139 protein-coding genes and 13 pseudogenes (2 of these 152 cut by a window edge) are annotated in these 110,695 nt (G+C 54.7%); 83 read left to right on the forward strand and 69 right to left on the reverse strand.

Annotated features, from left to right (window positions below; translation table 11 throughout):
* The 17 genes and pseudogenes from ACQ86N_RS15040 to ACQ86N_RS15120 form a co-directional block, all read left to right on the forward strand.
* Positions 1-164, forward strand: the final stretch of a protein-coding gene (locus ACQ86N_RS15040; RefSeq protein ID WP_431215853.1) for an L-histidine N(alpha)-methyltransferase. 820 nt of this gene lie to the left of the window's left edge; the window shows 164 of its 984 coding nt (coding positions 821-984); the start codon falls outside the window, past its left edge; it ends in the stop codon at positions 162-164.
* A gap of 213 nt (positions 165-377) precedes the next feature.
* Entirely contained in the window at positions 378-1,010 is a 633-nt protein-coding gene (locus tag ACQ86N_RS15045) for a TetR/AcrR family transcriptional regulator (protein ID WP_431215854.1), read from the forward strand.
* A 6-nt stretch (positions 1,011-1,016) separates the two neighbouring features.
* On the forward strand, positions 1,017-2,270 hold the full coding sequence (locus ACQ86N_RS15050; protein ID WP_431215855.1) for a TolC family protein: 1,254 nt from the start codon (positions 1,017-1,019) through the stop codon (positions 2,268-2,270).
* Positions 2,271-2,281: 11 nt separating this feature from the next.
* Positions 2,282-2,881, forward strand: coding sequence for an HlyD family secretion protein (locus ACQ86N_RS15055; RefSeq protein ID WP_431215856.1), 600 nt, complete (start codon positions 2,282-2,284; stop codon positions 2,879-2,881).
* A complete protein-coding gene (locus ACQ86N_RS15060; RefSeq protein WP_431215857.1) occupies positions 2,764-3,330 on the forward strand; it encodes an HlyD family secretion protein in 567 nt (188 codons plus the stop codon). Before ACQ86N_RS15055 ends, ACQ86N_RS15060 begins: the two co-directional genes overlap by 118 nt.
* 39 nt (positions 3,331-3,369) lie before the next feature.
* Positions 3,370-3,711: pseudogene (locus ACQ86N_RS15065) on the forward strand (MFS transporter); the annotation flags it as partial.
* Positions 3,712-3,757: 46 nt separating this feature from the next.
* Positions 3,758-4,936 (forward strand): DHA2 family efflux MFS transporter permease subunit, encoded by a 1,179-nt coding sequence (locus ACQ86N_RS15070; RefSeq protein WP_431217424.1) that lies wholly within the window; start codon positions 3,758-3,760, stop codon positions 4,934-4,936.
* Between the two features lie 119 nt (positions 4,937-5,055).
* Positions 5,056-5,544 carry a carboxypeptidase-like regulatory domain-containing protein gene (locus ACQ86N_RS15075; protein WP_431215858.1) on the forward strand — a complete coding sequence of 163 codons (489 nt, stop codon included), beginning with the start codon at positions 5,056-5,058 and terminating at the stop codon, positions 5,542-5,544.
* A 5-nt stretch (positions 5,545-5,549) separates the two neighbouring features.
* Entirely contained in the window at positions 5,550-8,501 is a 2,952-nt protein-coding gene (locus ACQ86N_RS15080; protein WP_431215859.1) for a SusC/RagA family TonB-linked outer membrane protein, read from the forward strand.
* Between the two features lie 5 nt (positions 8,502-8,506).
* A complete protein-coding gene (locus ACQ86N_RS15085) occupies positions 8,507-9,244 on the forward strand; it encodes a RagB/SusD family nutrient uptake outer membrane protein (protein WP_431215860.1) in 738 nt (245 codons plus the stop codon).
* On the forward strand, positions 9,241-9,927 hold the full coding sequence (locus ACQ86N_RS15090; RefSeq protein ID WP_431215861.1) for a RagB/SusD family nutrient uptake outer membrane protein: 687 nt from the start codon (positions 9,241-9,243) through the stop codon (positions 9,925-9,927). The genes ACQ86N_RS15085 and ACQ86N_RS15090 overlap by 4 nt, the downstream gene beginning before the upstream one ends.
* A gap of 205 nt (positions 9,928-10,132) precedes the next feature.
* Entirely contained in the window at positions 10,133-10,903 is a 771-nt protein-coding gene (locus ACQ86N_RS15095) for a catalase (RefSeq protein ID WP_431215862.1), read from the forward strand.
* Positions 10,904-11,114: 211 nt separating this feature from the next.
* Entirely contained in the window at positions 11,115-11,309 is a 195-nt protein-coding gene (locus ACQ86N_RS15100) for a hypothetical protein (RefSeq protein WP_431215863.1), read from the forward strand.
* A gap of 37 nt (positions 11,310-11,346) precedes the next feature.
* Positions 11,347-11,676: a hypothetical protein gene (locus tag ACQ86N_RS15105; RefSeq protein WP_431215864.1), complete on the forward strand. Its 330-nt coding sequence runs from the start codon at positions 11,347-11,349 to the stop codon at positions 11,674-11,676.
* 43 nt (positions 11,677-11,719) lie between these two features.
* Positions 11,720-12,100 carry a hypothetical protein gene (locus ACQ86N_RS15110; protein ID WP_431215865.1) on the forward strand — a complete coding sequence of 127 codons (381 nt, stop codon included), beginning with the start codon at positions 11,720-11,722 and terminating at the stop codon, positions 12,098-12,100.
* 141 nt (positions 12,101-12,241) lie between these two features.
* Entirely contained in the window at positions 12,242-13,162 is a 921-nt protein-coding gene (locus ACQ86N_RS15115; protein WP_431215866.1) for a DUF3179 domain-containing (seleno)protein, read from the forward strand.
* Positions 13,163-13,210: 48 nt separating this feature from the next.
* Positions 13,211-13,462, forward strand: coding sequence for a hypothetical protein (locus ACQ86N_RS15120; protein WP_431215867.1), 252 nt, complete (start codon positions 13,211-13,213; stop codon positions 13,460-13,462).
* 32 nt (positions 13,463-13,494) lie between these two features.
* On the opposite strand, the gene ACQ86N_RS15125 is transcribed toward ACQ86N_RS15120, so the two are convergent.
* Positions 13,495-13,872, reverse strand: coding sequence for a DUF6799 domain-containing protein (locus ACQ86N_RS15125; RefSeq protein ID WP_431215868.1), 378 nt, complete (start codon positions 13,870-13,872; stop codon positions 13,495-13,497).
* Between the two features lie 119 nt (positions 13,873-13,991).
* On the opposite strand from ACQ86N_RS15125, the gene ACQ86N_RS15130 reads away from it, so the two are divergent.
* The 14 genes and pseudogenes from ACQ86N_RS15130 (at position 13,992) to ACQ86N_RS15195 (ending at position 21,677) form a co-directional block, all read left to right on the forward strand.
* Positions 13,992-14,816, forward strand: a complete 825-nt coding sequence (locus ACQ86N_RS15130) for an FG-GAP repeat domain-containing protein (protein ID WP_431215869.1) — start codon at positions 13,992-13,994, stop codon at positions 14,814-14,816.
* A pseudogene (locus ACQ86N_RS15135) lies at positions 14,806-14,886 on the forward strand (hypothetical protein); the annotation flags it as partial. The gene ACQ86N_RS15130 and the pseudogene ACQ86N_RS15135, both read left to right, overlap by 11 nt.
* 9 nt (positions 14,887-14,895) lie before the next feature.
* Positions 14,896-15,165: a hypothetical protein gene (locus ACQ86N_RS15140; RefSeq protein ID WP_431218074.1), complete on the forward strand. Its 270-nt coding sequence runs from the start codon at positions 14,896-14,898 to the stop codon at positions 15,163-15,165.
* Positions 15,166-15,184: 19 nt separating this feature from the next.
* Positions 15,185-15,334: a hypothetical protein gene (locus ACQ86N_RS15145; RefSeq protein ID WP_431215870.1), complete on the forward strand. Its 150-nt coding sequence runs from the start codon at positions 15,185-15,187 to the stop codon at positions 15,332-15,334.
* On the forward strand, positions 15,310-16,317 hold the full coding sequence (locus ACQ86N_RS15150) for an ASPIC/UnbV domain-containing protein (RefSeq protein ID WP_431215871.1): 1,008 nt from the start codon (positions 15,310-15,312) through the stop codon (positions 16,315-16,317). The genes ACQ86N_RS15145 and ACQ86N_RS15150 overlap by 25 nt, the downstream gene beginning before the upstream one ends.
* A complete protein-coding gene (locus ACQ86N_RS15155; RefSeq protein ID WP_431215872.1) occupies positions 16,295-17,323 on the forward strand; it encodes an FG-GAP repeat domain-containing protein in 1,029 nt (342 codons plus the stop codon). Before ACQ86N_RS15150 ends, ACQ86N_RS15155 begins: the two co-directional genes overlap by 23 nt.
* Before the next feature lie 7 nt (positions 17,324-17,330).
* Entirely contained in the window at positions 17,331-17,555 is a 225-nt protein-coding gene (locus ACQ86N_RS15160) for a hypothetical protein (protein WP_431215873.1), read from the forward strand.
* Between the two features lie 10 nt (positions 17,556-17,565).
* Entirely contained in the window at positions 17,566-18,462 is an 897-nt protein-coding gene (locus ACQ86N_RS15165) for a DUF3179 domain-containing (seleno)protein (protein WP_431215874.1), read from the forward strand.
* A complete protein-coding gene (locus ACQ86N_RS15170) occupies positions 18,459-18,731 on the forward strand; it encodes a hypothetical protein (RefSeq protein ID WP_431215875.1) in 273 nt (90 codons plus the stop codon). Before ACQ86N_RS15165 ends, ACQ86N_RS15170 begins: the two co-directional genes overlap by 4 nt.
* A gap of 47 nt (positions 18,732-18,778) precedes the next feature.
* The gene (locus ACQ86N_RS15175) at positions 18,779-19,339 is read left to right on the forward strand and encodes a hypothetical protein (RefSeq protein ID WP_431215876.1); all 561 of its coding nucleotides are present in this window, start codon (positions 18,779-18,781) and stop codon (positions 19,337-19,339) included.
* Positions 19,340-19,530: 191 nt separating this feature from the next.
* Positions 19,531-19,782, forward strand: a complete 252-nt coding sequence (locus ACQ86N_RS15180; protein WP_431217425.1) for a carboxymuconolactone decarboxylase family protein — start codon at positions 19,531-19,533, stop codon at positions 19,780-19,782.
* Positions 19,783-20,043: 261 nt separating this feature from the next.
* A pseudogene (locus tag ACQ86N_RS15185) lies at positions 20,044-20,619 on the forward strand (MFS transporter); the annotation flags it as partial.
* 103 nt (positions 20,620-20,722) lie between these two features.
* On the forward strand, positions 20,723-21,196 hold the full coding sequence (locus tag ACQ86N_RS15190) for an MFS transporter (protein WP_431215877.1): 474 nt from the start codon (positions 20,723-20,725) through the stop codon (positions 21,194-21,196).
* A complete protein-coding gene (locus ACQ86N_RS15195) occupies positions 21,138-21,677 on the forward strand; it encodes a carboxymuconolactone decarboxylase family protein (RefSeq protein ID WP_431215878.1) in 540 nt (179 codons plus the stop codon). The genes ACQ86N_RS15190 and ACQ86N_RS15195 overlap by 59 nt, the downstream gene beginning before the upstream one ends.
* Positions 21,678-21,717: 40 nt before the next feature.
* Here the strand turns inward: ACQ86N_RS15195 and ACQ86N_RS15200 are convergent, their stop codons facing one another.
* Positions 21,718-21,876: a hypothetical protein gene (locus ACQ86N_RS15200; protein ID WP_431215879.1), complete on the reverse strand. Its 159-nt coding sequence runs from the start codon at positions 21,874-21,876 to the stop codon at positions 21,718-21,720.
* 79 nt (positions 21,877-21,955) lie between these two features.
* Between ACQ86N_RS15200 and ACQ86N_RS15205 the strand changes: the two genes are divergently transcribed.
* From ACQ86N_RS15205 to ACQ86N_RS15235, 7 genes are all read left to right on the forward strand, one after another.
* Entirely contained in the window at positions 21,956-22,306 is a 351-nt protein-coding gene (locus ACQ86N_RS15205; protein WP_431215880.1) for a carboxymuconolactone decarboxylase family protein, read from the forward strand.
* A gap of 34 nt (positions 22,307-22,340) precedes the next feature.
* Entirely contained in the window at positions 22,341-22,556 is a 216-nt protein-coding gene (locus tag ACQ86N_RS15210) for a carboxypeptidase regulatory-like domain-containing protein (protein ID WP_431215881.1), read from the forward strand.
* A 41-nt stretch (positions 22,557-22,597) separates the two neighbouring features.
* Entirely contained in the window at positions 22,598-22,786 is a 189-nt protein-coding gene (locus ACQ86N_RS15215) for a hypothetical protein (protein ID WP_431215882.1), read from the forward strand.
* A gap of 99 nt (positions 22,787-22,885) precedes the next feature.
* Positions 22,886-23,698: a TonB-dependent receptor plug domain-containing protein gene (locus tag ACQ86N_RS15220; RefSeq protein WP_431215883.1), complete on the forward strand. Its 813-nt coding sequence runs from the start codon at positions 22,886-22,888 to the stop codon at positions 23,696-23,698.
* Positions 23,610-24,758 (forward strand): TonB-dependent receptor domain-containing protein, encoded by a 1,149-nt coding sequence (locus ACQ86N_RS15225; RefSeq protein ID WP_431217426.1) that lies wholly within the window; start codon positions 23,610-23,612, stop codon positions 24,756-24,758. The genes ACQ86N_RS15220 and ACQ86N_RS15225 overlap by 89 nt, the downstream gene beginning before the upstream one ends.
* Positions 24,724-25,287: a hypothetical protein gene (locus ACQ86N_RS15230; protein ID WP_431215884.1), complete on the forward strand. Its 564-nt coding sequence runs from the start codon at positions 24,724-24,726 to the stop codon at positions 25,285-25,287. Before ACQ86N_RS15225 ends, ACQ86N_RS15230 begins: the two co-directional genes overlap by 35 nt.
* 20 nt (positions 25,288-25,307) lie before the next feature.
* The gene (locus ACQ86N_RS15235) at positions 25,308-26,612 is read left to right on the forward strand and encodes a RagB/SusD family nutrient uptake outer membrane protein (protein ID WP_431215885.1); all 1,305 of its coding nucleotides are present in this window, start codon (positions 25,308-25,310) and stop codon (positions 26,610-26,612) included.
* A 140-nt stretch (positions 26,613-26,752) separates the two neighbouring features.
* On the opposite strand, the gene ACQ86N_RS15240 is transcribed toward ACQ86N_RS15235, so the two are convergent.
* Together ACQ86N_RS15240 and ACQ86N_RS15245 are read right to left on the reverse strand one after the other, a co-directional pair.
* Positions 26,753-26,893, reverse strand: a complete 141-nt coding sequence (locus tag ACQ86N_RS15240) for a hypothetical protein (protein ID WP_431215886.1) — start codon at positions 26,891-26,893, stop codon at positions 26,753-26,755.
* Positions 26,894-26,927: 34 nt separating this feature from the next.
* Complete coding sequence (locus tag ACQ86N_RS15245; protein WP_431215887.1) at positions 26,928-27,233, reverse strand: carboxymuconolactone decarboxylase family protein; 306 nt, start codon at positions 27,231-27,233, stop codon at positions 26,928-26,930.
* A 227-nt stretch (positions 27,234-27,460) separates the two neighbouring features.
* Between ACQ86N_RS15245 and ACQ86N_RS15250 the strand changes: the two genes are divergently transcribed.
* Together ACQ86N_RS15250 and ACQ86N_RS15255 are read left to right on the forward strand one after the other, a co-directional pair.
* Positions 27,461-29,125 (forward strand): ABC transporter permease, encoded by a 1,665-nt coding sequence (locus ACQ86N_RS15250; RefSeq protein ID WP_431215888.1) that lies wholly within the window; start codon positions 27,461-27,463, stop codon positions 29,123-29,125.
* Entirely contained in the window at positions 29,026-29,955 is a 930-nt protein-coding gene (locus ACQ86N_RS15255) for an ABC transporter permease (protein ID WP_431215889.1), read from the forward strand. Before ACQ86N_RS15250 ends, ACQ86N_RS15255 begins: the two co-directional genes overlap by 100 nt.
* A gap of 122 nt (positions 29,956-30,077) precedes the next feature.
* Here ACQ86N_RS15255 and ACQ86N_RS15260 read toward each other — a convergent pair.
* Both ACQ86N_RS15260 and ACQ86N_RS15265 read right to left on the reverse strand, forming a co-directional pair.
* Positions 30,078-30,398: pseudogene (locus ACQ86N_RS15260) on the reverse strand (cupin domain-containing protein); the annotation flags it as partial.
* A gap of 622 nt (positions 30,399-31,020) precedes the next feature.
* Entirely contained in the window at positions 31,021-31,896 is an 876-nt protein-coding gene (locus tag ACQ86N_RS15265; RefSeq protein ID WP_431215890.1) for a hypothetical protein, read from the reverse strand.
* A gap of 208 nt (positions 31,897-32,104) precedes the next feature.
* Between ACQ86N_RS15265 and ACQ86N_RS15270 the strand changes: the two genes are divergently transcribed.
* On the forward strand, positions 32,105-32,383 hold the full coding sequence (locus ACQ86N_RS15270; protein ID WP_431217427.1) for an alpha/beta fold hydrolase: 279 nt from the start codon (positions 32,105-32,107) through the stop codon (positions 32,381-32,383).
* The gene (locus tag ACQ86N_RS15275; protein ID WP_431215891.1) at positions 32,361-32,657 is read left to right on the forward strand and encodes a hypothetical protein; all 297 of its coding nucleotides are present in this window, start codon (positions 32,361-32,363) and stop codon (positions 32,655-32,657) included. The genes ACQ86N_RS15270 and ACQ86N_RS15275 overlap by 23 nt, the downstream gene beginning before the upstream one ends.
* Before the next feature lie 95 nt (positions 32,658-32,752).
* Here ACQ86N_RS15275 and ACQ86N_RS15280 read toward each other — a convergent pair whose 3' ends face one another.
* The 3 genes and pseudogenes from ACQ86N_RS15280 to ACQ86N_RS15290 all read right to left on the reverse strand — a co-directional run.
* Entirely contained in the window at positions 32,753-33,034 is a 282-nt protein-coding gene (locus tag ACQ86N_RS15280) for a putative quinol monooxygenase (protein ID WP_431215892.1), read from the reverse strand.
* Between the two features lie 13 nt (positions 33,035-33,047).
* On the reverse strand, positions 33,048-33,356 hold the full coding sequence (locus ACQ86N_RS15285) for an SDR family NAD(P)-dependent oxidoreductase (RefSeq protein WP_431217428.1): 309 nt from the start codon (positions 33,354-33,356) through the stop codon (positions 33,048-33,050).
* Positions 33,322-33,819: pseudogene (locus ACQ86N_RS15290) on the reverse strand (SDR family NAD(P)-dependent oxidoreductase); the annotation flags it as partial. The pseudogene ACQ86N_RS15290 and the gene ACQ86N_RS15285, both read right to left, overlap by 35 nt.
* A gap of 348 nt (positions 33,820-34,167) precedes the next feature.
* Between ACQ86N_RS15290 and ACQ86N_RS15295 the strand changes: the two are divergent.
* From ACQ86N_RS15295 to ACQ86N_RS15340, 10 genes and pseudogenes are all read left to right on the forward strand, one after another.
* Complete coding sequence (locus ACQ86N_RS15295) at positions 34,168-35,127, forward strand: MBL fold metallo-hydrolase (RefSeq protein ID WP_431215893.1); 960 nt, start codon at positions 34,168-34,170, stop codon at positions 35,125-35,127.
* 156 nt (positions 35,128-35,283) lie between these two features.
* On the forward strand, positions 35,284-37,146 hold the full coding sequence (locus ACQ86N_RS15300) for a hypothetical protein (RefSeq protein ID WP_431215894.1): 1,863 nt from the start codon (positions 35,284-35,286) through the stop codon (positions 37,144-37,146).
* Between the two features lie 16 nt (positions 37,147-37,162).
* Positions 37,163-37,756: pseudogene (locus tag ACQ86N_RS15305) on the forward strand (sigma 54-interacting transcriptional regulator).
* A 50-nt stretch (positions 37,757-37,806) separates the two neighbouring features.
* Positions 37,807-38,028, forward strand: a complete 222-nt coding sequence (locus tag ACQ86N_RS15310) for a helix-turn-helix domain-containing protein (RefSeq protein ID WP_431217429.1) — start codon at positions 37,807-37,809, stop codon at positions 38,026-38,028.
* Between the two features lie 96 nt (positions 38,029-38,124).
* Positions 38,125-38,490 carry a response regulator gene (locus ACQ86N_RS15315; RefSeq protein WP_431215895.1) on the forward strand — a complete coding sequence of 122 codons (366 nt, stop codon included), beginning with the start codon at positions 38,125-38,127 and terminating at the stop codon, positions 38,488-38,490.
* 100 nt (positions 38,491-38,590) lie between these two features.
* Positions 38,591-38,869 carry a sigma 54-interacting transcriptional regulator gene (locus ACQ86N_RS15320; RefSeq protein WP_431215896.1) on the forward strand — a complete coding sequence of 93 codons (279 nt, stop codon included), beginning with the start codon at positions 38,591-38,593 and terminating at the stop codon, positions 38,867-38,869.
* Positions 38,808-39,143, forward strand: coding sequence for a sigma 54-interacting transcriptional regulator (locus ACQ86N_RS15325; protein WP_431215897.1), 336 nt, complete (start codon positions 38,808-38,810; stop codon positions 39,141-39,143). Before ACQ86N_RS15320 ends, ACQ86N_RS15325 begins: the two co-directional genes overlap by 62 nt.
* 37 nt (positions 39,144-39,180) lie before the next feature.
* Positions 39,181-39,513: a hypothetical protein gene (locus ACQ86N_RS15330; RefSeq protein ID WP_431215898.1), complete on the forward strand. Its 333-nt coding sequence runs from the start codon at positions 39,181-39,183 to the stop codon at positions 39,511-39,513.
* 497 nt (positions 39,514-40,010) lie between these two features.
* Positions 40,011-40,358, forward strand: coding sequence for an alpha/beta hydrolase fold domain-containing protein (locus tag ACQ86N_RS15335; protein WP_431215899.1), 348 nt, complete (start codon positions 40,011-40,013; stop codon positions 40,356-40,358).
* A pseudogene (locus tag ACQ86N_RS15340) lies at positions 40,330-40,706 on the forward strand (alpha/beta hydrolase fold domain-containing protein). Before ACQ86N_RS15335 ends, ACQ86N_RS15340 begins: the two are co-directional and overlap by 29 nt.
* 35 nt (positions 40,707-40,741) lie before the next feature.
* On the opposite strand, the gene ACQ86N_RS15345 reads toward ACQ86N_RS15340, so the two are convergent.
* From ACQ86N_RS15345 to ACQ86N_RS15355, 3 genes are all read right to left on the reverse strand, one after another.
* Positions 40,742-40,993 (reverse strand): hypothetical protein, encoded by a 252-nt coding sequence (locus ACQ86N_RS15345; RefSeq protein WP_431215900.1) that lies wholly within the window; start codon positions 40,991-40,993, stop codon positions 40,742-40,744.
* Complete coding sequence (locus ACQ86N_RS15350) at positions 40,972-42,282, reverse strand: sensor histidine kinase (RefSeq protein WP_431215901.1); 1,311 nt, start codon at positions 42,280-42,282, stop codon at positions 40,972-40,974. Before ACQ86N_RS15350 ends, ACQ86N_RS15345 begins: the two co-directional genes overlap by 22 nt.
* 102 nt (positions 42,283-42,384) lie before the next feature.
* Positions 42,385-42,930, reverse strand: a complete 546-nt coding sequence (locus ACQ86N_RS15355) for a hypothetical protein (RefSeq protein WP_431215902.1) — start codon at positions 42,928-42,930, stop codon at positions 42,385-42,387.
* A gap of 20 nt (positions 42,931-42,950) precedes the next feature.
* Between ACQ86N_RS15355 and ACQ86N_RS15360 the strand changes: the two genes are divergently transcribed.
* From ACQ86N_RS15360 to ACQ86N_RS15380, 5 genes are all read left to right on the forward strand, one after another.
* Complete coding sequence (locus tag ACQ86N_RS15360) at positions 42,951-43,142, forward strand: hypothetical protein (protein ID WP_431215903.1); 192 nt, start codon at positions 42,951-42,953, stop codon at positions 43,140-43,142.
* A gap of 253 nt (positions 43,143-43,395) precedes the next feature.
* A complete protein-coding gene (locus ACQ86N_RS15365) occupies positions 43,396-43,857 on the forward strand; it encodes a hypothetical protein (RefSeq protein ID WP_431215904.1) in 462 nt (153 codons plus the stop codon).
* A gap of 10 nt (positions 43,858-43,867) precedes the next feature.
* Positions 43,868-44,137 carry a hypothetical protein gene (locus ACQ86N_RS15370; RefSeq protein ID WP_431215905.1) on the forward strand — a complete coding sequence of 90 codons (270 nt, stop codon included), beginning with the start codon at positions 43,868-43,870 and terminating at the stop codon, positions 44,135-44,137.
* A gap of 77 nt (positions 44,138-44,214) precedes the next feature.
* Positions 44,215-44,454 (forward strand): hypothetical protein, encoded by a 240-nt coding sequence (locus ACQ86N_RS15375; protein WP_431215906.1) that lies wholly within the window; start codon positions 44,215-44,217, stop codon positions 44,452-44,454.
* Positions 44,445-44,900, forward strand: coding sequence for a hypothetical protein (locus tag ACQ86N_RS15380; RefSeq protein WP_431215907.1), 456 nt, complete (start codon positions 44,445-44,447; stop codon positions 44,898-44,900). The genes ACQ86N_RS15375 and ACQ86N_RS15380 overlap by 10 nt, the downstream gene beginning before the upstream one ends.
* A 76-nt stretch (positions 44,901-44,976) precedes the next feature.
* On the opposite strand, the gene ACQ86N_RS15385 is transcribed toward ACQ86N_RS15380, so the two are convergent.
* The 12 genes from ACQ86N_RS15385 to ACQ86N_RS15440 all read right to left on the reverse strand — a co-directional run bounded on the left by ACQ86N_RS15385 (position 44,977) and on the right by ACQ86N_RS15440 (position 55,114).
* A complete protein-coding gene (locus ACQ86N_RS15385) occupies positions 44,977-45,195 on the reverse strand; it encodes a hypothetical protein (RefSeq protein WP_431215908.1) in 219 nt (72 codons plus the stop codon).
* A complete protein-coding gene (locus ACQ86N_RS15390; RefSeq protein WP_431215909.1) occupies positions 45,168-45,542 on the reverse strand; it encodes a hypothetical protein in 375 nt (124 codons plus the stop codon). The genes ACQ86N_RS15385 and ACQ86N_RS15390 overlap by 28 nt, the downstream gene beginning before the upstream one ends.
* 527 nt (positions 45,543-46,069) lie before the next feature.
* On the reverse strand, positions 46,070-46,240 hold the full coding sequence (locus ACQ86N_RS15395; RefSeq protein WP_431215910.1) for a hypothetical protein: 171 nt from the start codon (positions 46,238-46,240) through the stop codon (positions 46,070-46,072).
* The gene (locus tag ACQ86N_RS15400; RefSeq protein ID WP_431215911.1) at positions 46,237-46,461 is read right to left on the reverse strand and encodes a TlpA family protein disulfide reductase; all 225 of its coding nucleotides are present in this window, start codon (positions 46,459-46,461) and stop codon (positions 46,237-46,239) included. The genes ACQ86N_RS15395 and ACQ86N_RS15400 overlap by 4 nt, the downstream gene beginning before the upstream one ends.
* A gap of 9 nt (positions 46,462-46,470) precedes the next feature.
* Positions 46,471-47,628 (reverse strand): thioredoxin-like domain-containing protein, encoded by a 1,158-nt coding sequence (locus tag ACQ86N_RS15405; RefSeq protein ID WP_431215912.1) that lies wholly within the window; start codon positions 47,626-47,628, stop codon positions 46,471-46,473.
* Positions 47,625-48,017, reverse strand: a complete 393-nt coding sequence (locus tag ACQ86N_RS15410; RefSeq protein ID WP_431215913.1) for a hypothetical protein — start codon at positions 48,015-48,017, stop codon at positions 47,625-47,627. Before ACQ86N_RS15410 ends, ACQ86N_RS15405 begins: the two co-directional genes overlap by 4 nt.
* Positions 48,018-48,179: 162 nt before the next feature.
* Positions 48,180-49,601, reverse strand: coding sequence for a RagB/SusD family nutrient uptake outer membrane protein (locus ACQ86N_RS15415; RefSeq protein ID WP_431215914.1), 1,422 nt, complete (start codon positions 49,599-49,601; stop codon positions 48,180-48,182).
* A 71-nt stretch (positions 49,602-49,672) separates the two neighbouring features.
* Positions 49,673-51,139 (reverse strand): TonB-dependent receptor domain-containing protein, encoded by a 1,467-nt coding sequence (locus ACQ86N_RS15420; protein ID WP_431215915.1) that lies wholly within the window; start codon positions 51,137-51,139, stop codon positions 49,673-49,675.
* Complete coding sequence (locus ACQ86N_RS15425; RefSeq protein WP_431215916.1) at positions 51,063-51,659, reverse strand: hypothetical protein; 597 nt, start codon at positions 51,657-51,659, stop codon at positions 51,063-51,065. The genes ACQ86N_RS15420 and ACQ86N_RS15425 overlap by 77 nt, the downstream gene beginning before the upstream one ends.
* A 223-nt stretch (positions 51,660-51,882) precedes the next feature.
* Positions 51,883-53,088 carry a TonB-dependent receptor plug domain-containing protein gene (locus ACQ86N_RS15430; protein ID WP_431215917.1) on the reverse strand — a complete coding sequence of 402 codons (1,206 nt, stop codon included), beginning with the start codon at positions 53,086-53,088 and terminating at the stop codon, positions 51,883-51,885.
* Positions 53,089-53,328: 240 nt separating this feature from the next.
* Positions 53,329-54,522: a FecR domain-containing protein gene (locus ACQ86N_RS15435; RefSeq protein ID WP_431215918.1), complete on the reverse strand. Its 1,194-nt coding sequence runs from the start codon at positions 54,520-54,522 to the stop codon at positions 53,329-53,331.
* A 55-nt stretch (positions 54,523-54,577) separates the two neighbouring features.
* Positions 54,578-55,114 (reverse strand): RNA polymerase sigma factor, encoded by a 537-nt coding sequence (locus ACQ86N_RS15440; protein WP_431215919.1) that lies wholly within the window; start codon positions 55,112-55,114, stop codon positions 54,578-54,580.
* A gap of 111 nt (positions 55,115-55,225) precedes the next feature.
* Between ACQ86N_RS15440 and ACQ86N_RS15445 the strand changes: the two genes are divergently transcribed.
* Both ACQ86N_RS15445 and ACQ86N_RS15450 read left to right on the forward strand, forming a co-directional pair.
* Entirely contained in the window at positions 55,226-55,495 is a 270-nt protein-coding gene (locus tag ACQ86N_RS15445) for an MGMT family protein (RefSeq protein WP_431215920.1), read from the forward strand.
* Between the two features lie 33 nt (positions 55,496-55,528).
* Positions 55,529-56,206, forward strand: coding sequence for a DNA-3-methyladenine glycosylase family protein (locus tag ACQ86N_RS15450; RefSeq protein WP_431215921.1), 678 nt, complete (start codon positions 55,529-55,531; stop codon positions 56,204-56,206).
* Positions 56,207-56,225: 19 nt separating this feature from the next.
* Here the strand turns inward: ACQ86N_RS15450 and ACQ86N_RS15455 are convergent, their stop codons facing one another.
* The 5 genes from ACQ86N_RS15455 to ACQ86N_RS15475 all read right to left on the reverse strand — a co-directional run bounded on the left by ACQ86N_RS15455 (position 56,226) and on the right by ACQ86N_RS15475 (position 59,844).
* Positions 56,226-56,600, reverse strand: coding sequence for a response regulator (locus tag ACQ86N_RS15455; protein WP_431215922.1), 375 nt, complete (start codon positions 56,598-56,600; stop codon positions 56,226-56,228).
* Entirely contained in the window at positions 56,569-57,189 is a 621-nt protein-coding gene (locus ACQ86N_RS15460; protein ID WP_431217430.1) for a sensor histidine kinase, read from the reverse strand. Before ACQ86N_RS15460 ends, ACQ86N_RS15455 begins: the two co-directional genes overlap by 32 nt.
* 5 nt (positions 57,190-57,194) lie before the next feature.
* Positions 57,195-58,649, reverse strand: a complete 1,455-nt coding sequence (locus tag ACQ86N_RS15465; RefSeq protein ID WP_431217431.1) for an ATP-binding response regulator — start codon at positions 58,647-58,649, stop codon at positions 57,195-57,197.
* Entirely contained in the window at positions 58,571-59,101 is a 531-nt protein-coding gene (locus tag ACQ86N_RS15470; protein ID WP_431215923.1) for a PAS domain-containing protein, read from the reverse strand. The genes ACQ86N_RS15465 and ACQ86N_RS15470 overlap by 79 nt, the downstream gene beginning before the upstream one ends.
* A gap of 107 nt (positions 59,102-59,208) precedes the next feature.
* Positions 59,209-59,844, reverse strand: a complete 636-nt coding sequence (locus ACQ86N_RS15475; protein WP_431217432.1) for a DUF4382 domain-containing protein — start codon at positions 59,842-59,844, stop codon at positions 59,209-59,211.
* A 418-nt stretch (positions 59,845-60,262) separates the two neighbouring features.
* Between ACQ86N_RS15475 and ACQ86N_RS15480 the strand changes: the two genes are divergently transcribed.
* The 6 genes and pseudogenes from ACQ86N_RS15480 (at position 60,263) to ypfJ (ending at position 64,681) form a co-directional block, all read left to right on the forward strand.
* Positions 60,263-60,406 (forward strand): SDR family NAD(P)-dependent oxidoreductase, encoded by a 144-nt coding sequence (locus ACQ86N_RS15480; protein ID WP_431215924.1) that lies wholly within the window; start codon positions 60,263-60,265, stop codon positions 60,404-60,406.
* Positions 60,367-61,230 (forward strand): SDR family NAD(P)-dependent oxidoreductase, encoded by an 864-nt coding sequence (locus tag ACQ86N_RS15485; protein WP_431215925.1) that lies wholly within the window; start codon positions 60,367-60,369, stop codon positions 61,228-61,230. Before ACQ86N_RS15480 ends, ACQ86N_RS15485 begins: the two co-directional genes overlap by 40 nt.
* A complete protein-coding gene (locus ACQ86N_RS15490) occupies positions 61,212-61,952 on the forward strand; it encodes an SDR family oxidoreductase (protein ID WP_431215926.1) in 741 nt (246 codons plus the stop codon). Before ACQ86N_RS15485 ends, ACQ86N_RS15490 begins: the two co-directional genes overlap by 19 nt.
* A 15-nt stretch (positions 61,953-61,967) precedes the next feature.
* A complete protein-coding gene (locus ACQ86N_RS15495; protein ID WP_431215927.1) occupies positions 61,968-62,369 on the forward strand; it encodes a thiamine pyrophosphate-binding protein in 402 nt (133 codons plus the stop codon).
* A gap of 230 nt (positions 62,370-62,599) precedes the next feature.
* A complete protein-coding gene (locus tag ACQ86N_RS15500) occupies positions 62,600-63,718 on the forward strand; it encodes a thiamine pyrophosphate-dependent enzyme (protein ID WP_431215928.1) in 1,119 nt (372 codons plus the stop codon).
* 121 nt (positions 63,719-63,839) lie between these two features.
* A pseudogene (gene ypfJ / locus ACQ86N_RS15505) lies at positions 63,840-64,681 on the forward strand (KPN_02809 family neutral zinc metallopeptidase).
* A 20-nt stretch (positions 64,682-64,701) separates the two neighbouring features.
* Here ypfJ and ACQ86N_RS15510 read toward each other — a convergent pair.
* Genes ACQ86N_RS15510 through ACQ86N_RS15520 form a run of 3 tightly spaced genes read right to left on the reverse strand, consistent with a single transcriptional unit; the run spans position 64,702 to position 66,107 of the window.
* A complete protein-coding gene (locus ACQ86N_RS15510; RefSeq protein ID WP_431215929.1) occupies positions 64,702-65,193 on the reverse strand; it encodes a CinA family protein in 492 nt (163 codons plus the stop codon).
* Positions 65,194-65,209: 16 nt separating this feature from the next.
* The gene (locus ACQ86N_RS15515; RefSeq protein ID WP_431215930.1) at positions 65,210-65,542 is read right to left on the reverse strand and encodes a DUF4142 domain-containing protein; all 333 of its coding nucleotides are present in this window, start codon (positions 65,540-65,542) and stop codon (positions 65,210-65,212) included.
* The gene (locus ACQ86N_RS15520; protein ID WP_431215931.1) at positions 65,523-66,107 is read right to left on the reverse strand and encodes an SDR family NAD(P)-dependent oxidoreductase; all 585 of its coding nucleotides are present in this window, start codon (positions 66,105-66,107) and stop codon (positions 65,523-65,525) included. The genes ACQ86N_RS15515 and ACQ86N_RS15520 overlap by 20 nt, the downstream gene beginning before the upstream one ends.
* Before the next feature lie 926 nt (positions 66,108-67,033).
* On the opposite strand from ACQ86N_RS15520, the gene ACQ86N_RS15525 reads away from it, so the two are divergent.
* On the forward strand, positions 67,034-67,747 hold the full coding sequence (locus tag ACQ86N_RS15525) for a hypothetical protein (RefSeq protein ID WP_431215932.1): 714 nt from the start codon (positions 67,034-67,036) through the stop codon (positions 67,745-67,747).
* Positions 67,748-67,787: 40 nt separating this feature from the next.
* On the opposite strand, the gene ACQ86N_RS15530 is transcribed toward ACQ86N_RS15525, so the two are convergent.
* The 5 genes from ACQ86N_RS15530 to ACQ86N_RS15550 all read right to left on the reverse strand — a co-directional run bounded on the left by ACQ86N_RS15530 (position 67,788) and on the right by ACQ86N_RS15550 (position 72,326).
* On the reverse strand, positions 67,788-68,687 hold the full coding sequence (locus ACQ86N_RS15530; RefSeq protein ID WP_431215933.1) for a hypothetical protein: 900 nt from the start codon (positions 68,685-68,687) through the stop codon (positions 67,788-67,790).
* On the reverse strand, positions 68,663-69,364 hold the full coding sequence (locus ACQ86N_RS15535; RefSeq protein ID WP_431215934.1) for a glycosyltransferase family 39 protein: 702 nt from the start codon (positions 69,362-69,364) through the stop codon (positions 68,663-68,665). The genes ACQ86N_RS15530 and ACQ86N_RS15535 overlap by 25 nt, the downstream gene beginning before the upstream one ends.
* 80 nt (positions 69,365-69,444) lie before the next feature.
* Positions 69,445-69,897: a VOC family protein gene (locus ACQ86N_RS15540; RefSeq protein WP_431215935.1), complete on the reverse strand. Its 453-nt coding sequence runs from the start codon at positions 69,895-69,897 to the stop codon at positions 69,445-69,447.
* 43 nt (positions 69,898-69,940) lie between these two features.
* Complete coding sequence (locus ACQ86N_RS15545) at positions 69,941-70,228, reverse strand: ABC transporter permease (RefSeq protein ID WP_431215936.1); 288 nt, start codon at positions 70,226-70,228, stop codon at positions 69,941-69,943.
* Complete coding sequence (locus ACQ86N_RS15550) at positions 70,113-72,326, reverse strand: ABC transporter permease (RefSeq protein ID WP_431215937.1); 2,214 nt, start codon at positions 72,324-72,326, stop codon at positions 70,113-70,115. The genes ACQ86N_RS15545 and ACQ86N_RS15550 overlap by 116 nt, the downstream gene beginning before the upstream one ends.
* A 152-nt stretch (positions 72,327-72,478) precedes the next feature.
* Between ACQ86N_RS15550 and ACQ86N_RS15555 the strand changes: the two genes are divergently transcribed.
* From ACQ86N_RS15555 to ACQ86N_RS15575, 5 genes and pseudogenes are all read left to right on the forward strand, one after another.
* Positions 72,479-72,766: a hypothetical protein gene (locus ACQ86N_RS15555; RefSeq protein ID WP_431215938.1), complete on the forward strand. Its 288-nt coding sequence runs from the start codon at positions 72,479-72,481 to the stop codon at positions 72,764-72,766.
* A gap of 82 nt (positions 72,767-72,848) precedes the next feature.
* Positions 72,849-74,306 (forward strand): hypothetical protein, encoded by a 1,458-nt coding sequence (locus tag ACQ86N_RS15560; protein ID WP_431215939.1) that lies wholly within the window; start codon positions 72,849-72,851, stop codon positions 74,304-74,306.
* Positions 74,307-74,836: 530 nt separating this feature from the next.
* A pseudogene (locus ACQ86N_RS15565) lies at positions 74,837-75,286 on the forward strand (S1C family serine protease); the annotation flags it as partial.
* Between the two features lie 205 nt (positions 75,287-75,491).
* Positions 75,492-75,809, forward strand: a complete 318-nt coding sequence (locus ACQ86N_RS15570) for a PDZ domain-containing protein (RefSeq protein ID WP_431215940.1) — start codon at positions 75,492-75,494, stop codon at positions 75,807-75,809.
* Positions 75,802-76,008 carry a hypothetical protein gene (locus ACQ86N_RS15575; RefSeq protein ID WP_431215941.1) on the forward strand — a complete coding sequence of 69 codons (207 nt, stop codon included), beginning with the start codon at positions 75,802-75,804 and terminating at the stop codon, positions 76,006-76,008. The genes ACQ86N_RS15570 and ACQ86N_RS15575 overlap by 8 nt, the downstream gene beginning before the upstream one ends.
* A 53-nt stretch (positions 76,009-76,061) precedes the next feature.
* On the opposite strand, the gene ACQ86N_RS15580 is transcribed toward ACQ86N_RS15575, so the two are convergent.
* From ACQ86N_RS15580 to ACQ86N_RS15605, 6 genes are all read right to left on the reverse strand, one after another.
* Positions 76,062-76,325: a hypothetical protein gene (locus ACQ86N_RS15580; protein WP_431215942.1), complete on the reverse strand. Its 264-nt coding sequence runs from the start codon at positions 76,323-76,325 to the stop codon at positions 76,062-76,064.
* Between the two features lie 26 nt (positions 76,326-76,351).
* Entirely contained in the window at positions 76,352-78,286 is a 1,935-nt protein-coding gene (locus ACQ86N_RS15585) for a tetratricopeptide repeat-containing sensor histidine kinase (RefSeq protein WP_431215943.1), read from the reverse strand.
* A 212-nt stretch (positions 78,287-78,498) separates the two neighbouring features.
* Positions 78,499-78,675 (reverse strand): hypothetical protein, encoded by a 177-nt coding sequence (locus ACQ86N_RS15590; protein WP_431215944.1) that lies wholly within the window; start codon positions 78,673-78,675, stop codon positions 78,499-78,501.
* Between the two features lie 35 nt (positions 78,676-78,710).
* Positions 78,711-79,712, reverse strand: a complete 1,002-nt coding sequence (locus ACQ86N_RS15595; protein WP_431215945.1) for a TonB-dependent receptor plug domain-containing protein — start codon at positions 79,710-79,712, stop codon at positions 78,711-78,713.
* Positions 79,687-79,833 carry a hypothetical protein gene (locus ACQ86N_RS15600; protein WP_431215946.1) on the reverse strand — a complete coding sequence of 49 codons (147 nt, stop codon included), beginning with the start codon at positions 79,831-79,833 and terminating at the stop codon, positions 79,687-79,689. Before ACQ86N_RS15600 ends, ACQ86N_RS15595 begins: the two co-directional genes overlap by 26 nt.
* Before the next feature lie 8 nt (positions 79,834-79,841).
* The gene (locus ACQ86N_RS15605; protein WP_431217433.1) at positions 79,842-80,645 is read right to left on the reverse strand and encodes a TonB-dependent receptor plug domain-containing protein; all 804 of its coding nucleotides are present in this window, start codon (positions 80,643-80,645) and stop codon (positions 79,842-79,844) included.
* A 265-nt stretch (positions 80,646-80,910) separates the two neighbouring features.
* On the opposite strand from ACQ86N_RS15605, the gene ACQ86N_RS15610 reads away from it, so the two are divergent.
* On the forward strand, positions 80,911-81,237 hold the full coding sequence (locus ACQ86N_RS15610) for a hypothetical protein (protein ID WP_431215947.1): 327 nt from the start codon (positions 80,911-80,913) through the stop codon (positions 81,235-81,237).
* Positions 81,238-81,679: 442 nt separating this feature from the next.
* Positions 81,680-82,027: a hypothetical protein gene (locus ACQ86N_RS15615; RefSeq protein WP_431215948.1), complete on the forward strand. Its 348-nt coding sequence runs from the start codon at positions 81,680-81,682 to the stop codon at positions 82,025-82,027.
* Here the strand turns inward: ACQ86N_RS15615 and ACQ86N_RS15620 are convergent.
* On the reverse strand, positions 82,017-82,865 hold the full coding sequence (locus ACQ86N_RS15620) for a T9SS type A sorting domain-containing protein (protein WP_431215949.1): 849 nt from the start codon (positions 82,863-82,865) through the stop codon (positions 82,017-82,019). The two genes, ACQ86N_RS15615 and ACQ86N_RS15620, sit on opposite strands and share 11 nt — an antisense overlap.
* Before the next feature lie 55 nt (positions 82,866-82,920).
* Positions 82,921-83,166, reverse strand: a complete 246-nt coding sequence (locus ACQ86N_RS15625; RefSeq protein WP_431215950.1) for a hypothetical protein — start codon at positions 83,164-83,166, stop codon at positions 82,921-82,923.
* Between ACQ86N_RS15625 and ACQ86N_RS15630 the strand changes: the two genes are divergently transcribed.
* Complete coding sequence (locus ACQ86N_RS15630) at positions 83,160-83,369, forward strand: hypothetical protein (protein WP_431215951.1); 210 nt, start codon at positions 83,160-83,162, stop codon at positions 83,367-83,369. The genes ACQ86N_RS15625 and ACQ86N_RS15630 overlap by 7 nt on opposite strands.
* A gap of 27 nt (positions 83,370-83,396) precedes the next feature.
* On the opposite strand, the gene ACQ86N_RS15635 is transcribed toward ACQ86N_RS15630, so the two are convergent.
* The 11 genes and pseudogenes from ACQ86N_RS15635 to ACQ86N_RS15685 form a co-directional block, all read right to left on the reverse strand.
* Positions 83,397-83,948 carry a hypothetical protein gene (locus tag ACQ86N_RS15635; RefSeq protein ID WP_431215952.1) on the reverse strand — a complete coding sequence of 184 codons (552 nt, stop codon included), beginning with the start codon at positions 83,946-83,948 and terminating at the stop codon, positions 83,397-83,399.
* A 67-nt stretch (positions 83,949-84,015) separates the two neighbouring features.
* On the reverse strand, positions 84,016-84,402 hold the full coding sequence (locus ACQ86N_RS15640; protein WP_431217434.1) for a histidine phosphatase family protein: 387 nt from the start codon (positions 84,400-84,402) through the stop codon (positions 84,016-84,018).
* Positions 84,369-84,620: pseudogene (locus tag ACQ86N_RS15645) on the reverse strand (histidine phosphatase family protein); the annotation flags it as partial. The gene ACQ86N_RS15640 and the pseudogene ACQ86N_RS15645, both read right to left, overlap by 34 nt.
* Positions 84,601-86,046 (reverse strand): FGGY-family carbohydrate kinase, encoded by a 1,446-nt coding sequence (locus tag ACQ86N_RS15650; RefSeq protein WP_431215953.1) that lies wholly within the window; start codon positions 86,044-86,046, stop codon positions 84,601-84,603. The pseudogene ACQ86N_RS15645 and the gene ACQ86N_RS15650, both read right to left, overlap by 20 nt.
* Complete coding sequence (locus ACQ86N_RS15655) at positions 86,043-86,426, reverse strand: FGGY-family carbohydrate kinase (protein ID WP_431215954.1); 384 nt, start codon at positions 86,424-86,426, stop codon at positions 86,043-86,045. Before ACQ86N_RS15655 ends, ACQ86N_RS15650 begins: the two co-directional genes overlap by 4 nt.
* Complete coding sequence (locus tag ACQ86N_RS15660) at positions 86,411-86,764, reverse strand: hypothetical protein (RefSeq protein ID WP_431215955.1); 354 nt, start codon at positions 86,762-86,764, stop codon at positions 86,411-86,413. The genes ACQ86N_RS15655 and ACQ86N_RS15660 overlap by 16 nt, the downstream gene beginning before the upstream one ends.
* A 68-nt stretch (positions 86,765-86,832) precedes the next feature.
* The gene (locus tag ACQ86N_RS15665) at positions 86,833-87,480 is read right to left on the reverse strand and encodes an FGGY family carbohydrate kinase (RefSeq protein ID WP_431215956.1); all 648 of its coding nucleotides are present in this window, start codon (positions 87,478-87,480) and stop codon (positions 86,833-86,835) included.
* Between the two features lie 10 nt (positions 87,481-87,490).
* A complete protein-coding gene (locus ACQ86N_RS15670) occupies positions 87,491-88,003 on the reverse strand; it encodes an NAD(P)-dependent oxidoreductase (protein WP_431215957.1) in 513 nt (170 codons plus the stop codon).
* Positions 87,984-88,430, reverse strand: a complete 447-nt coding sequence (locus tag ACQ86N_RS15675; RefSeq protein ID WP_431215958.1) for a hypothetical protein — start codon at positions 88,428-88,430, stop codon at positions 87,984-87,986. The genes ACQ86N_RS15670 and ACQ86N_RS15675 overlap by 20 nt, the downstream gene beginning before the upstream one ends.
* Positions 88,399-88,923, reverse strand: a complete 525-nt coding sequence (locus ACQ86N_RS15680; protein ID WP_431215959.1) for an MFS transporter — start codon at positions 88,921-88,923, stop codon at positions 88,399-88,401. Before ACQ86N_RS15680 ends, ACQ86N_RS15675 begins: the two co-directional genes overlap by 32 nt.
* On the reverse strand, positions 88,842-89,669 hold the full coding sequence (locus tag ACQ86N_RS15685) for an MFS transporter (protein ID WP_431215960.1): 828 nt from the start codon (positions 89,667-89,669) through the stop codon (positions 88,842-88,844). The genes ACQ86N_RS15680 and ACQ86N_RS15685 overlap by 82 nt, the downstream gene beginning before the upstream one ends.
* Before the next feature lie 185 nt (positions 89,670-89,854).
* Between ACQ86N_RS15685 and ACQ86N_RS15690 the strand changes: the two genes are divergently transcribed.
* Together ACQ86N_RS15690 and ACQ86N_RS15695 are read left to right on the forward strand one after the other, a co-directional pair.
* Positions 89,855-90,145, forward strand: coding sequence for a DeoR family transcriptional regulator (locus ACQ86N_RS15690; protein WP_431215961.1), 291 nt, complete (start codon positions 89,855-89,857; stop codon positions 90,143-90,145).
* Positions 90,142-90,614 (forward strand): annotated as a pseudogene (locus ACQ86N_RS15695) (DeoR/GlpR family DNA-binding transcription regulator). The gene ACQ86N_RS15690 and the pseudogene ACQ86N_RS15695 overlap by 4 nt, the downstream one beginning before the upstream one ends.
* Here the strand turns inward: ACQ86N_RS15695 and ACQ86N_RS15700 are convergent.
* The 6 genes from ACQ86N_RS15700 to ACQ86N_RS15725 all read right to left on the reverse strand — a co-directional run bounded on the left by ACQ86N_RS15700 (position 90,611) and on the right by ACQ86N_RS15725 (position 101,222).
* Positions 90,611-91,615 carry a glycosylhydrolase-like jelly roll fold domain-containing protein gene (locus tag ACQ86N_RS15700; protein WP_431215962.1) on the reverse strand — a complete coding sequence of 335 codons (1,005 nt, stop codon included), beginning with the start codon at positions 91,613-91,615 and terminating at the stop codon, positions 90,611-90,613. The pseudogene ACQ86N_RS15695 and the gene ACQ86N_RS15700 overlap by 4 nt on opposite strands.
* Positions 91,506-93,581: a glycosyl hydrolase gene (locus ACQ86N_RS15705; protein WP_431215963.1), complete on the reverse strand. Its 2,076-nt coding sequence runs from the start codon at positions 93,579-93,581 to the stop codon at positions 91,506-91,508. The genes ACQ86N_RS15700 and ACQ86N_RS15705 overlap by 110 nt, the downstream gene beginning before the upstream one ends.
* Before the next feature lie 8 nt (positions 93,582-93,589).
* Positions 93,590-95,053, reverse strand: coding sequence for a glycosyl hydrolase family 39 (locus ACQ86N_RS15710; RefSeq protein WP_431215964.1), 1,464 nt, complete (start codon positions 95,051-95,053; stop codon positions 93,590-93,592).
* Positions 95,053-96,588, reverse strand: a complete 1,536-nt coding sequence (locus ACQ86N_RS15715; protein WP_431215965.1) for a RagB/SusD family nutrient uptake outer membrane protein — start codon at positions 96,586-96,588, stop codon at positions 95,053-95,055. The genes ACQ86N_RS15710 and ACQ86N_RS15715 overlap by 1 nt, the downstream gene beginning before the upstream one ends.
* A gap of 19 nt (positions 96,589-96,607) precedes the next feature.
* Entirely contained in the window at positions 96,608-99,676 is a 3,069-nt protein-coding gene (locus tag ACQ86N_RS15720) for a SusC/RagA family TonB-linked outer membrane protein (RefSeq protein ID WP_431215966.1), read from the reverse strand.
* 418 nt (positions 99,677-100,094) lie between these two features.
* The gene (locus ACQ86N_RS15725; RefSeq protein ID WP_431215967.1) at positions 100,095-101,222 is read right to left on the reverse strand and encodes an arabinose isomerase; all 1,128 of its coding nucleotides are present in this window, start codon (positions 101,220-101,222) and stop codon (positions 100,095-100,097) included.
* 504 nt (positions 101,223-101,726) lie between these two features.
* Between ACQ86N_RS15725 and ACQ86N_RS15730 the strand changes: the two are divergent.
* Positions 101,727-101,774, forward strand: a pseudogene (locus ACQ86N_RS15730) (hypothetical protein); the annotation flags it as partial.
* A 33-nt stretch (positions 101,775-101,807) separates the two neighbouring features.
* Positions 101,808-102,365, forward strand: a complete 558-nt coding sequence (locus ACQ86N_RS15735) for a helix-turn-helix transcriptional regulator (RefSeq protein ID WP_431215968.1) — start codon at positions 101,808-101,810, stop codon at positions 102,363-102,365.
* Here the strand turns inward: ACQ86N_RS15735 and ACQ86N_RS15740 are convergent.
* The 7 genes from ACQ86N_RS15740 to ACQ86N_RS15770 are packed head-to-tail and all read right to left on the reverse strand — an operon-like array spanning position 102,346 to position 105,194.
* Complete coding sequence (locus ACQ86N_RS15740; RefSeq protein WP_431215969.1) at positions 102,346-102,498, reverse strand: hypothetical protein; 153 nt, start codon at positions 102,496-102,498, stop codon at positions 102,346-102,348. The genes ACQ86N_RS15735 and ACQ86N_RS15740 overlap by 20 nt on opposite strands.
* Positions 102,470-102,904 carry a dihydrofolate reductase family protein gene (locus tag ACQ86N_RS15745; protein WP_431215970.1) on the reverse strand — a complete coding sequence of 145 codons (435 nt, stop codon included), beginning with the start codon at positions 102,902-102,904 and terminating at the stop codon, positions 102,470-102,472. Before ACQ86N_RS15745 ends, ACQ86N_RS15740 begins: the two co-directional genes overlap by 29 nt.
* A 14-nt stretch (positions 102,905-102,918) precedes the next feature.
* Positions 102,919-103,296, reverse strand: a complete 378-nt coding sequence (locus ACQ86N_RS15750; protein WP_431215971.1) for an ABC transporter permease — start codon at positions 103,294-103,296, stop codon at positions 102,919-102,921.
* The gene (locus tag ACQ86N_RS15755) at positions 103,272-103,961 is read right to left on the reverse strand and encodes a hypothetical protein (protein ID WP_431215972.1); all 690 of its coding nucleotides are present in this window, start codon (positions 103,959-103,961) and stop codon (positions 103,272-103,274) included. Before ACQ86N_RS15755 ends, ACQ86N_RS15750 begins: the two co-directional genes overlap by 25 nt.
* On the reverse strand, positions 103,945-104,862 hold the full coding sequence (locus ACQ86N_RS15760; protein WP_431215973.1) for an ABC transporter permease: 918 nt from the start codon (positions 104,860-104,862) through the stop codon (positions 103,945-103,947). Before ACQ86N_RS15760 ends, ACQ86N_RS15755 begins: the two co-directional genes overlap by 17 nt.
* Positions 104,863-104,875: 13 nt before the next feature.
* The gene (locus ACQ86N_RS15765; RefSeq protein WP_431215974.1) at positions 104,876-105,079 is read right to left on the reverse strand and encodes a hypothetical protein; all 204 of its coding nucleotides are present in this window, start codon (positions 105,077-105,079) and stop codon (positions 104,876-104,878) included.
* Positions 105,066-105,194: a hypothetical protein gene (locus ACQ86N_RS15770; protein ID WP_431215975.1), complete on the reverse strand. Its 129-nt coding sequence runs from the start codon at positions 105,192-105,194 to the stop codon at positions 105,066-105,068. Before ACQ86N_RS15770 ends, ACQ86N_RS15765 begins: the two co-directional genes overlap by 14 nt.
* Before the next feature lie 1,195 nt (positions 105,195-106,389).
* Here ACQ86N_RS15770 and ACQ86N_RS15775 point away from each other — a divergent pair.
* The 5 genes and pseudogenes from ACQ86N_RS15775 to ACQ86N_RS15795 all read left to right on the forward strand — a co-directional run.
* Positions 106,390-107,085, forward strand: coding sequence for a class I SAM-dependent methyltransferase (locus ACQ86N_RS15775; RefSeq protein ID WP_431215976.1), 696 nt, complete (start codon positions 106,390-106,392; stop codon positions 107,083-107,085).
* A gap of 27 nt (positions 107,086-107,112) precedes the next feature.
* Positions 107,113-107,889 (forward strand): hypothetical protein, encoded by a 777-nt coding sequence (locus ACQ86N_RS15780; protein WP_431215977.1) that lies wholly within the window; start codon positions 107,113-107,115, stop codon positions 107,887-107,889.
* Between the two features lie 91 nt (positions 107,890-107,980).
* Positions 107,981-108,277, forward strand: a pseudogene (locus tag ACQ86N_RS15785) (glycosyltransferase); the annotation flags it as partial.
* A 299-nt stretch (positions 108,278-108,576) separates the two neighbouring features.
* On the forward strand, positions 108,577-110,154 hold the full coding sequence (locus tag ACQ86N_RS15790) for a glycosyltransferase (protein WP_431215978.1): 1,578 nt from the start codon (positions 108,577-108,579) through the stop codon (positions 110,152-110,154).
* Between the two features lie 164 nt (positions 110,155-110,318).
* Positions 110,319-110,695, forward strand: the 5' portion of a protein-coding gene (locus ACQ86N_RS15795) for a hypothetical protein (RefSeq protein WP_431215979.1). It continues 49 nt past the right edge of the window; only the first 377 of its 426 coding nucleotides appear in the window; its start codon is at positions 110,319-110,321; its stop codon lies off the right edge, out of view.

Here is a 110,695-nt window from a genome sequence, read left to right on the forward strand (position 1 = left end):
AACTTATCCGGTTCGCCTGCAACGAGGAGATTTTTATGGAGATCTCGCAAAAATACACCGTCGGCGACCTGGACAGACTCGCCCGCAATGCGTTCTTCCGACCTCTCCATTATTTTTACGACAGCCGGGGTTGGTTTGTGGATGCCGTGTGGCGGGCGGAATAGTTTCCAACCCTTCTGAGCTCAAACCGGCGAATCACACCGCTTTCCACCGCTGTAACAGGCGTCACTGTCTTCATCCTTTCTACCCCCGCCAATTTTTACAATCGGGTCATCCAAAATCCGGGATACAAAAAAAATTAGACCGGATATTGAAAAATAGCCTAATTTTGTATTCGACCATTTGGTCGAACCAAACGGTCGATAACTCGAAAATATATGCAACGCACTGAAAAACAAAAGGTAGCACTTAGCAGTGAAACCGAAGAAAAACTCATGAAGGCCGCCCAAAACGCCTTTATAAAATATGGCCTCGAAGGCGCCCGCATGCAGGAGATCGCCGATGAGGCGGGAATCAGCAAATCGATGCTCCACTACTATTTTGCCAAAAAGGAGAAATTGTTCGAGCTCATCATGCGCAAAGCAGTCCTCGACGTCTTCGCCAACCTCCGGAAGATCCTGGAAGAAAATGACTCGGTCATGTCCAAGATCCACCGGCTTTCCCGCGAGTATCTGGACTATCTGCACGAACACCCTTACCTCCCATTATTTGTCCTGCACGAAAGCCACAAAGACCCGGCAGCCTTCAAAAATGATTTCCTGCCACCCGCGGAGACGGCATTCACCACCCGATTCGTAGCGCAGATAGAAGAAGAGATCAAGATCGGAAAGATCAGACCGGTCGACCCCTACGTCCTGTTCGCACAGATCATGTCCGTGTGCGTCTTTCCGGTTGCGGCCCAGCCGGTGCTCCAGGGGATCATGAACCTCTCCGCCGACCAATACAAAATGCTCCTGAAACAGACGCAGCAGCAGATGCCGGCTTTTTTCGAACGGATCCTCAACTGGTAACAGACTATGAAAACGCTTATTTTCCTTCTTTCGGCCATCCCTCTGCTATTGAGGGCGCAGACTCCCGAAATACAACTTGGCGAATGCCAGCAAAAAGCCGTAAAGCACGTCCCGATCATCAAAGAGAAAGAACTCCTGCAGCGGATCGAAACAGACCGGATCAAAAATGCAAATACGGCAAGACTGCCCCAGAACGAATTCGCCGCCCAGGCGACCTATCAGTCCGCCGTCCCAACCCTGCCCATAAAGATCCCGGGCGTCTCTGTCACCCCGGTCGACAAAGATCAGTTCAGGGTAACGGACGAGACCAGCGTCCTCATTTATGACGCAGGCAGGACCACCGCCCAGAAAGCGCTCGTACGGGCTTTGTCGCTGGTAGAACAACAAAAAGTAGAAGTAGACCTATACTCCATAAGATCAGAGGTTACCCGGCTGTTCGCAAACATCGTGGAATCGGACACCAGACTGGAATTGCTCCAATTGCTCAAACAGAACGTTGAAGATCGGATCGTAAAAGTGAATGCCGGAGTGGAAGCCGGCACCGTGCTGGCTTCCAACCTCCTTGTTTTGCAGGCGGAAGACCTCGGCATCACACAGCGCATCGATGAGCAGCGATCCAACCGGAAAGGCCTGATCGACATCATGAACGTCTACACCGGCGACGCCCTCGACACTTCTACCCGGTTCATAATGCCCGCGCCGGATACGGGACTCAAAGACAGCATTACGCGACCCGAGATCTCCCTTTTCAACTATCAATCCACCGCCTATTCGGTGCAGCGCAGGCTGCTGGATGCGAATACCAGACCCCAGTTCAAAGCCTTTTTCCAGGGCGGCGTCGGCAGACCCGGCCTCAATATCCTCGACAACGACATTAAGGGCTTTTACGTCACCGGCATAAAAATGAGCTGGACCCTGGGTTCATTTTACACACTCAAACGCGACAAAGACGTATTGCACCGGCAGCAGGAGATCGTCGACGCACAAAAGCAGACGTTCCAGCTACGCGTGAACGCCCAGCTGGCAGGACAAAAAGAAGAGATAGCCAAACTTTCACACCTGCTGCAGCAGGACATTGACATCATCTCCGTCCGCACAAAGGTCAAAGACATTTCTTCGGGCCAGCTCGATGCCGGGGTTATCACCTCCAGCGACTATCTCATCGAACTGAATGCCCAAAACCAGGCGCTCACCAATCAAAAACTACATCAGGTGCAACTGGTCTTTGCATATATCCAATACAATCTCATCGCGGGATAAACAACAATCACATGGAACAGATACAACAGAAAAAATCAAATAAAAAGAGGATCATCATCTTTTCGGTCGTGGCCCTCGTACTCGCCTGGTTCGCCGTTCAGTTCTACCATCTCCTTACGTATGAAGAGACCGACAACGCCCAGATCGAAGGGGATATCGTACCGATCCGTACCAGCGTCCCCGGCTATATCTCCACCGTCAACTTCATCGACAACCAGCCCGTTCGGAAAGGCCAGGTACTGATCCTCATCGACGACCGTGACCTCCGGGCCAAAGTCCTGCAGGCCGAAGCGGCCCTCGAAAACGCAAAAGCAGCCCGCCTGCAAACCGGCAGCAATATCGCCGCTTCCGCGACCAGCGTAAACGCGACCCAGTTCTCGGCAGAAGCCATCCAGCAAAATATCGAAGTCGCAAAAGCCCGGCTCTGGAAAGCCACCGCGGACTACGCGCGGGTAAAAAACTGGTCGACCTGCAAGGCGCTACCCCTCAGCAAATGGATGCCGCCGAAGCCGAACGGCGCGTGGCCGTCTCCCAGCTGGAACTGGCGGAAAAGCAATTTCAGTCGTCGAAAAAACAAACCAGCATTTCTTCCTTCCAGGCACAAGGCGTAAAGGTTCAGCAGATGATCGCCGACGCGAACATCAAACAACGCGAGGCCGAGCTCGCACTGGCAAAGTCCCAGCTCGACTACGCGACGATCACCGCTCCCAATAATGGAGTCGTATCGAAGAAGAACGTAGAACCGGGCCAATACCTTCAGCCGGGCCAGTTGACGTGCTCCATCATCGGCAGCGACAGCGTTTGGCTGGTGGCCAATTTCAAAGAGACCCAGATCCACAATATGCGCATCGGCGAGAAGGCAAGCGTCGAGGTCGACGCCTGGCCCGGACAGCGGTTTACCGGCACGATCACTTCGTTCAGCGGCGGAACAGGCGCTAAATTTTCTCTTCTGCCCCCCGATAACGCCACCGGCAATTTCGTAAAAGTGACCCAGCGCATCCCGGTAAGGATCCTGCTGGACCCCCGCAGTTCAAAGGGCTTCTACCTGGCCCAGGGATGAACGTCACGGTCACAGTAAGAAAGGTCTAAATTCATTTTTATGTCAGTCAATGTTACGGCCGGATATCCGCAGGGTGCAACCCGCTGGATCATCGTGGTCACAGTCATCACCGCGGCCATTCTCGAACTGCTGAATACCTCCATCGTAAACGTCGCGCTCAAAGATATCAGCGGCAACCTCGGTGCAGCATCGGACGAAGTAGCCTGGGTGATCACCGCCTACGCCATCGCCAACGTGATCATTATCCCGCTCGCGGGGTTCCTCTCCGATCTCTTCGGCCGGAAGAACTACTTCACGGCCTCGATCGCGCTGTTCACCTTTGCCTCTTTTATGTGCGGCAACTCTCATAGCATCGATACCTTGATCTTCTGGCGCGTGCTCCAGGGCACTGGGCGGAGGTGCACTGCTTCCAACTTCCCAAACTCTGCTGGTCGAGACCTTCCCTCCCGAACAGCTCGCCACGGCGAATGCTGTGTTCGGCCTTGGCATCGTTCTGGGGCCGGCCTTCGGACCCACCCTCGGCGGGTATCTCACGGACGCCATTTCCTGGCAGTGGATCTTCTTTATCAATATCCCCATCGGAGTAACCGCCTGTATCCTCTCGTCCATCTATGTCTTCGACAGTAAGACGCCGCCGGGGAAAAAGGCGATCGACTGGACAGGGATCGGCCTTCTGGTCGTCGGCATCGGCGCGCTCCAATACGTACTGGAAGAAGGCCAGACGGACGACTGGTTCGAAAGCAACAATATCCGCATCTTCACGGCGCTTGCCGCCATCGGCTGCGGGATGTTCGTATGGTGGGAACTCAGAACTAAAAATCCGGTGGTCAACCTTCATGTCCTGCGCCACCGGTCGGTGGCACTGGGTTCCGCCCTCAATCTGGTCTTCGGCATCGGCATTTACGCCCCGCTCTTTCTGTTCCCTCTTTTCGCCCAGACCATACTGGGATGGAGCGCATCCCAAACAGGCCTGATGCTCCTGCCCGGCGCAATATTGAGCGCCATATGCATCGCCCTCTCGGGAAAGCTGATGCACAAAGGAGTTCCTCCAAAACTTTTCATCACGATGGGCTTTCTCTGTTTTATTCTATTCAGCTCGATCATGTATTTTTCAAGCAGCGAATCGGGTTTCCGGAACTTCGACCTTCCCCACCTCCTTCGCGGCGCGACCAACGGGCTGATCCTGACGCCTATCGCCGTACTTTCACTGGCCGGACTAAAGGGCAACGATATCGCCCAATCCGCCGGTCTCACCAACATGATCCGCCAACTGGGCGGCGCCGTCGGCGTCGCCATCGCCAATATACTTTTGGCGCAGAAAAATCCCCTGCACCGGCTGGACCTGGTCGGAAATATCAATGAATACAATACGGTCGCCCAGGAACGTGTTTCGCAGATCACGCAGGGGTTGGCAAACAATGGATTTTCAGCCGAACAGGCACAGAATGCGGCGGTGAAGGTTTTGGATAACACACTCAACCGTCAAACTGCCGTACTCAGTTTTAATGAATCATTTCTCATTTTCGGATTGATCTTTCTGGCCGCAATACCACTGATCTTTATGGTCAAATCCCAAAAAGGCCCCATCGATATAGCCGCCCATTGACGCGACCAGTACGATGGGTCGAATAATCTTTTTTTCCGTAATTTGGTATTGCACAGACAACCCCTCCGTCTTTACCCGATTTCCGGCTCTTCCACGCTAAACCACCGAAACACGCTGCCATGAGATGGACCGCTGCCTTATTGGCCATTGTGCTTTTACATACAAGCCGCTCAGCATACAGCCAGATCACGCTGAGGGCGAAGCATGCGACGCTGGAATCGATCCTCAAAGACGTTGAGAGGCAAACAAAATACGTATTCCTTTACGATCCCGATGACCTCCCGGCAACCCCCATCTCCATCGCTGTAACAAATGCTACGCTCCAGGAGACCCTCGGGAAATGCCTGAGAGACCTTCCAATAGCATTCACTGTCATAGGGGATAACGTTTTATTAAAGCGGACCGCCGCCGTGACCGGGCCGCTTACCGGCTCTCTTTCTATCCATGGCAAGGTAACAGACGGCGACGGGCTGCCCCTGCAGGGTGTCACCATCCTCAATAAACGCGGGATGAAAAGCGCACAGACGGATAGCGCCGGCGACTATATGATCCAGGGAGTAAAAGGCGACCCCTCGGCTTTAGCTTCGTCGGGTATCAGTCGCGTCTGATAATATTGTCCGGTCAGCCGACTGTCGATATTTCAATGGAACCACTTGTCCGCAGCCATGAAGAGATAGTGGTCATCGGTTACGGCAGCACAAAACGAAAAGACCTGACGGGTTCCATTTCCGTCGTCGATATGAAGCACAGAGAGGATATCCCCTTCAACACCGTTGACAATTTGCTTGCCGGCCAGGCCACCGGCGTCGAAGTAACAAAGACCGACGGGACGCCAGGCGGAATGGTTCGCATCCGGATCAGGGGCGCCAGTTCGTTTCTGGGCGGCAATGATCCGCTATACGTCATCGACGGCATTCCGGTACAGGTCCGAAGTAATTTTATTGCCCCCGGTTTTCAGGTGAAAAGCCCAAATGCCTCGTTGTCGGCTGACCCCGTGACGGGGATCTCGGCGACCCTGCCGGGGTCCTACGTAAACAGCCTCAATACCCTGGGTTCGCTGGACCCCGATGATATCGCATCCATAACGATTCTTAAAGACGCATCGTCGGCGGCCATCTACGGTTCGAAGGCCGCAAACGGAGTTGTCGTCATCACAACCAGAACAGGCCGGACAGGCACAGTCCCTCGCCTGGAGGTTTCCTGGTCTTCGACAGTCAATACGGTCTTCAGTACCCCCCGCCTGTTGAATGCATCCGAATACAGATCTCTTCTCACCGAAAGAGCACGGAATACCTTTGTCAGCGACAGCACTTCATCCGTTCGCCATCTGGATCCGCTGACGGATTCCGTCCTGCACGATCGGGGCTTTTTCGGGCAGGCAAACACTAACTGGATAGGACAGGTTACTCATTCCACTCTTGCCAATCATCTCCGGCTGGCTTTTGAAGGAGGCGGACCAAACTCCAGTTATTTTAGTTCCATTTCCGCCACCAACGCACCCGGAGTAGTGGATAACACGAACTACCGGCGCATCGCGGGCAAATTCGGCATCGAGACCCGGGTAGGGTCAAAACTTCACTTAACCAGCACGCTTTTGGCGGGACTTACGGACCAGCATATCAGCGGTGGAACTTACGCGCAGGCGCAGTTTGCAAGGCCGGATCTTTCGCCACGCGACGCATTCGGAGCCTTCACGAACTTCGATCTCAGACAGTCCTACGTCGAGACCCGCCACGGCTTTCTCAACCCGGTAGCCCTTACAACCGCCACCAATACCGGCAGGACGGTGACCATTTTGGGCTCCCTTTCGGCCAGCTACGATCTGTCGAACGGCGTCAGCTTCAAAAGCACATTATCGCTCAACTCTCAGTCCTATGATCAGCGAAATTACTACCCCAACTATCTCGATGTAGAGATTGGCGACGACTATCCATATTCCGGCGGGGTGAGCAGCGAGGCAAATAGCCGTTTCACCGACTGGTTCCAGGAAAATACGTTTAGTTTCTCCCGGTCATACAATAGAAAGCATGCCGTCAATTTCCTTATCGGGCAATCGTTCGAGTCGACAAAATACGGATACCTGACCGCGACCGGAGCAGGCTACAAAGATCCCAACCTGATGAGCCTTACCTCCGCCGATACTATAATCACCGCCGGCGGCAACGAGCCGTCATCCCCCCAAAGCTATCTTCTCTCTTTCTATGCCAGGACGAACTACGGTTTCAACGACAAATATTTTTTCACTTTCACCGGCCGTGCGGACGGCTCATCGAAGTTCGGGTCCAACAGGTTCGGATATTTCCCTTCCGGCGCAGTCGCCTGGCGGATCTCCCGGGAAGCCTTCCTTAAAAACATTTCCTGGCTGAGCGACCTCAAGATAAGGGCAAGCTATGGACTCACCGGCAATCAGAACATAGGCGACCAGACCCGACATACCACCTACAGTTCCGTCACTTATGCCGGGAGGAATGGGTTGATCCCGACAGTACTCGGCAATGAAACGATCCTGCCGGAAAGCACAAAGGAGTTCGACATCGGCATGGACGCATCATTATCCGGCGACCGGTGGTATGCCGCGTTTGACTTCTACAACCGCGCGACGGACGATGCGATCCTCACGCTGCCCGTAGCCGGAAGCAACGCATACCTGAACCTGACGCAAAATGCAGCTGGTATACGAAACCGCGGTTTCGAAGCCGCCATCGGAGGTGACATCGTCCGGGACAGCAAATTTAAATGGTCCCTTTCCCTCCATTCGACCTGGAACAGTTCCCGTGTGACACACCTAAGTTCCAACGCCGACCTTAGCCAGATCATCAGCGTCAGTGGATACGAAGGCGTCGGAAATGGCGAATTGGTCAACCAGAACATCACCTGGACAAATACAGCCCTGGCGCAGAGCAAGCCCCTCGGATTGATCACCGGATATTACATCACAGGCATCATAAAAACACCCGAGCAGCTCGACGCCTATAACCAGCAGGCCGGTCCACCATATATCGTCGGCCGACAGTTAGGCGACCCCATGTTCCGGCTCGGAGCCGGGACCACACCCGGGGTAAAAGACCCCCAGTCGAATGTGATACTTGCAAAGGGGGCTCCGGCCTGTTTCGGCGGAATGACCCACCAGTTCGACTACAAAAACTTCGACCTGCAACTGCTTTTTACGTTTTCCCTGGGCGGACACCTGCTGTGGGCGGAACATAACACGGCGCTCGAATTCTATAATATTGGAAACGCAAACCGGTCCATCCTCGACAGATACACGCCGGCCCATTTGGATGGCAGTACCCCGCGACTGAGCTTTTACAATGAAGGATACGGTCCAACCAATCTGGATGTATTTTCTTCAGATTATGTCAAGCTGCGAAGCCTCGTCCTGGGATACAGGATCAAAAATATCCGGGTCTATTTTTCGGCCACCAACGTTTTTACGTTTACAAAATACCCGGGCAGCGACCCCGAAACTTCGGACGATGCCTATAGCTTTAGCGGGGGCTATATCGATGCGGGCAACTATCCGTCGGTACGATCGTATACAATTGGACTAAAAGCATCATTTTAACCGCCATGAAACACATCCGAAACAGCATCCTGATACTGACGACACTTGGGGTATTGACGGAAGCCTGCACGAAGGACCGCAATGTCTTTCCCTCCGATGCATATACAGATGGCAACCTGATCAGGGACGAACAGACCGCAAAGACAGTGTTGAACGGCGTATACTACCGGTTTGCCTACGCGGGGACCAATTCATCCGGCGTCCGGGAAACGCAGTGGACTGCCGTCAACGAATACTTCCCTTCGGAACTCGCCGGATCACTGGTCCCCATCTTTACAACAGACGACTCTATCTTCAACTTTACATTCACGCCGTCATTTCCTTTGATCGACACGATATGGGACTACTGCTATAACATGATCAATGCGGCCAGCGGCTTCATAAAGAATGCGGCACCGGTAAACAATATACCCGCTGCTTCAAAACGGCAAATGCTTTCCGAAGCAAGGTTCCTGCGGGCTTTCGCGAGGACCGAACTGCTCTTTTATTTTGCACAGTACAGAGACCCTTCCAGCAAGTACGGTATCATCCTCAGAGACACATTCGTGACCGTTGGCACCCTGAACGAGCCGAGAAGCAGCGTTGCGGAGGCCTATGCCTCGATCCTCGCCGATCTCGATGCCGCCATAGACGGCTTGCCTGTAAAAAATACCGACATTTATTATGCAAACGCCGCCAGCGCGAAATTGCTCAAAGCAAGGGTACTGATCAACAGGGGCATACCTGGCGACTATTCCCGGTGATTTCGCTCACCAGCGACATCATCTCCAACGGCCCATTCTTGCTGGAGGACAGCCTGAAAGACATTTTCCTTAGAAAGGGATTTAACAGCTCCGAGGTCATGCTCGGCATCCAGCCTTATCCCGGTCAGCGATACAAGTCAACCGCACTGGAATGGGGCGAGACGCCGGCTTTCACCGGCCTCCTGACAGGAGACGCCCGCAGCCGATGGATGTACTTCGTCAACGCCGACTGGCTGCCCGATGCTTTCAACGAAGTGACGAAGTATTATGCGGGAAAAGATCCCTCCAATCCCAGGCCAACACCCCTCAACGAAAATTGCTACGCCTTTCGCCTGACAGAGGCCTATTTGCTGAAATCCGAGGCTATCGTTCTGTCCGGAGGCAGCGGGACCACTGCCAAATCACTGCTCTCAATTGTCCTTGCCCATTCAGGAGCCGGTCTTCAGCAACTCGCCGCCGTCGACAGCGCGGCGACGCAGGAAGCCTTGCAACTGGAGATCGTGAAAGAAAACCTTCGGAATTTTCTTTTCGAGAACGGCGTAGACTGGCTCGCCCTTCGAAGACTTCCATTCGCAGCTATACAACGAATAAATCCGAACATCAAAGACCCGAACAGACTCATCCTTCCCATTCCCGCCGCTGAACTCAATTACAACCCGATCATCCAGAATCCGGGGTATTGACCGGCACTGCCGGGGCGTTACCACTGATGGATTTGCTGACAAAAACCTCGACCTGACGTTTTTTTCAGCGGAAATTTACGTGTGATCGTTAGGTTGTACCGAACTCAGGAGTTCACTGATAAGAGAATCACTGCGTTACCAAATGGCATAGCAGTTGCCTGTTCTCCTGTGTACATTCACAAATTAATCACTTAATGTCGATGCTATGAACAATGAACACGGCCCTTTGGTACCACCATGCCAGTTCGTCGAAGACCTTCATTTGGTTTTTGGAGACAATCACGACCGCGCCACCCACGCAAAGGGAATACTTCTGAAGGGCGTCTTCCTTCCAGGTAAAGAGGCGGCCAGTCTCACAAAAGCATTTCATTTGCAGGATCAGCCAAGCACCGTGCTGGTCCGCCTTTCGGACAACACCGGCATCCCCAGCATTTGCGATGCCAAATCGGAAACGAATCCCCGGGGAATGTCTATCCGGTTTATGATGATCGATGGCAGATACACGGACGTCGTCTGTCATAGTTTCAACGGCTTTCCTGCCGCAACTACAGACGAGTTTCACGATCTTCTGGTGGCAACCTGGAAGAGCAAAGGCGACGTTCTCAGGCCAACGCCGCTCGATATCTTCTATGAAACGCATCCCCGTGCCAAAATTTTCAATAATATCTGCACCCTGCCGGCAAGCTTCTCCAGCCTGATCTACTATGGAGTCAACGCCTTCAAATTTACCAATCGAAACGGCGAGACACATTTCGTCCGGTATCAATTCCATCCGGAAGAAGGAGAGGCCTATGTGACGGAAAAACAGGCCGCCGCCGCCGGTTCCAACTACATGTTCGAAGAGATTCACCGACGTTTGCCCGCAAGACCTTTCCGGTTCCACTATTTCGCCCAATTGTCAGGCGACGGAGACAAAATAGACGATCCCTCTCTGGCCTGGCCCGATAGCCGCCCCCGGTATTGCTCGGCGAGATAGAAATTCGGGAAATAGTGGAGTTTACACCCGAACAGCACAAAGGCCTTTCGTTCCTCCCTACAAACCTTCCCGACGGAATAGAACCCGCCGATCCGATGATCGGGTACCGGGGTCGGATCTATCCGTTTTCAGTCGCGGCAAGGCAGTAAATCAAACCCCAACAAATACCTGGATATGGAAGAACAACAAAAGCCTTTCATTTCTTGAGTTTATGCCGGTCAGCATATTCGGAGGCGTTATGGGACTGACGGCGCTCTCCTTCGCCTGGAGCCTTGCTGACCAGACATGGCACGTAGGAAGTTTTCCCGCGACCGTTATAGGCTGGGCGGCAATTCTGGCATTCCTGACGCTGACCGTGGCGTATCTGACCAAATGGGCGAGACACCCTGCAGCTCGTAGCCGCTGAGTTCAGGGATCCGGTCTCGCTAGCTTTCTTCTCCACGGTGATCATATCACTCCTGCTGCTGCCCGGCGTCCTCATGGCCTGGTCGCCGTTGGTCGCCGGGTCCGTCTGGCTGATCGGCGTAGCCCTGATCTTTTTATTTGCAATATTTGTACTACGCAAATGGATGGGGCATCAACAGACACCGGAGAGCGCGATGCCGGTCTGGGTGCTCCCGGTTACAGGTACACTAAACGTGCCGATCGTCGGCAATTCATTCAAATCCGGATATACCCACGAGCTCTGCCTGATGTTCTTCGGAATAGGTATCGTTTTCATTATCATGCTGATGACGATCATCATCGCCCGGCTTTTTTTCAGGGACAACTGAACCAGACAGCCAGACCATCGCTGTTAATACTGGCGGCGCCATTTTGCCCTGGCATTTTCAGGGTACGAAGGGCTGGTCGGTGGTCAGGACGTTGCGGCCAGCGCATTTTTCTACTTTACGCTGTTCTTACTTCCTGTTATTCGGCAGCAAGATCCTCTTACTGCCGACGCTATGTCCATTTCATGTGTCCTGGTGGTCCGTCAGTTTTCCGCTGGCCTCCGTCACGATCGCCTGTTTTCGGTATTCCAAATGGCAGCCCGACATCGTGCACAGGATTCTTGCCGGGGCCCTGCTGGCAGTTACAACAGTTGTAATCCTGTACCTGATCGTGTTAACCTTGATTCAAATAGCCCACTATGGAAGAGCAACCAATACCAGCATCGCTAAAGGCGCACTGGGACACGCCGCTTCCGGGGATTTATAAGGCCGGTTACCTGCCATCCGGGGACAGATATGCGGGGCTTGTGAAGTAGCGGCGGCAGTCGATTTTTATCGATTTTCGACTATTTTCTGTAAATTACCTGTGTAACCGGCCAAACTGCTGTGGACGAATTGCTGCCGATATATGGTGAGACACACTATTCAATTTTATTCAAAACTACCCGCTGCTCTAAAGCGCCTGCTTTTCATTGCCGCACTCCTCGTCCTGCTCGCAACAGAAATACTACGGGTTTACTTTTTAATGCCTTTTCCCGGCAGTCAGTCCGGCGACACGCTGCAATTCGCTTACACGCTGGACCGGTGGATCGTCTGGATCCGCGTCGTTGTGCTGGTCCTGTCCTTCTTTGGACTGGTTGCAGTCTTTAAAAGAGGCAGCACCTGGGAGCGGATCGTACTACCGCTGTTGCTGATCTTTTACGCCATGGTGTTTTTGGCGACCAACTACCGCCTGCCCGCTGACAAGATCTTCTATCAGCCCGTCAATAAAGATTTCAGCACCGCGGCCGATACCAATATGGACAGGTCAAAACTCGTCATCGGCATCGTCGTCGACGGCGAGGCAAGGGCCTATCCAATTCAGCTGATCGGCTATCACCACCAGGTGGTCGACACCATCGGGAAGACTCCTGTAATGGTCACCTATTGCACGGTCTGCCGGTCAGGCCGGGTATTCAGCCCGATCATCAACGGGAAGCAGGAGACCTTCCGGCTTGTGGGTATGGATCACTATAATGCGGTATTCGAGGACGCCACGACAAAGAGCTGGTGGCAGCAGGCGACGGGCGTCTCGATCACGGGGCCGTTGAAAGGCTCTGCACTGAAGGGAATTCCCCTCCTCCCAGTTGACCCTGGCGGCCTGGCTCAGGGAATACCCGAATTCCCTCGTGATGAAGCCGGATACGCTCTTCATGGACCGATATTTCAAACTGGAGGACTACGACAAGGGAACGATGCGCAGCGCCCTCGTAAGGCGGGACACCTCCGCCTGGCAGCACAATTCCTGGATCGTCGGCGTGACGAACAGCGACGGGTCAAAGGCATATGACTGGAACGACCTCGTGCAAAAAGGATCATACAGGATTCCGTCGACAAGATGCCGATCCTGCTGGCGATAGAAAAAGACTCGGCTTCTTTTCACGTCTATGACCGCAGGGTAGGAGACAGCCTGCTCAGTTTCAGAATACCGGCTGACCAGGACCTGCTGGTGGACGAGAATACGAATTCCAGCTGGACCATGGACGGTCTATGCTTCGACGGAGTCCTAAAGGAAAAAGACTGGCGCCGGTCCAGTCTTATAATGAATTTTGGCATACATGGCGCAACTTTCACAAAACCCGAAAGGTAGTTGTCGGCGGCTATGCCCTGATCAAATAAAAATTAATCCCAGCCGCTGGTATCCATCGGCTTGCCGTTCTTGTCCATGAGCTGGCCGTCCTTGTCGATCATCATCCCCTCTTCCATCTTTCTTTTCTTGTCACCCTTGGATACGGTTCCGTCCACAGCGACCTTGCGGCCATTGGTGCACGTTACAGCGGAGTCCATCGCCGCCCACGCGCCGTTCTTTACGATCATCATTTTGCTGTCCTTCATCGTCATCAATCCGTCCTTTAGCATCGCCTGGTTCGAAGCCGAAGAGTCTGCCGCGGCGGGCGCCGGAGTAGTAGCAGCAGTCGAATCGGTCGCCGTCGGCTTGGCTTCGTTGTTACATGCGAGGGCCAGTCCGGCAATAGATGCAATAAACAGTAGCTTTTTCATGGTGAGTAGTTTATGTCTTAGCTTCCGAAGCTACTATATTTATTAACAACTATCGGTATTTCACATTCTTTTTTTTGTACATTCGTTTTGAGCGCTGCCCTGTCCGGTCGCGAACCTGAATGAAAAGTCATCCTGTTTTCAGCCTGGTCATTTTATGTATTCTTATCGCTTCGTGTAAGGATCGAAAGACCGTTTTTCAGGCGGTCCCCTCTTCTCACTCCAATATACATTTCATCAATCATATCGTCGAGAACGATACCATCAACCCCTTCGACCTGCCGAACATGTACAACGGCGGCGGTGTTGGCATCGGCGATTTCAACAACGACGGTCTGCCGGATCTTTATTTTACCGGGAACCAGGTGCCCTGCAAACTGTATCTCAACAGAGGAAATTTTAGATTCGAGGACGTTACCGACATGGCGAAAGCGGACGGGGACCACCGATGGTGCCGCGGCGTAGCCGTCGTCGATATCAATAATGACGGGCTGCCCGATCTCTATGTCTGTACAACCATACTACCCGATTCTCAACGACGTCAAAATTTACTATACGTAAACCAGGGCCTGAATAAGCAAGGAATACCCGTGTTCAGGGAGATGGCCGGGGAGTATGGACTCAATGACAGGTCTTTTTCCACCATGGCCAATTTTTTCGACTACGACAACGACGGCGACCTCGACCTCTATATTACCGTGAACGAAATGGAAGACGACAGGAACCCCTCCGTCTACCGGCCTAAGAGAAAGGACGGCTCTTCTCCCAGCACCGGCCGGCTTTACCGCAACGACTGGAATGCCGGTCTCCACCATCCAGTATTCACGGACGTTACCAGACAGGCGGGCGTTACGATCGAAGGACTCGGCCATAAGCGCAACCATTGCCGACTTCAACAAAGACGGCTGGAAGGATATTTTTGTAGCGAACGATTTTCTGTCGAATGACCTCCTTTATATCAACAACCACGATGGCACCTTTACCGACAAGGCCTCCAGCTATTTCAAACACACGTCCGCCAACGGGATGGGGCAGGACGTGATCGATATCAACAACGATGGCCTTGCCGACGTAGTGGAGATGGATATGGACCCGGAGGACAACTACAGGAAGAAAATGCTGATGCCCGCGTATAATTATCAGAATTATGTGAACAACGATTCATTCGGCTATCAGTACCAGTACGTCCGCAATACGCTGCAGTTGAATATGGGCCCCCGCGTCGGGAATAAAGATTCGGTGGGCGATCCCGTTTTTCGGCGATATCGGCTACTGGGCCGGGATCTCTTCTACTGACTGGAGCTGGGCGCCGCTCGTGCAGGATTTCGACAACGACGGGTTCCGCGATATCGTTATCACCAACGGCTATCCCAAAGACATTACGGATCACGATTTCATCGCTTTCCGCGAGCAGGCATTCGCCTACAAATCTAAAAAGAAGTGCTGGGAAAGATCCCGCAGGTGAAACTGAAGCACTACGCTTTTCGGAATAATGGAAATACGACGTTCAGCGACGTTTCCAACGACTGGGGACTGACAACGGCGTCTTTTGCCAATGGCGCCGCATATGCCGACCTGGACAACGACGGAAAGCTCGACCTCGTCATCAATAATATCAACGACGAGCCTTTTGTTTACCGAAATATTTCGTCGGGGTCCACGGGCTGGCTGGCGATAAAGCTGGTCGGCGGCTCGCTCAACCGCAACGGCCTCGGGGCCTGGATAGCCGTCTATTACGACGGGAAGCAGCAGGTATACGAACAGACACCCTACCGCGGTTATCTTTCCACGATGTCCGTGGACCCGCATTTCGGCCTGGGCACGACGACCAGAATCGACTCGCTGGTCGTGAAATGGCCGGATGGCAAAAAACAGGCGCTCACGAACCTGAAACCAAATCAACAGATAACGGTCACCCATGGTGCCGCCAACAAGTCTTACCAATGGGAACAAAATAGCGTGGCAGGGCGGGCCTGGTTTCGGCCGGAGAACGACCCGGCAAAGATCCACTATGAAGACAGCCAACGGGATTTTATCGATTTCAATATCCAGAAACTGCTGCCGCATAAATTGTCCGAATACGGGCCCGCAATGGCCGCAGGCGACGTCAACGGCGACGGCCTCGACGATATTTTTATTGGCGGAGACGGCCCCAATCCCACTATCTTGCTGGAACAGCAGCGCGATGGAACATTTGTCAACAGGAACGTTCTGCCCGGGCAGGAAAAAAAGAACCGGGACGATTTGGGACTGCTTTTATTCGACGCCGACGGCGACGGCGACCTCGATCTGTATATCGCCGCCGGCGGATACTCCGCCCACCCGAACGACCCTTCCTTCGAAGACCGACTGTATATTAACGACGGAAAAGGCAATTTTACCCCCGATACGCTGGCCCTGCCGCGCAACTTTACGAGCAAGTCCTGTGTCAGGGGCGATCGACTATGACCACGACGGCGACCTCGACCTCTTTGTCGCGGGCCGCGTGCTCCCCGGCAACTATCCGAAACCGGTCTCCTGCGCCATTTATCGCAACGACTCAAAGAAGGGGCACCTGAAATTTACCGACGTCACCGCGACCATCGCAAAGCCGCTGCTGGATATAGGGATGATATGCGACGCCGTCTGGACCGACTTTGACAGCGATGGCTGGCCAGACCTCGTGCTGGCGGGAGAATGGATGCCGGTAAGGATGCTTAAGAACGACCACGGCCATTTCAGGGATATTACCGCCGGGTCCGGGGTAGGGGACAGGACAGGCTGGTGGACTAGCATCACGGCCGGCGATTTCGACAACGACGGGGACATCGACTTTGTGGTCTCCAATCTCGGGCGGAACTCGTATTACAAAGCAAGCGACGACTACCCCGTGTCGGTCTATGCGAAGGATTTTTACAACCAGGGGATCACGCAGTGCATCCTTACCTCGTTCATAAAAGACCGGCAGGGCGGACAGCTGAAGGAGTTTGCCTCGGATTCGCGCGACGACCTCGTCGCTCAGCTGCCTTTTCTCAAGAAAAGATTCCTGACGTATAACAAGTTTGCAACGACGGATTTTACGCAGATCTTTACGCCGCACGAGCTGTCGGGCGCCGTCCGGTATTCGGCCAATGACATGAACAGCTCGTTTATCCGGAACCACGGAAACGGAACATTTACGATACAGCCCCTGCCGGATATCGCGCAGTATTCCGCCATCAACGGCATGGTGACCGACGACCTCGACGGCGACGGCAACCCCGATATTTGTATGAGCACAAATGATTTTGGGACGATGCCTTCCTATGGGCGTTACGACGCGCTGAATGGCACTGGTCCTGAAAGGCGATGGAAAGGGAGGCTTCACACCGCTGCCGATAGTGCAGAGCGGGATCTTTATCCCGGGGAACGGCAAGGCACTGGTACGACTAAGAAGCGCCGATGGCAGGTACCTGATCGCCGCGAGCCAGAATAAGGGGCCATTGCAACTGTTCTCCCTGAACAGGAAATGCCGGTTCCTGCCATTGAATGCGGACGACGTTGCTGCGCTGGTCCGGTACAGGGATGGAAGGAACCAGCTTCGTGAGACGGGATATGGGAGCTCTTTTCTCTCCCAGTCGGGGAGATTCATCACAATTGACAGTACGGTCTCGTCCGTGGAGATAACGGACAGCAGAGGCCGAAAAAGGAAAATAGCTTTGAATTAAACAGCCATATATGAAAAAATCGCTTTTGTTGTGGGTCGGGTTGATCTTGCTCTTTGCCCTTGAGATACTACGCGTATATTTTATCATGCCCTTTCCGGGGAGTCAGCGGCATGATACGGTTGGCTTCGCCTATTTTCTGGACCGGAATATAGTTTGGTTGCGGATCGTTGGACTCGCGCTGGTCGTCTGGCCGTTGCTCCACTATCTCCGTTCGGGCAGGGTTGGCCTGAAGATCGTGCTGGTCCTGTTACTATTGCTGTATGGCGGGGTGTTTTATATGTTCAATTTCAGATTTCTTGCCGATAAAATGTTCTATCAGCCGAAAGTAAAGCAATTTGCCATGGACAGCACGGACAAGCAAAGGCTGGTCATCGGCGTTGCTATCCAGGGAGCCGCGAAGTCCTATCCCATCGAGATCATCGGCTATCACCATCAGGTAAAGGATACACTGGGCGGTCAGCCGATACTGGTCACCTATTGCACGGTCTGCCGGACCGGACGGGTATATAGTCCCATTATACAGGGCCGGTATGCCGCATTCCGCCTCGTGGGCATGGACCATTTCAACGCAATGTTCGAAGACGAAGAGACGCATAGCTGGTGGCAGCAGGCTACGGGAAAGGCGATCACCGGCCCGCTGAAGGGACAACAACTGGCAGAGGTCGCTTCCGCCCAGATGACACTAGCCAGCTGGCAGGCATTGCATCCCAATAGTCTGACGATGCAGCCCGATCCCAACTTCGTCAGAAAATACGACAGCCTGAAAGGCTATGACGAAGGGATCATCAACAGCAGTCTGGAGAAAAGAGACTCCGGCTCCTGGAATTTCAAATCCTGGGTGATCGGCGTCAACGCCGGGGAAGAAGTAAGGCCTACGACTGGAACAATCTGGTCAGGGACCGCGTGATTCCGGATACGATTGGCAGAGTACACCTGCTGCTGACCATCGAGCCCGATAACAGGACCTTTCATGCCTTGTCCTATAACGACAGCCTGAAGTTCGTTTATGACGCTACCGCGAAGACGATCCGGGACGTCAACACGCAAAGCAGCTGGGGGCCGGACGGCAGCTGTATCGACGGACCACTCGAAAGGCGCGCAGCTGCAGCCCGTACAGGCCTATCAGGAATTCTGGCACTCCTGGCGAACTTTCCACCCGGGGACGGTCGCCGTTAGGTAATTGATCGGCCTATATTTCGAAAATTTCCGTAATTTGATGGTGATTGCGTAAACTGGCTGCCATACTGCTTGGAGGACTCTTCCTTTTCAACTGGGTCGGATATCGTGCCCTGCACGAATACCTGCAGGACCGCGCCACCCGTCAACTGCAGGCAAAATTGGATAAGGCGGAATATCGACCCGATCAGCTGCTGCACATCGAGGTCCCCACCACACATCTTTCCTATTTCAATCAGTCCGCCGAATTCGAACATATCGAAGGACGGATCGACGTCGACGGCGTGCCGTACCAGTTTGTGGGCCGCAGGATCCTGAACGATTCCGCCGAATACCTTTGTATCCCCAATACCGTCATCCAGCGCCTGAAGACGAACAGCAATATCTATTTTTCCCTCGTCAACGATCTTCGGCCCTCGCAGCAGCATCCGAAAGGATCGCATGAGGGCTTGGGCCAAAGCTATTTAGGCGACCCCTATCTTCTGCCGGCTTCCTGGTCTTTTGGCCAGGTGGATCGCGGCCTTGCAAAAAGGTCCTGCTATTATCAACTGCTGATCCCTGCCGGCGTTCATTTTCTTACCGAGCGGCCGCCAGCCACCTTCATCTAGCCTTACTCGTCCTTTTACAGCTGCTTCTCCCGAAAGGGAGGGCGCATTTCGCATTTTTCAAAAAATTATCATGCCTTACATACCTACTGGAAGAGCACCTGCCGGGCATTACCGGGCTGCTCGAATATCGCCGCGATAGCGCAAAGCCTATCCGCGAGCTGACGCAAATTTTATTAAGGGGAGAATCGACACTGACAGAAGGCGAACGGGAGCTGATCGCCACCGTCGTCTCTTCCAGAAACCACTGCCGGTTCTGCACAGCCGCTCATACGGCCGCCGCCAATATCCTTCTGGAAGACAACCAGGCCGCGGAGGCGGTCAAAGGAGATCTCAGCCAGGCGCCTGTCAGCGAAAAAATGAAGACCCTCCTGGTCATCGCCGCCGCAGTACAGGGCAGCGGAAAGAACGTCACAAGCGAAATGGTCGCACTAGCCAGGGGATGAAGGCGCGACCGACCGCGAGATCCACGATACAGTACTGATCGCAGCCCTGTTCTCGCTGTACAACCGGTATGTGGACGGCCTGGCGACCGTGACGCCGACCGACCCGGCATTTTATGAAGGCCTCGGTCAGCGGATCACCCACCATGGGTACAACCGCCTCCCACAGGGATATGAACACCTAAAACAATCATCATGAAAAAGACCGGCATCTTCATTCTCTGTTTTCTGAGCAGCATGGTTGGCGGCATCATCATGACGCTGATGTCCGTGTTCCTGCCGGTAGTCGTCAACGATCTCCAGGGAAAGCTGCCACCCGGGGAGCTCAACAGGGTAGGGGCGACCATCAACTCTATTTTTATCTTCGGCTGGATGTTCGGCGGAGTGTTCTGGGGCATTGTCTGTGACCGTTTCGGTCGCATGCGCTCTATGGCCTTTGCGACTTTGTGGTACGGCATTTTTACGGTGCTGACCTCGGCGGCCCCGGGCTGGGGACTGATCACCATATGCCGGTTTTGTTCCGGATTTGGCGTCGGCGGTGTCCTCGTGACCACGACGATCGTGGTCTCCGAACTATGGACCGGCAAACCACGCGTCGTCGCGCTGGGGATCCTGTCGATCTCGATACCGCTGGGCATCTTCTCGGCCGGCCTGATCAATTTTCTACTGCCCGTCTGGCGCCTTGCCTTCCTGGTCGGAAGCCTCCCGGTCGTCATCGGACTGCTCGGCCTGCTTACCCGCGCCAACAATGCCGCCGAAACAAAGGACCGCGAAACGACCGCCACCAATTTCCTTGCAGCCCCTTATCGCGCTAATCTCTGGAGTGGCTCCGTCATCTTCGGCACGATGCTCATCGGCATGTGGGCGATCTTCGACTGGCTTCCCAGCTGGGTGCAGAGCCTGGCGCCGGGAGCCGACGCACACCGAGGACCGCGGTATCAGCATGATGCTGATGGGTGGCGGCGGCCTGCTGGGGGGATTCGCCTCGGGCTGGATCATGCACGCCCTTGGCGTCAGGAGGACCATGCTGCTTTGTTTTTCGGTCTGCTTCGTGATGGCCTTCCTGCTGTTCAAGGGCAATCACTCCTTCTCGGGTATCGCGTATCCGGAGACCGCCGTGCTCGCCTTCTTCTTCGGCATCAGTCAGGGCGCGCTTTCGGCGTATATACCGGAGTTGTTCCCGCCGGCGATACGCGCGGCAGCCACCGGATTCTGTTTCAACCTCGGCCGGCTCTTCACGGGGACAGCGGTGTTCTTTGTCGGCGCACTGGTCACGGCCCTGGGCGGGTATGGCAACGCGATCTTCATTTTTTCATTCATTTTCTTAATCGGTCTCGCAACCACATATTATTCTCAACATGGCACACATCGACTTGGGCAACGACCTTCCGGGTATTCGGGGGCCGATGGCGTATAGCCCCGCAACCGCACGCCCGCTGAACGAGCTGGCGGAAATACTCCTTCGCAGTGACGACAATTCCCTCTCCCGCGGCGAACGCGAGCTGATCGGCGCCTATACTTCCTCGCTGAACGACTGCTTTTTCTGCCAGAATGTTCATGGCAGTCTTGCGCAGCACTATCTCGGCTGCGATATGGCAACGATCGACGCAATAAAACTCGACCCGCAGCAAGCCCCTATTTCCGAAAAGATGAAGGCCCTGCTGCCCATTGCCGCCGCCGTCCGGCGCGGAGGACGTCACGTCACGCCAGCTCTGGTCGAAAAGGCCGGGGCCGAAGGGGCTACAGACCGCGAGATCCACGACACGGTGCTCACTAGCCGCCGCCTTCTGTATGTACAACCGCTATGTCGACGGCCCGGCAACCTGGGCGCCGCAAGACCGGCAGGTGTACGTCGATCGGGCGCCCCGCCGCGCGGAAGAAGGGTATATCGATTTTGATCTTTACAAATGATCGTCCGAAAGAATGATCTCAAAAAAATTAACCATGCCTCATATTGCAGTAAATAATGAACTGGCCGGCATCCGCGGTCTGCTGAACTTCCGCCCGGAAACGGCCGAACCGCTGGGAGACCTCGCCAATATCCTGCTCCGGGATACCGAAGGCCTCTCCCCGGCCGAGCGCGAGCTCGATCGCCACCTATGTATCTTATCTCAACGACTGCTTCTATTGCCACAATTCCCACGGGGCCATTGCGTGCATTTATCTTGGCGGCGAGATGGCCGGGGCCGATGCAAAGGCCGTCGTCGACGCCGTGCGCGCCGATCCTGAATCGGCGCCGATCACCGACAAGCTGAAAGCTCTCCTCGCCATCGCCGGCAAGGTGCAGCACAGCGGGAAGGCGGTATTGCCGGAGGATATCGAACGAGCCCGCGCCACCGGCGCCACCGACAAGGATATCCATGACACGGTACTGATCGCCGCGGCGTTCTGTCTTTTCAACCGGTATGTCGACGGACTGGCGGCAAACACGCCCGCCGACCTGAACACCTACGAACCAAGAGCCCGCCAGGTGGCGGAGCGCGGATATGGAAAACATATCTTTTCGCTGCAGCAGCCGGTTCGCTAACCTGATTTTTTGACCTACGTAACCAAAAATTATCATGAGAAAGTTATTCTATCTCCTGGCGGGACTGGCTTGCTGCCTCCTCCTATCACCCCGACTTATAGCCCAAAACCCGACGATCACCGGAACGATCACTGATGCCTCCGGTAACGCCGTCGGCGGCGCCAGCATCGTCGTACAACCCGCCGGCAAAGGCACCACCAGCGACGCTGACGGGAAGTTCACGCTAACCATTCCCCCGGCGCCAGGCTGATCGTCAGCAGCGCCGGCTACAGGACTCAGACGATCGCCGACGTGCAGTCCGGCCTTAAGATCCGCCTCGAAGAGGATATCACCCACCTCGACGAGGTCGTCGTCACCGGTCTCTCGACGACGATCAAACGCAGGAACCTGGCCAACGCCGTCTCGACCATCAGTTCGAAAGAGCTCAACGGCGTCGCCCCCGCACAGACCTTCGACGCGGCGCCCTTGAAGGCAAAGTAACCGGCGCCTATATCAACGCCAACTCTGGAGCGCCAGGCGGAGGCATCAGCGTCAAACTACGCGGCGTTACTTCCGTATTTGGTAATACCCAGCCCCTCTATGTCATCGACGGGGTGTATGTGGACAACACGTCGACCTCCGCTGAGCCTTAATGCAGTCACGGGGGCGCAGGGTGGGGGAAGTCCTACCAGCATCCAGGACAATCCCTCCAGCCGTATCGCCGACCTGCGGGCCGAGGATATCGAAAACATCGAGATCCTCAAAGGGGCTTCGGCTGCCGCCGTTTACGGTTCGCGTGCAGCCGGCGGGGTGATCGTCATCACCACAAAGAAGGGTAGGGAAGGCCGCACAAAGGTGACCGCCTCCGAGGACCTGGGCTTTATCAAGGTCCGCAAGCTGCTTGGCGTCCGGCAGTTCGACGCCGGCAAAGCGGCCAGCCTGTCCAGCGACCCGACCCAGAGCGCCGCGCTCCGCCAGCAATTTACCGCCGCACAATCCGCCGGACAGATCTACGACTATGAAAAAGAGATCTATGGCAATACCGGGTTTGCCCGGAATACGGTCTTCTCGGTCAGCGGCGGCACGGCAAGAACGAGGTGTGTATCTCTCCGCCGCGCAAAAGGACGAACAGGGCATCGTGAAGAACACGGGATACCGGAACAGCAGTCTCCGTCTCAACGTGGACCATCATCTCACGGACAATATCCGGATCGGGATGAACACCACCTATATCAACTCATCCGCCGACCGTGGTATACAGGGCAACGACAACGCCGGTGTGTCTCTCGGGATCGCGCTTTCATCAACACCCTCCTTTGCCCAGCTGCACCCCGACGCCAACGGCAACTACCCCAGCAACCCTTTCGCCTCATCCAATCCCCTGCAGACGATCGCGCTGATGAAAAACAATGAATCGGTCAACCGGCTCATCACCGGGATCAGCCTCGACGCCCAGTTACAGCGATCCGACCGAAGCATGACCAGACTCGTGGGCACCGGCGGGATCGACTTTTACGATCTGGCTACGACCGTGCTCTTCCCTGCCGAACTGCAGTTTCAGGCCGTCAACAAAGGCACCTCCATCCAGGGGAATACGCACAACCTCAATACCAACTATACGTTCTCGCTGGTCAACAGCCTCAGGCCCTCCGATCGTCTTTCACTGACGACCTCGGCGGGCTTCACGCAGGAAACGGGCGACTATTACAACCTCCTGAATATCGCCACCCAGCTGATCTCCGGCCAGTCCAACGTCGATCAGGCGGGGGCACTCAACGCCACGCAGCTGCGTACCAAATACCAGAACCAGGGGATCTTTGTACAGGAGGAAGCCAGCATCAACGAGGCGCTAACGCTGACAGCAGGCGTAAGATTCGACAGGAGCTCGAACAACGGCGACGTCGCCAGATTCTATAGCTACCCCAAGGCAGGTCTGTCCTGGAACCTTACCAGGGCGGGCATCGTCGGAGACGGCCTGTTCTCGAACCTGAAGATCCGCGCCGCATATGGCCAGGCCAACAACGTCCCCGCCTACGGCAGCAAATTTACTTCGCTCGGGATCTCCAATATCACCGGCAATCCAGGCGTGATCGTCCTGCCACAGGAAGGACAGGCGAATATCAAACCCGAGCGCCAGGGCGAATTCGAGACCGGTATCGACTTCAGCGTGCTGCAGGACCGATTGGGCTTTGTGCTGACATACTACCACAAGACGATCGACGATTTCCTCATGCAGAGTTCGCTCGCGGCCTCTTCCGGCTTCACGACGAAATGGGTCAACGCCGGCAGTCTTCGCAACCAGGGCGTCGAACTGGGACTGAATGCCCGCCCGGTGAAAACTAAGAATATCAGCTGGACAACTTCGCTGAATTTCTGGCTCAACCGCAGCAAGGTGACAAAATTGTCGATCCCGTCCGTGCCTCAGGGCTCCTTCGGCTATGTGCTGGGATCGTTCCAGATCCGAGGAGGGTAAATCCGCCACGCAGATCCTCGGGCTCAACGGCACCGGTGTAGGCCTGCTGGGCGATGCGGAACCAAGATTCCAGATGAGCACGTATAACGAAATTACACTCAACGATCGCTGGAGCCTCCGCTTCCTGCTGCACTGGAAGAAGGGCGGCCAGAACGTCAATCTCACCAGCCTCGAAAATGACTTTGGCGGCACCAGCGCCGACTTTGACAAGGTAACGAACAAGCTCAACGTCCCCGACGGAGTCTACCGCATTATGCAGGTGGGCACGAGCGCAGAGGAATTTGTACAGACTTCCAGCTATCTCAGGCTGCGGGAGATCGGCCTCTATTATACGGTGAAACGATCGCCCGTCAGCTACGTCAAAGGCATCCGTATCGGCGTGTCGGCAAACAATTTCTGGACGGTCACCAAATACAAGGCCTACGATCCTGAGGTGTCCAATTTTGGAACCGGTTTCTCCAGCGGCGTAGACGTGGACCCCTATCCCGCCAGCAAACGCGCCGATTTCCACCTTGCCTTCGATTTTTAAACTTTGGAAAAGAAAAAATTATGAACAAGAATATCTTACACCTGGGATGGCCGTTTCTTTGTCTGGCAGTCCTGCTTGGCGGCTGCAAGAAAGATTTTGGCAACCTGAACAACGCCACCGTCGAAGATTTTACCTCCAACGCCACAGCCGGCGAATTGAATAACCTCGTCAGCGGCACCGAATCAGGCATGCGCACCAACCTGGCGCTCTATCTGGACGACGTCGGCACCATCGGCCGCGAGCTATACCATTTTTCTACGTCCGAACCGCGCTATGTGACCGATCTTCTCGGCGCCAACGCGGCGACGCTCAGCAACAGTAATTTTTATATCACCAACCCCTGGGCCTCCCGCTACCAGGTGATCAAAAACTGCAATATCCTGATCCAGGCGGCGACCAATTCAAAATCGATCACCGCTGCCCAGCGAAGCGGTTATATGGGATTTGCCCGGACAATAAAGGCCTACCAGTTGCTGCTGCTCCTCAATCTCGTTGACAGCAACGGCGTTCGCATCGACGTCGCCGACCCCGATCATCCCGGACCGCTGGTTCCTCCCTCAGGTGCACTGGCGGCCATCTCTTCCCTGCTGGATTCGGCGAAGAGCGATCTGGGTAGCGCAGCAGTTGCCTTTAAGCTGGCCGGCTTCGGGAATTTCAGCGACGCGGCGGGGCTCTTGAAGGTGAACAGGGCGCTGGCTGCGCGCGTCGATGTCTATCGGCAAAACTGGGTGTCGGCGCTGACCGACCTGAACCAGAGTTTCTTTGGGCTTCAGACCAGCTTTGCCACCGGCGTCTACCACGTCTTTGGCACCGGCACCGGCGATCAGCTGAATACTTTCTTTATCCCGCAAAACCAGACCGGCGAACTGCGGGTGGCGCATCCGTCCTTTGCGTCGGATATCAGCGCCGGCGATGACCGCATTTCCAAGGCGACGCTGCGGCAGTCGGTGGCCTCGCTGAACGGACTTTCCAGCAACAGGGACATATGGGTGTATACATCGGGTACGGCAGCCGTGCCGATCATCCGGAACGAAGAATTGATCCTTATTTACGCGGAAGCCAATATCCAGCTGACAAACCTTCCGGATGCGGTAGTGGCACTGAACGCCATCCGTGTTGCGCACAACCTCGGACCCTATGCGGGCGCCGTGAGCAAGCCCGCCCTCCTAACGGAAATGCTCAACCAACGGCGATTTTCGCTGTATTGCGAGGGGCATCGCTGGGTCGATTTGAGGCGCTATGGACTCCTTTCACAGCTGCCGGTCGACCGGTCCGGTGATGACGTCTGGACCAGGTTCCCGATACCGGTATCGGAACAACCATAGAGACGGGAAACAGAACGGCCGGGCATTTTCGGGCCCGGCCGTTTTTTTATAGAAAAAATTATTCATTGCCGGCAGACTGCCGCAGAGAATAGCCATACCCGTGTTCGGCGATATTGCGGCCCATCTCGAGGTAGTCCTCGTTATTTGGCGGCGCCCAGTGTGGCAAGGCCATCGACATAGCGATTGTACATACAGAAGGCCGCGGCGATCAGCACGGTGTCGTGGATCTCTTTGTCTGTAGCGCCGTTGTCCCTCGCCAGCCGGATATCTTCTTCCGTCACCGTTTTTCCCCGTCCCGGACGTGCAGGGCGATGTTCAACAAAGCCCTGAGCCTGGGGAGACCGTTGTCTCGACGAGACCCGCTTTGATATCGTCGATCATCCTGACATCGGCGCCGGCATGGGCCACCGCCGCGGCCGCATGCGACGTATGGCAGAAATGGCAGTCGTTCCGGTAGCTAACGGTAGCCGCAATAATCTCCCTCTCTGTCCTCGACAGCGTGTTGTCCTCCCTTAGCAGGACATTGGCCAGCTCGAGAAGGGGTTTGGCGGTAGCGGGACTGTAGTTAAGCAGACCGACGATGCCGGGCAGCTCTTCGTTTGTCAGTTTTATATGCGCCATATTCGGGGATTTTCGATTTGTTTAATCAAGGAACTTTGCCCCGAATTTAATGAGATATTCGCTTGTGACCTCTAGGAATTTCTTCGGCCCCGACCGCAGCAAAGACCGTACACCGACTGTATCAGAATCGTACAACTCCGGCCGAATTCCTGCGATAATCATCAGACGGTCAACCCGTCGTAAAAATGGCTCCCTTTTAGCTGCGATTCAGCATAACCTTCACCGTCATGCTAAAGAAACAGCTGCTTTTCGCCCTGCGCCGCCTGGGCCGGAACAAGTTGACGACCGGAATCAACGTCCTCGGCCTCACGATCGGCATCCTCTCCTGCGTAGTCATCTACCTGTACGTGACCTTCGAATTCAGCTACGACAAATTCCATACGGACGCGGACCGGATCTACCGGCTCGTCACCACCTCCAACCACCACGGCATGGAACACAGCGATGCCGGCATGGCAGCGGCGGTCGGCCCCGACCTCCGTCACGAGGAAGCCGCCTTCAGCGCCGTTACCACCCTCTTTACCGATTATACTAAAGTGCTGGTCCCGCTAAAAGGCCGGCCGCCACGGATTATTCCCGACATCAGCGAAAGCGATCGGTATCACATCTGCTTTGCAGACTCGGACTACCTCAAATTCTTCCACTATCAGTGGCTGGCAGGCAATCCCGCAACGGCCCTGCAGAAGCCTTTTTCCGTAGTGCTGACCGAATCCGAGGCAAAGCACTATTTCCGGAGCGGAGCACCCGAAGACTGGATGGGCCGCACCGTCGTGTGCGAAGATTCACTGACGGTCGCTGTCACAGGGATCGTAAAAGACTGGGACCAGCATACGGACTTTGGATTCAAAGACCTCATCTCCTATAATACCCTTGCGAACAGCTTTCTCAGCAGCTACGCCAAAGGATGGAACAGGTGGGGCAACGACAAAAATGTCTACGTTAAGCTCTCGCCTGGGATCACAGTCGCCCAGGCGCAACAACAAATAGACGCCTTCTACCAAAGGCACATGCATTTCCCTCCGGGCATTCAGGGTAAAATGTCGCTGCAGCCGCTGGCGGACATCCATTTCAATGCGACATACCGTGATACCTACGGTCGCCGGGCGCACAAGCCTACGCTGATCGCCCTGGCCGGCATCGCCCTCTTCATCCTCATCATCGCCGCGATCAACTTTATCAACCTCTCCACGGCACAGTCGATCCTGCGCGCAAAAGAGGTAGGCATACGCAAAGTAATGGGCAGCAGCGTCGGCGCCATCGTCCGTCAGTTCCTCGCAGAAACAGGCATCGTCGTCGTTGCCGCTATGGCCATCGCACTGCTGCTGGCCAATCCCGTTATAGCAGCTCTGCATGGTTTTATTCCCGAAGGGCTCCGGCTCCATATCACCAACCCGCGTACACTGCTCTTTATAGGCACTACAATGGTGGTCACTTGTCTGATCGCCGGCTGGTATCCCGGCCGGGCACTCTCGTCTTTCCTGCCGGTGCTCAGCCTCAAAGGGCAGGGCGCCCCGCAGCTCAACTCCAGGAGCTATCTCCGCAGAAGCCTCATCGTTTTCCAGTTCACAGTCAGCCTGGTCTTTATCATCGGCACCATGATGGTGGGCCGGCAGATCCGCTATATGCTCAACACCGACCTCGGCTTTGACAAAGACGCCATCGTCTCGATCGATCTTCCCAGGGAGCAGCCAAAAAACCTAAAATCGGTCCTCGGCCGCCAATATCCCGCGATCTCGCCGGCGTGCAGCAGGTCAGCCTCAACACGGCCGACCCCGAATCACAAAGCCATTTTATGCTCGGTACTCTTCTTGAATACCAGGGAGCCACGGACGTCAAGATCACCCCGGAAGCCGACGCTGTCGACACTGGCTATCTATCCCTGTACGGGCTGAAACTAGTCGCCGGGAGGAATTTCTATCTTTCGGACTCGACAAGGAAAACCATTCCGGCTTCGGAGACCGCCCCGGGACAACCCGGTTACCGTGCCATTATCCTGAACGAAACAGCGGCAAGGGACCTCGGTTTCCGGCGGCCCGCCGACGCCGTCGGCCGCCAGCTGGTCTCCGGCCTGGCGACGACTGCTTTTGTCGTCGGCGTAGTGAAAGATTTCCATTCGGACGACATGCACACGAAGATCCGCCCCTTCGTGTTCTCATACGACCAGACCATGGCGTTTCACCTTAGCGTAAAACTTTCCAGCGCCGGAGCGTCCGGAGGAAAAATAAAGTCCCTGCTCACAAATATGGAATCGGCCTTCAAACATCTATACCCGGGAACACCATTCCAGTCACAGTTCTTCGACGAATCCATGGAAAGACTCTATCAGCGGGAACGGCAGACATCGCAGATCCTCAACATCGCCATGGGTATCGCCATCTTCATCTCGTGTATGGGACTTTTTGGCCTCGCGACCTTTACCGCCAATCAACGCACACGCGAGATAGGCATCCGCAAGGTCCTGGGGGCAGGCGTCCCCCAACTGGTGTCGATGCTGTCCAGGGAGTTCGTCGTTCTCGTAGGACTTTCCACCCTTATCGCCGCGCCCCTCGCAGCCTGGGCCGCGCACCAATGGCTGCAAAACTTCGCCTACCGCACCACGATGCCCTGGTGGCTCTTTGTGCTGGCCGGCGCCGCGGCGACGGTGATCGCCCTGCTCACCGTCAGCTGGCAGACCATCCGCGCGGCCAGGGCCAACCCCGTGAAAAGCCTGAGGGTGGAATGATACGCGGCCGGACGAGCATGGCCTATTCTACAAGCGGCTTTCCCCTTTTCAACGATATAAGTCGCCAATTCGCTTGCCGGCGATTTTCCAACATTGATTGCTGAGTGAATGACACCCGCGGGGACAAACAGGACACCACCCTTTGTCAATGTTATCGGGGGTTGCCCTTCCAGTGTATATTCTACAGTACCCTCCAGGACGTAGATGATCTCCTCACCGGGATGGCGGTGGTTCGCGGCGAACGCGCCGGACGGAAAATCTACCCGAACCTGGATCATTTCCCTTCCAGGAACACTAATATCATGTCGTTGCAGGTCGGTACGCTGAGTGGGGACTGGTTTGGCGCTTCCCTGAGCAGGTGCCGCTACCGGGGTAAAAGAAAGGGCAGCGGCTACAAATTTGCAAAAGAGGCATGTTGGAGCGGACGAAGATTTACGGCGCATATTTTGTTGAAGTTATTTGACAAAAGAACTGCAAATGAGCATCACAGAAATACCTGGGTTGAAAGGACAAACGTTCCTTTGGAGGAACTCTGCCGGTTATCGGCCACAATGGGCCTCGTCTGATATTTGAAAGAAATTCTGGCATGATGGCCATCCAGGTAAACATTCCCCCGGCGCTCCACCAGGTGAATTTGGAACCCCCATACCGCTCAAATTGCTGGAGACTATATTCGGCAAAAGCTTGCAGTCGTACCGCACTACTGTTCAATAGCGTTTTGGGGAGCAGCAGACCCGCTTGCGTAAACCAGGACGATCCCGTCCCGATAATCGGCGCGAGGTTGCCAAAACCTGCCTGGGAAACGGTGCCATTGTAATTTTTGGCGGGACCGACATTTTCGTTGATAACCGACCCGTTCCTTAAGTAGTTCGGTCCGAAATCATCGTGGTAATAAACACTCATAAGCAGTAACAGCCCAATTTTCCCGACTGCCGCCGAATGGAAGATCCGCAAATACATCGGTCGCCCATATGGCGATATCGTGCTTGATAAGGGGCGACACACCCGTGTTGTTTGCCTGCGTCGATGTCGCATCGGCGCTATAATAGTAGCCGGCGCCAATATTCAATACTTTTTGGTACCAACATAGGTTCCGGTCGTGTAAGGGACCAGACTGTTCTCCTGCTCGAAGATATCCCAGGAAGCATAGCCCGTAGTCGAAAGTTTCCCTTCCGCGTTATTGTCGACCGCATAGTTCAGCTCGGGCGCATTTGCGGCGTACGCAACAGGCGGATTGATAACCGTGAAAGGCTTGTTAACTGCCCAGCGATACGGCACCGGGCCAATCTTGCCTTTGATGTACACGCCAACTTGCCGGCCCAGTTGATCTGAATTATCTATTAATGGCCAGTTGTACAGCGGCGCATCCACCGCCAGGAAGTTAAAGGAACTCAGCGAGCTCATCCGGCTGATCCCGACCCAGTAGTGCAACCCCGTTCCGATATATAAGGAAGCAAAGTTTGGCTTTTTTGTCGTGAAGTCATTATCCGGGACAACAGTAAATTCGTTCCATAGTTCGTGTACATAGATATCTGGCTTCTTTCCCAATGTTCCCGCAAAGCTGGCGCCCCCGTTACCGGTGTTTCCCCCTCCGGCGGTACCTCCGCTGGAAAAGGTCTGATTATCCATACCAACCGTGGCCAGTATCAGGTAGCGGGGACTGAGTTGGGTATATACAGCGAAGCGAAACTGTCTTACGCTGAAATCGAACATGCCGTCACTGGCGACACCGTTCACCGCCGTCCCGGGGTTGAGCCGGGTATAGCGAGCCATAAAATCACTCCAAATCAGGAAACGGATGTATTTCTTTCCTGTACTGTCCAGTTTCACGGTCATGCCATCCTGATAAGTGGGCGACCCGCCTTGACCATAGACTGCACTGCCGAACAGGACCATTATCCCTGCCAGCAAAGCGCCCGGTGTATTTTTTGATAGACCCATACGTGTAAAGTTTGAATGTATTGCGATGCCTGAACCCTATTAGAAAAAGGTGCCAACCTGTAAACACATAACAATTAGAAAATTAGACTCGAATTGGCAAAAGCCTCGTACCGATATGCCGATATTTTGGGCTGTCCCGATTGAAATACCACTAAAGACTTGCCGTCGGTGACATATCGACAATCTGATTGAAAATCGCTGGATATCGCTGGCCGGTGCAACTCGCGGTTTACCTGATCCCCTGAGCATAAATGCCTTAGCAATTGACGTGGCAGCCACCAACGCCGCCCTCGATAAATTGGACGGTCCGGCGATCCTGGTTGGCCATTCCTGGGGTGGTACCGTCATCACACAGGCGGGCGTTCATCCAAAAGTTGCAGCGCTGGTTTATGTGAACGGCTTTCAGCCGGAAGTAGGCGAGAACACGGTCAAGCTCGCTTCAGGCGCGCCGCCTCTTCCCGAAAATGGCCTCGCTCCCGCCGGATGAGAAGGGTAATATCTTTTATGACAAGGCGAAATTTCATGCGGGCTTTTGCGCCGATGTCAGCCAGCAGATGGCCGATTTTATGTATGCTTCCTCCGGATATATCCCGGTGGAAGCGTTTGAAACGCCCGTGACAGAAGCAGCCTGGAAAACCAGGCCGACCTTTGGCATATCATCGAATGAGGACAGGAGTATCAATCCCGTCATCACCCTCAACGGCTACAAAAGGTCGAATAGCATCATAACACAGATCGGGGGAGTCATGTCGTTTTCATGACTCATCCAAAAGAAGTGGCCGCGGTGATCATGGCAGCGGCGACGAAAGTCGGCAAGTGACCGAAATAAAGAGGGCCGGTCAACCCGGCCCTCTTTTTAATACACCATAAAGAACGTGGTTCGCCCGCCGGTTATCCGCAGACATTCGATCATCGTGTTCAGAGCGTTTTGAATGGGTTCGATTCCCAATTGCAGGTCAATCGCGGCCTCGCCGGTCCAACCTTCCGATAGGATGCAGATGTTTGTATCCACCTTGCACCAGGAAAAATGAAAATAGAGGTTTCCGGCTGCCGCCTCCGCATGGGCACGATACAAGTTGATGGCCTCGGCGAACCGTTGTTTGTCACCGGGATGAACCCTATACCTTGCATAGGCCACAAAGGACGCCAGTTTATACCTGCGCCTGTCCACCGTCTACAAAAATTTCACTTCCCGTCATATACGTGCTGTCATCAGACGCGAGGAAAACCGCCACCGATGCGATTTCTTCCGGATCGCCAACCCTCGACAGGGGCGACTGATCGCAAAAACTCTGTAAGGCCTGTTGCTGGGCACCGGTGGTATCCAGCAAATTCAATAGACCCGGTGTGGTAGTCGCGCCGGGGGATAACACATTTACCCGGATAGTCGTTCCCCGCAGGTCCAATGCCCGAGCTTCGGGCAAAATTTCTGATCGCGGCCTTCGTGGCGCTATACACACTGAAGGCCGCCGTTCCCTTTGAGCCGGTGGAGGATCCGGTGAGGATGATCGATGCGCCAGGAGAGAGTAGGGGCAGGGCCTTTTGAACGGTAAAGAGGGTCCCCTTCACATTGACGTTGAACGCCTGATCGAACCCCTCTTCGGTGATATGGCCAAGCGCCTCGAGAGCACCCAGCCCGGCATTGGCAAAGACGATGTCCAGACCCCTGTGTCCGGCCGCAATCTCCGAATAGATATGGTCAAGATCTGTCAGGCTACTGACGTCCCCCCGGATGGCTTTCACATTGTGTCCAATGGAAACGACGGCTTCGTCCAACTGGCTCTGCCGCCTGCCGGTGATATAAACAAATGCTCCCTCCGCCACAAAGCGCCTGGCACTGGCCAGTCCAATCCCACTGTTTCCCCCGGTGATCAATGCGATCTTCCCCTGTAGCCTTCCCGCTGGTTTTAATTTGGTTGTCATGATGTTTATTTTTTTGTGTTCAAACTTTCATACCAGGAATTAACAGGCTGATGAACAGTCCGCTAAGCCAGGTTCTCGCGTTTGGCAGCACCGATATGTCGCGAATGCCAGCCCGCTTGTTGAAATGCCGACAACGGCACCAACGGCTCATGCCGATGAATGATGGTCAATACCTGAATAGGTCATCATTGCTATTTCAATGTCGCGGTTAGAATTTCCGATATATCGACGAAGAAAAATCTGGACCAAGCGCATACAAGCCCTGTACATAACAAGTTATGTCCTGGCACAATATTGCGCTAAGGGCAACTGCCAGGGATTCGCAAAAAAGGCTTAAAAATAACAGATATGTATACCAACAACAACCAATTTAACAGACGTCGGTTTCTAACGACAGCAGGTGTCCTTGCAGTCGGGGCGCTCGCATTTCGAAAACACCTGTTTGGACAGGTCAAAGCGGACGGGCCCGTTCAACAGATCAATAAGGCGGCCGCTACCGCAAAGATCAACGTCACCAGGCTCAGAGGGAATATCTCGATGGTGGAAGGATCGGGCGGGAATATTGCCGTTCTGAACGGTCCGGACGGCAAACTCCTGGTAGATGCGGGGATCAATGTATCAAAACAGCACCTGATCCCGGCATTACACGCTATCAGTGACAAGCCGATCAAAATTTTGATCAATAGCCATTGGCATTTCGACCACACCAGTGGCAACGCGTGGATGCACGAGGCCGGCGCCACCATCATCTCGCAGGACGTAACGCGCGCATGGTTATCAAAAAAAGTCTATCAGCCGGAGTGGGACTATACCTTCGATCCCCTGCCGAAGGAGGGAATACCCTCCATCGTCTATAAGGATACATTTACAAAAGACTTCAACGGAGAATCGATTCAGGTAAAGACTTACAAGCCGGCCCACACCGATGGGGATTCTTCGATTTACTTTCCAAAGGCGGATATCCTTCATGTCGCAGATACCTTTTGGAATGCCTACTATCCCTTCATCGACTACGCCACCGGGGGGAGCATCGACGGCATGATCGCCGCCGCCGATCTTAACGTCAAACAGACGACCAGGCATACCATCGTGATCCCGGGACACGGGGCCATCGGCAACCGCGAACAGCTGATCCGTTTCCATGACATGCTGGCGACCGTCCGGGATAACGTCGCAAGGCTAAAAAAGCAGGGCCGGACCTTGCCCGAAGTGATCGCCGCCAAACCGACCGCTGCCTTTGATCCGTTGTTTGGCAACTATGTGATAAAAGGTGACTTCTTTACAAAGCTTGTGTACACGGGCGTTTAATTTGCGATACATCGGTTAGCGATATTTCACTAACGACAGATGATTTGTTGGTGAGATATCGCCAATATCAAGCCCTTGATTCCTGTAATGATTTGAAGATCATTGATTTGTCGCCAGGCATTCCGTTTGTTCGGTATATCGCAAAATGCCTGGGATATGCTAACGAAAGACAAGAACGGAGACCTTTCCACGCTGTTCAACGAGTACATCGGATACATGGAAAGCCTCGAAAAACGATTCAAGGAAACGATCACCAAACAGCTGGAATCAGCGGCACTCGAGCATGATGATGACGAGAAGACCATTCTCCTGGACCTGAGTACCGAGATCGCCGCAGCCAGGAACAAGGAAGACCTGTTCGAGACGGTACATTCGAAGTTGGCGACCTTCTTTACGCTCGAAGGCCTCACCCTTATCCTGACCGAAGCCGAAGAGGACACCTACGATATTCATGCCTTTGAAAAGATCCACGCCGGGGATCAAATCCGCCTGGCGACCCACAGAACGGCCCTGTCTCATTCCGGATTGGGCTCCGTTCTGCAGCAACTGACGACGAATCCTACGTCGCTTTGTTTCGACACCGCCCTGTATGCCAGCCGGTTTCCGGAGTTGGAACTTTTCAGCGTCTGGGCCGGGAAAGGCTGGGACAACTTCGCCATCGTGTCGTTAAAGGTAGGCGAAGAGATTCTGGGTTTTCTTTTGCTGCATATGTTGCCCGAGGGTGCAAATTCTTTGCGGACAAACCTGCTGAAAGGGGTTAGCGCCCAATTGTCGGTAGGGCTTTCCAATATCAACAGGATCGAGGAGACGGTACGCAGGAAAAATCAAATGGAATTGTTGTTAGCTATTAATACGGGTTTGGCTTCAGTCAGAAGTGCGGATGAACTGGCGAAATTTATCAAAGACACGTTTAAAAAATTATTCGGCTGTAGTCACACCATGATCGCGGTTTGCAACGAAGACGGCCTTACCCTCGACGCCTTCCTGCTGGACGAAGAGGCGAAAGCCAAACTGGCGTCTTCCATCCTGCCATTTCGTGACGGCTGCAACACGATAAATGATACCGTATTGAACCAGGTGAGAACCTCCGTCATCCCATTATTATTCGATCTGAAGGAGCTCGCCTTGCAGGAAACCTCCCCGCTATACGTAAGGATCAACGAGGATTTGCAACAAAACGTTCTGCTGATTACCCGGCTTGCCAAGGGTGACGAGGTGGTTGGATTTTGGTTCATCTATTTCAGGGACCGGAAGATCATTACCAAAGAAAAGATAACGCTGATCGAAAGCCTGTCTCACCAGCTTTGTATATCGGTAGCCAACATCGTCGCCAACCAGGAGATTAAGAACAGGGAGGACGAAAAAGGACGGCTGCTCAAATTCAGCAATGCTATCGCTCCCGTACGCGATAAAACGGTACTTTCCAGGATCCTGCAAACGCAGCTCTTTGCGATGTTCGGCATTGAAAATTATGTTGTCGATGTTTTCAGCTCGGAAGCCAACAGGTATCTGCCCCTCCTTTCCGGTGAAGATAGTGCAGGATCCGGGCTGGATGGACATCAAAATTGCCTGATAACCCTACCGGACGGATCGATGGATCTGGTTTCCGGGATTGACGGTCCGTTCCTCTATGAAGCCAGGGAAGGTACTATAGCACTACTGCCCACACCAGCCTGGTCCGGATCCATAGGCACGCGCATGGGAATCGTAATATCGCGCAGCGTCGACGGATTTGCCATTCTGAGTTTTACGCACGCCGACTTCCGGCAGATCCAACAACAGGAAGCCCTCCTGAAGAGCATCTGTTCACAGATCTCTATCGCGGTTTCCAACATTATGGCAAGTGAAAAGGTCATCCGGCGGCTGGAGGAGATCGGGCGTTACAAGCGGCAGCTCGAGGAGGAGACCATCTACCTGAAGGAAGAGATCAAGGTGAATCAGAATTACTCCGAGATCGTCGGGGATAGCCGCAGGCGATCCTCGGACATTTCGCCTGGTCGCACAAGTCGCGTCTTCTGAATCCACGGTACTGATCCTGGGTGAAACCGGCACAGGGAAAGAACTGGTTGCACGGGCTATTCACAACAATTCGCCCCGGAAAAATAAATTGATGGTGAAGGTCAATTGCGCGGCCCTGCCGGCCAACCTCATCGAGAGTGAATTGTTCGGCCACGAGCGCGGAAGTTTCACCGGCGCGACAGAACGAAGGGTCGGCAAGTTTGAGCTGGCTAACAACGGAACGCTTTTTTGGACGAGATAGGCGAGATGCCCCTCGAGCTCCAGTGTCAAGCTGCTTAGGGCCTTGCAGGAGAAGGAGATCGAGCGGGTGGGGGGCAAAGGCACGATCAGGGTCGATGTCCGGATCATCGCAGCAACCAACCGGGACCTGGAAAAGGAGGTGAATGAAGGCCGTTTCCGAAATGACCTGTATTACCGGTTGAATATCTTCCCGATCGAACTCGCGGCCCTGAGAGACCGAAAAGAGGATATCCCGATACTGGCCACGCATTTCATACACCTTTATTCCAAGAAGACCGGGCGCCAGATCACCACCCTGGGTACCAGGGCGCTCCAGGAGATGATGCAGTACAGTGCTGGCCGGGCAATATCCGCGAGCTTGAACATTTGATCGAACGTAGTATTCTGCTCGCAAACGGAACCACCTTAAAACATATTCATTTGCCGCCCAATAAGATCGTTACGGGTGTTGCTGAGACATCTGTCGGTCATTCATTAAAAACGATAGATGAGAACGAGTGTGATCACATCTTAAAGATCCTGAAACATTGCCGGGGAAGAATTTCCGGATCCGAAGGGGCCGCGGCAATTCTGGGTGTACCCGTCAGCACACTGACGTCAAAAATGAAGCGCCTTGGGATTAAGAAAGAACATTTGATCTAGCGTCCGTACCCGATATGTTTTCTTTGAACATCCCCCAATTTTCCTTACCTTATTGGAAGGTATCTTTGGTATCGGCCATCAGCAAAATCAACCTAAGTGAACACCAGTGTATTGATAGTGGAAGATGAATTTATCGAAGCGAATAACCTGGAAGAAATTCTGGTAGGGGCTGGTTATACGGTCACCGGTATCGCCCGGTCAGTATCTACGGCGCTGAACATGATTGAAAAGAGACGCCCAGGCATCGTCATGCTGGATATACAGCTACAGGGGAATCTCACCGGAATCGATCTGGGCGTAAAACTCCGCGAGATGAAAATAGCCTTCGTTTATTTGTCTGCCAATTCGAATAAGGTGATTCTCGACGCCGCCAAAGCGACCAGGTCTCTACGGGTTTCTTGTCAAGCCCTTCAGATCCAAAGACGTTTTGGTCATGCTCGATATAGCCTTGTACCTGCATAAACAGGCTGAGGCATCGGCTAAGGGCACGGACACGGGTGCTGGAGGCGGAGGCCTTCCGGCCAGTCAATCCCTAAAGGAGATCGTCGGAGGCAGCCCCGCTATGGCCGAAATTCTTAATCATGTTCAGGTGGTCAGTCAGTCCGATACTGCCGTTTTGATTTTAGGTGAAAGCGGCACCGGCAAAGAGCTCGTTGCACAGGCCATTCATCACCTTTCCAACCGGAGGGACAAAGCCCTCGTCGTGGTAAATTGCGGCGCCCTGCCGGCTAATTTGATCGAATCAGAGCTCTTTGGCCATGAGAAAGGTTCTTTCACCGGTGCGTTTAATAAAAGGATCGGGAAGTTCGGAACAAGCCGACGGCGGTACGATCATCCTTGATGAAATAGGAGAGCTTCCGCTGGACTTGCAGGTAAAGTTTTTGCGCGTCCTGCAGGAGAAAGAAATTGAAAGGATTGGGGGAAGCACCCGAAAAGTGGATGTTCGCATCATCGCTGCCACGAACAAAGACCTCGAAGAGGAGATCAGCAAGGGGCGCTTTCGCCTCGACCTTTACTACAGACTGAATATCTTCCCCATCTCCCTGCCCCCCGTTGCGGGAGAGGCAAAGCGACATCCTGCTTCTGGCGAACTACTTTCTGAAGAAATATTCTGATAAACAGGGGAAGGAAATTACCGGATTTTCAGACGAGGTGATCAGCATGCTCCGCGCCTATAGCTGGCCCGGAAATGTACGGGAGCTGGAAAACATGATGGAAAGAAGCGTGCTGCTGGCGACGGGACCGCTGATCACAAGTTTGGTCCTGCCAGAAGACAAAGCTAAAGGCACGGATGAAAATGATGAAAACAGGGTCAAAACGATTGAGGAAAACGAACGAGACCATATCCTCTCCATCCTCACGAAGTGTAACTGGAAGGTCTACGGCGAAGGTGGCGCAGCCGAGCTGTTGGATATCAACGTTTCTACCCTGAACTCCCGGATGAAAAAATTAGGGATCGATAAGAGGAGATATATGAACAAGTAAGAACCCACACTGACCTGCTCCATTTTTGACATATCAACAATCGCGCGACAGAATACGAAATCTCGTTCCTCCAATTTTGCGGAAATGGTTTTAAAGGATTGATATCCATCTGTATATACTATGGCATTTGGTTGGTAATTGAATGATTGATCAATCATTATTAACTAAATAAAAGCAATGAAAACAGCAACTTATTTCGCCTGCCTCAGTCCGCTGCTGGTCGCAGGCTCCATGCAGGTTCATGGTCAGGTGAAAGACTATGCAACAGACGAGCGTCTCAGCCCAGAAGTAAGGACCTTTCTCGCAACGCTGAACACAGGCGGCCCCGGACTCGAAACACTTCCTCCGGTGAAGGCAAGACAGATATTGGTGGACGTTCAAAAAGCCTATCCCGTAGATATGTCAGGAGTGACTATTTCGGAAAAATCGATTAAGGTGGACGGACACGATCTTCTGCTGAACATCGTAAGGCCGGAAGGTCTCAGGGGGATTTGCCGGTGTTCATATATATCCACGGCGGTGGATGGGTGCTGGGCGACTTTCCGACTCACCGGCACATGGTCCGTAACCTCGCGGTTTTGTCCGGGTGTGTGGGAGTGTTTGTCAACTATACCCCGACACCGGACGCCGCATATCCCACGCAGATCGACCAGATCTTCGCGGCGACCCAGTGGGTGGCGGCTCATGGCGCCGAGATCGGGGTCAACGGACACAAACTGGCCGTTGTAGGCAATAGTGTCGGCGGGAATATGACCGCCGTCACTGCTATTCGTGCGAAAGAAAACCACGGACCGGCAATCAGCGTACAGATTCATGATGTGGCCGATCCTCGACCACAATTTTGAGACGGAGTCTTATCGGGAATTCGGGGACCAGCGATTTCTGACCACTCCTTTGATGAAGTGGATGTATGACATGTATATACCCGAAGAAGCCAAACGCAACGATATTCATGCTTCTCCCTTGCGGGCAACAACGGAGCAGCTGAAAGGGTTACCCCCGCGCTTATCCAGGTGGCGGAGAATGATATCTTGCGGGATGACGGCGAGGCATACGGACGCAAGCTCGAACAGGCGGGTGTATCCGTAACCACGGTGAGATACAATGGAGTGATCCATGACTGGGGATTGTTGACTGGCCTCGCCAAACTGCCGCAGACGCAGGAGCTTTTGAACAAGCCGCGGCTGAACTAAAGAAATACCTGAAGTAGCAAGTCCGCGAACGGCGATCACGTGTAAAGGGCCTTTTCATTAAAAGATGACGCAGGGATTGGTGCGGTTTTTAACAGACCGGCCTTGAATTGCAATTCGATCACCGTACCATTGTCGTTTTCGATCCGGACGTCGGCGTTAATATCTTCACTGAGGCCGCGAATTAGCTTTAGTCCAAGGGAATCGACCGGACTATCGATAAGTTCCGCGGCGATCCCGATGCCGTCGTCGGCAATCCGGAGGGTGATCATGTCGCCGTCGCGCCGCATGCTGATACGAATAATCCCTTTCGTCCCGCGGGGAATGCATATTTGATGGAGTTGGTTACGGCTTCGTTTACGATCAGAGCGAGTGGTACTGCCTGCGCGACATCGAGGCGAACCGGCTGAACATCGAGGGAAAAATTGATTTGCCCGGTATTGTCAAAGCTGTCCTGAAGATACCGGGTGAAGTCAGAGAGGTACGCCGCCATATCGATCGCTTTCAGATCACTGGATTGGTAAAGCTTCTGATGGATCAACGACATGGCATAGATGCGATGCTGGCTGATCTCTATAGCTTTCAGTGCGTCATTCTGCAGATGTCGGGCTTGTGATTCAAGGAGGCAGATAATGCTGTGAAGATTGTTCTTGACACGGTGGTGTACCTCTTTTAACAGCCATTCTTTCTCCTCAACCAGATGTTGCAGTACCGCATTTTTGTGGGTTATTTCACCCTTTTGCGCCTGCAATTGAAGATTGTTGCGCTGTTTCAGGCGAAACCGGTTGTATAACAGCAGCAGAACGATCAGCAATAAGGCTGCACCGCCGATCAGGACATTCCGCGCAAAAAGATTTTGCCTGTTCCTGGAGTCCTGAAGCGCGGACTGCTGTTGCAGTATTTTGATATTGTTGTCTTTCTTATCTGTCTCGTATTTAGTCCTCATTTCGTCTATCAATCGCATATTCACTTTTTGCCGAACAGAATCCACGATCCTATTATAAAGCGTACTCTCCAGATACGCTTCGTGAAACCGACCGGCTGCGGAGTCGACGGAAGCAATATATTTATAGATAGAGGCCCAATCGGCTGCACTTTCAAAATTGTTAGGGTGGAGAAGTGCGATGCTGAAATATGCCCGGCTTTTTTCGAACTGCTGTTTTGCGAAGTACAGCTTTCCCAGATTGAAATTAAGTAAGGAAACCTTCAGATCTCCGCTGAACCGTGAGACTTGCTGCTGTAGTTGTTCTGCGAGGAGCAGGTAATGTTGGGCCTTATCAAGACTGTCGAGGTCGAGATAGGCAATACCCAACATCAGATAGACCTCGTGCTTATCCCCGGGGTCTTCCGGTGAATGGCGCTTCAAAAGACTGTCCAGCAAATCTATCGCGGCTTCGTTCTTTCCCATATTGATCAGGATCATTCCAATATTATGCACGACCCGGTACGATAAAAGGTCTTCATTCCAGCGCCGGAATTCTGCCAATGATTTATAACCCCAAACCAGCGTACCGGCGCCCCGATCGTGTATGTCGTCGAGCTCTGCGTTCAGCCGGCGGGCATAAACATAGGCAAGCACGGTGCTGTCATGGGTGGTTTCGGCCGCACTGGACCTCCTCCATCGCGTACTGTTGTACTTTCACCATATCTCCTTCGAAAGCTGCGAGCAGACAACGGGTATCTAATGTATAGTGTGTGTAGGCAAAATGAATAGAATCTTCCAGGGCCAGCACGGCGTCGAAGGGAATTTCTGGGAGTCAGACATTTTACCCGCTGCCGCCTGCAGATAGCCGATATTCGAAAGGGTGACAATACGATTGCGGCGGTCACCCGTTATATTGAAGATCGAGTCCGCTTTCTTTAGGCGAACGATACGAGACAGGATAGTTGCCGGCTGGAACACAGCATACGTTCCCCACCATGCCCAGGCGATAGCCTCGGCGTGCTTGTCGTGCGCTTCTACAGCCGAGGTCGATCGCCTCGCGGAAAGGCCGCCGCCGCCCGGACCGTATCCCCTTTTTCCAGCCAGCTTTTCCCGATCAGGGCTTTGGGTCCTCGAAAGCAAAACAGGACTGCCGGTTCCGCCCCGCCTTGCCTCGTCGAGAAATGCCAGCGCACTGTCCAGATCGACTGCCCTCGCGCCGGGCCGGAAGGCATAGACGGCGCCGATCCGGTTCAGCGCGCGGAGACTGGCCTCTCCTCTTAGTCCGCTCAGTGAAGCCTCCAACGCAGAGAGCCCACCCCGGATTGCTGGCCGGGTCCGCCGATCCGTCATTGCCGGTTTCGTCGATCACGATCATCGGATTCAAATGCATCCGCTGGCTGGCGATCACAAGACCGCTATCGATATCGATCTGGTTCTGCCGCACTACATTCAGGAAACAGGATGCCAGCTGCAGCAAAAGCCGCTGCGTCGGAATATCTTCTTTCGAAGGCTGACAACGAGCAAAAAAAGGCCAAAGCCCGAGAAGGAAGAAAAGGGATTACGCCGGAAACGGCGCCGTGCACAAATGAATGCTCTCCCTTTGGTTGCATACGCAGGTGTTTTGGATGAGGTCAGAGGGCGCCAAAGGGATGAAGGTTGCAGGTCCCGCAATTTACCATTTTCTGAGCATAAAATTCCGGATTATTAGGCATCAATTAAGTATTAATTAATGGCTTTCGGTTTACTTAGCAGATCTAATTAATTAACATGATCAGCTATCTCAAACAAGCCTGTATTGCCTTATTGGTGATGTCGTGCAATCAGGCGCTTGCTATTGTTAAACTTCCTGCCATTTTTGGTGATAATATGATCTTGCAGCGGGATATGAAAGTACCGGTTTGGGGATGGGCCGACGCCGGCGAGAAGGTGGAAATTCAATTTATGGGCAAGACCTACACTACCCGTGGCAACCATGCCGGAAAATTTGAGCTAAAATTAGGTAGTTACAAGGCTGGCGGCCCCTGTCGCATGGTCATTACCGGCAGGAGCAATACATTGACCTATAATAATATATGGATAGGCGACGTATGGGGCGTTTCCGGCCAGTCGAATATGGAACTGGGTATCCAGCAAACCGACAATGCCGCAGCCTCCATTGCCGGAGCCACCGATTCGTTGATCCATTTTTTCTACCGTGCCGATGGCAGCGTCGCTGCAGCCTCAATATGACCTAGCAGATGTGCCGGCGGACTCCCGCAATGGTAGATGGGTGGTCTGTTCACCCCAGGCAATGGCCGATACCCGGTTTGCCTGGCATGGCTTTTCCGCAGTCGGTTATTATTTTGCGCAGCAACTGCGAAAAACGACCGGGATTCCGATGGGAATGATTGCCTCGTATAAAGGGGGTACCCCTGTCCAGGCCTGGATCAGTCTCGACGGCCTCGCGCAGAGCCCTGCATTTACAAAGTATATAAATGCCTATAAGGACAAACTAGATCATTCTGACTAGCGGGGATTCAGTTCACCAACCCATCTGTTCAATGGCATGATCACCCCTGTTCTTCATTATGGCATCAAAGGAATAATTTGGTATCAGGGGAAAGCAATGGCGACAGGATCGCCGATGCGGTTGAATACAATACGCTATTTCCGAGGTTGATCAGCGACTGGCGCCAACAGTGGGGACAGGGCAATTTTCCTTTCCTGTTCGTACAGCTGGCCAACTTTCGCGATTCCGCAAAAACCCCATCTGAAGGAATATGGCTCCTGGGTGCGCGAAGCGCAGCTGAAAGCGTTGTCCCTGCCGGCAACCGGGAATGGCGGTGATCACGGATGTCGGCGATGCCCATACGATCCATCCTACCGACAAGTTCGATCCGGGCGTCCGCTTGTCGCTGGCGGCGCGACATATCGCCTATGGCGAACAACTTGTTTACTCAGGGCCCATATACCAATCGATGAAGATCGAGGGCACAAGGATCAGGCTCAGCTTTTCGGAAATAAATCAGGGCCTGGTGGCGGGCCGGACGGAGACAAAAGAGCTGAAAGGCTTCGGTATCGCCGGCAGCGACCGAAAATTTGTATGGGCAAAGGCGGCCATCGATGGCGATAATGTAATTGTCTACAGCGATGAAATTGCCAATCCCGTAGCTGTGCGTTATAACTGGGCCGACAATCCGCCAGGAAATCTCTACAATAAGGACGGCCTTCCGGCAGGCCCTCTCCGTACCGATGACTGGCGCTCAGCCTCCCGATGCCCTGCACCCGGATAAATGACAACCGCCTGCAGTTCATGCGATTTGCCACCGCACCTTTTTGGGAAAAATAGGACTGCTATGTTCTGGCGCCTCAGTGTCCGGCCAGACCCCGACGAACAGGGTAGGGGATCAGGTCCCGATACCCTTCTATGCATTCCCTGCACTGATATAATTCGCGACCGCACTCGCATTCGGCAGATTCAACTTCCTGAGAATATCGCTCCTGTGCCGCCTCGACCGTCTTCACAGCTATCGAAAGCACACCAGCGATCTCCCTCGACGTCATCCCCGTCGCCACGAGCCTGGCCACTTCGGCCTGACGACCGGAAAGGCGGCGCGAACCTGCTTCTCGTCGGGCGAGAGCGAGAGGGTCGACATTTCCATCAGGAAGGGTATATTGGAGAAGAAGGAACAGCCGATGGCGATCCGCCACGCCCAGCGGCGGACAATTCGGCGGCAGAACAGTCTTTGGAGAGGACGGCGTTGACGCCATAACTGACCGCGCGGGTCAGGATCTCCCCGGCAGTGGCGCCTGCCGAGGATCAGGACGCGGGACAGACGGCAGAGCTCCCGCAGCATGATATCGGGATCGTGACCCACGGGCTCCAGATCGAACAGGACGATGTCCGGCCGCAGGTCTTTTACCAGCCTGGGCACAAAAGGACTGCAATAAAACTTCGTGGAGAACAGTAAACTCGGACTGTACACTCATTACATACTTCAACCCCTCACGTAATAGGGCGTGATCGCTTACTAGAACCAGCGTTGGCTTCTTCATTGTGGCTTATTATTGGTAGCATTACAAAAAATGTTGGTCATCCGGTGGATGCCAGTTGCTGCTACTAATCAGAGAGAGGGTCCATAAAATGTCTAGCTAGAAGTAGTGCGAAGGTTGGAATACGAATGTAGTGGTTTTTTTCAATACATAACACTCTCGGGAGGGCTATTGTTCTTGCCCCGTCCCTGCAACTGTGACCGGAAAAGGGTGCAAGCCCCGGGCGATAGCCCGGGGCCGTCCAAGACTCAACTCCATCACCTGCGCCAGCAGCCGATCCAGCTGCTCCGCCTCTTCCCCTCACTGCCCTTGTCATACTCTCCCGATGATCTTTCCTTCCTTATCGATAAGTATCTTCGTCGGCAGCGAATGGATCCCGAACTTCTCGCTGATGTCCCGCTCGTTCTTCTCACGTGCTTCCTGATCTTATCCCAGTCCAGCCCGCGCAGGACGTTGTGCCAGATGCCCGTTCCATCCTTGTCGATGGCCTTCTTCCGGAGGCGGCGCTGTCCCGGTCGTCGTCCGAAACGCCGATGACCTCGAGCCCCTTTTCCTTATACCGCGCATAAAGCTCCTTCACGTGCGGCATGCTCTGCTGCGGCAGGGTACGCACCAGCTGGCCCAGAAGTCGATCAGCACGTACTTGCCCTTCAGGGAAGACAGGCTCAGCTGGCTTCCGCTGAGCTCGGTTACCGTAAAATCCTTCGCCACGCTGCCCGGGGAACCGGCCTGCAGCTTCTCGATCTCTCCCGCGATCTCGCGGCCCGAAGGAGCTTTGCTGAACGGGACCCAGCCGGTCATAGAACAGTTTCAGCGAATCCAGCGGCAGGGAACCCGTATGGAACCGCAGCTGGAAAGCGGTGACATAGGACTGGGGATGACCCGCGAAGAAATCATAGTCTGCCTGCGCCATCCGCGCGAAATAGGGCTCGAACTGGTCGTGTATCGCCGCGGCCCTGCTAGCGCAGCGTGATCGATCAGGTCCTGCGGCTTCCCCGCCCTGACCGCGGCATTCATCGCCGCGCCGGCGCTTCTCATAGGCCTTCGACAACGGCTCCATTTCTTTCTGGATCGGCTGTTTCGACTTTTCCAACTCTTCGTATTCTTCCTGCGTCTTCGAACCCGAGAGACAACAGCCTTTCGGTAGTCCGCGGCCGGCAGCACGATGGTCATTGCCGACGGCTCCAGAAAAACAGTGACGGAATGCGCTTCGTCCCGCGAAGTCGAAGCCCCCGTGATATACGCCATCGTCGGCACACTGATACTGCCGCGGCAACTAAACTTGCCACCCACCACGCGCGCGGAATCATGCACGTTCGCGCCCTTGTCGTCGGTGTAATAAAAGTTGATCCTCGCCGGAGCCCGGCCGCCGGAAACCTGCCCGCTCAGAGAGAACCCACGCTGAGTCAAGACTTCCGACAGCTTCTTCTCCAGTTCTTCCCCATGCAGGTCCTTGGCGACGATCTTTCCTTCCGGATCGAGCAGCAGGTTGGCGGGAATCGAATTGATATCGTACTGACGCGCCACCGCGTTGTTCCAGAACTTCAGGTCCGAGACATGCGTCCAGGTCAGACGGTCGTCGTGGATAGCCTTCAGCCATTTCTCCTTGCCGGTCGGCTGGTCCAGTGACACACCCAGCACGGTGAAATTGCGGTCCTTATATTTATTGAAAGCGGCCACTACATTGGGGTTCTCGCCGCGGCAGGGCACGCACCAGCTGGCCCAGAAATCTACCAGCACATATTTCCCCTGAAGCTCTTCAGCGAAACCGGCCTGCCGAGGGTATCGTTCTGCGTAAAATCCATCGCCGTCTTCCCAATGCCGGTGAGGTTGTTGATCCGGATGCTGGCCGCGATCCGTTTCGCCGGACCGTTGTCCTTCGCCGATGGCAGCAGGGTATTGTAGATCTTTTTCCTTCTCCTCGATGCTCAGCTGACCCAACTGACGGGACAGCAGGTAGGCGCTCACAGCCGATCCTTGTGCGCCGCGATCCACTGCCGCGTCAGCGCCTTGTCGACCGAGTCTATCCTGTCCAGCTGCGGCTGCATGGCGGCCAGACCGGCGCTGTCCTTTTTCGCGTAGAGCTCGTTGGCTTTCTTATACAGGTCGGAACGGCCCTTCAGCACAGGATCGGCCGCGATCACGCTCTCATAGGTTTCATAATCCTGCAGACAGGCCTCACCAACAGCCTTTGCGTCTTTGAACATCGGGCCTTCGCCTTTGATCTCTATTTTTCCTTTTTCGATATACAACAGCATCACGGAGTTCTCGACATATTTACTTCCGATACGAAACATATAGGCGTCGCCTTCGGGAAGATTCGTATGGATAGTAAACCCTCCGTCCACGGTCTGCACGGAATCTTTTTTGAAGACTGTTCATCAGCGAATTCCAGTAAACCCACTGACCCGCAGCCAGTCCTTTCAGCGAAGCATGGATAGAAGTATTGTGCTGGGCCCGGGCAAACAGCGAAGCCAGACAGGCGGAAACGATAAATATTCTTTTCATTTGATGTGGAATTAATAATTCGGATTTTGTTTCATCTTGCTGTTAGCCGTCATTTCCGCATCCGGGATGGGAAGGATCAGCAGGCTCTTATTGGTAAAGGAGGGCAGCAGGCCCTGGATCGTTGCAAACGGCAGACGGCGAACCGCCAGAAAATCCTGCCCGGCTTCTCCTACAAAACTTTTCATCTCTTCTTCGATGATCAGCAGACGAAGCGCATCGGCCGTGGCAGCGGCGTCAACCGCGGTGAAATCGGTGATCCCCGCGTGACCCTCAACTGTCTTCAGCAGTGCCCTGGCATCTGCCAGGCTCCCGCCCGAGACCGTGATCGCCTCCGCCTCCAGCAGAAAGGCTTCGGTCAGCCGCATCGCATAGCTATTCTCCGAGATGGCTGCCGCCGAAATTGAACTGGTCGACCCGGGGTAAAACTTAGTCAGCGAAACGTCGGGACCATAAGGATTGCCGACGGTCCGGATCTGCCAGTCGGCGCGCGGATCGCCCTGGAACAGGGAATTCATAAAATCATTCGGACCAAAATCATCATAGTAGACATAGCTCATCCATTTGATATTTTGCTTCGGAAAGGGCTGCACGCCCAGCATGACTTCCCTACTCGTCAGACCTTTGGTCCAGAACAGATCCTGCACACTGCCTTCCAGCGCATACGGCCCATTGGAAATAATATCCTTCGTCAGGCTGATCACCTGCCCAAGATCGGCGGCCGACCCCCGGTTGATCAGCACCCGCGCCTTCAATAGTTTCGCCGCCCAACTGGTGGCATAGGCAATGCCGCTGTTCGAACCAGGCAAGGCCGGTATCGCCGCGTCGAGGTCGCTGACGATCGAGTCATAGCTCGCGGCGACGGTAGACCTCGGCAGATCAACGTTATCCGGCTTTACGAACTCACTGCGAATGATGATGCCATACGGGCTGGTGACGTCGTTGAATTGCCCATAGTACAGCAGCAATTCGGTATTGCCATAGGCCCGGAGAAATCGGGCCTCTGCCGTCATCCTGCTCTTGTCGGCGGCCGTAATGGCCGTTACCGGCGCCAGATTCTTCAGAAAGCCATTGGCCGCATTGACCAGGCCATAGCCATAGCTCCATTTGGTGCCGATACCAGGCGTTTTGGCATTATAGGTGTGCTCGTCGAGGCCGCCGCCGCCGAAGGTATAGGACAGCATGCCGCTCAGCTGGGACGGTATCTCTTCATTGACGTCATACCAGGTCGTCGACGGGACCCCGTTGACATCCGCCCCGCCGGCGGCCAGTTCATAATAAACGCCATTCAGCGCCGTGGACGCGCTTTTCGTGTCGAAGATCATATTGCCGTCGACCTCAGCCGTGGTCGGGAAAACGTTCAGCTGTTTCTTGCAGGCGCCCAGCAGGCTAACCGCCGACAACAGGACCACGCTATATTTATGGATAATGCTCATGTTTGTTCGTTTATCGGTTTAAAAACTAATCTTGACACCACCAGAAAATGTCCTCGCCGCGGGATAGTTGCTCACATCGAAATAGCCCCCGCCACACTAAAGGAGTCATCAGAGGTTTCAGGATCGTTGCCCGGATACCTGGTGATGGTAAAAAGGTTGGTAGCAGAAAAGAACACAGCCGCCGACAGGATCCCGCTGTTGCTCATCCACCGGCTCTTGGGCCATCGGTAGTTGAACGTAGCTGTCCGCAGCTTGACATAGGACGAACTGTAGATGCTCAGGTTGGTATTGTAGATGATCTGGTCGCTCAGCAGCAGCCTCGGCCGGCTCGCGTTCGGATTCTGTGCCGTATACCGGCCCAGCATCGACTGATTGGCATTGGACGTGCCCACGAATGTCGTGCTGGCGACGTCGTCGCCCCACATCAGATGACCGCCGGCTGAGAACAGGAAGTATAGCGACAGGTCAAAGTTCTTATAGCTGAAGCCCTGCGTGAATCCGCCGAAGTATTTCAGCGCGCCGCTGCCGATCAGCGCGTGAAAGTCCGGATAGGCGCCGCCGATGCTGGCAAAGCTCACGGTGTCCAGCTGGAACATCGGGTCGCCGATGCCCAAATAGGGGAAGACAAAGCCCATCGGCCCGAGCTTCGCCTTATAGTCGTCCAGCTGTTTCTGTGTCTTGATGATACCCGTCACCTTCATCCCCTGCATCAGACCCAGCGGCTGCCCTTCGATCAGGGTGGTATTGCCGTACTCGAGTCCCGTCGGCGTCCTTATCTGCGAGAGGTCGGCGTTCTTTGTCAGCCTGGTCACGATCGACCTGTTCCAGCTGATATTGGCAGAAACGCTCCACCGGAAATCGTGTGAGCGGATGATATCGCCCTGCAGCGATACTTCCACGCCCCGGTTGCGGATACCCACCGAATTGGAGAGCAGCATGCCGTACGAACTGCTCGGAGGCAGAGGCAGCTGGAGCAGCGCGTCGTCGGTCTGCTTGTTGTACCAGTCGAAGGTACCCGACAGCCTGTTCTTGAAAAAGGAAAAGTCGAGGCCGATATCGGTCTGTTTGGTCGTCTCCCATTTTACGTCGGGGTTACCCAGCTGTATCGGGGTAAGCGCGTTATTCCCGGCATAGGAATTGGGCGCGTACAGGGTCCGGTACATCTGGTTGCCGATGTTCTGATTGCCGGTGAGCCCATAGCTGCCCCTGATCTTGATGTCTTCGATCCACGGCACGTCTTCGAGGAATTTTTCCTTCGAAAGCCGCCATCCGAGGGCGCCCGAGGGAAAATAGCCGTACTTGTGGTCCGGTCCGAATTTGGACGAACCATCCGCGCGGCCCGTGAAGGTCAGCAGATACCGGTCCTTATAAGTGTAGTTGGCCCGAGCATAGTACGAGACCAGATAGCTCTGCGGCTTGCTGGGGTCGTCGGACTGCGTATAGACCGGACTGATAGCGCTGCTAAGGTTGTTGAGGATATTGTCGTTGGGATAGCCCGCGGCGGTAGCGCTGAAATAGCTGTTCTTCTGCGCTCTCATACGAGGTACCCACGAGAAGGTTCAGCGAATGTTTCTCCCGCCATTGCTTTGTATAGGTCAGGGTATTCTCGACGAACCAATCGGCGAACCGGCTATTGCTGTTGCTGCCGATACCCCCGTTGGAGGAGACGTTCCCATAGAAGCTGCCGATCGACAGATAGCTCGGCGTATAGGTACGCTGGTTATAGACCTGGTTGTTCAGCGAGACCGTGCTCTTGAACTGCAGCGAAGGTAATATATCGTAGATCGCGCTCAGCGAACCGAGCAGGCTCGTCGTTTTGGAGTTGTTGATCGCGGTCAGCATCGCCACTGGGTTCTGGAAACCCTGATAGCTGTAGCCGACATTGGCAAAATTGGTATAGTTGCCGGTAGAGTCAAGGGGCACATAGTCGGGCCGCGCTCTCAGCGCCTGGTCATACGCCCCATTGGTGATGTCCTGATTGGTATAGCCGACGCTGAAATTGGTAATGAAGCGGAATCGTTTGCTGATCTCGTTCTCGAGGTTGACCTTACCCGTCACGCGCTGGTAGTTGGTACCCCTGACGACGCCGGGGATGCTGGTAAAGGCGATCGAGGTATAATAGCGCGAAGACGCCGAACCACCCTGTACCGCGATCTCCGCCGTATGCGAAAAGGCCTTGCGCGTGACGGCGTCGACCCAGTCGGTATTCCCGCTGCCGAAGAACTGTCCGGGACTGTTGACGATCTGGTTGGCCTGAGGGCGGTGCGCCCTGCCGGCCTTGTCACGGGCCGCGTTGTCGTTGACGGCGGCTTCCGTAAGCAGGTCCCTGTACTGCTGACCGGTCAGCAGCTTTGGTTTGCGGAAACATGCTGGTCAGCGTGCCATAGTAGTTGAAAGTGATCTGGGGCTTCACGTCTTTCTTTCCCCGCTTGGTCGTGATGATCACGACGCCGTTGGCCGCCTTCGAGCCGTAGATAGCGGATGCGGATGCATCTTTGAGGATGGTGATGGACTCGATATCGTCGGGGTTGAGGCCGCCAAGGCTGTTCAGGCCGTTGACGAAGCCCGTGGACATGCCCTGGCTTACGCCGCCGGAACCGGAAATATCATTGCCGACGGGGTTGCTGACGTCATAACCCGGAGTGATATAGTTGTTCTGCACCTGCATGGGCACGCCGTCGATGACGTACAGCGGGTCGTTGCCGCCAAGCAGGGACGCCGAGCCGCGGACCCTTATACGCACCGCGCCTCCCGGAGTACCGTCCGTCTTGGTCACCTGTACGCCGGCAGCCTTGCCCGCGATAGCATTGTCGACCGTATTGAAGGGAACATCCTGTATGTCCTTTCCGCTGACGGTGGATACAGAACCAGTGAGGTCCTTCCGCTGGGACGATCCGTAGCCGATCATCACGACCTCGTTGAGGTTGGAGGCCTGCGGGTTCATGATCACCGATATCACCGGGGTCAAAAGGTTTACGCGGAAGCGCTGCGCGCCGTAGCCGACTATCGAGAACTCCAGCATATCCTTGTCGTTGGCCTGAATGGAAAAATTTCCGCCCGCGTCGGTCTGCGTACCCTTCTTTTTCTGCGTCAGATTGGACACCGATACGGCGGCCAGCGGATGGCCGTCGACACTCATGACATTGCCGGTGACGGTGACTTCCGGCGCGGGCAGCTCGGTCCTTACGGGTGCGGGCGCCGGGCTGATGACCAGCATGCCTTCCACCGTCGTAAAGATGAACCCGGTCTGCGAAAGTGCTACCGACAGCGCTTCGCGTGCGTCCGCATCCCTGACGACTACAGAGGCTTTGCCCGCCTTTCGGAGCAGATCGTTGTTAAACAGGATCTCGATACCACTCTGGCGGCTGATCTCGGCGACGATTTTCTCGAGCGGTTCATTGTGCATAGTGATCGTTACTTTCTGGGAGTAACCCATGGCGGCGACGTGGAGACAGGTCGCCAGTAATAAGACAGTTGTAATTCTCATGCTCCTGATCATTTGGGCGTTGCATAGCTTTCCGGCACGCAACCAGCAGTAGTTGAAAAATCCATACCTTTGGTTAGTTTGGTTAAACAATAAGCAGTACAATAGCGCTCTATGTGTTTGGCCTGACTTTCGACCGGGAACGCGGCATCGTTTCCGGTTTTTTTCAGGAATACATAGTCAAATTGATGACAATCCAATCATCGGATAAGATTTGGGCAACAATGGCAAACGCGTCGGGTCCTAGATTTTCGGCGAGACCCTGACCTGCCTGTTCTCGACAGTGAAATTCACTCCTCCCGCAGCCTGCAGCATCTTCAACACCTGTGAAATATTTACCTGGCGGCTTATTTTACCTGTATAGTGATCTGTAACCGGTGAGTCATAATGAACGTCGATATCATACCATCTGGCGAGCTGTTTCATGATATCGCTCAGCTCGTCCCCATGGAAAATAAAATTCCCCTCCTTCCAAGCAGTGATCTTTTGTACGTCGGCGTCGGCAACGAGACTGGTCTTCCCGTCCGATGCGGCCAGCAGCTGCTGTCCCGGCCTTAAAAGGCTGGCGCCCGCGCCGGTGGTGACCCTTACCGATCCGTCTACGAGTGTGGTACTGACGGTCTCTTCGTCCTCATAGGCCATCACGTCGAAGCTGGTGCCAAGGACCTCTATCTCGGGATTTTTACCCGGACGGTTCAGGTGCACCCGGAAGGGCTTCCCTGCGTCCTTTGCTACTTCGAAATACGCTTCTCCCGATAGCTCGACGGTTCTGTCCTTACCCATAAAGGCGGCCGGGAATTTTATCGACGAGGCGGCGTTGAGCCAGACCTTTGTTCCGTCGGAGAGAACGACCGAAGTCCGCCGCCCACGGGGCGTGGTGAGGGTATTGTACATGGTCGTTTGTGGAAATGTTGCCGTAGGCTCGATTGCATAGACCAGTCGACCCGCGTGCTCTTTGGTGATGGCCATCCCGCCCTGCCGGGCCAGCGATCCGTCGCCGCTGCTGTCCAGTACGATCTGCTTCCCGTCGGCAAGCGTGAGGACGGCGCCTTCATGACCCGGGGCGACGTCATGGGTCACGGCCGGCTGCCGTGCGATGGACCGTTCGTTTTTTGCGGAGCCCGCGAAATACACCAGCCCGGCGACGGCGAGCAGGACCACCGCAGCGGCGGCATAACGCACGTAGTGCGGAATGCGCAGTCTGCGCCGTTGTGCGGCCATGGCAGCATCCAGATGGGCGATGATCGCGGATTTCGCCGCGGGATCATCGAGTCCGGCGGAAAGATCGTCGGCCGTCAGGACTTCCCGGGTCAGCCGTTCCAGCGCATCCCTGTGCTCCGGCCTTCCGATGGTTTCGGCCAGGGCGATCCTTTCCTCCGGCGAGAGTTCACCCGTTAGATAGCGGTCGAGCAGATGGTTCAGCTGTTGTGCGTTCATACACTACAGGACGCTTTTTGAAAGACGGAGGGATTAGTCGGGGGAAAGAATTTTTTTATTGGAGCCGGTCTTTTATCCAGGTACGCATAAAGTTGAGCGCGATCACCATATGGACCTTGACGGTATTCTTCGACAGCTGCAGGCGGCCGGCGATCTCTTCGTGGGACAGTCCTTCGATGCGGCTCATGCGGAAGATGAGTTTCTGCTGGGGGCTCAGCTGCTCGATACCCTCGAGGACGATGCGGTAGGCGTCTTTCCCTTCCAGCTGCAAATGGGGCAGCAGGACGTCTTCGATGACCGCTTCCGGGCCGATGGGGCTGGTGTCGACGATCTTCTTCCGCAAAAAGGAGATCACCTGATTACGCCCCAGTACATATATATAGTGTGGGAGGCTTTCCACCGTCGTGAGTTTGTCCCTCTGCTGCCATAATTTGAGAAAGATATCCTGCGTCAGCTCCTGCGCGGCGGCGGGCGATTTTACCAGCGCCAGCGTATTGAAATAAACCCGCTTCCAATGGGTCTCGATCAGGACGCGGAAAGCCTTTTCATCTCCTGAAGCTGCGGCATTCAATAACTGACGTTCGTCGGGCATAGTCGGGATAAAGATAAACGAACTCCGCTGAATCCAGACCCTGTTTTATATATTTACAGTCTATGAACACCCCAAAAGAAAAGCGCGGCTAAAAAAGAACGGCTGATCGCCGTGAAACCTTCGGGTGCAAAAGAGGAGTCGCTGGCCGATCTTATCTTCGACGTGGTCCGCCAGATCCCGAAGGGAAGGGTCTCGACCTATGGCGCGATCGCTGCCGTCCTCGACCTGCCCAACCCCCGCATGGTGGGCCGCGCGATGCGCTCCGTTGACGACAAGGGAAGAAAGGTGCCCGCCCAGCGCGTCATCAACAGCGCGGGCCGTATCACCGGCGACCACCCCGAATCCCGCCGTGCACTGCTCGAAAAGAAGGCGTCAAAGTAGAAAAGAACAGGGTCGTCGACTTCAGGACCCTTTTTGGGACCCGGCCAAAGAACTATAGATGAAAAAAAGTCCCCGGCGATAAAGACCTTTAACAAAAAGAATTTCCACTCCATCTGCGACCAGTTGGCCAGCGCCGACAACGACCTGGCGAAGATCATCGGCGAGCACCGGTACCCGCCAATGTGGACACGGCCCAATAGTTTCGAGACGCTCGTTCACATCATCCTCGAGCAGCAGGTGTCGCTGGCTTCTGCGCTTGCCGCGCTGAACAAGCTGCGCGAGCGGCTGCAGCCGATCACTCCGGAAAGTTTTTTGATACTGACCGACGAAGAACTCAAGGCCTGCTATTTCAGCCGGCAGAAGACCGTCTATACCCGGGGCACGGCTGCGGCGCTGGTCTCACGCGAGCTCGACCTCGGGGCGCTGGCCGACCTGACCGACGACGAGGTCAGAAGCCGGCTGATCGCGCTGAAAGGCATCGGCAACTGGACGATCGACGTCTATCTCATGTTCGTCCTGCAGCGCAGCGATATCTTCCCTATCGGAGACCTGGCCGCGGTCAATGCGCTGAGGCGGGTGAAGAAACTTTCCCGTGATGTTTCCCGTGAACAAATCCAGCAGGTGGCGGCTGAATGGCAGCCCTACAGGACGGTGGCTACGATGCTGCTCTGGCATCTTTATCTCTCGTCGCCGATGCGGGAGAAGCTGTGACCGGCGATTGTCCTATTACTCAAAAATATTCTTCCGAGATCTTCTTGACCGTCTCTTCCGTCAGCGGTTTCTCGACGTAGTCGAGCACATTTTCATACTGAAGCGCCTTCTGCCTGTCTTCGCTTCGGGTCGAGCTGGTGAGCATGACGATCTTGGTATGGGGGCAGACCTCCATCGTACTCAGCCGCTCCAGGAAATTAAATCCGTCCATGCGCGGCATCCTGACGTCCAGGAAGATCAGTTCGGGACAGCTCCCGCTGCCGATCAGATCGCATGCCGCAATGCCGTCCTGGGCTACTTCTATGACCTGCGCGGCGTCCATATCGCTCAAAATCGTTTCATTCAGAAAGTTGGACGACTCGTCATCGTCCACCAGTAAGATTTTCTTGAACATCGACATCAGTTTGGAGGTATATTTTAAAAACGGTTCCCTGATTCACTTCACTCTCCACGGTGATCCTGCCTTTATACGCATCTACAATGGAATGGACCAGATACAGGCCAAGTCCCAGTCCTTCCTTATGTGTATGAAAGCGCTGAAACATATGAAAGATCTTGTCCCTGTTCATATCCAGATCAATTCCTATTCCCTGATCTTTAAGCTCTAAAACTACGAAATTTCCCTTACAGGAAGTTACAATATCAATGACAGGCGCCTGGTCCGGTTTTGAATACTTGATCGCATTGGTCAGGAGGTTTTGCAGGATGCTTTTAAGGTGCACGGCAGGGAAAAATATTTCCGGACAATGAGAAAAATCCGCCCGGATGACCGCTTTGGAAGAAAGTCTGACGTCCAGAAGGGTCACTTTGACCTCTTCGAGAATATCGGCAAACCGCAGCCTTTCCCGCTGGATGGTCAGCGTCTTCTTAAAGGCGATGGCGTCATTCAGCGCCAGTATCGTCTTTTGCATCATCCGGGTCGATTTTTTGACCATTTCGAACAAAGGCAGGTGGGATTCCTTTACGGCGCCTTTTTGGTCCATCAACTTCAGGAGCCCCTGAAGACTGGCGATCGGCGATTTTCATGTCGTGGGCGCTGATATAGGCGATCTCTTCGAGTTCCCGGTTGGTCCGTTCCAGCGCATGGGCATATTCCTCGAGTTTTCCCTTTTGTTCCATCTCCGCACGGGCGCGCGCCAGCTTCCGCGTTCTGCTCCATGACCGATTCAGCGTGGGTCCTTCGTTCGGTGATAATGGCCAGCATGGCGCGTATCCGGGTGACCAGTTCGTCCGGGTGAAAGGGTTTGAACAGGTATTCGTCCGCCCTCGCTTCCCAGCCTTTCAGCATCGCCTCGCGGTGCGTCTGGGCAGTCAGTATGACCACCTGGATCCCTGCCGTCAGCGGATCGGATTTGATAGCGGAACAAAGACCAATGCCATCCAGACCGGGCATCATGACGTCGGTAATGACCAGGTCGGGCGACCAGGTCCTCACGAGCCCGAGGCCTTTCAGACCGTCGCCGGCGATCCTGACCTCACTGAAATCCCGAAGAAGAGAGGCGATATATTTCGACAACTGGTCGTTGTCTTCGCAAACGAGCACCTTCATTTGCCGGCCGCCGATGGGCTCCGGCTGCCGGCTGTTGGTTTCCGGAGATGCCGTGGCAGGGTTCTGAGTCTGATAGCTCTCCCGCGGCTGGATCCGGCGCGCGCCTTCCTGGCCGGCGGCTTTTGGGGCGGGGCATTCCACGATAAACGCGCTGCCTTTACCGGGTTCGCTTTTTACGGTAACGGTACCGCCCAGCAATTCCGCAAACTCTTTTACCATGGCCAGGCCAAGGCCAGTGCCTTCAAACCTTCGGGTAGACGAGCCCTCCACCTGTCTGAATTTTTGAAAGATAACGGCGATATCCTTTTCGGCAATGCCGATGCCGGTGTCCGTCACTTCCATACGGATCCGTTCCTCCAATATTTCCAGCCGGACGCCGATCTTACCGCCCGCATCGGTGAATTTCACGGCATTCGAAAGCAAATTGAAAAGGATGCGTTCAAAAAGATAGTGGTCGATCAGGACGATATTGGTCCCGGCGGCGACGTCGAGAGAAAGTTCGATCTCTTTTCCCCGTATGGTAGGCTGAAAATCGTGTGTGATCGATCGGGTGAGGGCACCGACGTCGACGGCCTCCGGCCGAGGCTTCAACTTGCCTGCCTCGGCTTTGGCGAAATCGAGGAGGCCGGACACCATTTGAAGGAGGCGGGCGGCATTGTTGTGGACGGTTTGCATCACGTCCTGTTGTAAAGGAGACAGTTTCCCGAGTTTGCCGGAAAGCAGAGACTCGGTGGGAGCCAGTATCAATGACAAGGGTGTACGCAGTTCGTGGCTGACGTTGGCGAAGAACTCGCTTTTGACCCGTTCTGCTTCTCTCAGTCGCTCATTGGTCTGCTGCAGCTGCTGCGCCGCTGGAAGATCTCCGATTCCATCTGTTCGGCGCGGGTCTTCAATTCCTCTGTAAGTCTGTTTTGTTCCGCGCCCTGCTGTTTGAGCCGGATGAACTCCGTTACGTCCTCGACGCGATGAATGATGAAATCGATCTCTCCGTTGCGGTTCAGGACGGGGGTGTTCAGGGGACTCCAGTATCGTTCTTCGAAACCTCCTCCCTCCGAGGCCGGCCGGGGGATATCGTATTTTTGAACGGCCATGGCGTCCGGGGCCTTTGTTCGCAGCACCCGGTGCAATGACGCTTTCAGGTTGTTGACACCGGTCGCCGCCGGGTCGTCAGGATTGTCGGGGAAGATCTCGAACAGCGGCTTGCCGATTGTCTCCTCCCGCGTAGTATTTGTTGCCCTGAGACGGGCGTCATTCGCGGCAACGATCCTCAGGTCTGGAGACAGTACGAGGTAAATATCCGGCGCGGATTCAAATAAGGCTTTGAAATCGTTCAGGGTATCCGTCATACCATACAAGATAAAGATTTTCAATGGCAATTAGACTCAGGGCCATCAAAAAGATCGGGTGTATTGCCCGGAGACAATGCACCCGATCACAACATTTTCGAAAGCCGTTATTTTTTCTGGAGCGTGACCGATCCGGCATTCGTTACTACGCCGGTGGCGACACTTACGCTAAACGCCGTGTCTTTGTAGGTGGAATCAAGTGCGTGCATCGACAGGTTCCAGGACCCGGTATTCACCCCGCCAAAGAAATAATAGCCGGTTGCTGAATCCGGGAAGGCGGTCAGCGTATCGGTACCCTGAACAGCGAGAACGGCGGGTTTTGCTATCCCCGGGAGAAGATATCCCTTGATGCTGCCACCGATGGCTTCGGTATAGGTACGGATTACAGGCTTGAGGATGTATGCGCCGGCGCCGGTCGTCACAATACTTCTTCCGGCGTCAAAGTCGATCCAGAGGCGATAAACGATGCCGCCGGTCAGCGTCGTATGGATGTTGAATTTCAACCCGGACTGCTGGGCGGAAGGCGTTTGCAACGGATAGGACTGACCGTTGAGGACCACGGAATTATTATTGCCGAGGGTCAGCCGCATTTGCGACAACGATCCGGCAGGCAGATTCACCGACGCGAGCACCGTGTCGATACCGTTTCTGAATTTTAGCAGGTTGTAAATGCCAGGATGAAGAAGAGGCAGGGTCTGCCAGCCCGATTTCGCCCCGCTGTCCGCAGAAACGTTGACCTCCAGCTTTCTGAACGTCGATGTTCACGGCATCATACATGGCCGGGTCATCCGTCAGTCTGAGTTCCAGCGTACCGCCACTGTTGTTGCTGCTCTTGTTGCAGGCCGCAAATATGGCCAGAAAAGTTGCCAAAGGAAGAATAAAGAAAATAACGCTGCGCGTGTTTTTGTTTTTCATGAGTATGAATTTTAGTGCGATCATCGCCGTCAGGCTGGCGGGATCTTCATTTTCATAGCTAAGACAGACTATTGGTCCAATGGACCTAGTGGATATCCGATTTTTTTTCGCCGCCGCGGGGGTCGCCCGCTGAAAACGCCGCGACATTAACAACCCGGTAACAACCAAACTATGGGGATGATTATTTCTGTTACCCGGGAGTAATAGTTGCCCTTCTGGGGTATGGCAATTGCTGCCGACCACCATATGAAAGAACTACAGGGAAAAAATGCCATTGTCACCGGTTCAGACTCCGGCATCGGTGAAGCAATAGCGATGGAATTCGCCAGAAATGGCGCCAACATAGTGGTTTGTTACCACACCACAACCAGCAGGCGGCCAGGGGAGTAGTCAGCCGGATCGGGGCGGAAGGACAGCGAGCAATAGAAGTTCAGGTGGACGTCGGCAACGAAGACCAGGTCAATTCTCTGTTCGATAAAGCCCTGGCACAATTCGGGACGGTCGACATCCTCGTAAACAATGCCGGCACCAACGGGGCTAAACGGCAGGTCGTGGATATGACCACGGAGGAGTTCGAGAGGACGCTGCGATCCGATCTCTATGGACCATTTTTTGCATGCCGGCGTTTTGCGAAACACCGCATAGAGCAGGGAGGAAAGGGAAAGATAATCAACATTACTTCGATTCACGAAGAAGTTATGTTTACGGATGCCGCCGACTACAATGTGGCAAAAGGAGGACTCCGGAATCTCACCCGGACGCTTGCACTGGAACTGGGCCCCCATCTCATCAACGTCAATAATATCGGGCCCGGCATGATCGTCACGCCGATGAATAAGGACCTGATGAACAATCCGGAGGCACAGAAAGATAAGGGGAAAGCCGTACCCCTTCAGCGTCCGGGTTATCCGGAAGAGATTGCCGGACTGGCCCTGTTTCTCGCTTCTTCCGCCGCTGACTACATCACCGGATCCACCTATTTTATTGACGGGGGATTAATGCTGAAAATGGCCAGAGAGGTTCTAGACCAGGCCGCTGGCACAGAAATTTCGGTCTTTTTGCAAATTGAAGCATATGAGCAGCACAGACACGAAGGCAAAGCCGAAAGTCCAGGACAGACAGCCGGGCGTCGAGAAAGAGATGAAGCCCCGGCCGGAATTTATAAAGAAAGATTACAAGGCCGCGGGCAAACTGAATGGAAAAGCTGGCGCTGATCACGGGAGGAGACAGCGGCATCGGCAGGGCGGTAACCGTTCATTTCGCACGGGAAGGGGCGGACGTTGCCATTGTCTATCTTGACGAGCAGGAAGACGCGATGGAGACCAAACGGCTGGTGGAATCCACCGGGCAAAAATGTCTCCTTCTGCCTGGCGACGTAAAGAGCGAGGGGTTCTGCAGGGACGCCGTGAAACAGACGGTCGACGAGTACGGCAAACTCAATATCCTCGTAAACAACGCGGGAATGCAGGTGCCGCAAAAGGACCTGAAAGAGATCAGCTCCGAACAACTCACCACGACATTCGAAACGAATATTTACCCTTATTTCTACTTCGCCCAGGCTGCCCTCCACTACCTCCACGAGGGCGACAGCATTATCAATACAACTTCTGTTACTGCATACCGGTCCTCGCCGGGACTGATCGACTATTCAGCCACAAAGGGAGCCATTACGACTTTTACCCGTAGTCTGGCCACAAATCTCGCCGAAAAGAAGATCAGGGTGAACGGGGTGGCGCCGGGCCCGGTATGGACGCCGTTGATCGTATCCACGTTCACCCAGGAAAAGATCGACAAGTTTGGAGAGGAAACGGCGATGAAGCGTGCCGGTGAGCCTTCAGAACTGGGGCCCGCCTATGTCTTTTTAGCCTCCGATGACGCGTCCTTCATTACCGGGCAGGTGATCCACGTAAATGGTGGAGAAGTGGTTAACGGATAAAAATATACTCATTATATGGCACAGCAAGTCAGTGATTTTATCGTCGGGCGGCTCATCGCCTGGGGGATCAAACGAATTTATGGCTATCCCGGCGACGGCATCAACGGGGTCATGGAAGCGCTCAACCGGGCAAAAGACCAGATCGATTTTATCCAGACCCGTCACGAAGAGATGGCTGCATTTATGGCTTGCGGTCACGCGAAATTCACCGGAGAAGTGGGGGTTTGTATCTCCACTTCGGGACCCGGAGCGATCCACCTCCTCAATGGACTCTACGACGCGAAAATGGACCACCAGCCCGTGGTGGCCATCGTCGGCCAGCAGGCGCAGGATGTCGATGGGGGGCGACTATCAGCAGGAGGTGGACCTGGCGTCTCTGTTCAAGGACGTGGCCCACGAATACGTCCACACCTGTAACGAGCCATCACAGGCAAGACACCTGATCGACCGCGCGATCCGCATCGCGAAAGTCAACAGGACCGTTACCTGCGTCATCCTGCCCAACGACGTGCAGGAGCTGGACTACGCCGAACCGCCACATCTTCACGGGAGCGTCCATACGGGTATGCACTATACGCGTCCCGAGATCGGCTACCCCCTTCGCCGACCTTCAGCAGGCCGCCGATATACTCAATGCAGGCAGCAGAGTGGCCATCCTCGCCGGCGCCGGCGCGGCAGGAGCCGCGCAGCAGGTGATCCAGGTGGCCGAAACACTGGGCGCCGGAGTCGCAAAGGCCCTGCTCGGCAAGGCCGTACTGCCCGACACCCTGCCCTTTGTCACCGGAAGCATCGGCCTGCTCGGAACCAAGCCGAGCTACGACTTGATGCAGGAATGCGACACCCTGCTCATGGTCGGCACCAGCTTTCCCTATTCGGAATTCCTCCCCAAAGACGGCAAGGTAAAAGCAGTACAGATCGATATCGACGGGCGCATGCTCGGTCTTCGCTATCCCACAGACGTCAATCTCCAGGGAGACAGCCGCAAGACCCTGCAGGCGCTGCTGCCGCTGCTGCAAAAAGAAGATCGCAGCTGGCGGGAGAGGATCGAAAAAGAGGTCGACCGCTGGTGGAAAGTGCTGGAGGCTCGTGCGATGAAATCGGCCCATCCCATCAATCCGCAGCGTTTCTTTTGGGAGCTGAGTCCGCTGCTGCCTGACCGTTGCATCCTTACGTCGGACTCGGGATCGATCGCGACCTGGTTTGCGATGGACCTGAAGATACGCGAAGGCATGAAGGCGTCGCTCTCCGGAAACCTGGCGACCATGTGCCCGGGAGTACCCTACGCCATCGCAGCCAAGTTCGCGTATCCGGACAGGATGCCGATTGCGCTGGTGGGTGACGGAGCGATGCAGATGATGGGGATCAACGAACTGATCACTATCGCGAAATACTATAAACGCTGGACGGACCCTCGGCTGATGATCGTTGTTCTCAACAACCGGGACCTGAATATGGTGACCTGGGAACAGCGGGTCATGGTGGGCGACCCCAAATTCGAGGCGTCGCAGGATATCCCCGAACTGAACTATGCCGCATATGCTCAGCTCATCGGCCTGGAAGGCATCCGGGTAGAAAAGGAAGAAGATATAGCGCCCGCATTACAGCAGGCCATGGCGTCGAAAAGGCCCGTCGTGCTGGACGTACTTAGCGACCCCAGCGTTCCGCCGCTGCCGCCCCATATTACGCTGAAACAGGCAAAGAATTTCACCTCTTCGATCCTCAAGGGAGACGTAAACGCACTGGGACATGATCAAACAAACCTATAAAGAAGTAATAGAAAATTTCCTGCCACATCATTCATGAGCCGAATTGCCGGCATTCCCGTCACCACCGGCCCACCGTGGCACGCTTTTTTATAAGCCTAAACCATACCTTAAAACACCAAATATGAGATGGCTCGGCGACAGGGAAAGCTCCAACGTGGAAGACCGCCGCGGGATCACAGGCGGACATATCGCTGCCGGCGGCGGCGTGGTAGGTCTTATCATTTACCTCATTTATTCTTTCCTGGGCGGGACCGGATCCCCACAACAGCCTGGCCAAACCCAAACAGCGCCGCCAACAGCCGAAGAAAAAGGCGCGGATGACCAGCAGGCAAAATTTGCCAAAGTTGTCCTGGCTGACACGGAAGACGTCTGGACCAAATTATTTGCCGACCAGGGAAAGACCTATGATGATCCCACCATGGTCTTATTCACCGATCAGGTAGAGTCTGCCTGTGGTTCGGCGAGCTCCGCAGTAGGACCCTTCTATTGTCCCGGCGACCGCAAACTATACCTGGACCTTTCGTTCTGTCAGGAATTGCGCGATCGCTTCAAAGCCCCCGGCGATTTTGCCGTTGCCTATGTGATAGCCCATGAAGTAGGACACCATATTCAAAACCTCAACGGCATTTCGGCGAAAATGGCGCAACGCGGTCACAGGTCGGCAAGGCAGAATACAACAAATACTCCGTAAAACTTGAGTTGCAGGCTGACTTCCTCGCCGGCGTCTGGGCAAATCACGCCAACAGGATGAAGAATATCCTCGAGCCCGGAGACATCGAAGAGGCGCTTAACGCCGCCAACGCCATCGGCGACGACAGACTGCAAAAGGAGGCTACCGGCACAGTGGTTCCGGACGCTTTCACCCACGGCACCTCAGCCCAGCGGGTATACTGGTTTAAAAGGGATTCGAAAACCGGGGATATGAAACAGGGGGATACCTTTAATGATCCTTCCCTGAACTAGAGCTGCCCGCGTCTTCGCATTTATATTCCTTGCAGCACCTCCCGGAACGCATCCAACACACTGTTCACATAAAACACCTGCACCGTTATCGCGTCCTCATCCGGTCCTTCCAGCCTCTCCAGCTTCAGTGACTTTCCCCGCCCATAAATGCAAAAAAAGGCATACGTTTCTTCTATGTTCTTCTCCGGTACCGGCGCTGCATAACCGGTAATGCCGATCCCGAAACTCGCGCAAAAACGCTCCGCGACACTCCTGGCCATCTCTTCTGCCACAAGTGGAGAAACGCCATCGCATTCCAGCGCATGCACGGGTTCTACTCCGAGCTGCCTGCATTTTTGACCGACATTATATACTGTAATCCCGCCCTGAAAAACGCGCCGCGCGTCTTCCGCCAGTGACAACGCGGCCTGCAGATGACCAGACGTCACGCTCTCCGCTACCGCAACCGTCTCATGCAGTTTTAAAAGCAAATTTTTAATAGTCTCGACGTCTCCCAAAGTATATACACTCATTGTAACGGCTTATACTTTATCCGCCGCAAATCGCATACCTTTTGGATTTTCGGAATTCGCAATCACCGGTCATTTTTTTTAACATCGGATTTGACGCGGGCGCTTCCGTGGCCCCTTTTGGTATCTGGAAACCCCTTTTCCTGACCAGCTGTATCAGCTCGTCTTCTATCTTACTATGGTCGGCGACCATCGGCCCGCCAAATGCCTTCACGTCGGCGTCGCTTCCCTGGTCTGCCGCCAGCCTGCCCATGGCCACCTCCTGGAGGTTTCCGATGCTGGCCTGGATAAGAAAATACCTGGCAGTACAAACTGGTTCAATAGTTAAACACCTAGATCCAGAACGGCGCATAGATATTCGTTTTCATTGTGGCATCGAATTCCTCCGTAGTTACGTCCGATATCGAAGCCGCCGACTGCTGCCGGCCGGCGTTGTTGACGATGATATCCAGCCCACCCAGTTCTGCAACCGCTTTTTGCACCAGCTGCCTGCAAAACGCCTCGTCGCGCAGATCATCGGGAATAGCCACCGCCTTCCGGCCCTCAGCCTTGATCAGCGCGATGACTTCTTTGGCATCCGGTTCCTCTGTGGGGAAATAGTTGATAGCCACATCTGCTCCCTCCCTCGCATAAACGATCGCCGCAGCCCTTCCCATCCCCGAATCACCGCCCGTGATCAGCGCCTTCCTGCCCATCAGCCGCCCCGAACCCTTATAACTCGTTTCCCCGCAGTCTGGCTTTGGGTCCATCTGCCCCTGCAGACCCGGCCATGGCTGCGGTTGATATTTGAACGGCGGTTTCGGATACTTGGTAGTTGGATCCTCTAGTTTGGCAATACCATCCCCCGGCTTGTTGCCTCCGGATATCGCCCCCGGCGCAACGGTAAAGGCGGCGACAGCATTGCCGGCAAAGTCCAATTATGATACTGTCGGTTACAGGTAGTCCTTAAGGGCTTGACATATACGGGTATGGGTATATACTTAATGTTTGGAGCTGACGCCGATCTCCGACGGAATCTTTAATTTTGTTGAATCTTCCCTCACTACTTTGGCTATTGGAAAGCAGAAAAGGTAAAAAATATTCAAATTGTATCAGAAATGGTCAAGTTAACGTGCCATACAAGTTTTGAAGAGCTCAAATCAACCGGGAATTCAATTCCGGTTTCCATACTTTCATCAGAAATTACTTGCAAAGTTTAGGGAGTTTATTGAGTTGGCAAGAACCACCCTTGTAAAGTCTCCCCGATCCGAGGAAACTCATAAACGTACAAAGAGTGGCAAAAGGCGTAATGGAATGTTGATTGACATTTCTAAGATTCTCAATCAAAATTGGTCCAAGGAAAGGTCTTTTCCAGGGGAGAAGCAGGTGAAAAATTAAATATACGTCGGATGTATGAATTTGTTTATTTTGTAATTTATACGAGGTCGATACAAAATGGCAAAACTGCCCTAATTGCAAAATACAACGCTTTTATAGCTTCATCTTTCGGTATTTTAACGCTATTGGCGGCGATATTTGGTATATCAAGGCGAGTTTTCCGAGACTGGTTTGATGACCATGTCGGACATGCAAGCAGAAACTTATTGATGTTAGTCCTGTCCGCGCATATCGTCTTTTGCCTGGTATATTTTAACAGAAAGAGAGTTGAAAAGATCCTGATCCGATATGAATCATATGAAAATCCGACAAGCATAATTAATCATTTGAAAGTTGCTGCTATTATTTTTATTCCCCTTGTAATTAGTTTTTTTGTGTCCAGATAGATCAATTTCTCCACAGCTTACTTCTGAAGAAACAGTCTTGCTAAATCACTACATTTAGCCTTGATAAGAAAGTATCGAATATGAAAAGAAAAAGCCGATTCCGCATTATTATACTTGTTTTGATATTGGGCGGTGCCCTGTTGTACACAGTTGTGGCAATAGTTAATGCATTTAAGGATTTATCGAAATCATCAGAAGAAGACTTGCCAGCCTCATATAAGATTACGCCTGAAGATTCGAGTCTTTTCAACTGCCAATATTGGACCCAGTTGCGTGCTGACGAAATCGTAAACAGCAAAGTAAGATACCCTATCTCATTTTTATTTTTTGGCAATGACTACGAACTTATCACATATAGAATGGATTTGGAGGAAGACATTCAGCTTGGCCAATTGATTGAGATGGAGAACAAGTACGTGACGTCAACTGCTCGGCATACATACAACAACATAACTCATAACAAATTTTTCAATTTTTGCTACCTTGCTGGGGGATCAAAACCAGTCAGCAAACTATTTATGACCCTTTATGGTGATTCAATTGTAACAACAAGAAAAAATGATAGCCTGGTTAGTTATCATTTAATATGCAAGAACTTCTCCATAAGGTACGCCGAAGATGCACCGAAGGATATTTTTTTTGTTGGCGTGGAGGGCTTCCTTGATATTACAAAGCTAGTCCCTTTAAATATATCGTTGCTAAAGAGGGGAAAGGCCCTCTATTTGTTGTTAATGGCGCCACATACTTCCAGAGGCAATGTGCCAGCAGATTTGTTGGATAAAATAATAGGATAAAAGGCATTTGTTGTACGCGTCCGGTGCCCGCGCGCGGCTTTCAATGCATCGATCCCCCATCATCCAGCGGATTCGGCCCCAGCGTCTGCACAGCCCCGTGCGCCGTGGTCTTCAGCCTGTCCAGCTCGATCTTATCCCTGAACGCCTGCCTGAACGCTTCGCTCGGACCCTTCATCAGAATGACCAGCGATCCATCCTCCCGCGACCAGCGATTCGCAATGCGGCCGACCAGCCGGACCGACCGGAACTCCTTGATAAACTTATGCTCCATCTCATGCCTGTCGTCGGTGACCAGCAGCAGCACGTCGAACCTGTCATAGTCCACCGGCATCCAGTAAAGGAAACTTGCATTGTCGCTGTACGCGATGGGAAGATGATATCTCGGGCCATAATAGTTCACGGCTCCAGCTTCGCCGTAATTGTCACAGAACAGCAGCGTGTGCGCCCTCTCCGTACTGTCGAGCGACGCATAGGCCGTCGCCACGGTCTGAGCCATCTCCTCCCACGACAACATATCCGCGAAATCCTGCGGCAGGGTATGGTCCTGCTGGTCATCCCAGCGAAGCGCCCCCACCTGCCGTGCCAGAGGATGATGCACGTAGTAATCGGCCAACGCAGCCGGAGCCCTGAAAGGCAGCAGGATAGGGACCAGACGGACGCCTATAACGACGCTAAACGCAACCATAGCCGCCTTCCACCACCTGTTCGCCCACGCTTCCACCCGCGGAGCGCCGAACGCGAACAGGATAGGGTAGGCCCCCTGCGAATAATAGCTTTTCCCATGACCCAGCAGCAACAGCGCCAGCGTAACGACAAAGGCCCAGGCAATAAAACGATATTGCTTCACCCGCACCACCCAGACAAGCCCGGTCACCCAGGTAAAGATCGTCGCCACATGATACAGCAACTGATCCGTCAGAAAGTCCACGGACTCAGCCACCGGAGCCCACTCTCGAGGGTCTTCATATGATAGACCACCGGGAAGCCGTGCAAAGCCTCCCAGATCAGATTCGGCAGAAAGAGCAGGAAGCCCAGGCCCATGGCATAATAGAAATGCCGGTTGGCAAGCACCTTTCGGTCCCAGGCAATGATCAGACCCGCGAACAGGCCCACAGCATAAAAAGCCATCGTATACTTGGCGAGCATACCCAACCCCAGACCGACACCCGCAACATAAAGGTGCATAGCCTTTCCCGTTTGCTGATACCGGATCAGCCCATAAGCCGTCGCCGTCCAGAAGAAGATATCCAAAAAATTCGGCTGGAAGAGAAAGTGCATCCGAAGCCAGGCGCCCGTCACGAAAGGCATCCACGCCAGCACCAGCGCGAACCACCGGCCGCCAAGATGCAGCACCAGCCGGCCCACGAGGACATAGGTCAGCGCGCCCGCAAGGGAAGGCCATAGCTTGATAGCCCACATCGCGCCGCCCAGCCAGTTCGTCAGCCAGGCGAAGACCGACAGCAGCGGCGGCGCCTCCATATAGCCCCAGGCCATATGCCTCGCCTCGGCCAGGTAAAGCAGTTCGTCCCTGTGCGGACCCCATTCCGGGCTCTGAAGGAAAAAAGGCAGTATCAGCTTGATCAGCGCGAGGAGATAGACAAGATGTGCGGGTTTCATGGCAAAAGATAGGACCATCGGCGTCGATCCGCGGGATATTTTGACGACAGGCACAAAACCGGTGGCCTAAAGCATCATTCTCACTTCTTACCGAGTTCCTCAGCCAGCCCGACAAGGATCCCCTCGGGTCCGCGAATATAACACAACCGGTAGACGTCCTGGTAGTTGACCACCTCGCCGACGAGCTCCGCACCCCGCTTTTGCAGCCTGGACAGCACCTCGTCGAGTTCCTCCACGGCGAACATCACGCGCAGATAGCCCAGTGCGTTTACTGGGGCCTTCCGGTTATCGGCGATCACAGCGGGCCTGATAAATCGCGAGAGCTCCAGCCGGCTATGGCCATCAGGAGTGACCATCATCGCGATCTCGACGCTCTGATCTCCCAGCCCCGTAACACGCCCGGCCCATTCCCCTTCAACTGCCCCCCGGCCCTGCAGTTTCAGGCCAAGCTCCTCGAAAAAAGATATAACATCGTCAAGGGATTCCACAACGATGCCGACATTGTCCATTCGCAACAACCTATTTTTTGCCATAATACAATATTATAAGGGAACAATCACTCCGCCCGCAGCGCCTTCACCGGATTCGCCCGCGCCGCCGCCAGCAGCGGAACCCGATCGTCAGCAGCGCCACGACGCCCGTCAGCAGCAGCGACCAGACAAACACCGACCAGCCGATATCGACCCGGAACGCGAAATCGCGCAGCCACCTCTGCATCACCCACGCCGCAAACGGCCAGGAAAGCAAATTACCGATAAGTACCGGGATCATAAAATCCAAAGAGAGCAGACGGATCAGACTGGCCGTACTCGCACCCACCACCTTCCGGATCCCGATCTCCCGCACACGCGTCTCCCGCGGCATACGCCGCCAGACCAAAAAGGCCGAGACAGGCGATGATGATGGAAAGCGCCGTAAACAACTTCAGGATCGCGCTCATATTGTCTTCCTTCCGGTAAAGCCCGGCAATATGGTCGTCTAAAAAACTATAGTTGAACACCGCGTCCGGCGACACCTTCTTCACCTTGTCGCGCAGAAACGCGATACCCGCGTCGATCCTTCCCGCCCTTATCTTCACCAGCAGATTGGTGGTCCATTTGGGCCTGTATTCGAGGATCAGCGGCTCTATCTGGCTGTGCAGCGACGCGAAATTGAAATCCTTCACCACGCCGATCACCCGCCCCTGCAGCTGGTTGCTGTTGTTCTCGATCAGCGACCCTACCGGTTTCGTCAGACCGAAGGTCTTCGCCGCCGTCTCGTTGATGATGAACGTCGCCGAGTCCTGAGGATACTGCGCAAAATTCCTTCCTTCCTTCAACTGTATACCGAGCACGCTGAGATAGTTCTCGTCCACCCGGAATACGCGGATATTCGGGTAGTTTGTTCCTTCCGGGGTGGGAGAGGGCTGCACCGATTCGACGCTCAGGTCGTCGCCGATGATATTGCTCGACCTTCCCACGGCGAGTATATCCGGACTCGTCATGAACTCGTTCTTCAGCACCTCCGGCTGACGCGAGATCTGGTCCCGGAATTTGCCGTAATAATGGATGATAGCCACCTGGTCGCGATCGAAGCCCAGCTGCTTGTTCCGGAACAGGTTCATTTGACGGTATACGAGGACGGTAGCGATGATCAGAAACCCCGATGCCACGAACTGGAATACGACAAGACTCTTCCGCAGCACCGCCGCCCGCGAACCGGGCAGTTTCGTTCCCTTCAGCGCCGCCGACGGCTCCGAGCCCGCCATCAGCAGCGCCGGAAAGATCCCCGACAGCAGACCGGTGCCCAGTATGACCGACCCGATCAGCAGCAGATTGTCCCGGCGAACAAGACTGGCCAGCGAAACCCCGCGGCCCGTCAGCCGGTTGTAAAAAGGCAGCGCCAGCTGAATAAAGACAAGCGCCAGCAGCCCCGACAACGCCGCCAGCAGCAGCGCCTCCCCAAGGAACTGTCGCACCACCTGCATCCGCGGAGCGCCGAGCACCTTCCGGACCGCCACTTCCTTCAACCGCTTCAGCGACTGCGTCGTGAACAGATTGACGAAATTGATGCAGGCGATCAGCAGGATCAGTATCGCCACCGCGGTAAAAATATAGATATAGAGAATGCTGCTGTTTGGCCCCATCTCCTGGATCAGGTCTGAATGTAGATGGATATCTGTCACCGGCTGCAGACGGATACCGGCGGCATCGTCGGCCGCGGCCTTCCTGTCGAGATCGCTGCGAAACTTCATCCAGAAATCCACCAGTCGCGCGCGCACCTGATCCACGTCTCCCGAATGGCGGAAGAGCACATAGGTCCAGCCAAACATCCAGGACTGATTGGTCAGCATTTTAGGAGGCATATTCCTGTAAAACAGGACCATACTCGACAGATAGTCGAACTGGAGATGCGTATTGGCCGGCATGTCTTCGACGACGGCCTTCACCCACGTGTCGTACTGGTCGTTCGCCCTTATCTTCTGACCGATGGGATCTTTATCGCCAAAGAAGCGCCGCGCCGTACTCCGCGTCATGACGACCGCATCAGGGTCCACCAGCGCCGCCCGAAGATCACCGGCCACCACCTGCAGGTCGAACACCTTCGGGAACGAAGAGTCGGCATAGAAACCACGGGCTTCACCCGTTTTTCCTCCGGCGGTCCGGAACACCTGGTTGCCGGCCTGCGCCAGATGCGTAATGCGCTCTATCTGCGGAAAAGTCTTGGGCATCACCCCCGCCAGCGAAGGCGCCGACTTCGCCCATTCCGTGCTTACCACACGATAGATGCGGTCATGCTTCGAAAAATTGCGGTCATAACTCAACTCTTCACGGATATGCATGGCCAGCAATAGCGTGCAGGTGATCCCGAGCGACAGGCCCACAAGATTGAGCACGCTGTACGCTTTTTGCCGGAGAAGGCTGCGGAAAGCGACGCGGAAAAAGTTCTTTAGCATCCAGTTACACCGCATAGAGGATGCCATGCCGCTATCTGCCAAACATTCAACCCTTTACAGCGTTGCGTAGCCCGCAAGTTTGTCCGGTTTCGTTACACGAATCGACCGGAGTCGGACAAAAGCAGCAAATATGGAAGAGCGACGGTTTTGTATCTTACAACCACAACTACCCCTGCCTCATGAACAGAGCATTTCGCACCGCATTCTTCATCGTTCTGGTTTTCGTCCTGGTCGTTAATCTGACGGCCAAAATCGAAAAGCCCTGGGATGGGAACAATTACTACGGCTATCCCCTCGTCTTCCTTACCGAATGGAGTGAAGAAGTAACAGGCCCTCCATCGGCTCCAACATTTGTTTTTCGGAATTTCCTGATCGATCTGCTGCCCGCAGTTATCGTAGGTGTCATCGCCGAGCGAGCCGCCATCGTGGTCGCCAACCGGCTTAAAAAGCGCTTTAATAAGGCTTAATACCCTTCTTTGGGCCCATTTGTAAAAAATGTAACCGATTGCAGTCTCGATCTCTTATCTTCGGGAAACACATTCAACAGCCATGAAAAATAGACTTTTGCTTGTCCTGCTGGCCGGCACCCTCCACGCCTCCGCCCAGCCTCCCGTAACTTTCACCGCCGAACAGGACCACGACAATATGATGAGACAGCTCGGCATAAAAGCCCTCCGCCCCGGTCCGAGCGGCGACGAGAAAGCCCCCAACCACGCCAACTACGACGAAGCCCTCGCCAACCCCTATCCCGAACTACCCGACCTCCTCACCCTCAACGACGGTAAAAAGATCACCACCGCCGACCAGTGGTGGCACCGGCGCCGCCCCGAGATCGTCGAAGACTTCGAACGCGAGGTCTATGGCCGGGTACCGCCAAATACACCAAAGATCACCTGGACCGTCAAAGTCACCGACCACGAATATATCGGCTTCACACCCGTCATCGCCAAACAGCTCGTAGGCCACGCCGACAATTCTTCCTGCCCTTCCATCGACGTCAATATCAATATGACCCTGGTCCTCCCAGCCAACGCGAAAGGCCCCGTGCCACTATTGATGATGTTCAGCCGCAGCGCCCTTCCCGCCCCCGCACAACCGCCCGCGGAAGACATGGAGAAGATCAACGCCGCGATCAAAGAACTGCTCCTCCAGCACCACCCCGAATTAAAGGAGATCTTCGACCGCTATCCCGCCTACAACCCCGTCAACCCCCTCCCCGGACCGACCTTCGGCGGACTCCGCGTCCCCGGCGATCCCCCCGCCGCACAACAGCTGATCGCTGACGGCTGGGGATATGTGCTGATCGACCCCAATAGCATACAGGCCGACAACGGCGCCGGACTGACCAAAGGCATCATCGGCCTGGTCAACAAAGGACAGCCCCGCAAACCCGACGACTGGGGCGCACTCCGCGCATGGGCCTGGGGCGCCGCAAGAGCCCTCGACTACCTTGGATCCAGCGAACCCATGGTCGACGCCAAACACGTCGGCATCGAAGGCGTCTCCCGATTTGGTAAAGCAGCCCTGGTGACGCTGGCCTTCGAACCACGATTTTATATGGGCCTCATCGGCTCGTCCGGCGAAGGCGGAGCCAAACTCCACCGCCGCAATTTCGGAGAGGCGGTAGAAAGCCTCACGGGCGGCGAATACTACTGGATGGCCGGCAATTTCCTCAAATACGGCGCCTCCGACGCCACTTGGCGGCCCGAAAACCGCGAAAGACATCCCCGTAGACGCTCACTCACTGATAGCCCTATGCGCTCCCAAACCCTGCTTCATCAGCTATGGCGTCCCCGAACAGGGCGACGCCAAATGGCTCGACCAGCAGGGCAGCTATATGGCCACGGTCGCCGCGGGGACGGTGTATCGGCTGCTCGGAGCAAAAGACATCGGCGTCTCCAACGACTACCACACCGAAAAAATGCCGCCCGTCAACACCGGACTGCTCGACGGACAACTCGCCTGGCGCCAGCACGACGGCGGTCATACCGACGCTCCAAACGTTAAATATTTCATACAGTGGGCCGACAAGAACATCGGCAGAAAGCCCTGAGTAGTTAGAGCTTTGTTAATGCATTTGTTTAGAATTATATTAACACAGTATAATGAACGAATAAATTCGTACATGGTTAATTTTGTATATACTCACACAAAAAGCAAAATAGACCATGGAAATTAAAAAGACAAAATTGAAAACTAAAGCAATGCTCCTCGGTGCGGTCGCCGTCATCGGAGGCGGATTGCTGTTCGCAAACAACAGTCACAAACCACACAACAGCGTACTGGACGAACCCACAACTCCCGTCGTGAAAACAGCGTACACAGGCGCCAGCGCCACTTCCGCCCAGCCCATCGATTTCGAGAAAGCCGCGGGCACGGCCGTTCCTTCGGTCGTACATATAAAGACGACTACGAAATTCAGGGAGACCGCCGGTAGACAAGGACAAGGTCAGGGCCAAAACCCCTTCGGCGATATGTTCGGCGGCAACGACCTGTTCAAACGCTTCTTCGGCGACGGCGATGGTGACGGCAGAGGAATGCAGCAGCCCGACCAGAAGGCTTCCGGTTCCGGCGTCATCATCAGCGAAGACGGATATATCGTCACCAATAACCACGTCGTCAACGGCGCTACCGCCATCTCCGTAACGCTCAACAACCGACGCAACTATATCGCAAAGGTCATCGGCACCGATCCCAATACGGACCTGGCGCTGATCAAGATCGACGCAAAAGGCCTTCCCGTAATGCCCGTCGGCAATTCCGACGACGTAAGACTCGGCCAATGGGTGCTGGCTATCGGCTATCCACTGAACCTCGACGTTACCGTCACACAGGGCATCGTCAGCGCCAAGTCGCGTAATATCGGCATCAATACCCGCGCTGCGGCTCCCGTCGAGTCCTTTATACAGACCGACGCAGCAGTCAACCCCGGCAGCAGCGGCGGCGCCCTCGTCAATACCAACGGCGAACTGATCGCCATCAACTCGGCCATCGCCAGCCCCACGGGCAGCTTCGCCGGATATGCCTATGCCGTTCCCTCGAACCTCATGAAAAAGGTCATCAGCGATATCATGAAATACGGTTCCGTACAACGCGGCTACCTGGGCATCAGCATGGCCCCGGAAGGACTGGATGAGGACAAGAAGAAAGAACTGGGCATCAATAACGACGTCGACGGCGTATTCGTGATGGATGCCGATCCTAAAGAGCGCCGCCGGTCTCGCAGGCCTCAAAAAAGGCGACGTCATCACAAAGATCAACGACGAAACCGTCAACTCCGACGCACGCCTCGCAGAACTGATCGCCCGCCAGAAACCCGGCGACAAGATAAAGATCACATACTTGAGAGAAGGATCGGAACACAACACCGACGCCACTCTGCAGAACAAACTCGGTAGCTTCGCCAGCACAAACCCGGCAGCCGTCGAATCACTCGGCGCCGACCTCTCCGACCTCAGCAAGGACAAGGCTTCCCGAGCTGGGAATCGACGGCGGTGTCGTAGTGAATAATATCCACAATGGCGTCATCGACAGCCAGACCAATATGCGTCCCGGCTTCATCATCACCAAAGTGGGTGACGTAAGGGTTCACAATGTCGCCGAACTGAAAGACGCACTGTCCAAACAAGGCAGCAACTTCCAGATCCAGGGCGTGTATCCCGGCAGCGACGAAGTATACTACTATGGTATCAATGATTTCAAGAAATAAAGAAAGGTTCCGTTGTTATAATCCAAGCCGCTCCGATAGAGGAGCGGCCTTTTTTAATTCAACGAGAAATCACCATCCGGCTCGAAAGTATTCTTGTATTTTTTCGCCGGCGCTATCGTCAGATGCATGATCTCTCCCTCGTGGATCCCCTTCATAGTATCGATGACATGCTGCAGGTCGTAAAAGGTGATCATATCGACCTCGACGTCCGGCTGCTTCACGTGCAGCGGACGGATCTCGTACATGGCGTCGGGAAGAAGGCTCATCACGATCTCCACGTCGACCCTGAATCTGGCCCTGAATCGATAGTGTTTCATGGGACAAATATACCGCAAGCTGCTGATCACGCACGGCGGTGACCGCCTTCCGCTGCAGGAAAACTAACATAAAAGGCCGAACCTTCTCCCTCCTTGCTGGTCAGCCAGATCCGCCCCCCGCCGGCAGTGACGAATTCCTTTATGAGCATCAGCCCAAGACCGCTGCCTTTTTCCCCTTTGGTGCCGAACACGACGGGCAGCCCGGTCTTAAGAAACGCCTCCTGCTTTTCCTTACTGATGCCGATGCCGGTATCGGCGACGGAAAACACAACGGACCCATCTGCAAGCGACTGGCGAATAACGATACGCCCCTGCTCCCGCGTGAACTTTATCGCATTGGACAGCAGGTTCCGGATGATAAAATCAAAATGATTCGGGTCGGCGAACAGCGTAACTTCTTCCGGGGTCTCGTCACAAATAACGATATCCTTTCTCGCCGCGGAAGGACCAAGCAGCCCGATGTTTTTTCTCACAACATCCTTCGCCGAAAAACGCTCCGGCGACACTTTTACCCCGTTCAACTGCGCCTGACCCCATTCGAACAAGGCATTCAGCAGATCGAAAGAGGCGGCGGACTGCTTCTTCAGTTGATTCACCAGCCTGCCCTGCTGCTCGGCCGGCAATACGCCCTTTTCCAACAGTTCGAGCGCCTGCACGGAATTACCCGCGGGTCCCTTGAGGTCATGACCGATGATGGAGAACAGCTTGTCCCGTACCTGATTGGACTGATTCAGCTGCTGATTCAACCGCCGCATCTTGCGGACATAACCCCATAGCGCAAACAGAACGAGCAGCACGAGCACGACGATGACCATGCTCAGGTTGCGCCTCGTCTTTTCCTTCTTATTGACTTCCGTCAGCTGGTCGATCCGTTCCCTCGACACCTCCAGCTGATAACTGGTATCGAGCGCCAGGATGTCGCTGTTTGTTTTTGAAGTGAGAAGACTGTCCAGCAGGCGGTGGTGTTCGTCCAGCGCCGCCATCGCTTCCTTATAGTTCTTTTCCTGCCGGTAGACACCGGCCATGGCCTCGTAGATATTGGCTTTCAGAAAAGGTTCCTTCAGCCCCTGCGCAATGCCGAGCGCCTTCTTCAGGTATTCGAGGCTGCGCGCGGCGTTGTCTTTTTTCAGTACACCGGCGATATCGGCCAGCGCATGCGCCTGCCCTTCGAGATTGTCGTATTTTTTGGCCGAGTCGAACTCCCGTTTGAAGTCCACGAGCGCGCCGGCGTTCTTCCCCGACGCCTCCAGCAGCTGGCCTTCTTCTTCCAGCATCGTTATCTCCGTATCCCGGTACAGAGGACTGTTGTCGTTGTGCAGACCCTCTTCAAGGTATTTCAGCGCCGCCTGCCTGTCGCCCTTCCGGGAATAGACCCGGCTGATATTCTGCAGCAGCAGGAAATACTCCTGCGGCTTCCGCGAAGCATGTTCGTAGTGGACCAGCGCCCTCAGATACCAGGAAAGCGCCTTCTCTGTCTCGCCGTTCTTCTCGTAAACCGCTCCCATATTCATCCAGGTGGAGGCGATGCCGCTGCTGTCGTGCATATTCTCGTAGAATTCCATGGACCTTCCCAGCTCGCTGGTAGCATCCGTCAGACTCCCCGAGCCGTCCAGCAGACCCAGTTCGTTGTATGTCAGTGCAATATTCTTCCAGTCCCGGAGGCTCCGGAATATCGATAGCGCCTCGTTGGCAAAACGGCGCGCGAGATCGTTGTGGTGATGGATTCCGTTGATTCGGCCCAGCTGCAGCAGCAACAAGGCCTGCCCCCGAAGGTCATTGTGCCCCTCGGCCAGCTTCATACCCTGATTGCAGATGTCAACCGCCGAGTCCGGCTGTTGCTCCTCGAACTTTTTGCTGGACTCGATACAACTGACAATTCGAATGCTGTCGTCGGACTGGCTGTAGACACGGGCGGCAACGGCAGTAGTAAGAATAATGAGGAATAGCCTTAAGGATATCATGGGCTTACTGGATTAAACAAAGCGGTTATTGCACAGGCTATTAGGGAGAACCAAGATAGTACAAAAAGATGGATATACACAGGCGGTTCCCCCGCTCTCCAGTGCCTTCCCGAGGTTTTCTTTACCGATCGGTAGAGGATAAGCATAAAAAAACCCGTCCAACTGACGGGTTGCTTTAATCAGTCCATTGCCATTTGACCTTATCCTATAAATTATTTGGGTGGGAAATAATTTCCCAGCATCTCCTCAAATTCGACGAGTTCCTTGTTCGAAACCAACCCCAACAGCTCCTTGATCTGATCCCTCTTCCTCACCAGTTGCTCGAGGGGCAGACCATTCTCCAGTGATCGAATAAATTCCTGTATCTCAGAAATTAATATAAATCTCAAAGCAGAGGCGGACTTACTTACCAGTTCTTCACGAATCATTGCTTGACACGGCAGTTTTGAAATTTGTTTAAATTCTGATATAGACTGCAAAACGCATACCCGCTGCCTTCTAAAGGGTGTAACGCACCGCGACGCTGACGATCCGCCCCTCTACCGGGGCATAGATTTCTCCAAAGACGGGACTTTGCACCGACCCCGTATACAATGGACCAAACCCGCTCTGCCTCGTATCGGTCAGATTTTCCAGATTCAACAGCAGGGAACAATGTCCCCAGGTCCGCTGCACCATTAAGTCGAAGGTCCAGAACGGGCGGGTGGTGGACGCATTGTCCGAGGACCTGCCTTCCCGTATAAAAGGCGTCGATCCCCGCCTTCCACGACGGCTCGACCTCATAGCTAAGATTGCCGACCACCCGGTGTATTGGCGTCAGCGGCAGCTGCGGATGGTCGGACAGATACACGCGCCGGGCGTCGGTATAGGTGTATCCGACGTAGATCGAGAGCTCGTCGACCGCCATCCGGGCATTGGTCTCCATCCCGCGCGACACCACGGGACCGGGCGCATTCAGATAATAGAGCCAGCCCCTCCGCAGGCTATCGGGCTGCGGTACCAGAGCCCACGTGAGCCGCGTGTAATAAAAGTTCTGGTCGGCCTCCAGTATCATCTCGTCGCCAATACGGAATTTATAGTTCAGCGAGAGATTGGCGCTGGCGGACCGCTCCGCGCGGACGCGGGGGTCGATGGGGTATACCTGCTGATACGCCTCTTCTTCGTCTGAAGCATTATAGACGGTCGGCAGCTTATACGCCAGCCCTCCTCCGAGACGCGCCGTCAGCCCGGGCGCGGGACGGTACAACAGGGCGATACGGGGCAGGAAATAGAGGGTTTTGACCCAGTCGGCCCTTGCCCCCGCTTCCAGAATGGTCTTTTTACCGAGCGCCCAGTCGTCCTGCACAAAGACGCCGGCGGTCGTGTGGGAATACCCAGAGCCGCCATGTCCGCCGTCCGGCCTAAATCTGTCCGTACTGAGCCCCACGCCCGTCACCACCCCGGTGCCCGCCCGCCCTTACCGCATAGCTGACTTCCGTGAAAGAGGTGATCTCCGCGCCCGAAAATCCCGTCGTGGTCTGCGCGATGCTGCGATAAAAGTATCCCACAGAATTTTTTACGGAGAACAGCTGGTGCCCGCGCCCTTGCGCGTCAGCGACAGCTGATAATAATCCCTGTCACTGCTGTTGCGCTGGAGAAAAGAATGCAGACTGTCCGTGCCGTGTTTGACAGCGCTGATATCTCCGCCATTCCTCCTGTCGATACTAACGTTTACACCTATCCGAATGATCGTGCTGTCGTCCGGATACCAGAAAAGGGTAGGGGCGATCGTCCCCTGCCGCACCCGAGGCAGATCGGTAAAACCGTCCTTGTTGACGTCATAGGGATCCTGCCTGCTGGCGCTGGCCATCACGGTAAAACCCATCCGTCCCCACCGCTGCGCATAAAAACCTCCGAGATCGGTGCCCCCGCGCTGGGTTTGATTGGCGACCAGGTCCAGGTGCAGCGCCGTGTCGGGCGTACGCGAGATCAGATTGATGATCCCCGCGATGGCGTCGCCGCCATACAGCGCCGAACCGGCCCCTTTGATGACCTCCACCTGACGGAGGTCCAGCGGCGGTATCTGCAGAATGCTCAGACTACCGGAGAGACCGCCATACAGCGGGAAACCATCCTTGAGCAACTGGATATACCTTCCGTCGAGCCCCTGCAGACGAATAGCAACATTGCCCGAGGTCGCGGAGGTCTGCTGCATCTGCGTCCCCGAAAGCTCCGTCAGCAGCTCGCGGATATTGGCCGGAGACGCCGCGGTACCCTCGTCGATGTCTTCCCGGTTGACCACCTGGACGGTGATCGGTGTGTTTTTTAATAACTGATTGGTACGCGTGGAAGAAATGATGACGTCCTTCAGCGTATCTATTTTTAGCGTGTCGCGTGTCGGATGGTTATTTTGGGCGAAGGCGCACTTGCCGCGATACCAGCAGCAGCCCCATGAATCGCTTCATACTTGTATTTTACCGGTGATCGAATGGATGGGTCAGCCAGGACAGGAATAGGCCGACGATCAGATCCGGAGCGCACAGAGCAGCAGCCACCGTCGTATCGGAGTTCTCTGATGCTGTATTAGCGGAAAAACAGACTCGTAGGAGGAAAACACCGGTTTCGCCGGCACGCTCCCGTCTGCGGTGACCACCTCGGAGACAGGCCTGGCAACCGTCGTCGCGGTCGCAGCGGCCGGCGCGTTAGGGTCGCCTTGCCCCGGCACCGACCCCTCCAACGAAGAAAGAATGAAAAGTATCCACGCCGCGGCCACGATTCCCAGGCGCAGCCATTTCTTACTAAAGGTCCACGCGGCGTCGAGCCTGTCGCGGGCCGGCAGTTTTAGTGCAAAGGCCCATGGAATGCGGATCACCGCCCGGCGAAAGACGATCGTCTGTTCGGCCAGCCCCGTAAACAGCAGGGAAAAGACTGGACAGCAGGTTGCCCGGACGCTGCCGCCCGGGCAGGACTAGTTGCTGCGTGACCCGGCGACCAAGCCTCGTGACGCTGAGGGCAAAGGCGCCGAGCACAGAAAGATATGGTTTCAGCTTTTGCAGGCCGTGTATTTACGGCTCTAAACTAGAACTGGAATCTGGATTATTTCTGGATGGGGACAAACTCCGGCAGCAGAAAGGCATAAAACGAAAAACCTCCAGGACTATCCGGAGGCTTTTCACTGAAGATTGGATTGTAGTTTTCATTGGTCCGTCGATACGGGCAGAGGGTTAGAGTACGGTTCGAATTTAATGGGTTTGGACGTTAGCTTCTAGGATACTGGATCAGGGTACGGATGTTTGCTTTTGACCATACAAAGATGCGACGGATTTGACGCCCGGCAATGGATATTTGTCCCTTGTTTTAACCTTTGCTCCATTTACCTGGGGTGAGGTACTGACAAACTCTTAATATTGACTCATGACTATGAACCGCGAGCTCGACAACTACTATCTGGAAGCAACCGGAGCCCATCCAGAGCTGCCTCCTCGCGCTGAAATCCATCGTCCTCAATTTCTCCCCCGATATCACGCACGAACGCAAATTCCAGATCCCCTTCTTCTGCTACAAAGGAAAAAACTCGCTTTTCTGTGGGTCAACAGAAAGCGACTGATCATGGGCTTTGTGAAGGACAGAGCCCTGCTCCCGAAACCAGCAACGGGCAGAAGAAAGGACGAGTTCGAAACCATTATCGTCGACCCCAACGAGGATATTCCGATCCAACAGATCACGGACCTTCTTCGCCGCTATATGAGACTTATTCCCTGATAAAAGATTTCACTATACGCCGCCCGTCTGAATTCAATACAAGAAAATAGACGCCGGGCGCCAGGCCCCCAAGAGGAACCACAAAACCATTCAACCCGCCGCGAAGAACGACCGGCCGGACCAGCAAAGACTGCCCCAGCGCATTCGAGACCGTCAAAAAAGCAGCCCCGGACGCAGTAGATACAACGGTCATGGTCACCCGGTCGGAGGCCGGATTGGGAAACAGCCTGACGGACCCTCCGTCGGGCCCGGGCCTGCGCGCCACGGTCACTATGCGGGAGTAAGACCATTCCCCGGCCGCATTCTGCCAGGCCAGCCGATAGGCTAGGGCGCCGTCACCAGCCGCAACATCCGTATAACTATCGTCCGTTACACCACGACGAGCCAAAGAATCGAAATGGGACAAATCCTGAGACCGCTGGATTACAACATACCTGATACCATCCGTAGGCGCCGCCGCGAACGTCCAGCTAAGCACGACCCCCTGATCGGCACGAACTCCCCTGAAATCTTGCAGGGGCGACGCCGCCAACGGCACACAAACAGGCCCTGTCCCTTCGGGAAGCACATATCCTCCCAAAGGCTGTCCCGCCGATCCGCCGGTCGCGCTGTTGGCATTACCATTACAACCCCCGGTCGAACCCGTGACGACCCCATTGACGCCCCCGTTGACAACCGCGCTGACAGGCTGCGGGAAATCCCCCTGCCGCCCAGACCACACCCCTCCTCCGCCGCCGCCAGGACCCATACAGTCACTGGTATGGCTGCTCGCATCCGATCCGCCTGCGCCCTCCGCATCGGCCGTAATGGCCCCACTGAAAGAACCCGCATTAAGCACGATCGTTCCCCCCGCCCCGCCACCACCCCCGCCGTCTCCTTCCGCTATGGCGGGATCATGGATCCCCTGGATTGGTGAGATTCCTGCCCATCGTCCCCGTCGCCAGCAGACGGCCTCCGCCCCCGATGATAGTCGGCGCCGAAAGGATAATGATCCCGCCGCCATTGCCACCGGGCGTGCTCACATTGTCATTCTCCCAGCCCGCACCGCCACCCCCGCCAAAGAACACCCGGTTGGCGGCGACACTGTATCCATAACCAGCCAGCGACGCGCCCCCAACCCCGGATTGGGGCCATGGCATTTCCCGGCCGTTTCATTGGTTCGTTTACCTCCCAGACCACCCGTGCCGTAGTTCGCTCCGCCACCACCACCGGTCTCCGCATTATTGCCGCCGCCGCCGCCATTGGCCAGCTTGCCGCGACCGCATTCCTGGTTGACAATAACGGCCGCGATGCCTTCGCCTTTCCTGCCCCCGTATTGTCTCCGGCGCCTGTTACCGAATAATAATAGGCGCTGGCAGTGAAAAACCAGTCACAGGAACTGTAGTTCACCAGCGCTCCCCCCAGTGATCCCAGTGCCCGAGACATCGATGTCTGCGTTCAGCGTAATATCACTACTGGCCTCCAGTGCCACAATACCCCCCTTACCCGTAGTCGGGTCCCAGCCCTGGCCGGTGACGGTCGCCCCGACAGTAATGGAAGCACCGCTGACGACGGTGACCAGCTGTACCTGCCCCGAAGGATCGTAGGGATTCACCAGCTGGTTCAGCATCCAGACGGTATTGCCGCTGATCGAACAGATCGTATTGAACTCGTAAGCACCGGCAAAGTTCGCCGCCGCAACGTCTCCGTAACTGCCGGAATTCGTAGAGTTGATGGCCGCTCCCTTCGCCTGATAGAGCATCACACGCTGGCCCGCAGAAAGCCCGGCGGCATTGTCTACCGTCACGGTATTCGCGGAACCATCCACCGCCGTTATTTGATAATAGGAATTGACCGTGCCGGAGATCGTCTGACCATCGGCGACACAGGAGTAGATAAGAATACTAATGAGGAACGCTATGATACGCCCTTGGTTTTGCATAATCTATTGGATACCCGCCAAGATACAAATTATAATTAATTTGTAAAATACCCCCGGTTTATTGATCCTACGCATTGAGACACTTCAGCGTAAACTCCCCGCTACCATCCAGCTCAAACAAGGTAATGGCCGAATTCTCCTGGGCCAGCCGGCGGTAGTTCCGCAACGGCATCCCCAGCTTGTACGCCATGTAAAGCCTGTTCGTACCATTATGCCCAACCACCAGTATCGTCTGCCCGGAATGCCGGGAAAGCACCTCAGAAAAAAACCATCCAGCCGCTCCACCAGCTTCCCGACCGCTTTCCCCGTTACCGCCCGCGCGGCTATTCTCGGGATCACGGCTCCAGGCATCCCACAAAAAGGGTCCTCCGCCACGAACTCCTCCCTCGTCCTGTGCTCCCACCCGCCGAAATCGATCTCGATCAGCCTCGCATCCGTCCGCACAGACGACCACCCCGAAGCCAGCTCGGCCGTTCGCCGGGAACGAAATAACGGTGAAGCATACACGGCATCCAGCCCAATCCCCTTCATCCGCTCACGAACCGCCAGTGCCTGCTCGATCCCGCGCTCCGTCAGTTCGATATCCGTCCGTCCGCAATACCGGTTGCCATCCGCATTATAGGGCGTCTGCCCATGTCTCAGCAAGTATACACTAAGCATAGCTCTCTTCATTTATATAGCCCTTCTCCCGAAGGACCGTAACAAAATCATGATACCCCTTTTCATACGCACCAACCAGAGAAAGACCGGGCAATACCGTCTTATCGATCTTCACCATCTCCTTCACCGCCGTGATGACCGAGTCATAAAAAGACGTCGACGCTGCCAGTATAGCTGCGCCCATCGCTCCCGAAACCTCCCGCATCTTATATATAGGTCTGTTCAGGACCGCGGCGCGGATCGTCAGCCAGGCATCGCTGTTGCTCGCCCCGCCAGCCGTAAATATCGCCGCCACGGTCTCGCCGGACAACTGCTCGATCAGCTGATACGCATACCGCTCGATATACGCCACCCCCTCCATACTCGCCGTATAGCGGAGCGCCCTGTCCAAACCATCAGGAGCAAAACCCCGGGCGCCGGCAGCGATAAAAGGAAACCGCTCGCCCTCCTGCATCAGCGGCCAGACAGCCAGCCCGGTCGGGATCAGCCGGAACGCGGCTTCATTCAAAACACCCAGCTCGTCCCCAAACTCCCCCGTCACCCAGTCCGCCCCCGTATTGCTCGCGCCCCCGGGCATCCAGTACCCCGCCGGATGACGATGACTGTAGATCCTTCCCGAAGGATCGATGACCTCGTTGCGCGTGACGCCCTTGATCACCATCGTCGTCCCGATGGTCGTATTCCACTCGCCGGGATTGATCGCCCCCGACGCCACCTGCGAGGCGCAGCCATCCGTGATACCCGTCGTCACCGAAATACCCAAAGGCAAACCCAGCTCCTTTGCCAGCTCAGGCCGGACAGCACCGATCACCGCCCCCGATGGCAACACGCCCGGCAGCCACTCTTTCCGAACAGGCAAATGCTCGCAGATCCACTCCGGCCAGCAGTAGTCGCTGATGTCATAACCCGATTTAAAGGCATTCGTATAGTCCGTGATCCCCCAGACGCCGGACAAGCGCCCCGTGATATAATCCGCCGCATGCAGCCAGCGATGGAGACGGGCGACTTTTTCGGGAAAATTCTCGGCGAACCAAACCATCTTAGCCAATCCGCTGGAAGAATTAAAAGCCGTAAAGCCCTTATTATGATACCTCAGCGCAATCTCAGTAACCCGCTGCCCCTGCAACACCGAACGCTTGTCGCTGTACATCAGCGCGTCGTGCAGCGGACAGTGGTTCTCGTCCACCGGAATGACGGTCCCCGAGGTAGACGTCACCGCAACGGCCCGGATAGGACCGGCAGCGACTCCCTGACCCATCAGCGCCCTGATCGACGCGACACAAGCATCCCACCAGGCCTCCGGCGACTGCTCCTCCCGCGACCGCTCGTTCAGCCCAAACACCCGGCCCGCCGAGCCCAGGACAGTGCCATCCGCCCCGACCAGCGCAACCCGCGCCCCCTGCGTACCAATATCGATCCCTAAAAAACACGGTTTCATGCTGTAAAGATTGTTCTCAATGATTTGCGCATCTTCTTCCATTCGGCATACCTCTCACCGTAATCAACACCCGCGTCAGGAACCACCTCATCCGGCGATCCCAAAACAATCCCCTGACGCCCCAAAGCCCTGCCGCAAAGCATCGCCCCACCCGCGGCCGAAGACTGACGGTAATTCCCGCGCATCCGCACCGTGCAGCCCGTTAGCCCCGCGATCATCTGCCGCAGAGTATGACTTTCCATACCCCCGCCGCAGGCCCACAGATAGTCCCTGCCGTGCGGACTCACGCTGCCGAGCGTGTTGTAGTTTTCGAATATGCTGCAGGCGATATCCCACAGCGTTGCCCAGACAAAACTCGCCCTGGTCAGCTGATGCGACACCGGCGCGTCGAAGAGGAAGCCCCCTTCGTCAGCGGCGCCTTCTCGTCGGCCAGCAACGAACCCAGCGACGCGACGCACTGAAAATGGTCCAGCCGGCCCAGTTCTTTCTCGATCACGTCATATCCTTCATTCGGATAAAAGATCTCTTTCAGTCGCTGATAGTTGAGCCCCGTCACCCCCGCATTCGCCTCGAACATATAACTGTTCCCATCGGTATGCCTCCCCGTCCAGGTCCGCTCCTGCTCATCCACCACATACCGGTCAATCAGCCTGATCACCGGCGTCGTAGTACCGCTGACGATCACCACGTCGTCCGTATCCGGACAGACACTCATCACGGCCAACTGCGTGTCGCCGCCGCCGACAACGACAACGGCATCACCGGAAACCCCCGCCAGCTGAGCCTTCAGGGGCCTAATACAGATCCCGGGTCAACAAGAGACGGCAACAACCCCGGTGAAATCCCATACAGTCCACACAACTCCTCACTCCAGCACTTGCCCCCGATATCATATAAAAGCGTCTCCGAAGCCTGCGAATGCTCATACCCCGCCACCCCGCTCAACTGATACCCGATCCAGTCGCTGATACTCGTAAACCAGGCCATGCGGTCAAAGATATCCTCCCGACGATGACGAATGCCTACCACCTTCATCGCCGGGAACAACGACGATGGATATCGCCCCGCCAGCTGGTAGACCCGCGACTTATCCGCGATCATATCCTCCCATTCCCTTCCGCGGTGATCGATATTCGGCAATCCGATCAGCGCATTCCCGTCCGCATCTGCCAGCACGATCCCTTCCCGCTGGCTGGTCGACGTCACGGCCAGGACGCAAACATCCCCAGCCGTCGCCAACGCGAAAGACACGATCCGGCACACCTGTTCCCACAAGACAGATGGATCGAAATAAAGCGCCCCGGGATAACGCCCGTCTTTATGATAGATAATGTCTTCCCGCTGTATGCCCAGCAGCTCGCCGCCGGGCGACACGACAGCCGCTCTCGCATTGCCCGTGCCGATATCGATAATAAGGTACGCTTCTCTGCTCATGACCGCGAAATTACCCAATCCAGTATTTTTTATTCAGGATATCCACGTGATGGTCCTCTACTTCGTGCGTCGCACCCGCCGTATGCGGAGTCGCGAGCACCAGCGGGCTGTTGATCAGCCGGTAGTCTTTCTCGTCGGGCGGCTCGAAATTGAAAACGTCCAGCACCGCTCCACCGATACGCCGGTTCTCGATGGCCTCCAGCAGGTGGTCCCGATTCACCACACTCGCCCTCGCCGTATTCACAAAAATCGCGTCGGACTTCATCGTGCCGATCAACCGCCTGTCGATCATCCCGACGGTCTCGTCTGTCACCGGCAGATGAATGGAGACGATATCGCTGTGCGCAAACACGTCCTCCAGCGTAGTCTTCTTAAAAGTAGCATCGGCAGACGAAATATAAGGATCATAGAACTGAATAAAACATGGGAAGCCTCTCACCATTTCGGCTATCCGCTGCGCGACCGCGCCAAAACCAACCATGCCGATAGTCTTGCCCGCCAGCTCATTGCCCTTGAACTGCAAATAGGAGGTATGCGCGCCATCGTCCCAGTTGTGACCGGTCAGCCACTTGCCAGCTCGGTATGGTCTTCCGCATCAGATTGATGACATTCGCCAGAAACATTTCCGCAACCGCCTGGGCATTCCGCGCCGGCGTGTGAAAGACAGGTATTCCGCATTCCCGCGCCGCCTTCAGGTCCACGTTGGATGGCGTACCCCGGCATACGCCGATAAATTGGAGGTTTGGATGGGTGTGGATGACTCCCGCCGTCACGTGGTCATGCTCCGTGATCAGCGCATCCGCCCCGCATCTGTCGAGCAGCTCGTTCAGCTCGTCTTCATTATAGGCCCTGCCATGTTCCTTCCATTCTTTATAGATCACTTCGCCGAGCTCTGTGGCCAGCTTTTCCCTGCCCTGTTCATTGTATGGCGCGGTTATCAAAATCTTCATGATAGCTTGAGATGGTTTTTATGTTTTCTTTTGTGGATATAAAGGAAGTCAGTATCGCCCCAATAACATAGAGGCCCGAAAGGATCCAGATCACGCCCGTGCTGCCCACGACCCCGATAAACAGGCCCACGATGGCCGGCCCGACAAACACAGCCAGACCCGCACCCAGGTTCAGTACCGCCATCGCGGCGCCCTTATCCGAACCCACCAGTGAAGGCGTCAGCGCAGACAACGGTACAAATCCCGCCAGCAACGCGCCCCAGAGACAACCCGAAAGCAGCACGGCCCAGAAATTATCGGCAAACAACACCGGAGAATAATAGAACAACAACGAGCTCGCCGCACACCCCACACAGCCGAACCAAAGCACCGTGCGCCGCCATCCGATACTGTCGCCGACAAAACCAAAAATTAGGTTACAGACGATATTCGCCGTAAAGATCGTCCCCCAGATCTGCAGCCAGCTGCTCGTCCCGATGCCATGCTTTTCCATATAGATCGGCATGAATACCAGGAACGCAAATTGTGAGGTCGTATTGATGACCCGCACGATCCCGCAAAGCAGCACCCCAGGCTCCCGCCGCATGATCGTAAAGCCTTTTTCAGCTCGTTCAGCTTCCCTGAACCACCCGCGGACCCAACCCACCTGTCCCTGTTCAGCCCCAGCGCAAAGAACGCCCCCAGCGCCACCCAGAAGATCGAAGTCCACAGCGTATCGAGATAACCCAGCCGCTGGATCGCCCAGCTGGAATAGTAGGCGCCGAAGACGTTGAGACCGCCCGTGAACACGAACCAGAACCAGCCCGCGGCCGTGCTCAGCCTGTTCTTCGGACTCCGGTACATGATCCACACCAGAAAAGAATAGGCGAACAACGGATAGCCGAAGCCACGAACGGCATAGGTGGCCAGCATGACGGGAAAATTGACACCCGGCAGCCCCAGCCCGACAAATCCGGCCGTACCCGCTATATACAGCAGTATCCCCGCTAACATGGTCTTCCGCGGCCCATAGCTGTCCGTCAATACGCCGGAGAACCAGGACGCGATCGCAATCGTAACGCCGTATACGGTAAACAACATCGCAGACTGCTCGATCGCCAGCCCCCGCCCGATCAGATAGGGACTCAGCCAGCCCTGCTCGACCCCGTCCCCCATCATGAATATAAGTATGCCCAGATACCCCCAGACCAACTGCCCGGGAATCCCAGCCCTGTTGAATAGTTTATCGCGCGAGAACATATGGCTTTTTTAGTTTACGAACTGTTGTGGAATAAGAATCGGTACTCTGACAAAATAACTAAATGAAATAAAATAAAACAAAATTTAATTAAAATAAATCATTTGAAACACCAACGAAGGGTTAAACCCCAATCACACAATGAAAAGAAAATGGTTATATTTGGCTTTATATTTCACTCCTTATCATGAATATCAACGAACGGCACCAGCACATCCTCGAGAAATTAAAGAAAGACAGCAAGGTCAATATCCTCGAACTCATCGAAGAAATGGGCGTCTCCGGCGTCACCATCCGTAAAGACCTCAAACTACTCGAAGACAAACACCTCATGTACCGCATCCGCGGCGGCGGCTCCATCAACAACCCCTATGCAGGCGACCGCCCCATTTATGAAAAAGAACTGATCAATGCCGAGGAAAAAAGCGCATCGCAAGGGCCGCCATCGACCTCATCGCCGATACCGACTCGATCATGATCGGCTCCGGTACCACCGTCTTCGAAGTAGCAAGGGCATTATATCCACCAAAACACCTCACGGTGATCACCCCCGCCTTACGCGTCGGCCTCGAACTCAGCAACCGCTCCAACGTCGAAGTCCTCCAGCTCGGCGGACTCATCCGCCCCAACTCCTCCTCCGTCATGGGCGACTACGCCATGAGCATGCTCAACGATATCTCCTGCGGGATCTTTTCCTGGGCGTAGACGGCATCGACCTGAATTTCGGCATGTCCATCTCGAACCTCACCGAAGCCGCCCTCAACCAAAAGATGATCGAAACGGCGCAGACCGTCGTCGTCCTCGCCGACAGTACCAAATTCGACCGTCGCGGCTTAGGCCGCATCTGCGGCCTCGAACAGGTACACTATATCGTCACCGACCGCAACGTCTCCAGCAACACCGTCAGGGCGCTCAAAGAACGCGACATAAAAGTCATCACGGTCTAGCGCGCATCCCGGGCCGCCAGCTGCAGCGTCACCGGCCCCAGCAGTCCGGAAGGCAACAACGGCGCGTCCTTCTTCAGTTCGATATTGGTATTCGTCAGCCTTTTCTCCGGCGGCAGCACGGCATCACCGATCAACCGGTTCGGCCATAGATTGATAACCTCGATCGTCAATTCATTCCGCCCTTTCTTCAGCGCGGGCGTCAGTTCCACATCCCACGGCGCCGTCCACACGATCCCCAGATCCTTTCCATTCAAAATGACCCTGGCGATATCCTTCACCACACCAAGCCCCAGCCAAACGGGACCGCCGCCCGTAAATTCAAAATGACGACTATACACCGCCTTCCCCGAATAGTACCTGATCCGCGGATCACTACTCAAACTCCAATCAGAAAGCTTGTCGAACCGCACCAGCCCCGGTCCGCCCCAGCGCTCATCGAAAGCCACATCCCAACCGCCACCCAGCTCACTCACGATCAACCGCTCGCCAAAATTGTCGGATATCTTCGCGGGCGCATACCGGCTATACTTCGGAAAAACTACAAACCACGACTGAAACGCCTCGAAACGCAACGGCACGACCAGCCGGCCGTCCACAAGCCTGTAATTGATCTCCTTCCTGACCGATCCACTCACCGGATCCCACAACTGCGGAGTATGATCCGTAATACGAAAAGAACAATCCGACTCCACCGCCTTCCCGTGCCGGTTGGTAATAAAATAGATCTCCGCATCCGCCGTGCTGCGGTGAATAAAATCGAGCCAGACCCCTTCACCGGTATACTCGAAATCCGGTCGGATATTCTTCCGCGCCAAAACCTCCCGAACGGGGACTCCCTCGATAACCTTGCCAGACCCCCAGAGCCCGGCAGCCAGCTCCCGAAGCATTTCATCACACCGGGGGTAGTCCAGCAGCCCCGAATCCTCCACCGGCCGCGGACCGACTACCGTCGCCCCCGCCTTCACGAGCGCCGCGATCTTCTGCAGTACCTTCAACGGCATCCCTGCCCGCCGGAGGCAGCACCAACACCGCATAGCTCATACCATCGGGCAGAACCAGCCTGCCCCGCGAACAGGACACCCGCGTCAGCAATACCTCCTCGTTGCAGACGTCATAGTCATAACCCCTGCCCAGAGCAGGATCGATATGTTTCTGCGCGACAAGATTCGGCGTCACGTCCCCGTTATAAAAAAGCACGTCGGCGCAAAACAGCCCCGAACGCAATAAATACTGACAACGCCCCACATAGTCGAAGAACGGTTTCGACATCTCCCACCACGTGACATTCGGATTGAAATGCGTCCCCGCTCCATATTCGTAACCCGGCTTTCCATCCCGCGGACGCGTAGCCGTAGATGTATGGATCGCGATCCGGTTGATCCCTTCGCAGTAAGCCCGGTCAAGCGCCTGTTTCAGCGACCCCGGATAGTCCATCCAGTGCCTGAAGCTGGTGAACGCCTCCGCTGAAATAACCCCATGTCCATAGATATGCCCCGCCGACGCCGCCATCTTCGTTACCTTATTCTGTCCCTTGTCCAGCCTGGAAGTCCCATAAGGTTTATCGTCCGTCAGCGTCGATTCGTCCTCGTGCTGCGGCGCCAGCCAGAACTCACCCATCGGCAGATCGCTCCGCCCCTGATTCTTCAGTCCGTCCATACACATCGTTCCAGACCGGCTCGGACCCGCAGCCTCGTTCTGTACCAGCATCCCCTGCTCGTGACAAAGCTCCGCAAACCGCCGGTAGTGCTCGTCCGCCATACAGTCGCCCAGGGTCTTGCGGTAGTCGTTCAGAAAACGATCCGACACTGCCGCACTCCCGACTATATATCCCGAAAGCACCGGCAGATAAGGCGTCGCGTCATAGCCCCTGTACTTCCTGAACTGCTGAAGGATATCCCCCGTCCAGTTGGGAAACCCGTCTTCAAAACTATCGTCGCAAAAATATTTCGGCTTATTCCCCACCTTCGCCGCCTCTTCCATAAACAATTTTCCCAAATGCCCGAACTGCAGCTCCACCCCGCGCCGGCTGTACCAGTCGACGGAAAGCCCGTCGCCCTCCGGCTGCGCGATCATCAGCCGCGAGCCCGTCATCCGGTGACCCGTTCGAATGATCCTCCATTTTCCCGCCGGCACCTCCCAGCTCAACTGCCCGTCCTGATCCATTTTGCCGCTGAGGTCGACAACATCCCGCACCCGCACCGCCTCGTCGCCAGGCTCGTCCTTCCACTCCTGCAGCAGCGGCCTCATCACGTCCACCGCCAGGATAAAATTGCTGGCGTCGCGACGATTGGTCTTGGCGTCCAGCACCGCGGCCCTCGTACCCGCGACACGCCCTCCGCCAAAAGGAATAGCCACAACCGCCGTATCGCGATAGTCCAGCTTCTCCAGCGGCAGATCGATATATTCTTTAAATCCAGGTGGATTGAATACCTTGTCATAACCCGCCCTGTTACCCGGCAGCGGCAGCCGCCCCGAAAAGGCCTGCGGACCCTCCACCACCAGCTCCGACTGCAGATACCAGCGCCCCGAATCCTCCGGCTTTATCCACGGGCCACCCATACACCAGCCCGAAGACAGATTGATGCCCACGCCGATATCGAGCCGTTTGGCCTCGCTCATGGCATGTCGGTACAACTCCTTCCATTCTTCGGAAAGGAATCGCGCTCCCTGGGGAAACGGAACGCCGCCAAGCCCGCCGGATGAATTGACGAGCAACACTTCTCCCATTCCCTTCGCACGAAATTCTTCGAGGTCGCGCGTGATACCCTCCTTATCCACCAGCCCGTTGAACCACCACCAATAGCACGACGACCTCACACTGCCCGGCGGGCTGGCAAAACCAGCCGCCAGGTCGCCAGTATTAAGAACAGAAACCCCTTTCAGGATGGAAGCCGTAGACGGAGACGCCGACAACGCCAGCGCCGCGGCCGATCCGGCCTTTATGAACTTACGCCTGCTGATGCTCATGCAATAGTTTAGTTGAATTCCACGATCGCCACCGTATAGGGTTTCAGCGTGATCCGGCCACCCGCGACGGGCCTCGTCGCAGCCGGACCATCGCCCGTACTCTCGTCGACATAGCTGATCCACTGCGCGCCATCGGGTAGCTTGATGGCTTCGTCCCTGTCGTATTTGTTGATCAGCAGCAGCCTCCGGCCTTTCTTAGTGGCAAACGCCTGCGCCACGATACTCTCCGATCCGCCCGAACCGCCCTTCAGCTCATCGCCCGGACCCAGATTGTCGTGCAGCAATTTCAACACCCAGTACCGGGCATTGGGCTTCGCGCTCTTCCAGTTCATCATACTCACGTCCGGAAACTGCGTCGGATAACCCACCAGCTGCGACTCACCCACAACGTCGACCCCTATCTTCGTCAGCTCGAGATACAAATAGGCATACATCGCCCCCGCCAGATTCCAGTAGGTCGGCGGGATAACCCCCTTGTAGTCCTGATCCAGCAGGATATTCCCGATCTCATTGATCTGTGTCATCGTCGCCGGCGACAGCCGCTTGCGGATGGCCTCGATATACCGGACCCTGTCCAGAAAGGCATTGGCCTGATCGAAGAAGGAATACTGATAGTTGGAGATCGGAAGATTGATGATGGTCGGCCGGCCATAAAAATGATAGGATATCGCGTCCAGCGGAATGCCAGGCCGGTGATTCGCCGGATTTAGAAAATACTCGAACCACTCGGGGTTGTGCTCGTACGCAACCGATATGCCCGTGAACTTAGTCGACGGAGATACCTTATGCATTGCCGTTACAATTGCGTCGTACAGCCGGGTATATGCCTGAGGCGTAATGTTATGTTCAAGGTCCGGTTCATTCAACACCTCCCAATAGTCGATTGTATAGTGATGACCCGAGGAATGCAACTTCCCCAGCTCATCCGTAAAACCTCCCTGCGTATACCACCCGATCAGCCTGGCGTAGTAGTCCGCCACCTGCCGCCCGGTAGTATCCACCAGTTCTCTGCCCTGGTTATAGTTCCAGTTGACCAGATCCGGGTCGCTGTCGACCGCCACCGGCTTTTCGGTCTTCCACATCCACGCCGGAGTGGTACTGAAATTGATGACGACGGACCGGCCCTCCTGCGCCTGCATGACCGCGGCCATCGCCGGGTCGGCGTAGCTAAAGTCCCAGAAGGTTTGTGATGACGTCGGCGCCTTCAGCTCGGCCACGGCAGCCCTGGGATACGGGAACCACGGCACATAGCGCACATAGCTCGCGCCAAGATCCTTCAGCGCCCCAAAGGTCCCTTTAAAGATCGGAGAATTCTCCCGCAGCATCGGATTGTACACGACCTGCAGGGTAGGAGTGGTGTTGGAGACGCGCAGCGTCTTGTCCCAATGGATGGCAATCGTTGTTTCCTGTGCCGCAGCCCTGCCGGTAATGGCAAGGCTGAACGCGACACATAGGATTTTTACTGTTCTCATCAATATCCTAAGTTTTGAGTAAGCAGGGTATTCAGGCCGACCTCCGCCTGGGGCAGGGGATACAATAGCCTGTTGTCCGTCACCGCATACGATCCGGACGGGAGATAGCTGATCTGCGTTTTCAGGTTTGTCCCGAACGCATTCATCACGGCCACCGCCGTACCCGAACGCACCAGGTCATGCCATCTCTTGTCTTCAAAGCTAAGCTCGATCCGCCGTTCGTGCAAAATTGCCGCACGAAGCGTAGTCTGGTCGGTCGCCGTTACATCGGCCAGACCCGCACGGGCCCTCACGGCATTCAGCGGAACCAGCGGCGACTGCCCCTGCTCGTTCAGCGCCTCGGCCAGCAGAAGCAACGCCTCGGAGTAACGATAGATCGGGAAATCGTCGGATGACCCCGTGACCGCTGCCGCCCCATGCTCGTATTTCTTTACGTACGGAACAGCCACCTTGCCCGCAGGCGGAGCGGTATAGCCGACCACGCTCTTCACCGCGGAATAGGTGAAATAGTCGCTGGCATTATAGGTCCCCTCCACGATCCCGATCGAGGCGTCGAGACGCTTGTCCCCGGCTTCGTACGAGCCGATCAGGTCCTTTGTCGGCGTATTCCATCCGCCCGTGCTCTGGTTGTTGATGGCCAGACCCGTCACGAGCGCCGTACTGCTGCTGCGCGGCAGAAAATGATAGACCAGCGGATTCGGCGTCGAGCCCGTAACGGTCCCGCCAAGGAACTGAACCTCGAACAACGATTCCTTACCATTCTTGCTGGCAGGATTGAAAGCATCGGCATAGTTCGCATTCAGCCCATATCCCATCGCCGGCAGCGTGTTCAGCAAGCTAACAGCATCGGCGTATTTCTTCAGGTAGACGTCGACGTCAGCCAGCAATACGGTGGCCGCACCCTTCGTGGCGACCCCCGACTGTGGAAAGGCCGCTGGTACCGGCAGCTCTTTTATCGCGTCGCCCGCATCGGCCACTATCTGCGTATAGACCTGATCCGACGTCGAACGCGCCAGAAAAGCGTCCTGCGGCGTCTTCACTTCCTTCAGGAACAACGGCACTCCGCCATAGAGGCGTACCAGCTTGAAATACATCAGCGCTCGGAGAAATTTGCACTGACCGTCATAGAACTTCGCCGAATCGGCGTTCACGGCCGTCGCCGTCCTCAGCCGCGAGATCACGATATTAGCCCTCGAGATCACCTGATAGCAGTACTGCCACTCGGTCGCGTTATAAGAATTCGTCGAAGCATCCATGAACTCGCAAAGCGCTTCCCGGTCCGTATAGGCCGTACCCCGGTTGCTCAGGATGCTCTGATAGATGGCGTTGTCCGAGCGCATCTCGCTCATCAGATAGTCGTTCACCACCACGTCGCGCAGCGGCGCATAGGCAGCAGTCACGGCCGCGCCGAACTGCTGGGTGGTCTGGTAATAGTTGGCGTCGGAGTACGACGACTTGGGCGACAGATCCGTAAAACTCTTCTTACAGGACGCGGCAGTCAGACCCAGCAACGCTATAACAATATATTTTTTCATTCTTTACTTCTTGAATGGTTTATTTAAATGTAACCGAGAGACCCACGGAAAGCGTACGCGGGATCGGATATCCCTCTTCGTCGACCTTGATACCCTGCGTCGGGTCCTGTCCGCTCAGGCTGATCTCGGGATTCATGCCGCTGTATTTCGTCAGCACGAACAACTGCTGCACCGACGCATAAGCCCGAAGACGGCGGAACATCGAATTGCCCTTCATGGTCAGCGTATAGCCCAGCGTCACATTCTTGATCGACAGATAGCTCGCGCTCTCCAGCCACTGCGTGTTCACCTCGCGCCCGATAGCCGTCGTACCCGTTTTCGTGCGGGGATAGGCGCCCGAGCCGGGGTCAGCCAGCGACCTCCAGTGGTCCAGCGCGGCAGCCAGCGGCACCCGCGACCCGTCCATATTCGTCTGGTAGGCCCATTTCGCGGCATTCAGTATCTGACCGCCGCAGTCGAATGCCGTGCTGACGCTCAGGTCGAAATTGTTATAGTTGAGATAGTTGGTAAACCCGCCCGTAAAAGTAGGAGTGGGGTCGCCGATAAAAGTGCGGTCGTTCACGTCGTCGATCACCCCGTCCCCGTTGATGTCCTTCACCTTGATGGTTCCGATATCCGATACGCCGGCGGGATTGGTGGGCGTAGCCAGATATTTCGCGGACTTGGCCAGATCATCCGCATTCTTGTACAGGCCCTGGAATACGAAGCCGTAAAAGGCCCCCAGCGGATGACCCACCTGCTGACGGTAGTAGTCCGAAGTGACGGTGTTGTTCCTCCGGATATACCCCGGCGAGACCAGCGCCGTGATCTTGTTTCGGTCGAAGGAAAGGTTCAGACTACTGGTCCACCGCAGCTTGCCAGTAGTGTTGACGGTATTGATGGTCACTTCATGCCCCCACAGACTGATCGCTCCCACATTGTCCAGTATCGAGCCAAAACCCGAAGAGGTTGGCAGCGGCCTGGTCATGATCAGATGGTCGGTATTCTTGTGGTAATAGTCATAGGTCAGCGTAACACGGTCCTTCAGAATGCTCAGGTCGAGACCGAGATCCAGCTGCTTGTTGCGCTCCCACTGAAGGTCTCTGTTGCCGAGATTCCCGATAGTGGTACCCTGCGTGATGGTATTGTTGAAGTCGTAATAATAGTTGCCGGTAGTGGACTGAGCGGAGTAGTAGCCCGAGAACGAATTATTCCCCGTGATCCCATAGCTCGCACGCAGCTTTAGGAAGCGGATCGGCCGCAGGTCCTGCATAAAGGACTCGTCGCTCACCACCCAGCCCGCACTGACGGACGGGAAATTGCCGAAGCGCGAACTGGCGCCGAACAGCGACGAGCCGTCGTTACGCAGCGCCGCCTGCAGCATATACCTGCCCTTGTAGTTGTAGTTCACACGCCCGATCGCCGACACCAGCGAATAGGCAGTATAAGAGCTGCTCCCCGTAACGCTGGTCGCCGCCGTCAGATAGGGGATATCGTCATTGGGAAACCCAAGCCCCGTCAGCGAGTTGCTGGTGGAACTATATTTCTGCGCCGAATAACCGCCGAGCACCTCGAGGTTATGCTCGCCAAAACTCTTCTTGTAGTCGAGATAGGCTTCCGCCGTATACGACCCGTTGTCGACGCTGCTGCTGGTGCCCGTAGGGTTGTTGACCGTAGAAGTTACCTGACCCGACTGGTAATAGTTGCGCGTCTCCGCACCTTTGTCCACACCCGTATTCACCTTCACCTGCAGCCCCCGCAGGAACTCATAGTTGAAGTAACCGTTGGCGAGAATTCGGGTGGTCTTGTAGCTGTCATTGGTCAGGTTGAACAGCGCCAGCGGATTGATATACGCCACCATACCGGAGGAGTAGACATTGCGCTGATAGCTGCCGTCAGGGTTATAGGGACTGATCAGCGGACTGGCTTCGAAGAGACGCTCGAACAGACCACCGACGCCGTCGGTCGCCAGCCGGTTATTATGGTCCAGCCGGTAGCTCGGCGCGATATTGAAACCCATCCTGATCTTGCCGTTGCCAGTCGTAAGGTCCTTGTTGATCCGGCCCGAGAACAGTTTGGTCCCGGTATTGATCAGCACGCCCTGCTGCTCCTGATAGCCGAAAGTGGCCGTGGAGGAGCTGTGATCGGTAGCGGACTGTATCGTCACGTCGTAGTTCTGTATCGGCGCGTTACGGGTCAGCAATTTATACCAGTTGGTGCCCGCGCCGTACTGCGACGGATTCTGATATTCGGCGGGGATAGCGCCGGTAAACCCTTCATAGGTCTTCATATCCTGATAGCGCTCGTTCATAAACGTTGCAAACTGAAACGCATTCATCACTTTCGGCACCTTATTGCCCGGAATATGCGCTACGCCGTAGTTGGAATTGAACTCGACCTTTGCATCCCCCGCTTTGGCATGCCTGGTGGTGATCAGGATGACGCCGTTCGCCGCGCGCGAGCCGTACAGGGCCGTCGCCGACGCGTCTTTCAGCACGGTAAAGGTCTCGATCTCATCCGGATTAATATTGTTGATGCTACCCGTGATCGGCAGCCCGTCGATCACGAACAGAGGCTGGTTGTTCAGGTAGAAAGAGGCGGCGCCGCGAATGCGGAAATCGACGCCCCGGCCCGGCTGGCCGCTGCTCTCCAGCACACTGACCCCCGCGACCTTGCCTTCCAGCTGCTGCGAGAACTGCATGACCGGCTGGTCCTGCAGCTTTTCGGTACTTATCGTCGCGATGGAACCCGTGACCTCACGCTGGCGCTGCTTGCCATAGCTGACGGTCACTTCATTCAGTTCGGTGGCGATCGCCTTTAATTGGACGGTGAGATTCTTATCAGCAGTCAGTTCCTGGGCCTGATAGCCGATACTGCGGATGACGAGGGTGGAGCCCGGCGCCGCCGAAATGGTGAAAAAACCCTCGGCGTTGGCGGATACTCCCTTTGATGTGCCTTTTACCATGACGGCCGCGCCCGGGACCGGCTGGCCTTTGTCGTCGACGACCCGGCCGCTGATCGTACTCTGGGCCTGAGTTTGCACGGCAAAAAACATAAGCAGTATCCAAACAAGAAAGCCCCCCACTGGTTGGTAAACGTTCTTTTTCATAATGGCAAACGAGTTGGTTTTGAAAGGTTGAAACTTCTTCGTTGGTGATTGGTGATCCTAAAATAGTTTAGAATCGTTAATGAACAATCCTGTACTGTCATGTTTTTTTAACTTTTTGAAACAAATTATAAAATGAATCTGGCGTAAATTTTAATAAAATTAAACATACAGAAACATAATTTAATGACTAGTAAGGTCAAATGACTGGGAATTAATAGAAACTTAAAGATGGCTTAACCGTTATTTATTTTTCTTTTTGTTTAATTAGCATACCCGTATTACTTCCAATTGCAATAGGTCCCCCAATTTTTTGATTTTCGAAGCGATATGCCCAATCCCCACCGCGCAGTGGTGCGCCGGCCCATGGCTGTTCCAGTCGTTTACAAACTTCCTCGCCCCGACCGGGAACATATACCTGCTATTCGTATTGCCGATCTGCAGTACCGGCCCTGCCACGGACTGCCCCTCCCGCCACCAGCAGCATCAATCTCCCTTTCTGTGGCTGCTCCACCACCGAAAGCAGGGTCACCGGCCCGTTTTTCACCGACATCTCCACCGAAAGCCCCCTGCCCACCTTCCCATGATAAACTTTCAGCGGCCGCACCCTCGTCCGGCCTTCCGCTATCCCGATATGCCCCGGCCCGTCATGCCCCATCAGCACCACATCGTCTTTAAAATCCATCGCATAGTACTCCGTGAACGAGCCCCCGGCGCCAAATCCGTCCATGATCTTCATCGCCTGCGCATTCTTCACCTCGTACTCACCCGCCACCGGGACATGCCCCGCCGTCAGCAGGCTATTGCCGAGTATGATCGAGCTGATTGTATCTTCATTGTCGGCATTCCCCGTTCCTTTATAATAATAGGCCATACTGCCAAGCCGGTATTTCTCAACCAGCCTGTCCAGCGCCACCGAAGTACGCGCCGCTCTTTCCAGCTCACCCTCCGGGCAGTCTGCCTGCACCTCGAATTCCCGGTGAAAAACACCCACCCTGTCCCTGACCTCCGCATCCGTCACACCCTTCCGGATCGCGGACAGCTCGTCGACCTCCAGCAGCTCGATATGTCCGCCAAACGCGGCGTACTGCAGCGTCAGGTCCGAATAGATATCCAGCATGCCGCTATAATAATGGCCCATGCACCCTAGCCGGTTGTAGGCCATCACATGCGCGACCCTCGCAGCCTCCACCCATTCCCGCACCTCGTTCCAGCACTCCGCATCGCCGTACAGCATACCCGTGATCTGGTGAAAACGGACCCCCGTCCGGTTGAATACATTGGCGATCTCCGGCACCGGACAGGCCGAACACCAGGCCAGCCATTCCCCCGTCATCTGCGTCCGGTCTGCCATTGCATTAAAGGCGCCGTAGTCGATCGCCGCGCCCGGTGACAGATTGAGGATGACGACGGGGACTTTCGCCCGCTGCACCACCGGCAATACGGTCGACGACAGGGCATAGGTGCTGACATAAAGAAAGATGAGATCGACCCCCTGCCGTCTGAATTCGGCGCCGGCCGCAAAGGCTTTCTCCGGGCGTGTCCACAAGCCCCAGATTGACTATCCCAGGGTGGATGGCGGTTAATTTTTGGTTGACTTCGGCGAGATAGTCGTTGAGGCGCCGTTCAAGGCCTTCGAATTGTTCCCAATAAGCTTCGAGCCCAATCCCGAAAAGGCCGATCCTGCAGCTGTAGTCCATGCGGTATCCAGTTTTTGATTCCAACAAACTTATACCGCTCCACCCCCGGCCCGATAGTTGGATTTGGCATTTTTACAGCAGGATTTGATATTTGTAGAACATGGAGAATTATTACCAGTACTTCGAGGCCGCCGACAACGCGTCCCGCGGCGTGTGCCTGCTCAATACCGGATCAACCCGGATAGGGAAGAACAGCCAGTACCCGCCCTCCGCGCATCCTTCCCACCACAATTTCAACTGGCAGGACGGCAGGGTGCTGCAGGAATACCAGCTGATCTATATCACCCGCGGCGGAGGCCTGTTCGAGTCGGAAAGCTGCCGCCAGGGAAGTTACGGAAGGATCGCTCATCCTCCTGCAGCCCGGAGAGCGCCACCGCTACCGGCCGCACGCGCACTCCGGATGGGACGAGACATGGGTGGGCTTCAGGGGAAATATGATCGACGACATCGTCCGCGACAACTGCTGCGGACGCGGACACGCCGTCTTTAACGTGGGCTTCAACGACACGGTCGTCAGCCTGTTCAACGATATCCGCCGGTTTTCAGTGGCATCGAAGCCCGGCTTCCAGCCCAGTGATCTCGGGCGCCGTCATTTATTTACTGGGACTGATCTCGGCGGGCACGCCACAGTCCACCCACACCAGTCTGACAAAAGAAGCGCTGGTCAACAGAGCCCGCGCCATATTTCGCGATCGCGTCTGCGACAAGATCTCCCTGAACAGGTTGCCGAAGAGCTCCAGGTGAGCTACTCCCTTTTCAGAAAGGCCTTCAAACAACAGACCGGCGTCGCCCCCGGTCAGTACCTGCTCGACCTCAAGCTGCAGTTCGCCAGACAGCTGCTCGCCGATCCGACCATACAGATCAAGGAAATAGCCTACCGGCTAAATATGGAATCCCCACTCTATTTTGGCAAACTCTTTAAGGACAAACTGGGCGTGACGCCATCCGAATACCGGCGCTCCTCCCATTCCATCAGCCGCGACCCCCGCTAACCCTGATCTCATACCACAGCTCCACCATCCCGTTCCTATACGCCGTCACATCCTTCAGGTGCAGCGGATACTCCCGCCCGATAGCATCGAAGAACGGAACCCCCTCACCCAACACGATCGGCAAGATCGTCATCCCTGATCTCCCCGGCCAGCCCCTGCCTCATAAAACTCCTCACCAGTCTCGGCCCGCCGACCACCCATACATTCCGGTATTTCGGCTTTAGCCGTTCCTCCACCAGCCGCCCCAGGTCCCCGCTGAACAATTCCACATTTCCCCTTTCCACCGCCAGCTGCCTCCCCGTCATCACGATCGTCGGTATCTCCCCATACGGCCACCCATACTTCTTCGACAACTCCCACGCATGCTCATAGGTCCGCGACCCCATCACATAACAGTCGATCGTCTTCAGAAACCCCTCCACATCCGGCTCCGCCGCCCCCTTCTCATAGTCGTCAGTCGTCTCGAACCACGAAACGCTGTTATCGGGTTTCGCGATCATCCCGTCGAGGCTCGATACCATATGGATGGTGATGGTCATTGGCTAAATATACACTAATCTTCCCTCAACACCTCCACCGGATTCACCTTCGCCACCCGGAACGCCTGCAACCCCACCGTCACCACGGCCAGCACCAACGCCGCGGCGCCAGCCTCCACCAGCACCCATCCATCCAGCGCAGCGCGATAGCCAAAATCCTGCAGCCAGCTCTTCGCCAGAAACCACGCCAGCGGCGACGCGATCGCTATCGCCGTGACCACCAGCACCAGGAACTCGCGGCTGATCAGCAACGACACACCGGCGACGGTAGCCCCCATGACCTTGCGCATACCGATCTCCTTCGACCGCCGGCTCGCCGAGAACAACGCCAGACCGAACAACCCCATACAGGACACAAGGATCATGATCACCGTCGCCGATTGCATAAGCATCGCGGTTCGGTTCTCCTCAAGATACAACCGGTCGACCGTCTCCTGAAGTGAGCTGGCGATAAACGGCACCCGCGGAAAAACGACCTCCACTTAGCCGCCAGTTCCCCCATCAGTCGTTTCGCCGCGTCCCCGTGGACGCCCAGCCGGATGGCGACACTTTTCGCATCGGACACCCAGGTAATGATGATCAATGGACGAATGGTCTCATGAAAAGAGGTCTGGTGATAGTCTTTGACCACCCCGCAGATGGTATACCATAGGCCATTCTCCCGGTATAAGAGCTGATTGCCCAGCGCATCTTTCGGATCGCTAAAGCCCAGCATCCGGGCATAGGTCTCATTGATCACCACCGGCGGTATATTCTCCCCCTTACGGACATTCCCCCCGGCTATCAGCCGCATCCGGTAGAACGGAATAAAATTAAAGTCCCCGATCTCCACTTCCACCTTTGTCTCGTGCATTCCTTTCATATCCGCATACCGGTGTACGAACGCAGCGGTCGGATGCTCCCTCCCCATGGGCGCGTGTCCCTGCAGGATCGCCTCACTCACACCCGGCAAACCGCGCACATCCCCGGCAAACAACTGCATCTGACCACGTCCAGCCCCCGGATTGTCCAGAGTCACAACGCCCTCGCAGTTGAACCCCTTATCCGAATTCTTCATATACCGCACCTGGCGACCGATCACAAGCGACCCGATGATAAAGAGCAGCGAAAAGGAAAACTGAAAAATGACCAGCCCCTCCGCAGTCCCGCACACCGGCCCTGCCGCTTTTATCCAGCGATCCTTTGAGACTCAGTACGGGCAGATAGGAAGACATCAGCCGGGCCGGATAATACCCCGCCACCAGCGTCGTGAACACGGTTATTCCCAGCAGGAATAGCCAGTTGCCGCCATCCCACAGCCGGATGGAGACACCGGCCGGAATACTGTCGCCAAACACCCGCAGCACCGGCCAGACCAGCAGCAGGGATAACGCCAGCGCAAAGACCGTCAGCAACAGGGTCTCGAGCAGGAATTGCCCGACAAGCGCCCTACGGCTGCTTCCCATCACCTTGCGGACGCCCACCTCCTTCATACGCTGAAAACTCTGGGCGGTGGACAGGTTGATAAAATTGATAATGGCCAGGCCTAGCACAAACAGCGCTATCCACATCAGCGCATACAGCAGCGGCAAATAGGCCCTGGGAAAATTGTCACCGGTATCGGCTGAATGAAATTCCGAAGTGTAGTGCATGTCGTGCAGCGACTGCGGATACAGCCGAAGATGACGCGCGCCGGCGAACAACACCGGCGCAGGGGACAGATTGTGTAGCCATTCAGCCAGTTCCGCATTCACCTGTCTGGCGTCAACGCCCTTTTTCAGTTGCACGAACGCCTGCGAGCGCCGCGGCTGCAGACTGCCCCAGTCCGTAGTAGGGATGAGTTCGCGCAGCCAGTTAGCAGGTGCGGTCCTCATCGCGATAAAGGAAGTGTAGTTGAGGTCGGAAGGCCGGTTCCAGTCACGAACGATACCCGCCACCGTTAGTTCCAGACTGTCGTCATAGATGACCTTCCGTCCCAAAACCCGATTGGCCTTATCCGTCCCAAAAATATTTTCGGGCCACGCTTTCGGTCAGCACGATGTTCCGGGGCTCGTCCAGCACCGACGGGCTCCCCGCCACCCATTCGTGAGGAAACAGATCGAAGAAGTCCGGTGCCGCCAGAATGGTGGACAGCGCATAACTCCCGTCCTGCCGGTTGTCATAGGTCTTCGCGGCGCCGCCGTCACCCGAAGGCACCGTGATCGAAGATCCGAAGATATGATAGGCTGTCTTCGCCCTGCCATCCGTCGATCGCGTGCTCGATCCCCGCCAGCTTCTTTAAATGGGCAGTTGAGAAAGACGAGATTGCCATCCTTGTCTTCTACGTCACCTACAATGCGGTAAATCCTGTTCCCATTGGGATGGTGGCTATCGAAGCTCAGCTCATAACGGCCGATAAGATAGATCACGATACAAACACAGATGCCGATCGCCAGCCCGAGGACATGGATAACCGAATACCACCGCTGCCGGAGTATATTGCGCCAGGCCACTTTCAACGAGACGGCATGCACTGCCATAAGGGAAGGCTTTTATACATGCTGACCGTTAAATCTGTGCCAGATGCATAAATGCCGTGACTACCAATGAAATGCTACCTTCTTCAGCTAACTGTTCGTACGCTAACGATACAGACACTGTCCGGTTGTCCCGGCACCCGTTTTCATCCAAAGGCCGGTGACCGCGGTTGGCCGTCCGCCCGGTCATCAATTGTAAAGCTGTGTAAAAAGAAAGGAGTAGGGGTTGATGGAGAACTGACTGTCCACAGGCACCGGAGCCTCACCAAGGCCCAAGCTTGCAGGAAAGAATCGGCGGACTTGACTTCCCAAAGATATAGATGGTTGTCCCTGTCTGGTCGGTCAAATACCTCCGGAAGTATCGACGCAAACAATCCATCCCAGCAGGCCTTCTCCAGCTGCTCGCTGGCTGATAAATGGCAGCCCCGGTCTGAGTCATCCTTCCCGCAAAGCCCCTGCGATAAAAAGGTCGTGTCGGTGATCAGTAATACTTCCATTTGAGCATATTGGGTGTACATAAACGGAGGTTTTGAATTTTGAAACAGCGGTTACCAGTACAAAGATGGCTCCTTTTAAAAGCAATTTCCCGATTCGGAAGAGCGAAATATCGTCCTGTTCGCGGTAAATACTATGGAAACTACTACCAATACCTTAGTCGTAAATGGTTGTCTGTAAGGAAGCATAAATTTTCCTGACTTTTGCCGGCACAGTTCGCTCATGGCATTTCGGAGTGAGGCAGGATCCGACAGCTAACCGATAAGCCCCGGGCTGAAATAAAAGGCCCCGCCCACAGTTCCGGCGTGGCATCCTAATTGCATCCAATCGATAAATAACAGGCGTTTGCCTGGACTCTTCTCAATAACTATTTCAATCCTGGTTCCTGGTCGTCCGGCCTTTCCTACATCCTGACGGTCTGCTATCGGCCGCCCTGATGGGTATTTGGTAATGGCGGCAAGATCTCGATACTCCATAAATTTTATAGTATTCTCTGTGGAAAATCAACCTTCAGAAAAGATAAACTCTATTCGATATTGGGACCAACGGTTTTTTGCTGACTGGAAAGAGCAAAACGGTGTGGAACAGTCTCAATTTTTTGCCAGACTTGCCGTAGATAATTTTCCTGGCTGGTTTGCTCGTTACATTCAACTCAACCAGCCTTCTTTTTGCGATTGGGGCTGCGCCATGGGAAATGGCACGATGGTTTTGCATGACCTGTTATCACTGGAAAATATCACCGGTATTGATTTTTCCACGGTCGCCATAAAACAGGCGCGGTCAAGTTATCCCGCCGTTAGTTTTATTGCTGCCGATATTTTACAGGACGGAAATTTCCCTCAGTTTGACGTGCTTTTTTCTTCCAACACCCTTGAACATTTTGAAAACCCCTGGAGATCCTCGGAGAAACTGAGTTTTTTTGCCAAAAAATTCATCGTCTTACTAATTCCGTTTCAGGAATTTGACAGGCATACTGAGCATTTCTACACTTTTGAACCTGCCAATATACCTTCAACGATACGGGCTTCCTATTATTTAACCCATTTTTCAGTCGTTGACGCCACAGAATATTCGCCCAATTATTGGTATGGCCATCAGATCTTATTGATCTATTCGACACAGCCGGAGCTTGCCAGCCTTGGTCTCACGCTTGCCGGCGCCAACGATAAGAGTAATTCGTCCCAGTACTAAAAATAATTGAATACTAAACCTGAATCGATGTTTCACAAATTCAAATATCATCTGAAAGAAAGAGGGGTTCTGGGTACCGCCAAAAGATTTGTCGATTGCTGGCAGGTCAACGGATTCCGGTATACGTTCAAACAAATGTTCAAGGGATACGACAACCAAAGCTTTGCCTCGCATAATTTCCAAAAGGATTTGACCTACGGAAAAAAAGGGCGGGCAAAATTGGAGAATACATACGCAAAAGATATAGAGTCGCAGGACAAGTACTATACAAAATATAGAAAAGACCCGATAGATAGCAGGATGCTTGACCTGCTGAATATCCTGAAAAAAGAAAAAGGGGTCAGGGGCGTAGTGCTTTACCCCCTCAGCTACGATATATCGATCAAGCAGCGCCCCGAACATCTGTTAAAGGCGCTTGCCGAAGAAGGTTACTTATGTCTGATGATGCAAATTGCCGATTCGCATGATGTGTCCAAAGTGCAAAGGCTCTCTGACCGGCTGTATATAGTAGACCTTTTTGAAGAATGTCTCACCTGGTTTCGCGACAAAAAGCCGATCGTCTATATATCCTATCCTTTTTATAAGTACCTGATCAATTATTTTGAAGACGCCTGGTTTATCTATGATGTTCTGGACAACCTGAAGATCTTTTCCAACTACTGTGAGGCCATGGAGGAAGACAACGATTTTCTTCTTAAATATTCCGATCTGATCCTTTACTCCTCGCAGGCACTGTACGACCAAAATTCAACCCCCCAAAATTCTCTGCTGATCGAGAACGGCGTATGGCTCCGAGGATTTTGAGATTGATCATAATGATATTCCCGGGCAATTCCTGCTGAAAAGAAAACGGCCGGATGGTTTCTCGATCGGTTACCACGGGGCCGTCAGTGAATTGCTGGATTTCACGATTATCGAAGAAATACTGCAACTGAACAACGCTGACTTGTACATGATCGGACCTATCGCCAGTTTTTCCCCCGCCAAAGAAGCAGAGCTCCGGTCGACGGTCGACCGGCTAAAAAAATACAGAAACTTTCACCTGCTGGGATTTGTTCCTTACAACGAGCTCAAATACTATTTATATCAGTTTGATTTTTGCATTATCCCCTTTAAGATCAATGAAGCGACCGACGCGGTAAGCCCTTTGAAACTATTTGAGTACTTCGCCTGCCGAAAACCCGTTGTTGCCACACCGACAAAAACGCTTTTGAAGTATAAGGATGCGATAAATCTATACGGGAAAGAGGAGATGGTCCGCTTTTTTAATAATTCACCCGTTCCCTCGATCGACGAGTCGAAATATAGGCAGCTTTCCATCAGCAATCGCTGGGAAACACTCGTTGCTCCCCTGATTTCAAAACTTAATGATCGCTCCGATGCCGATCGGAAAGCTCCGGCCCTGATAAAGAAGAGAACCGTCGATATTGTCAACGTGAGTTTTTTGACTGGGACGGCGAGGTCCTGTATAAGGGAGGCGCCGAACGCTATGTGCACGACCTGGCGAAAATATGTGAGGCCAAGGGACTGGAGGTCAGGATACTCCAAAATGCCAATTCGTTCTTCCTCAGGAATTTCGACAATATTCCGGTCGTCGGACTGCCGGGCAGGACCGGTCACGACCTGGAGAAAATGTCTGAAAGATATGACGTCTACTGCAAACAATCCCACCTGATCATTGCATCTCCGCTGGATCTTGCCTGCAACCTGCACTATTCTTCCAACTGTATCGGTATCAATCATGGAATATACTGGGATGACAAATATACCAGCGTAGCGAAGTACGACATCAACAAGTATAAGAGAATATTCAGAGCGCAAAAGAATTGCACAAAATCGATTTGCGTTGACACAAATTTTATTAATTGGCTCAGGACCTACGACTGGGAATTGGCTTCAAAATGCGAGTACGTTCCCAACTATGTGGACAGGAGACAATTCTCAGCCGTTGAAAAGGAATTTGATGGCAAGCTGACCGTCATATATCCGCGTCGACTATACGAAGCAAGGGGGCTCTATATTACCATAGAAGCATTCGCCTCTCTGCTACCCAAATATCCCGACCTGAATCTGCACTTTGTCGGACAGGCCGTCGGCGATGATGCCATAGCCACACGTCTATTTATCAGTCAGTTCAAATCTCAGGTATCCTGGTATGAGCTGGATATGGAAAAGATGGACCAGGCCTTTCGTCAAAGCCATATAGCCTTGATCCCAACCAAATACGCCGAAGGGACCTCCCTGTCCTGCCTCGAGGCGATGGCCACCAACAACGGCGTGATTGCGACGAACATAGGCGGGCTGCCGAATTTGATCCTGAACAACTTTAACGGTATGCTCATTAACCCCGAGGTCGCGAGCCTTACAAATGCAGTCGAACGGCTGATAAACGACCGGCAACTATTAAAGACACTCGCTTCCAATGCTTTGTTGACCGCTGATGCATTCCGAAAGGAACAAGTGGGATTTGAAATGGGATTCCGTCATCGAAGAAAGTTTAATTACTATCTAGTAAAACACCATGCTGGAAACCAAAAAATGCAACCGCTAATTTCGATCATATTGCCAACCTTCAACGGCTCCCGGTACCTGAAAAGTTCAATCGAGAGCTGCCTGAACCAGTCTTACCCTAACTTCGAGCTGATCCTCGTCGACGACTGCTCTACGGATGACACCGCTTCTATTATTGAGCAGTATTCGCGGTCTGACTCCCGGGTCAGAGCGATCCACAACGAGGTCAATCTGAATTTGCCTTCATCGCTGAATAAAGGGTTTGCGATCGCAAAGGGCGGGTATTTTACGTGGACCTCCGACGACAACCTCTTTGGGAAGAACGCTTTAGAGGTGTTGCTGGACAAAATTCAGACAGAAGGGGCCGATATTATTTACTCATCGTATTACGTTATTAATGACACCGGTGGCCGCCTCGATAAATTGGGAGGACCTCCGGAAGAGATAATATTCAAAAGCATTGTCGGCGCCTGCTTTCTTTATAAAAGATCGGTGCATGAACAGCTGGGGGATACGACACATCCAAATTCAGACTGGAAGACCTGGACTTTTGGCTAAGGGCATTTGCAAAATTCAGGATCCACTATATCGATCGTCCGGATCTTTACTCATACCGGAAACACAAGAACTCCCTAACCTGGGCTATTCACTCCGATTTCGACAAATTCAACGAGTACAGGAAGAACCATGTTGAATCGTATAAAAGATTCTTCAACGAGGGCGTGGAAGCCGGTCTGTCCGATGAGGAACTTGACCTGCATCTGGAATTGTATTTTGAGGATATCGTTAAGAATAAGAACTGGGACTTCGGCCTCACGGAAAAAGTACTCAAATATGTCAGGCTTCTCGACAGGCTGTGCTTGCTCAACTGGGAATCGGTCGGACTACGCCAGTGCCTGGTGCAAAAGATAATCGAGGAGAAAAGGGATAGAATGATCGGCCTCATTCTGAATGACCTTTTAGTTGCCAACAAATTGTTGCTCAAGGAAAATCCCAAACTGGCCAAACACCTTAATGGGCCTATCTCATGGTATTATAAGGAATATGAAGTACTCCCTTTGTGGTTCCAAAGACTCGGTCACGTGATAAAAATATTACA

It is taken from the genome of Puia sp. P3, from assembly GCF_050632245.1.
In the GTDB taxonomy this organism is placed as follows: domain Bacteria; phylum Bacteroidota; class Bacteroidia; order Chitinophagales; family Chitinophagaceae; genus Puia.

Excerpts from the sequence above, each read along its gene's own strand:
- ACQ86N_RS15045 (WP_431215854.1), top strand. The coding sequence starts at position 378 with ATGCAACGCACTGAAAAACAAAAGGTAGCACTTAGCAGTGAAACCGAA.
- ACQ86N_RS15050 (WP_431215855.1), top strand. The coding sequence starts at position 1,017 with ATGAAAACGCTTATTTTCCTTCTTTCGGCCATCCCTCTGCTATTGAGG.
- ACQ86N_RS15055 (WP_431215856.1), top strand. The coding sequence starts at position 2,282 with ATGGAACAGATACAACAGAAAAAATCAAATAAAAAGAGGATCATCATC.
- ACQ86N_RS15060 (WP_431215857.1), top strand. The coding sequence starts at position 2,764 with ATGGATGCCGCCGAAGCCGAACGGCGCGTGGCCGTCTCCCAGCTGGAA.
- ACQ86N_RS15075 (WP_431215858.1), top strand. The coding sequence starts at position 5,056 with ATGAGATGGACCGCTGCCTTATTGGCCATTGTGCTTTTACATACAAGC.
- ACQ86N_RS15085 (WP_431215860.1), top strand. The coding sequence starts at position 8,507 with ATGAAACACATCCGAAACAGCATCCTGATACTGACGACACTTGGGGTA.
- ACQ86N_RS15095 (WP_431215862.1), top strand. The coding sequence starts at position 10,133 with ATGAACAATGAACACGGCCCTTTGGTACCACCATGCCAGTTCGTCGAA.
- ACQ86N_RS15100 (WP_431215863.1), top strand. The coding sequence starts at position 11,115 with ATGCCGGTCAGCATATTCGGAGGCGTTATGGGACTGACGGCGCTCTCC.
- ACQ86N_RS15115 (WP_431215866.1), top strand. The coding sequence starts at position 12,242 with ATGGTGAGACACACTATTCAATTTTATTCAAAACTACCCGCTGCTCTA.
- ACQ86N_RS15120 (WP_431215867.1), top strand. The coding sequence starts at position 13,211 with ATGCCGATCCTGCTGGCGATAGAAAAAGACTCGGCTTCTTTTCACGTC.
- ACQ86N_RS15125 (WP_431215868.1), bottom strand. The coding sequence starts at position 13,872 with ATGAAAAAGCTACTGTTTATTGCATCTATTGCCGGACTGGCCCTCGCA.
- ACQ86N_RS15130 (WP_431215869.1), top strand. The coding sequence starts at position 13,992 with ATGAAAAGTCATCCTGTTTTCAGCCTGGTCATTTTATGTATTCTTATC.
- ACQ86N_RS15140 (WP_431218074.1), top strand. The coding sequence starts at position 14,896 with ATGGGGCAGGACGTGATCGATATCAACAACGATGGCCTTGCCGACGTA.
- ACQ86N_RS15165 (WP_431215874.1), top strand. The coding sequence starts at position 17,566 with ATGAAAAAATCGCTTTTGTTGTGGGTCGGGTTGATCTTGCTCTTTGCC.
- ACQ86N_RS15190 (WP_431215877.1), top strand. The coding sequence starts at position 20,723 with ATGATGCTGATGGGTGGCGGCGGCCTGCTGGGGGGATTCGCCTCGGGC.
- ACQ86N_RS15195 (WP_431215878.1), top strand. The coding sequence starts at position 21,138 with ATGGCACACATCGACTTGGGCAACGACCTTCCGGGTATTCGGGGGCCG.
- ACQ86N_RS15205 (WP_431215880.1), top strand. The coding sequence starts at position 21,956 with ATGGCCGGGGCCGATGCAAAGGCCGTCGTCGACGCCGTGCGCGCCGAT.
- ACQ86N_RS15210 (WP_431215881.1), top strand. The coding sequence starts at position 22,341 with ATGAGAAAGTTATTCTATCTCCTGGCGGGACTGGCTTGCTGCCTCCTC.
- ACQ86N_RS15220 (WP_431215883.1), top strand. The coding sequence starts at position 22,886 with ATGTCATCGACGGGGTGTATGTGGACAACACGTCGACCTCCGCTGAGC.
- ACQ86N_RS15230 (WP_431215884.1), top strand. The coding sequence starts at position 24,724 with ATGTGCTGGGATCGTTCCAGATCCGAGGAGGGTAAATCCGCCACGCAG.
- ACQ86N_RS15235 (WP_431215885.1), top strand. The coding sequence starts at position 25,308 with ATGAACAAGAATATCTTACACCTGGGATGGCCGTTTCTTTGTCTGGCA.
- ACQ86N_RS15245 (WP_431215887.1), bottom strand. The coding sequence starts at position 27,233 with ATGGCGCATATAAAACTGACAAACGAAGAGCTGCCCGGCATCGTCGGT.
- ACQ86N_RS15250 (WP_431215888.1), top strand. The coding sequence starts at position 27,461 with ATGCTAAAGAAACAGCTGCTTTTCGCCCTGCGCCGCCTGGGCCGGAAC.
- ACQ86N_RS15255 (WP_431215889.1), top strand. The coding sequence starts at position 29,026 with ATGCTCGGTACTCTTCTTGAATACCAGGGAGCCACGGACGTCAAGATC.
- ACQ86N_RS15265 (WP_431215890.1), bottom strand. The coding sequence starts at position 31,896 with ATGGGTCTATCAAAAAATACACCGGGCGCTTTGCTGGCAGGGATAATG.
- ACQ86N_RS15275 (WP_431215891.1), top strand. The coding sequence starts at position 32,361 with ATGGCCTCGCTCCCGCCGGATGAGAAGGGTAATATCTTTTATGACAAG.
- ACQ86N_RS15295 (WP_431215893.1), top strand. The coding sequence starts at position 34,168 with ATGTATACCAACAACAACCAATTTAACAGACGTCGGTTTCTAACGACA.
- ACQ86N_RS15300 (WP_431215894.1), top strand. The coding sequence starts at position 35,284 with ATGCTAACGAAAGACAAGAACGGAGACCTTTCCACGCTGTTCAACGAG.
- ACQ86N_RS15320 (WP_431215896.1), top strand. The coding sequence starts at position 38,591 with ATGGCCGAAATTCTTAATCATGTTCAGGTGGTCAGTCAGTCCGATACT.
- ACQ86N_RS15345 (WP_431215900.1), bottom strand. The coding sequence starts at position 40,993 with ATGCGGCGCGACGGCGACATGATCACCCTCCGGATTGCCGACGACGGC.
- ACQ86N_RS15365 (WP_431215904.1), top strand. The coding sequence starts at position 43,396 with ATGATCAGCTATCTCAAACAAGCCTGTATTGCCTTATTGGTGATGTCG.
- ACQ86N_RS15380 (WP_431215907.1), top strand. The coding sequence starts at position 44,445 with ATGGCGGTGATCACGGATGTCGGCGATGCCCATACGATCCATCCTACC.
- ACQ86N_RS15400 (WP_431215911.1), bottom strand. The coding sequence starts at position 46,461 with ATGACCGGCTGGGTCCCGTTCAGCAAAGCTCCTTCGGGCCGCGAGATC.
- ACQ86N_RS15415 (WP_431215914.1), bottom strand. The coding sequence starts at position 49,601 with ATGAGCATTATCCATAAATATAGCGTGGTCCTGTTGTCGGCGGTTAGC.
- ACQ86N_RS15420 (WP_431215915.1), bottom strand. The coding sequence starts at position 51,139 with ATGAGAGCGCAGAAGAACAGCTATTTCAGCGCTACCGCCGCGGGCTAT.
- ACQ86N_RS15430 (WP_431215917.1), bottom strand. The coding sequence starts at position 53,088 with ATGAGAATTACAACTGTCTTATTACTGGCGACCTGTCTCCACGTCGCC.
- ACQ86N_RS15435 (WP_431215918.1), bottom strand. The coding sequence starts at position 54,522 with ATGAACGCACAACAGCTGAACCATCTGCTCGACCGCTATCTAACGGGT.
- ACQ86N_RS15440 (WP_431215919.1), bottom strand. The coding sequence starts at position 55,114 with ATGCCCGACGAACGTCAGTTATTGAATGCCGCAGCTTCAGGAGATGAA.
- ACQ86N_RS15455 (WP_431215922.1), bottom strand. The coding sequence starts at position 56,600 with ATGTTCAAGAAAATCTTACTGGTGGACGATGACGAGTCGTCCAACTTT.
- ACQ86N_RS15460 (WP_431217430.1), bottom strand. The coding sequence starts at position 57,189 with ATGGACCAAAAAGGCGCCGTAAAGGAATCCCACCTGCCTTTGTTCGAA.
- ACQ86N_RS15470 (WP_431215923.1), bottom strand. The coding sequence starts at position 59,101 with ATGACGGATACCCTGAACGATTTCAAAGCCTTATTTGAATCCGCGCCG.
- ACQ86N_RS15480 (WP_431215924.1), top strand. The coding sequence starts at position 60,263 with ATGAAAGAACTACAGGGAAAAAATGCCATTGTCACCGGTTCAGACTCC.
- ACQ86N_RS15490 (WP_431215926.1), top strand. The coding sequence starts at position 61,212 with ATGGAAAAGCTGGCGCTGATCACGGGAGGAGACAGCGGCATCGGCAGG.
- ACQ86N_RS15495 (WP_431215927.1), top strand. The coding sequence starts at position 61,968 with ATGGCACAGCAAGTCAGTGATTTTATCGTCGGGCGGCTCATCGCCTGG.
- ACQ86N_RS15510 (WP_431215929.1), bottom strand. The coding sequence starts at position 65,193 with ATGAGTGTATATACTTTGGGAGACGTCGAGACTATTAAAAATTTGCTT.
- ACQ86N_RS15515 (WP_431215930.1), bottom strand. The coding sequence starts at position 65,542 with ATGCGCCGTTCTGGATCTAGGTGTTTAACTATTGAACCAGTTTGTACT.
- ACQ86N_RS15525 (WP_431215932.1), top strand. The coding sequence starts at position 67,034 with ATGAAAAGAAAAAGCCGATTCCGCATTATTATACTTGTTTTGATATTG.
- ACQ86N_RS15535 (WP_431215934.1), bottom strand. The coding sequence starts at position 69,364 with ATGAAACCCGCACATCTTGTCTATCTCCTCGCGCTGATCAAGCTGATA.
- ACQ86N_RS15540 (WP_431215935.1), bottom strand. The coding sequence starts at position 69,897 with ATGGCAAAAAATAGGTTGTTGCGAATGGACAATGTCGGCATCGTTGTG.
- ACQ86N_RS15545 (WP_431215936.1), bottom strand. The coding sequence starts at position 70,228 with ATGCCGCGGGAGACGCGTGTGCGGGAGATCGGGATCCGGAAGGTGGTG.
- ACQ86N_RS15550 (WP_431215937.1), bottom strand. The coding sequence starts at position 72,326 with ATGGCATCCTCTATGCGGTGTAACTGGATGCTAAAGAACTTTTTCCGC.
- ACQ86N_RS15555 (WP_431215938.1), top strand. The coding sequence starts at position 72,479 with ATGAACAGAGCATTTCGCACCGCATTCTTCATCGTTCTGGTTTTCGTC.
- ACQ86N_RS15560 (WP_431215939.1), top strand. The coding sequence starts at position 72,849 with ATGAAAAATAGACTTTTGCTTGTCCTGCTGGCCGGCACCCTCCACGCC.
- ACQ86N_RS15570 (WP_431215940.1), top strand. The coding sequence starts at position 75,492 with ATGCCGATCCTAAAGAGCGCCGCCGGTCTCGCAGGCCTCAAAAAAGGC.
- ACQ86N_RS15580 (WP_431215942.1), bottom strand. The coding sequence starts at position 76,325 with ATGAAACACTATCGATTCAGGGCCAGATTCAGGGTCGACGTGGAGATC.
- ACQ86N_RS15585 (WP_431215943.1), bottom strand. The coding sequence starts at position 78,286 with ATGATATCCTTAAGGCTATTCCTCATTATTCTTACTACTGCCGTTGCC.
- ACQ86N_RS15615 (WP_431215948.1), top strand. The coding sequence starts at position 81,680 with ATGACTATGAACCGCGAGCTCGACAACTACTATCTGGAAGCAACCGGA.
- ACQ86N_RS15630 (WP_431215951.1), top strand. The coding sequence starts at position 83,160 with ATGGCATTTCCCGGCCGTTTCATTGGTTCGTTTACCTCCCAGACCACC.
- ACQ86N_RS15625 (WP_431215950.1), bottom strand. The coding sequence starts at position 83,166 with ATGCCATGGCCCCAATCCGGGGTTGGGGGCGCGTCGCTGGCTGGTTAT.
- ACQ86N_RS15635 (WP_431215952.1), bottom strand. The coding sequence starts at position 83,948 with ATGCAAAACCAAGGGCGTATCATAGCGTTCCTCATTAGTATTCTTATC.
- ACQ86N_RS15650 (WP_431215953.1), bottom strand. The coding sequence starts at position 86,046 with ATGAAACCGTGTTTTTTAGGGATCGATATTGGTACGCAGGGGGCGCGG.
- ACQ86N_RS15665 (WP_431215956.1), bottom strand. The coding sequence starts at position 87,480 with ATGAGCAGAGAAGCGTACCTTATTATCGATATCGGCACGGGCAATGCG.
- ACQ86N_RS15675 (WP_431215958.1), bottom strand. The coding sequence starts at position 88,430 with ATGAAGATTTTGATAACCGCGCCATACAATGAACAGGGCAGGGAAAAG.
- ACQ86N_RS15680 (WP_431215959.1), bottom strand. The coding sequence starts at position 88,923 with ATGGAAAAGCATGGCATCGGGACGAGCAGCTGGCTGCAGATCTGGGGG.
- ACQ86N_RS15685 (WP_431215960.1), bottom strand. The coding sequence starts at position 89,669 with ATGTTCTCGCGCGATAAACTATTCAACAGGGCTGGGATTCCCGGGCAG.
- ACQ86N_RS15690 (WP_431215961.1), top strand. The coding sequence starts at position 89,855 with ATGAATATCAACGAACGGCACCAGCACATCCTCGAGAAATTAAAGAAA.
- ACQ86N_RS15700 (WP_431215962.1), bottom strand. The coding sequence starts at position 91,615 with ATGCCGTTGAAGGTACTGCAGAAGATCGCGGCGCTCGTGAAGGCGGGG.
- ACQ86N_RS15705 (WP_431215963.1), bottom strand. The coding sequence starts at position 93,581 with ATGAGCATCAGCAGGCGTAAGTTCATAAAGGCCGGATCGGCCGCGGCG.
- ACQ86N_RS15710 (WP_431215964.1), bottom strand. The coding sequence starts at position 95,053 with ATGAGAACAGTAAAAATCCTATGTGTCGCGTTCAGCCTTGCCATTACC.
- ACQ86N_RS15715 (WP_431215965.1), bottom strand. The coding sequence starts at position 96,588 with ATGAAAAAATATATTGTTATAGCGTTGCTGGGTCTGACTGCCGCGTCC.
- ACQ86N_RS15720 (WP_431215966.1), bottom strand. The coding sequence starts at position 99,676 with ATGAAAAAGAACGTTTACCAACCAGTGGGGGGCTTTCTTGTTTGGATA.
- ACQ86N_RS15735 (WP_431215968.1), top strand. The coding sequence starts at position 101,808 with ATGATCGACGACATCGTCCGCGACAACTGCTGCGGACGCGGACACGCC.
- ACQ86N_RS15740 (WP_431215969.1), bottom strand. The coding sequence starts at position 102,498 with ATGACGATCTTGCCGATCGTGTTGGGTGAGGGGGTTCCGTTCTTCGAT.
- ACQ86N_RS15745 (WP_431215970.1), bottom strand. The coding sequence starts at position 102,904 with ATGACCATCACCATCCATATGGTATCGAGCCTCGACGGGATGATCGCG.
- ACQ86N_RS15750 (WP_431215971.1), bottom strand. The coding sequence starts at position 103,296 with ATGCTTATGCAATCGGCGACGGTGATCATGATCCTTGTGTCCTGTATG.
- ACQ86N_RS15755 (WP_431215972.1), bottom strand. The coding sequence starts at position 103,961 with ATGAAGAATTCGGATAAGGGGTTCAACTGCGAGGGCGTTGTGACTCTG.
- ACQ86N_RS15770 (WP_431215975.1), bottom strand. The coding sequence starts at position 105,194 with ATGGCAATCTCGTCTTTCTCAACTGCCCATTTAAAGAAGCTGGCGGGG.
- ACQ86N_RS15780 (WP_431215977.1), top strand. The coding sequence starts at position 107,113 with ATGTTTCACAAATTCAAATATCATCTGAAAGAAAGAGGGGTTCTGGGT.